91 protein-coding genes and 7 pseudogenes (2 of these 98 running past the window's edge) are annotated in these 115,343 nt (G+C 52.9%); 54 read left to right on the top strand and 44 right to left on the bottom strand.

Annotation, left to right across the window (positions count from 1 at the left end):
* The 12 genes from AC5S26_RS22205 to AC5S26_RS22150 form a co-directional block, all read left to right on the top strand.
* Positions 1 to 548, top strand: the 3' portion of a protein-coding gene (locus tag AC5S26_RS22205; protein WP_494187121.1) for a TetR/AcrR family transcriptional regulator. Its footprint begins 172 nt before the window's first position; only the last 548 of its 720 coding nucleotides appear in the window; its start codon lies beyond the left edge, outside the window; its stop codon occupies positions 546 to 548.
* Positions 549 to 951: 403 nt separating this feature from the next.
* Complete coding sequence (locus AC5S26_RS22200; protein WP_494187120.1) at positions 952 to 2,436, top strand: TolC family protein; 1,485 nt, start codon at positions 952 to 954, stop codon at positions 2,434 to 2,436.
* Positions 2,433 to 2,741 carry a YtcA family lipoprotein gene (locus AC5S26_RS22195; protein ID WP_494187119.1) on the top strand — a complete coding sequence of 103 codons (309 nt, stop codon included), beginning with the start codon at positions 2,433 to 2,435 and terminating at the stop codon, positions 2,739 to 2,741. Before AC5S26_RS22200 ends, AC5S26_RS22195 begins: the two co-directional genes overlap by 4 nt.
* A 71-nt stretch (positions 2,742 to 2,812) precedes the next feature.
* Positions 2,813 to 3,994, top strand: coding sequence for an HlyD family secretion protein (locus AC5S26_RS22190; protein ID WP_494187118.1), 1,182 nt, complete (start codon positions 2,813 to 2,815; stop codon positions 3,992 to 3,994).
* A 9-nt stretch (positions 3,995 to 4,003) separates the two neighbouring features.
* Positions 4,004 to 6,133, top strand: coding sequence for an FUSC family protein (locus AC5S26_RS22185; protein WP_494187117.1), 2,130 nt, complete (start codon positions 4,004 to 4,006; stop codon positions 6,131 to 6,133).
* Between the two features lie 30 nt (positions 6,134 to 6,163).
* Positions 6,164 to 6,700, top strand: coding sequence for a G/U mismatch-specific DNA glycosylase (mug, locus tag AC5S26_RS22180; RefSeq protein ID WP_494187116.1), 537 nt, complete (start codon positions 6,164 to 6,166; stop codon positions 6,698 to 6,700).
* 372 nt (positions 6,701 to 7,072) lie between these two features.
* Positions 7,073 to 8,173: an NAD(P)H-dependent flavin oxidoreductase gene (locus tag AC5S26_RS22175; RefSeq protein WP_494187115.1), complete on the top strand. Its 1,101-nt coding sequence runs from the start codon at positions 7,073 to 7,075 to the stop codon at positions 8,171 to 8,173.
* Between the two features lie 126 nt (positions 8,174 to 8,299).
* Positions 8,300 to 9,829, top strand: coding sequence for an acetolactate synthase large subunit (locus tag AC5S26_RS22170; protein ID WP_494187114.1), 1,530 nt, complete (start codon positions 8,300 to 8,302; stop codon positions 9,827 to 9,829).
* On the top strand, positions 9,826 to 9,972 hold the full coding sequence (locus AC5S26_RS22165; RefSeq protein ID WP_494187113.1) for a hypothetical protein: 147 nt from the start codon (positions 9,826 to 9,828) through the stop codon (positions 9,970 to 9,972). The genes AC5S26_RS22170 and AC5S26_RS22165 overlap by 4 nt, the downstream gene beginning before the upstream one ends.
* A 31-nt stretch (positions 9,973 to 10,003) precedes the next feature.
* Positions 10,004 to 11,380 carry an aldehyde dehydrogenase family protein gene (locus AC5S26_RS22160; protein ID WP_494187112.1) on the top strand — a complete coding sequence of 459 codons (1,377 nt, stop codon included), beginning with the start codon at positions 10,004 to 10,006 and terminating at the stop codon, positions 11,378 to 11,380.
* A 91-nt stretch (positions 11,381 to 11,471) separates the two neighbouring features.
* Positions 11,472 to 12,674, top strand: coding sequence for an MFS transporter (locus tag AC5S26_RS22155; RefSeq protein ID WP_494187111.1), 1,203 nt, complete (start codon positions 11,472 to 11,474; stop codon positions 12,672 to 12,674).
* Positions 12,675 to 12,847: 173 nt separating this feature from the next.
* The gene (locus tag AC5S26_RS22150; RefSeq protein WP_494187110.1) at positions 12,848 to 13,810 is read left to right on the top strand and encodes an AraC family ligand binding domain-containing protein; all 963 of its coding nucleotides are present in this window, start codon (positions 12,848 to 12,850) and stop codon (positions 13,808 to 13,810) included.
* Between the two features lie 151 nt (positions 13,811 to 13,961).
* Here the strand turns inward: AC5S26_RS22150 and AC5S26_RS22145 are convergent, their stop codons facing one another.
* On the bottom strand, positions 13,962 to 14,135 hold the full coding sequence (locus tag AC5S26_RS22145; protein WP_494187109.1) for a hypothetical protein: 174 nt from the start codon (positions 14,133 to 14,135) through the stop codon (positions 13,962 to 13,964).
* 15 nt (positions 14,136 to 14,150) lie between these two features.
* On the opposite strand from AC5S26_RS22145, the gene AC5S26_RS22140 reads away from it, so the two are divergent.
* Complete coding sequence (locus AC5S26_RS22140) at positions 14,151 to 14,789, top strand: AraC family transcriptional regulator (RefSeq protein WP_494187177.1); 639 nt, start codon at positions 14,151 to 14,153, stop codon at positions 14,787 to 14,789.
* Between the two features lie 1,108 nt (positions 14,790 to 15,897).
* On the opposite strand, the gene AC5S26_RS22135 is transcribed toward AC5S26_RS22140, so the two are convergent.
* The 9 genes from AC5S26_RS22135 to AC5S26_RS22095 all read right to left on the bottom strand — a co-directional run bounded on the left by AC5S26_RS22135 (position 15,898) and on the right by AC5S26_RS22095 (position 24,776).
* Entirely contained in the window at positions 15,898 to 16,182 is a 285-nt protein-coding gene (locus AC5S26_RS22135) for a hypothetical protein (RefSeq protein ID WP_494187108.1), read from the bottom strand.
* 35 nt (positions 16,183 to 16,217) lie between these two features.
* Positions 16,218 to 16,697: a glycosyl-4,4'-diaponeurosporenoate acyltransferase CrtO family protein gene (locus tag AC5S26_RS22130; protein WP_494187107.1), complete on the bottom strand. Its 480-nt coding sequence runs from the start codon at positions 16,695 to 16,697 to the stop codon at positions 16,218 to 16,220.
* Positions 16,694 to 17,767 carry a glycosyltransferase gene (locus AC5S26_RS22125; protein ID WP_494187106.1) on the bottom strand — a complete coding sequence of 358 codons (1,074 nt, stop codon included), beginning with the start codon at positions 17,765 to 17,767 and terminating at the stop codon, positions 16,694 to 16,696. Before AC5S26_RS22125 ends, AC5S26_RS22130 begins: the two co-directional genes overlap by 4 nt.
* Positions 17,764 to 19,281 carry a phytoene desaturase family protein gene (locus tag AC5S26_RS22120; RefSeq protein ID WP_494187105.1) on the bottom strand — a complete coding sequence of 506 codons (1,518 nt, stop codon included), beginning with the start codon at positions 19,279 to 19,281 and terminating at the stop codon, positions 17,764 to 17,766. Before AC5S26_RS22120 ends, AC5S26_RS22125 begins: the two co-directional genes overlap by 4 nt.
* Positions 19,278 to 21,146, bottom strand: coding sequence for an aldehyde dehydrogenase family protein (locus AC5S26_RS22115; RefSeq protein WP_494187104.1), 1,869 nt, complete (start codon positions 21,144 to 21,146; stop codon positions 19,278 to 19,280). The genes AC5S26_RS22120 and AC5S26_RS22115 overlap by 4 nt, the downstream gene beginning before the upstream one ends.
* On the bottom strand, positions 21,143 to 22,687 hold the full coding sequence (locus tag AC5S26_RS22110; protein WP_494187103.1) for a phytoene desaturase family protein: 1,545 nt from the start codon (positions 22,685 to 22,687) through the stop codon (positions 21,143 to 21,145). Before AC5S26_RS22110 ends, AC5S26_RS22115 begins: the two co-directional genes overlap by 4 nt.
* Positions 22,688 to 22,827: 140 nt before the next feature.
* Positions 22,828 to 23,475, bottom strand: coding sequence for a helix-turn-helix domain-containing protein (locus AC5S26_RS22105; RefSeq protein ID WP_494187102.1), 648 nt, complete (start codon positions 23,473 to 23,475; stop codon positions 22,828 to 22,830).
* A gap of 792 nt (positions 23,476 to 24,267) precedes the next feature.
* Entirely contained in the window at positions 24,268 to 24,414 is a 147-nt protein-coding gene (locus AC5S26_RS22100) for a hypothetical protein (RefSeq protein ID WP_494187101.1), read from the bottom strand.
* Positions 24,411 to 24,776, bottom strand: a complete 366-nt coding sequence (locus tag AC5S26_RS22095; RefSeq protein ID WP_494187100.1) for a DUF2249 domain-containing protein — start codon at positions 24,774 to 24,776, stop codon at positions 24,411 to 24,413. The genes AC5S26_RS22100 and AC5S26_RS22095 overlap by 4 nt, the downstream gene beginning before the upstream one ends.
* A 226-nt stretch (positions 24,777 to 25,002) precedes the next feature.
* On the opposite strand from AC5S26_RS22095, the gene AC5S26_RS22090 reads away from it, so the two are divergent.
* The 3 genes from AC5S26_RS22090 (at position 25,003) to AC5S26_RS22080 (ending at position 28,190) form a co-directional block, all read left to right on the top strand.
* Positions 25,003 to 25,326: an HAD family hydrolase gene (locus tag AC5S26_RS22090; RefSeq protein ID WP_494187099.1), complete on the top strand. Its 324-nt coding sequence runs from the start codon at positions 25,003 to 25,005 to the stop codon at positions 25,324 to 25,326.
* Positions 25,296 to 26,714 carry an HAD hydrolase family protein gene (locus AC5S26_RS22085; RefSeq protein ID WP_494187098.1) on the top strand — a complete coding sequence of 473 codons (1,419 nt, stop codon included), beginning with the start codon at positions 25,296 to 25,298 and terminating at the stop codon, positions 26,712 to 26,714. Before AC5S26_RS22090 ends, AC5S26_RS22085 begins: the two co-directional genes overlap by 31 nt.
* 378 nt (positions 26,715 to 27,092) lie before the next feature.
* Positions 27,093 to 28,190, top strand: coding sequence for a hypothetical protein (locus AC5S26_RS22080; protein ID WP_494187097.1), 1,098 nt, complete (start codon positions 27,093 to 27,095; stop codon positions 28,188 to 28,190).
* Positions 28,191 to 28,351: 161 nt separating this feature from the next.
* Here AC5S26_RS22080 and AC5S26_RS22075 read toward each other — a convergent pair whose 3' ends face one another.
* The 3 genes from AC5S26_RS22075 to AC5S26_RS22065 form a co-directional block, all read right to left on the bottom strand.
* On the bottom strand, positions 28,352 to 28,801 hold the full coding sequence (locus tag AC5S26_RS22075; RefSeq protein ID WP_494187096.1) for a hypothetical protein: 450 nt from the start codon (positions 28,799 to 28,801) through the stop codon (positions 28,352 to 28,354).
* Positions 28,802 to 29,201: 400 nt separating this feature from the next.
* Entirely contained in the window at positions 29,202 to 30,080 is an 879-nt protein-coding gene (locus AC5S26_RS22070) for a class I SAM-dependent methyltransferase (protein ID WP_494187095.1), read from the bottom strand.
* A gap of 1,650 nt (positions 30,081 to 31,730) precedes the next feature.
* Positions 31,731 to 32,948 carry a glycoside hydrolase family 99-like domain-containing protein gene (locus AC5S26_RS22065; protein WP_494187094.1) on the bottom strand — a complete coding sequence of 406 codons (1,218 nt, stop codon included), beginning with the start codon at positions 32,946 to 32,948 and terminating at the stop codon, positions 31,731 to 31,733.
* Between the two features lie 135 nt (positions 32,949 to 33,083).
* Between AC5S26_RS22065 and AC5S26_RS22060 the strand changes: the two genes are divergently transcribed.
* Positions 33,084 to 34,478 (top strand): hypothetical protein, encoded by a 1,395-nt coding sequence (locus AC5S26_RS22060; RefSeq protein WP_494187093.1) that lies wholly within the window; start codon positions 33,084 to 33,086, stop codon positions 34,476 to 34,478.
* Between the two features lie 344 nt (positions 34,479 to 34,822).
* Entirely contained in the window at positions 34,823 to 38,008 is a 3,186-nt protein-coding gene (locus AC5S26_RS22055; protein ID WP_494187092.1) for a carboxypeptidase-like regulatory domain-containing protein, read from the top strand.
* Between the two features lie 768 nt (positions 38,009 to 38,776).
* On the opposite strand, the gene AC5S26_RS22050 is transcribed toward AC5S26_RS22055, so the two are convergent.
* The 5 genes from AC5S26_RS22050 to AC5S26_RS22030 form a co-directional block, all read right to left on the bottom strand.
* Positions 38,777 to 40,150: a hypothetical protein gene (locus tag AC5S26_RS22050; RefSeq protein ID WP_494187091.1), complete on the bottom strand. Its 1,374-nt coding sequence runs from the start codon at positions 40,148 to 40,150 to the stop codon at positions 38,777 to 38,779.
* A 98-nt stretch (positions 40,151 to 40,248) separates the two neighbouring features.
* Positions 40,249 to 43,752, bottom strand: coding sequence for a carboxypeptidase-like regulatory domain-containing protein (locus AC5S26_RS22045; RefSeq protein WP_494187090.1), 3,504 nt, complete (start codon positions 43,750 to 43,752; stop codon positions 40,249 to 40,251).
* Between the two features lie 207 nt (positions 43,753 to 43,959).
* Positions 43,960 to 45,636, bottom strand: a complete 1,677-nt coding sequence (locus AC5S26_RS22040; protein ID WP_494187089.1) for a pyrroloquinoline quinone-dependent dehydrogenase — start codon at positions 45,634 to 45,636, stop codon at positions 43,960 to 43,962.
* A gap of 8 nt (positions 45,637 to 45,644) precedes the next feature.
* Positions 45,645 to 46,613 carry an SMP-30/gluconolactonase/LRE family protein gene (locus tag AC5S26_RS22035; RefSeq protein WP_494187088.1) on the bottom strand — a complete coding sequence of 323 codons (969 nt, stop codon included), beginning with the start codon at positions 46,611 to 46,613 and terminating at the stop codon, positions 45,645 to 45,647.
* Positions 46,610 to 47,425 (bottom strand): c-type cytochrome, encoded by an 816-nt coding sequence (locus tag AC5S26_RS22030; RefSeq protein ID WP_494187087.1) that lies wholly within the window; start codon positions 47,423 to 47,425, stop codon positions 46,610 to 46,612. Before AC5S26_RS22030 ends, AC5S26_RS22035 begins: the two co-directional genes overlap by 4 nt.
* Positions 47,426 to 47,592: 167 nt before the next feature.
* Here AC5S26_RS22030 and AC5S26_RS22025 point away from each other — a divergent pair, with 167 nt between their 5' ends.
* The 3 genes and pseudogenes from AC5S26_RS22025 to AC5S26_RS22015 all read left to right on the top strand — a co-directional run bounded on the left by AC5S26_RS22025 (position 47,593) and on the right by AC5S26_RS22015 (position 50,136).
* Positions 47,593 to 48,582 carry an efflux RND transporter permease subunit gene (locus AC5S26_RS22025; protein WP_494187086.1) on the top strand — a complete coding sequence of 330 codons (990 nt, stop codon included), beginning with the start codon at positions 47,593 to 47,595 and terminating at the stop codon, positions 48,580 to 48,582.
* Positions 48,583 to 48,970: 388 nt separating this feature from the next.
* Positions 48,971 to 49,407, top strand: a pseudogene (locus AC5S26_RS22020) (Rieske 2Fe-2S domain-containing protein); the annotation flags it as partial.
* Between the two features lie 51 nt (positions 49,408 to 49,458).
* Positions 49,459 to 50,136, top strand: a complete 678-nt coding sequence (locus tag AC5S26_RS22015) for a hypothetical protein (RefSeq protein WP_494187176.1) — start codon at positions 49,459 to 49,461, stop codon at positions 50,134 to 50,136.
* Between the two features lie 387 nt (positions 50,137 to 50,523).
* On the opposite strand, the gene AC5S26_RS22010 is transcribed toward AC5S26_RS22015, so the two are convergent.
* The 8 genes from AC5S26_RS22010 to AC5S26_RS21975 all read right to left on the bottom strand — a co-directional run bounded on the left by AC5S26_RS22010 (position 50,524) and on the right by AC5S26_RS21975 (position 58,030).
* Entirely contained in the window at positions 50,524 to 50,997 is a 474-nt protein-coding gene (locus tag AC5S26_RS22010) for a 3-keto-disaccharide hydrolase (protein ID WP_494187085.1), read from the bottom strand.
* Positions 50,888 to 51,175, bottom strand: coding sequence for a 3-keto-alpha-glucoside-1,2-lyase-like domain-containing protein (locus AC5S26_RS22005; protein ID WP_494187175.1), 288 nt, complete (start codon positions 51,173 to 51,175; stop codon positions 50,888 to 50,890). The genes AC5S26_RS22010 and AC5S26_RS22005 overlap by 110 nt, the downstream gene beginning before the upstream one ends.
* A 277-nt stretch (positions 51,176 to 51,452) precedes the next feature.
* Positions 51,453 to 51,914, bottom strand: coding sequence for an alpha/beta hydrolase (locus tag AC5S26_RS22000; protein WP_494187084.1), 462 nt, complete (start codon positions 51,912 to 51,914; stop codon positions 51,453 to 51,455).
* Entirely contained in the window at positions 51,871 to 52,203 is a 333-nt protein-coding gene (locus AC5S26_RS21995) for an alpha/beta hydrolase (protein ID WP_494187174.1), read from the bottom strand. Before AC5S26_RS21995 ends, AC5S26_RS22000 begins: the two co-directional genes overlap by 44 nt.
* Before the next feature lie 10 nt (positions 52,204 to 52,213).
* On the bottom strand, positions 52,214 to 52,549 hold the full coding sequence (locus tag AC5S26_RS21990) for a hypothetical protein (protein WP_494187083.1): 336 nt from the start codon (positions 52,547 to 52,549) through the stop codon (positions 52,214 to 52,216).
* Between the two features lie 234 nt (positions 52,550 to 52,783).
* Positions 52,784 to 53,323, bottom strand: coding sequence for a GDSL-type esterase/lipase family protein (locus AC5S26_RS21985; RefSeq protein WP_494187082.1), 540 nt, complete (start codon positions 53,321 to 53,323; stop codon positions 52,784 to 52,786).
* 352 nt (positions 53,324 to 53,675) lie between these two features.
* Entirely contained in the window at positions 53,676 to 54,956 is a 1,281-nt protein-coding gene (locus AC5S26_RS21980) for a histidine-type phosphatase (protein ID WP_494187081.1), read from the bottom strand.
* A gap of 89 nt (positions 54,957 to 55,045) precedes the next feature.
* Entirely contained in the window at positions 55,046 to 58,030 is a 2,985-nt protein-coding gene (locus AC5S26_RS21975; RefSeq protein WP_494187080.1) for a TonB-dependent receptor, read from the bottom strand.
* 140 nt (positions 58,031 to 58,170) lie between these two features.
* Between AC5S26_RS21975 and AC5S26_RS21970 the strand changes: the two genes are divergently transcribed.
* The 6 genes and pseudogenes from AC5S26_RS21970 to AC5S26_RS21945 all read left to right on the top strand — a co-directional run bounded on the left by AC5S26_RS21970 (position 58,171) and on the right by AC5S26_RS21945 (position 64,968).
* The gene (locus AC5S26_RS21970; protein WP_494187079.1) at positions 58,171 to 58,851 is read left to right on the top strand and encodes a response regulator transcription factor; all 681 of its coding nucleotides are present in this window, start codon (positions 58,171 to 58,173) and stop codon (positions 58,849 to 58,851) included.
* Complete coding sequence (locus tag AC5S26_RS21965) at positions 58,845 to 60,242, top strand: ATP-binding protein (protein ID WP_494187078.1); 1,398 nt, start codon at positions 58,845 to 58,847, stop codon at positions 60,240 to 60,242. The genes AC5S26_RS21970 and AC5S26_RS21965 overlap by 7 nt, the downstream gene beginning before the upstream one ends.
* 1,375 nt (positions 60,243 to 61,617) lie before the next feature.
* Entirely contained in the window at positions 61,618 to 62,124 is a 507-nt protein-coding gene (locus tag AC5S26_RS21960; protein WP_494187077.1) for a YkgB family protein, read from the top strand.
* Positions 62,125 to 62,320: 196 nt separating this feature from the next.
* A pseudogene (locus tag AC5S26_RS21955) lies at positions 62,321 to 62,458 on the top strand (peptide-methionine (R)-S-oxide reductase); the annotation flags it as partial.
* A 514-nt stretch (positions 62,459 to 62,972) separates the two neighbouring features.
* The gene (locus AC5S26_RS21950; protein WP_494187076.1) at positions 62,973 to 63,836 is read left to right on the top strand and encodes a ferritin-like domain-containing protein; all 864 of its coding nucleotides are present in this window, start codon (positions 62,973 to 62,975) and stop codon (positions 63,834 to 63,836) included.
* 205 nt (positions 63,837 to 64,041) lie between these two features.
* Positions 64,042 to 64,968, top strand: a complete 927-nt coding sequence (locus AC5S26_RS21945; RefSeq protein WP_494187075.1) for an NADP-dependent oxidoreductase — start codon at positions 64,042 to 64,044, stop codon at positions 64,966 to 64,968.
* Between the two features lie 310 nt (positions 64,969 to 65,278).
* Here the strand turns inward: AC5S26_RS21945 and AC5S26_RS21940 are convergent, their stop codons facing one another.
* The gene (locus AC5S26_RS21940; protein WP_494187173.1) at positions 65,279 to 65,599 is read right to left on the bottom strand and encodes a response regulator; all 321 of its coding nucleotides are present in this window, start codon (positions 65,597 to 65,599) and stop codon (positions 65,279 to 65,281) included.
* Between the two features lie 208 nt (positions 65,600 to 65,807).
* A complete protein-coding gene (locus AC5S26_RS21935; protein WP_494187074.1) occupies positions 65,808 to 67,208 on the bottom strand; it encodes a phytoene desaturase family protein in 1,401 nt (466 codons plus the stop codon).
* A 62-nt stretch (positions 67,209 to 67,270) separates the two neighbouring features.
* Between AC5S26_RS21935 and AC5S26_RS21930 the strand changes: the two genes are divergently transcribed.
* The 4 genes from AC5S26_RS21930 (at position 67,271) to AC5S26_RS21915 (ending at position 70,872) form a co-directional block, all read left to right on the top strand.
* A complete protein-coding gene (locus tag AC5S26_RS21930; protein WP_494187073.1) occupies positions 67,271 to 67,690 on the top strand; it encodes an MOSC N-terminal beta barrel domain-containing protein in 420 nt (139 codons plus the stop codon).
* Positions 67,617 to 67,880, top strand: a complete 264-nt coding sequence (locus tag AC5S26_RS21925) for an MOSC domain-containing protein (protein WP_494187072.1) — start codon at positions 67,617 to 67,619, stop codon at positions 67,878 to 67,880. The genes AC5S26_RS21930 and AC5S26_RS21925 overlap by 74 nt, the downstream gene beginning before the upstream one ends.
* A 1,305-nt stretch (positions 67,881 to 69,185) precedes the next feature.
* Positions 69,186 to 69,995, top strand: coding sequence for an isocitrate lyase/PEP mutase family protein (locus tag AC5S26_RS21920; protein WP_494187071.1), 810 nt, complete (start codon positions 69,186 to 69,188; stop codon positions 69,993 to 69,995).
* 337 nt (positions 69,996 to 70,332) lie between these two features.
* Positions 70,333 to 70,872 (top strand): hypothetical protein, encoded by a 540-nt coding sequence (locus AC5S26_RS21915; RefSeq protein ID WP_494187070.1) that lies wholly within the window; start codon positions 70,333 to 70,335, stop codon positions 70,870 to 70,872.
* Positions 70,873 to 70,898: 26 nt separating this feature from the next.
* Here the strand turns inward: AC5S26_RS21915 and AC5S26_RS21910 are convergent, their stop codons facing one another.
* Positions 70,899 to 71,612, bottom strand: a complete 714-nt coding sequence (locus AC5S26_RS21910; RefSeq protein WP_494187069.1) for an NAD(P)/FAD-dependent oxidoreductase — start codon at positions 71,610 to 71,612, stop codon at positions 70,899 to 70,901.
* A gap of 262 nt (positions 71,613 to 71,874) precedes the next feature.
* Between AC5S26_RS21910 and AC5S26_RS21905 the strand changes: the two genes are divergently transcribed.
* The gene (locus AC5S26_RS21905; RefSeq protein ID WP_494187068.1) at positions 71,875 to 72,237 is read left to right on the top strand and encodes a hypothetical protein; all 363 of its coding nucleotides are present in this window, start codon (positions 71,875 to 71,877) and stop codon (positions 72,235 to 72,237) included.
* A gap of 17 nt (positions 72,238 to 72,254) precedes the next feature.
* Here the strand turns inward: AC5S26_RS21905 and AC5S26_RS21900 are convergent, their stop codons facing one another.
* Positions 72,255 to 72,383: a hypothetical protein gene (locus tag AC5S26_RS21900; RefSeq protein WP_494187067.1), complete on the bottom strand. Its 129-nt coding sequence runs from the start codon at positions 72,381 to 72,383 to the stop codon at positions 72,255 to 72,257.
* Here AC5S26_RS21900 and AC5S26_RS21895 point away from each other — a divergent pair.
* The 6 genes from AC5S26_RS21895 (at position 72,376) to AC5S26_RS21870 (ending at position 78,864) form a co-directional block, all read left to right on the top strand.
* On the top strand, positions 72,376 to 72,537 hold the full coding sequence (locus AC5S26_RS21895) for an outer membrane beta-barrel protein (protein WP_494187066.1): 162 nt from the start codon (positions 72,376 to 72,378) through the stop codon (positions 72,535 to 72,537). The two genes, AC5S26_RS21900 and AC5S26_RS21895, sit on opposite strands and share 8 nt — an antisense overlap.
* Positions 72,538 to 74,482: 1,945 nt before the next feature.
* A complete protein-coding gene (locus AC5S26_RS21890; protein ID WP_494187065.1) occupies positions 74,483 to 74,632 on the top strand; it encodes a hypothetical protein in 150 nt (49 codons plus the stop codon).
* A gap of 224 nt (positions 74,633 to 74,856) precedes the next feature.
* Positions 74,857 to 76,245 (top strand): hypothetical protein, encoded by a 1,389-nt coding sequence (locus tag AC5S26_RS21885; RefSeq protein ID WP_494187064.1) that lies wholly within the window; start codon positions 74,857 to 74,859, stop codon positions 76,243 to 76,245.
* 87 nt (positions 76,246 to 76,332) lie between these two features.
* Complete coding sequence (locus AC5S26_RS21880) at positions 76,333 to 76,770, top strand: hypothetical protein (protein ID WP_494187063.1); 438 nt, start codon at positions 76,333 to 76,335, stop codon at positions 76,768 to 76,770.
* A gap of 53 nt (positions 76,771 to 76,823) precedes the next feature.
* Entirely contained in the window at positions 76,824 to 77,465 is a 642-nt protein-coding gene (locus tag AC5S26_RS21875; RefSeq protein ID WP_494187062.1) for a C39 family peptidase, read from the top strand.
* 34 nt (positions 77,466 to 77,499) lie between these two features.
* Entirely contained in the window at positions 77,500 to 78,864 is a 1,365-nt protein-coding gene (locus tag AC5S26_RS21870; RefSeq protein ID WP_494187061.1) for a hypothetical protein, read from the top strand.
* Between the two features lie 432 nt (positions 78,865 to 79,296).
* On the opposite strand, the gene AC5S26_RS21865 is transcribed toward AC5S26_RS21870, so the two are convergent.
* From AC5S26_RS21865 to AC5S26_RS21840, 6 genes and pseudogenes are all read right to left on the bottom strand, one after another.
* Complete coding sequence (locus AC5S26_RS21865; RefSeq protein WP_494187060.1) at positions 79,297 to 79,560, bottom strand: hypothetical protein; 264 nt, start codon at positions 79,558 to 79,560, stop codon at positions 79,297 to 79,299.
* 103 nt (positions 79,561 to 79,663) lie between these two features.
* The gene (locus AC5S26_RS21860; protein WP_494187059.1) at positions 79,664 to 80,002 is read right to left on the bottom strand and encodes a hypothetical protein; all 339 of its coding nucleotides are present in this window, start codon (positions 80,000 to 80,002) and stop codon (positions 79,664 to 79,666) included.
* A 761-nt stretch (positions 80,003 to 80,763) separates the two neighbouring features.
* Positions 80,764 to 80,838 (bottom strand): annotated as a pseudogene (locus AC5S26_RS21855).
* An 860-nt stretch (positions 80,839 to 81,698) separates the two neighbouring features.
* A complete protein-coding gene (locus AC5S26_RS21850; RefSeq protein ID WP_494187058.1) occupies positions 81,699 to 87,521 on the bottom strand; it encodes a sigma 54-interacting transcriptional regulator in 5,823 nt (1,940 codons plus the stop codon).
* Positions 87,522 to 87,747: 226 nt separating this feature from the next.
* Positions 87,748 to 88,344 (bottom strand): hypothetical protein, encoded by a 597-nt coding sequence (locus tag AC5S26_RS21845; protein WP_494187057.1) that lies wholly within the window; start codon positions 88,342 to 88,344, stop codon positions 87,748 to 87,750.
* Positions 88,345 to 89,120: 776 nt separating this feature from the next.
* The gene (locus tag AC5S26_RS21840; RefSeq protein ID WP_494187056.1) at positions 89,121 to 89,651 is read right to left on the bottom strand and encodes a sigma-70 family RNA polymerase sigma factor; all 531 of its coding nucleotides are present in this window, start codon (positions 89,649 to 89,651) and stop codon (positions 89,121 to 89,123) included.
* 630 nt (positions 89,652 to 90,281) lie between these two features.
* On the opposite strand from AC5S26_RS21840, the gene AC5S26_RS21835 reads away from it, so the two are divergent.
* Positions 90,282 to 90,626 carry a hypothetical protein gene (locus tag AC5S26_RS21835; protein WP_494187055.1) on the top strand — a complete coding sequence of 115 codons (345 nt, stop codon included), beginning with the start codon at positions 90,282 to 90,284 and terminating at the stop codon, positions 90,624 to 90,626.
* Positions 90,627 to 92,544: 1,918 nt separating this feature from the next.
* Here the strand turns inward: AC5S26_RS21835 and AC5S26_RS21830 are convergent.
* Positions 92,545 to 93,663, bottom strand: a complete 1,119-nt coding sequence (locus AC5S26_RS21830) for a Rieske 2Fe-2S domain-containing protein (protein ID WP_494187054.1) — start codon at positions 93,661 to 93,663, stop codon at positions 92,545 to 92,547.
* A gap of 611 nt (positions 93,664 to 94,274) precedes the next feature.
* Positions 94,275 to 96,173 carry a winged helix-turn-helix domain-containing protein gene (locus AC5S26_RS21825; protein ID WP_494187053.1) on the bottom strand — a complete coding sequence of 633 codons (1,899 nt, stop codon included), beginning with the start codon at positions 96,171 to 96,173 and terminating at the stop codon, positions 94,275 to 94,277.
* Between the two features lie 287 nt (positions 96,174 to 96,460).
* Between AC5S26_RS21825 and AC5S26_RS21820 the strand changes: the two genes are divergently transcribed.
* The 5 genes and pseudogenes from AC5S26_RS21820 to AC5S26_RS21800 all read left to right on the top strand — a co-directional run bounded on the left by AC5S26_RS21820 (position 96,461) and on the right by AC5S26_RS21800 (position 100,324).
* A complete protein-coding gene (locus AC5S26_RS21820) occupies positions 96,461 to 97,033 on the top strand; it encodes a sigma-70 family RNA polymerase sigma factor (RefSeq protein ID WP_494187052.1) in 573 nt (190 codons plus the stop codon).
* 563 nt (positions 97,034 to 97,596) lie between these two features.
* Positions 97,597 to 98,148 carry a hypothetical protein gene (locus tag AC5S26_RS21815; protein WP_494187051.1) on the top strand — a complete coding sequence of 184 codons (552 nt, stop codon included), beginning with the start codon at positions 97,597 to 97,599 and terminating at the stop codon, positions 98,146 to 98,148.
* A 188-nt stretch (positions 98,149 to 98,336) separates the two neighbouring features.
* Positions 98,337 to 99,611, top strand: a complete 1,275-nt coding sequence (locus tag AC5S26_RS21810; protein WP_494187050.1) for a glycosyltransferase — start codon at positions 98,337 to 98,339, stop codon at positions 99,609 to 99,611.
* Between the two features lie 160 nt (positions 99,612 to 99,771).
* A pseudogene (locus AC5S26_RS21805) lies at positions 99,772 to 99,993 on the top strand (cupin domain-containing protein); the annotation flags it as partial.
* A 103-nt stretch (positions 99,994 to 100,096) separates the two neighbouring features.
* Positions 100,097 to 100,324, top strand: coding sequence for a hypothetical protein (locus AC5S26_RS21800; protein ID WP_494187182.1), 228 nt, complete (start codon positions 100,097 to 100,099; stop codon positions 100,322 to 100,324).
* Positions 100,325 to 100,575: 251 nt separating this feature from the next.
* Here AC5S26_RS21800 and AC5S26_RS21795 read toward each other — a convergent pair whose 3' ends face one another.
* The 5 genes and pseudogenes from AC5S26_RS21795 to AC5S26_RS21775 all read right to left on the bottom strand — a co-directional run bounded on the left by AC5S26_RS21795 (position 100,576) and on the right by AC5S26_RS21775 (position 103,539).
* On the bottom strand, positions 100,576 to 100,755 hold the full coding sequence (locus tag AC5S26_RS21795; protein ID WP_494187049.1) for a hypothetical protein: 180 nt from the start codon (positions 100,753 to 100,755) through the stop codon (positions 100,576 to 100,578).
* A gap of 263 nt (positions 100,756 to 101,018) precedes the next feature.
* Positions 101,019 to 102,065: a sensor domain-containing diguanylate cyclase gene (locus AC5S26_RS21790; RefSeq protein WP_494187048.1), complete on the bottom strand. Its 1,047-nt coding sequence runs from the start codon at positions 102,063 to 102,065 to the stop codon at positions 101,019 to 101,021.
* A gap of 432 nt (positions 102,066 to 102,497) precedes the next feature.
* Positions 102,498 to 102,761: a metal-sensing transcriptional repressor gene (locus AC5S26_RS21785; RefSeq protein ID WP_494187047.1), complete on the bottom strand. Its 264-nt coding sequence runs from the start codon at positions 102,759 to 102,761 to the stop codon at positions 102,498 to 102,500.
* Between the two features lie 349 nt (positions 102,762 to 103,110).
* A pseudogene (locus tag AC5S26_RS21780) lies at positions 103,111 to 103,254 on the bottom strand (sigma 54-interacting transcriptional regulator); the annotation flags it as partial.
* Between the two features lie 36 nt (positions 103,255 to 103,290).
* Positions 103,291 to 103,539 carry a hypothetical protein gene (locus AC5S26_RS21775; RefSeq protein WP_494187046.1) on the bottom strand — a complete coding sequence of 83 codons (249 nt, stop codon included), beginning with the start codon at positions 103,537 to 103,539 and terminating at the stop codon, positions 103,291 to 103,293.
* A gap of 1,112 nt (positions 103,540 to 104,651) precedes the next feature.
* Between AC5S26_RS21775 and AC5S26_RS21770 the strand changes: the two genes are divergently transcribed.
* Complete coding sequence (locus AC5S26_RS21770; RefSeq protein ID WP_494187045.1) at positions 104,652 to 106,523, top strand: winged helix-turn-helix domain-containing protein; 1,872 nt, start codon at positions 104,652 to 104,654, stop codon at positions 106,521 to 106,523.
* 133 nt (positions 106,524 to 106,656) lie between these two features.
* On the opposite strand, the pseudogene AC5S26_RS21765 reads toward AC5S26_RS21770, so the two are convergent.
* Positions 106,657 to 106,881, bottom strand: a pseudogene (locus AC5S26_RS21765) (prolyl oligopeptidase family serine peptidase); the annotation flags it as partial.
* 208 nt (positions 106,882 to 107,089) lie between these two features.
* On the opposite strand from AC5S26_RS21765, the gene AC5S26_RS21760 reads away from it, so the two are divergent.
* The 9 genes and pseudogenes from AC5S26_RS21760 to AC5S26_RS21720 form a co-directional block, all read left to right on the top strand.
* On the top strand, positions 107,090 to 107,986 hold the full coding sequence (locus AC5S26_RS21760) for a hypothetical protein (RefSeq protein ID WP_494187044.1): 897 nt from the start codon (positions 107,090 to 107,092) through the stop codon (positions 107,984 to 107,986).
* 188 nt (positions 107,987 to 108,174) lie between these two features.
* Positions 108,175 to 109,713, top strand: a complete 1,539-nt coding sequence (locus AC5S26_RS21755; protein WP_494187043.1) for a hypothetical protein — start codon at positions 108,175 to 108,177, stop codon at positions 109,711 to 109,713.
* Positions 109,714 to 109,886: 173 nt separating this feature from the next.
* Positions 109,887 to 110,270 (top strand): chitobiase/beta-hexosaminidase C-terminal domain-containing protein, encoded by a 384-nt coding sequence (locus tag AC5S26_RS21750; RefSeq protein WP_494187042.1) that lies wholly within the window; start codon positions 109,887 to 109,889, stop codon positions 110,268 to 110,270.
* Complete coding sequence (locus tag AC5S26_RS21745; RefSeq protein ID WP_494187041.1) at positions 110,267 to 110,626, top strand: FN3 associated domain-containing protein; 360 nt, start codon at positions 110,267 to 110,269, stop codon at positions 110,624 to 110,626. The genes AC5S26_RS21750 and AC5S26_RS21745 overlap by 4 nt, the downstream gene beginning before the upstream one ends.
* A 394-nt stretch (positions 110,627 to 111,020) precedes the next feature.
* Positions 111,021 to 111,803, top strand: a pseudogene (locus AC5S26_RS21740) (chitobiase/beta-hexosaminidase C-terminal domain-containing protein); the annotation flags it as partial.
* Positions 111,804 to 111,972: 169 nt separating this feature from the next.
* Positions 111,973 to 112,983 (top strand): Gfo/Idh/MocA family protein, encoded by a 1,011-nt coding sequence (locus tag AC5S26_RS21735; protein ID WP_494187040.1) that lies wholly within the window; start codon positions 111,973 to 111,975, stop codon positions 112,981 to 112,983.
* A 141-nt stretch (positions 112,984 to 113,124) separates the two neighbouring features.
* Entirely contained in the window at positions 113,125 to 113,577 is a 453-nt protein-coding gene (locus AC5S26_RS21730; protein WP_494187039.1) for a hypothetical protein, read from the top strand.
* Positions 113,578 to 113,747: 170 nt separating this feature from the next.
* Positions 113,748 to 115,034 carry a radical SAM protein gene (locus tag AC5S26_RS21725; protein ID WP_494187038.1) on the top strand — a complete coding sequence of 429 codons (1,287 nt, stop codon included), beginning with the start codon at positions 113,748 to 113,750 and terminating at the stop codon, positions 115,032 to 115,034.
* 64 nt (positions 115,035 to 115,098) lie between these two features.
* Positions 115,099 to 115,343: the 5' portion of a hypothetical protein gene (locus AC5S26_RS21720; protein WP_494187037.1), read on the top strand. It continues 55 nt past the right edge of the window; only the first 245 of its 300 coding nucleotides appear in the window; it begins with the start codon at positions 115,099 to 115,101; its stop codon lies off the right edge, out of view.

The raw sequence follows: 115,343 nt of genomic DNA, 5'->3' as shown, positions 1-115,343 counted from the left end.
TCTCGATCGAAGAGATCGCTCGTAGAGCAAATGTGGGAAAGACCACCATATATAAATGGTGGCCAAGCAAAGCATATGTCGCTCTAGACGCGTTCTTGAGAAAGATAAATCGCATGGTGCCAACACCCGATACGGGTTCGGTCAGGAGAGACATTTTGGAACAATGCCGCTCGTTGATCACGTACTACAAGAGCCCCGCTGGCCGCATCCTGGGTCAGTTCGTTACGGAGAGCGAGTCCGACAAAGAATTCGCATCTCTTTTTCGCGAGCGATTTCTCAAGCCCAGGCGTGAAGCAGCGGGAGTCATTTTTGATCGCGGAATCCAACGTCGAGAGATCGATCAGAATATCAACCGGGAGCTTGTCCTCGACATGATCTATGGTCCGACTATCTTTCGTTTGTTCGTCGGACATGCCCCCCTCGATGACAAATTGGCAGATGAAATGGTCTCGATCCTGTTTGGAGGTTTGGACAAAAAGCACTCCAGGAGCGGAGGAAGTGCAGGTAAGACCGCCCGGAAGCACAGCGCGAATCGTGTATCTAAATGAATCGCGGACTGGCAAAGCCGCAGTCACGATGCATCCGTCTGACATTCCTATGACCTCTGTACCGGAATCAGCAAATTGAGAACGATGCGGGTGTAAGACCGGCTTGTTGATCTTGGTGATCCGCATAAAAGCTCACGCCTCTCGAAGAATGACAGCTAATTTCACCCATCACGAGGAGCAGACTGCGCCTGGAAGCGCGATTCCGATGATGCAGCTGTCGATTGTGGCTTTTGCCTGGTCCGGATGTCTTGTACAGGATTGCTATTTTGAAGATTCGCGCGTCGCTCTTTAGTGCCTTGTCGTCCAGCTCACCTAGACTCGTCACTTCACTCGTGATCCGTCGGGAAAACTGAGAGCAATCCTGTACAAGACGAGCCGCCAAATAATGCGTGAGTCTTGAATTGTGAACGCATCTGAGAAGCCTTATTGGAACTACGTTCGTCGTTGGCTGTTGTGCTCGGCAACAGCTCTTGGTCCAATTTGCCTGCTCGCTATGTCGCCAGCGGTGGGCTTTTGTCAACGGGCTCCGGTATCGCCAGATTCGCCTTGGCTCTCCGACGACTCTAAGATCTCGCGTTATACCGGCGTCGTCGACCGGCGCGAGATCGAAATTGACCGGCAGCATGTCTATACTCTCGGAGAACTGATCGATATCGCTGAGTCGAATAACCCTACGACTCAATCGGCATGGAATCAGGCGAAGGTAAATGCTGCATCAGTCGGAATTGCGAAGAGCGAACTCTATCCGACGGTTGTGGCTACGGTCACAGGAAAAACTTTCCTGAACCCTCCGCTCCTTTTTCAGTCGTTCGCTGTTCAAGATATCGGGTATTACGAGGCGGCGGTTCATCTCGACTACACGCTGATTGATTTTGGTGCGCGACGCTCGGAGGTTACGGCCGCTCAGGCTCGCCTTGTGGCTGCCAACCTCAACTTCAATAACGAACATCTGTCACTCATTCGTCAGGTTAGCGAAGCATACTACGGATTGCTTAATGCGATTGGTTTGCGCAAGGCAGCAGAGATATCTTTGAGCGATGCGAAGGTTCTCGAAGCTGCCGCACAAGACCGTCGCGATAATGGCCTCGCCACGGTTCCGGAAGTGCTAGAGGCGCGTGCTGCTTCAGCGAAAGCGAACTATGACCTAAAGAGTGCTCTCGGTGCTGAGCGTGTGGAATTTGGTCATCTTGCTAGGGCTGTGACCGCCTCTCCGGTCAAACAATTCCAGGTCGCCGCCCTTGAAGAATTACGGATACCCGATCATTTAGACCAATCGGTCGAAGATGCAATTGCAGTTGCCTTCCATAGACGACCGGATCTAATAGCGGATGAGGCTAAAGTCCGAGCTTCTGAAGCAGAGGTAAAGCACGCTCGCAGTGCATACTATCCCACGTTAACGTTCAGTGGTTCTCGGGGCTGGCTGCGCGCATGGGGTCAACAGGAATCATTTGATGGCACATATGCACAAACGAAGACCTATGATGCGACCTTAGGCTTGCACTGGACCGTGTTTGACGGATTCCGTAGAGAGAGTCGCATAGCCGAGGCAAAAGCTGAAGAAGCAGCGGCGAAAGATCACGTTCATGATCGAAAGGATCACATCACGGACGAAGTCTGGGGTGACTATGCGAACGCAGAGACAGCGCTGGAACAACATCAGGCAGCGGTAGCACTTCTTGCCGCCTCTGCCGAGTCGTATTCTGCCGCTCTTGAATCGTACAAAGATGGGGTACGGAACTTCCTAGACGTGCTCGCAGCCGAGAATGAACTTGCGCGTGCCAGAGCAATCAGTGTGACCGCGAGCACACAGGTCCTTGAGACATTCACGGATCTTGCCTTTCGTACGGGAGATCTGCTCGTAAATCACCCGAAAGGAAATCATCCATGAGCCAACAAACTATGGTGCGCCGTGCCGCTACCCTGTGGCTGAACACGGCCTTCGTCAAAACAACAGCGATAGCACTCCTAACGATGTCTCTCGGAGGTTGTTCGAACTCTCCCGAGTTCAACGTCTTGGGTTCTTATTTTCCATCCTGGATAGTCTGTCTCGCGATTGCTGCGACGTTGACCTTTGCTGTCCATGTAGTGATCACAAAGCGGAGAGTGGCTAGTCAACTTTGGCCTCTGCCACTGGTTTACACAGCCCTTATCTGCTTTCTCAGTTGCACGTTTTGGATCATCTTCTTCGAATAGTGAGGCAATATTTCGTGAGCGACTCTCAGCAAGATTCACAGCGGACGCGACTAGGAACGGCTTTTAGCGCATTGGTAGTTGTCGGAGCTCTCGTCTCAGCTAGCATTGTCATCCGGGATGTCACTGTATTTCCGCGCACGGATGATGCCGAAGTGACCGCCAATTTCATTGGTATGGCTCCGGTAGTTGAAGGGCCTGTCACTCAATTGCCGATCCACGATAACGATCTCATAAAGAAAGGGAACCTCCTCTACAAGATTGATGATCGGCCCTATCTCTATGCGCTGCAAAACGCGTTGGCCGCTCAGGCGCAATTAGAAGGTGAGATCCAAAATGAAACAAGGCGGATATCTTCCCAAGTTAACCGAGTGGGCGTGGCAACCGCTGGACAGCAGAACGCCGCTGCGAACGAAATACGAGCGGATGACGAAATCAAGGTCGCCGAAGCGGAGATCACGGCGTCAGACGCTTCATTGCGGCAAGCTCAAGCAGACGAGAGCTACGCTATTGGCAACTTCCACCGAATTGAGCCCCTGCTGCAGAAGGGATTCGTCACCGTCGATGATGTACACCGAGCCAAAAGTCTGGCTGAGGCTAAGACGGCGGCCGTAGAACAACAGAAATCTCGGTTGGCATTAGACAAGGCCGGCTTGCTTGCAGCGACAGCGCAAAAGCAACAGGCGGTCGCACAGATGGCCCAGAGTCAAGCGCAGGTTAAAGAGTCAAATAGTTCCGTATTGGTCTTGGAGCCTTTACTTGCTCAGCGTGAGAGTCGCGCAGCAGCTGTCAGTCTCGCTAAGTACAACTATGAGCAGTGCAGTGTGCTCGCTCCCTTCGATGCGCGAGTTACCAACCTGACAATCTCCGAAGGTCAGTATGCCAAGGTGGGAGAGACGCTCTTCACGCTTATCGACAACAGAACTTGGTGGGTACTCGCTAACTTCCGCGAGTCACAGATGGGGCATGTGCAACCTGGTACTCCGGTGGACGTTTTCCTTATGACCGATTCTCAAAGAAGACTGCATGGTGTTGTGGAGAGCGACGGATTTGGTGTGACACCTGATCCGGATGTGGTTGGCAAGATATCCGATGGATTGCCGGAGGTGCAGCGAACATTAAATTGGGTTCGTCTCGCTTCTCGCTATCCCGTCCGAATCCGAATCACAGATGCGCCTCCAGGAGTATTGCGTGTAGGGCAAGTCGCTGTGGCCAAGATGACGAAACGTGGTCATGAAGACGTTGCGAGCAGGTAAGGAAAACTGATGAGTGGAACGAAGCAGGCAATCTCTTCATTGGAGCGGCTGGGGAGCATCCTTCGCGCTGAACTTGCCTATTATCCCGGACGTATCTGGCTTGCCTGTCGAATAGTCATAACCTGCACGACGGTGATGATTCTAATCATGGTCTTTCGCATCCCAGCTGCGGCCCTTGGAGCTTATTATCCATTGCTCGTATCTCGTGAAGGCCCCCAGGCGACCCGGAAGTCTGCGATGCGTATTGCGTTGGCTTGCACGTTGGGCACCGCGGAAATCATCTTGGGGGGTGTCTTGACTGCCGGCTCCCCTTTTCTGCACTTTCTCTGGGTTGTGACAAACCTTTTCGTTGTTTTCTATCTCATTAGCAGCCTGAAATTCATGGACGCAGCACTGTCCTTGAGTGTTGTAATCGCCATTGCAATCGAAGTTTGGGATGATCCCGTATCCGGGTCCATGCGGGTGCAACACTCTCTCTACACCCTTCTCTCCGTCCTGATGGCATGTGCAATCTCCGCATTCATTGAGACCGTATTTGCAAAGAAACATACAACTGACGCGGTGCCGGAAGGTGTTCAGCAGCGTCTTGCGTTGGTTGAGGAATTGCTGCGCAACTCTAACGCGGAGAGGCACCGATCGGCAGCACTCGGAATCCAGTTGAACCGCCATGCCACGCGAGGGATCGGTGACCTTCGAGAGGTGCTGGCTGACTCAAACTACGCCGAGGGATATAAAGAACAACTTTCAGCCGTTCTTGCACTAACAGGGCAGTTGATTGAGCTGTCGTTCAATTTGTCTGAATCGGCCATTAGTCTCTCGACCAGCGACATCGGCTGCTGCCTTCTCGTTGCTGACCGTATTGCTGAAATCAGAGCGAGCCTTCTGAAAGAAGAAGCACCTGACTGGTTGGATAGTCCCGATACGGTTCATTCCGATTCAGCAATCTTGGTCGAAATCGAGCGAACAGTGGATTTGATTGCGCAGAGTTTCAACGATGAGAATCTGCCCGTACATCACCATCTCCCCGTATCAGCTGTCCCATCGATAAACAAGGGTATCTTCGTCCCAGATGCCTTTAAGAGCAGTGAACATTTCAAGTTTGCCACGCGGGGCATGTTGACTGGGTTGCTGTGCTACCTCTTCTATATGTCGACAGGGTGGATGGCTCTAGGCGGATCAATAACCACATGCTTTCTGACCGCTCTTCCCAACACTGGTGCCAGCCGACATAAGCAAACTCTGCGATTTGCTGGGTTCTTTTTGGGTGCTTGCGTCTTGGGTCTTGGTGCAGAGGTTCTCATCCTGCCTAAGATTGATACATTACTGCAGTTCGCCTTATTGTTTGCCTCAGTGGTTGCCATTGGTGCTTGGGTAGCTACTTCGGGGCCACGAATTGCGTATTGCGGTTTTCAGATCGTATTGGCATACGATCTCGTGAATCTTAACAAGTTCACTATCAATACTTCTCTTGTGCCCGCCCGGGACGCAATCCTTGGAATCGCCTTATCAGTGGTTGCTATGTGGCTGATTTTTGATCATCTCTGGGCAAAGTCGTCGACGATTTCTGTGCGGTCCCTCCTGCTGACTGCGCTGAAAGACGTGGCATCTTTGGAGCGGCATGCTGGCGAATCACCTCAGATCGTCAACCAACGTCTAGTAGCAGAGAGCAGCCGTATTAATCGGAACTTCGATAAGGTGCGTGCCCTCTCAGATTTTTATGTCTTTGAGTCGTATCCGAAGACAAGAGAAGAAGTTGTCTTTGATCAATTTGTGAGGACCTCGCTTCCACAAGTGCGTACCTTATTGCTTCTCAAGACTGGATTACTTCAACATTGGCTCTTGAACGGAGTTGTAGAGCCAGAAAACGCAATCGTCCAAGAGGTTCAGAACCGCTCTTCTGAAATTATGTTCGGTCTCGCGAGAGTTCTAGAAGGGCTCTTCCTCGAGTCGGATGCCACGCTGGCTTCCCGTGACGAGGAGCTTGCCCACCTCATGAGAGCTGAGACCGCGTCAGCTCAAAGAGATGCGGATAGGGGGCGGATGATGGAGATGAGGCTATGCTCTTCTTTGCTTGATCTTGCCACTCATATACGTGAAGGAGTTCGACTCAACTTAGAAGGGGATCGGGTCAGCCCTTAGCTGCCTGTCTAATTGGAGAAATCGTAGGGTATGGGGCTTTCATCTTCGTTGTCGGTAGGGCGCTCATCGGGACTTCCCGACCTTTTGGCGCCAAACTTGAAGGTCATGTTCTGTGGCATTAATCCTGGGCTGAGGGCGGCTGCGCATGGTCACCATTTCACGGGTGGGGGAAATCGGTTTTGGCGGGTCCTTCATCTCGCGGGCTTCACGCCTATACAGGTCCGTCCAGAGTTCGACAAAAGCATTCTCGAATACGGCTATGGGCTCACAACCGCAGTATGCCGACCGACGGCGCGAGCTGAAGAGCTCGCAAAGTCTGAGTTTTCCAATGCTGCTGCTGTACTGGCGGAGAAAATTCGCAAATTTAGCCCGGACCGTGTGGCGTTCCTCGGCAAGCCGGCCTTTGCGACCATGTACCGGAAAAGAGTCGTCGAGTGGGGATGTCAGCCGGAGGCTGTCGCGGGAATTGAAGCCTGGGTTCTCCCAAACCCCAGCGGGCTGAATCGCGGATTTAGTTTGGAGGATCTTGTGGCCGCCTACCAAGAACTGTATCTGGCGATCAAATAATAAAGCGCTATATCGTTTCGACCCAACTTCCAACCTGGCGGTATCTCCCGTAGCAGCAATCCTATACAAGACACGTGAGCGTAGGAGTTTCACAATAGCTTGTTATGAGATCCGAATTGGTTCACGCTGCAATGGTTAACGTCCCTAGCCGATATCTTCTCGTCAATGTTGCAAGTCAGACGACCCGCCTTCTTCATAGGCCGCATACACAGATCAGCGAGACGGTGAACGAAGTGCTCGATTTCTTCCACCGTCTCAATCCGGTCGCGGAAGCGGTACGTCGGGTTGAGTATTAGAGAGCCAAACAAGGGAAAGGCTATACGCGGTTCGAGGTCGCCTCGCACCCCGGCAGCAAAATTTAGGAGGCCAGCAGTGGGGATATCTAGAAATCCTTGGAAGAAGAATAGAGTCACAGAGCTCTTAGGAACTCGCTATCCAATTATTCAAGGGCCGTTCGGAGGTCTGTCTTCGGTTCAACTCGCAGCCGATGTATCGAATGCCGGCGGTATGGGCTCGTATGGCGCACAGCCGCTCAGTCCCGCCGATATCACGAAGACTGTGGACGAGATCCGCTCTCGAACCACGAACCCTTTCGCAATAAACCTCTGGGTCTCCACCCATGACAATGAAGCTCTTTCCATTTCCAAGGAACAGGTCGAGGACGCTGCAAAGGCGGTTCATCGCTACTTTGAAGGATTGAACGTTCCGCTCCCTCAAACTCCGAATTTCGTTTTCCAAGACTTTGCCGCGCAGGCTGATGCGTTGCTCGCAGCATGTCCCCCAGCCGCAAGCTTTGTCTTTGGAGTTCCACCCAGAGAATTGTTGGACGAGTGTCGGCTGCGCCACATTCGGACAATCGGTACCGCGACTACGGTCGACGAAGCCAGGGTGCTTGAGGAGGCAGGATTTGACCTGGTGGTGGCTCCGAGCTTTGAAGCTGGGGGGCATCGAGGGTCGTTCTTAGCACCCTCCGAAGTCTCGTTGATGGGAATGATATCGTTACTTCCTCAGATCGTCGATAGCGTGGGAATTCCCGTCATCGCGGCTGGAGGAATCGCCGATGGTAGAGGCATCGCAGCGGCCTTCGCTCTGGGTGCCGAAGCTATCCAAATCGGAACTGCATTTCTAGTGTGCGGCGGATCAGGAATCAGCCCAGTTCATCGAAGGACGCTTCTGTCGGAGGCTGCGAATGTCACAGGATTGACCAGGGCTTTCACCGGTAGGCTTGCCCGTGGTATTCGAAATCGTCTTTTCGAAGAGTTCGAAGATCCAAGCTTCAAGTCACTTCCTTATCCCATCCAAAAACATCTACTTAATTCCTACACACAAGCGGCCGTCGAGCATCAGCGGGTGGATCTTCTTCCAATGTGGGCGGGACAATCAGCGCCTCTGATCGAGCATCTAGAGGTGGTTCCGTTAATGCGGAGTTTGGTGGAGGAAACTGAGCGAATCTTTCAACGTTTCTCCGTCTGAGTTTGGACGGAAGGTTCCTATTGAATCCTGCGTAATCCAACGAGATGAGCGATAGCAATCTGATACAAGACAGGCGAATCTTTAGGCGTTCATGATGTGGCTTGGGTAAGCGAAGAAGGGACAGCCTTGAATATCGATTCGGACGACAAAGGAATAAAAGGCTCCGACCTGATCGTCCGTGCGCTTCAAAACGAAGGTGTCGAATTCATCTTCGGTGTACCGGGTGAAGAGAACCTCGACATGATCGAGTCTCTTAGGACGTCCAAAATTATATTGATCGTGACAAGGCACGAGCAGGTTGCTGGTTTCATGGCTGCAACATATGGTCGGCTCACTGGAAAGGCGGGTGTTTGCCTCAGTACACTTGGACCCGGTGCAACCAATCTTGTCACCGCCGTAGCCTACGCATATCTCGGCGGAATGCCGATGCTTCTCATCACTGGCCAGAAGCCGATTCTGGCGAGTCGGCAAGCGCGCTTCCAGATCATCGATGCGGTTGCGATGATGCGGCCTCTCACAAAGTCTGCTAAGCAGGTCATTGACGCCGGAAACATAGCTACTCTCATCCGGGATGCGTTTCGAACTGCTGAAGGAGAGCGTCCAGGGCCTGTCCATCTTGAATTGCCAGAGGATATCGCCTCACAAACAACGAAGCGTACGTCGTTAGTGCCGGTCGCCCTGGCGACGAAGCCTGTGGCTCCGGATGAGGCCATTGAGCAGGCTGTGTCTCTTCTTCGATCTGCTCACCATCCCTTGATCCTGATCGGTGGCGGGGCAAATCGGCCAGGTCTCGCATCGGTGCTGTCAGCTGCGATACGTGAGCTTCGCATCCCGTTCTTCAATACGCAGATGGGTAAAGGAGCAATCAGTGGCAACTCTGATCTGTATCTCGGAACGGCTGCCCTGTCAGAAGGTGATTATGTCCATCTAGCAGTTGATTCTGCCGATGTCATAGTCAGCGTCGGTCATGATACGGTCGAGAAGCCGCCGTTCATCATGCGCGATGGTGGTCCTCACGTCATTCATTTAGATTTCAATCCTGCCGATATTGATCAAGTCTATTTTCCTCATGTAGAAGTCATCGGGGATATAGCCGATAGCATGACTCGCCTATCTAAAGCCTATTATCAATCGCCAAGCTGGGATGTGGACTATTTTCAGCGAGTACAAGCCTCGGTATTGCAGCATACCGCTGAAGGTAAAGATACCTCTAGGTTTCCCCTGGCTCCCCAGCGGATTGTTGCCGATGTCAGGTCAGTGATGCCTGACGATGGCATTCTGTGCCTCGACAATGGAATGTATAAGATATGGTTCGCACGAAACTATAGAACGCACATCGCGAACACGATACTGCTCGACAACGCCTTAGCGACAATGGGTGCGGGACTTCCGTCGGCGATGATGGCGGCCCTTCTCTATCCCCACAAGAGAGTTCTGGCAGTTTGTGGTGACGGCGGGTTCATGATGAATTCTCAAGACCTTGAGACCGCTGTTCGTCTTGGGTTGAATCTCGTTGTTCTCATTATCGAAGACGGCGGCTACGGAATGATCCGATGGAAACAACAGGCCGAGGGGTTCGCAGACTTCGGTCTTTCATTGGTAACCCCGATTTTGTTGCATATGCGGCATCGTATGGCTTGGTCGGGATGCGAGTGACCAGAGCAGACGAGCTTGCTCCGGCGATCGAGCGTGCCTTTCAGTCCGGTAGCGTTCAGTTGGTGGTTGTCCCAATCGACTATTCCGAGAATAAGCGCGTCTTGCAGAATGAGTTGAAGGCAAAAGCTGTCTCGCTCGAATAACCTTTGGCGCTGGTAGAAAGGAAGTCGTTCCATGCGTATTTATCAGCCATACGACCGCAAACTCATTGCGGAGGTCTCCGTTGACGACGCTACAAGTGTCGAAAAGAAGCTCGATCGTGCGTACGAGACGTTCGGGAGACGGTCGAATTGGCTCCCTGTACATAAGCGCATCGAGATTTTGAAGTGTCTTGCTTACCTTGTCGAAGAAGAGCAAGAGCAGTTTGCAATGCTAATTGCCCGGGAAGGAGGGAAGCCGCTTACGGACGCCCGTGTTGAGGTGGCCCGCGCCATCAATGGAATTGAGATCGCCAATGCGACCATGATGCGTATGGCCGGAGAAGAGATCCCGATGGGTCTAACTACTGCCGCGGAAAATCGTTATGCCTTTACAACCAAAGAGCCAATCGGCGTTGTCGTTGCAATCTCGGCATTCAATCATCCTTTGAATTTGATCGTGCATCAGGTTGTGCCAGCCATCGCTTCAGGTTGTCCTGTCATCGTCAAACCCGCAATGACCACTCCTCTCAGTTGCATCCGATTTGTTGAGTTGGTCCACGAAGCGGGCCTTCCGGACGCCTGGTGTCAAACAGCCATCGCTAAGGACGTCTCCCTCGTTGAGAGTCTTGCTACCGATCCGCGTGTTGCCTTTCTTAGTTTTATTGGTTCAGCGAAGGTCGGTTGGCATCTTCGGTCGAAGCTTGCTCCAGGTACACGATGCGCCCTAGAACATGGAGGTTCGGCTCCTGCAATCATTGACGTTTCGGCGGATCTTGATACAGTGATCGAGCCCTTGGTAAGAGGCGGCTACTATCACGCTGGACAAGTATGTGTTTCAACCCAGAGAGTTTTTGTACACGACGATATTAAGAAGGCATTCGTGGACCGGTTCGCCGATCGGGTACAAGAACTTAAGGTTGGCGATCCCACCAAGGTAGAGACAGAGGTTGGTCCGCTTATCGTATCGAAGGAAGTTGACAGGGTCGATTCTTGGATCAAGCAAGCGACTGAACACTCGGGAATTCTGGTAGCCGGGGGCAAACGTCTCAGCGATACGACGTATTCTCCAACAGTTATTGTCGATCCACCCTATACGACCCTCGTATCGCAGCAAGAGGTTTTCGGTCCCGTCGTTTCCATCTACGGCTATCGAGAGTTGCAAGATGCGATCGATCGTGCGAACAGCCTTCCTTTTGCATTTCAGGCCGCCATCTTTGCGCAAAATATCAATGTTGCTCTCACTGGCGCACATCTTCTCGATGCTTCAGCGGTGATGATTAACGATCACACTGCATTTCGTACGGATTGGATGCCATTCGCAGGACGGCATCAAGCGGGCCACGGTACTGGAGGAATCCCTCACACAATTCAAGATATGACCCAAGACAAAATGATCGTTATGAGGTTCTAAAGAACTGCAAACGACGAGTGCTTGTCTCTTTCAGAAGCGTTTGGTTGACCACGACTGGAATGTATCGAGTCAAAGGAAATTTCTAGATAAAATGAAATCACTAGAGCTGTCTGATGCGCGGCGAGGCCGCATGTTGAAAACCTTATCTGTCGCTATCTTTCTGGTGTTCTTTCAAGGATATATGGTGGCGCCCCTATTGCCACATTTAGCCAAGGTATTCAATGTTCCGATTCAAAAGGTTGGACTCATCATTCCTGCGTACTTTCTGGCTTACGGTGCGGTAACGCTGTTTTACGGCCCCTTATCTGATCGTATTGGTCGACTTCCAGTGATCGGCGCATGTCTTTCGGCATTTGCGGTGCTTACGGGAATGACTGCCCTGGCACATTCCCCATCTCAGCTGATCTGGTTTCGACTGTTTGCCGGGTTAAGCGCCGGCGGGATTACACCCATTTCGGTAGGGTTGGTCGGGGATCTGTTTCCGTACCGCGAGCGAGGGCAGGCACTCGGGTTGATCTTTGGAGCGGTGGCGGGTGGCATGGCCTGCGGGTCCACCGCTGGCGCCTTGTTAAATCCGTTGATTGGCTGGAGGGGTCTGTTCCTGCTTGTCAGCATCATCACTGTGTTTGTTTTGGTCTCAGCCGCATCGTTTCGCAATGTTGTCTTCACAACAGCAGCTTCTGCATCACCGAGTGCAGGTAATTTGGCCCGCTCTATCTCCGAACTCTTGAGCTCTGACCGCGGCCGCCGGACGTATATATATGTCGTCCTTTTCGGTTTGTTTCAATCTGGAGTTTACACCTGGCTTGGCCTTCTCTTTTCGGAGCGTTATGGTCTTGGTGACATTGGGATAGGCTGCGCATTATTGGGTTATGGAATCCCAGGGTGGCTCTTCGGCCCAGCGATTGGTCGGGCATCGGACCATTGGGGACGCAATTGGACGATTCCCATGGGGATCGCAATTTCAGGATTAGCGACCGTGGCACTCTCATTCAATGTTTCCGTTCTCCTTGCTGCGCTCATTGTGACGATCATTTCTCTTGGTTGCGATATGACTCAACCTGCTCTCGCCGCAATCGTCACAGATCTCACTCCTAAGCGTGGGCTCGCCATAGGTGTATTTGCCTTTTCGCTGTTCACAGGATTCGGTTTAGGAAGTCTCCTATTTGGTAGCATGCTCGGCTATGGTCTGGGCACGGGCTTCTTTGTATTCGGCCTCGTTGCAGTTATAGGAGCATTCTGTTCCGGATTTCTATTCAAGAACGAGCGGCTCGATGCGACGGAAGGCGTTTAGCCAGAGGATGAGGTGTCATTGGATCGGGTCGTCGTTGGGAGACATCCCTGACGCTTCCTCGCTTTTAAAGCAAGAAATGCAAAGTGAGTCTAGATCAATCGTTATCTCATAAAGATAGGCCTTGCCTAAGGTTCTCGGAGCCGGCGACGAGCCTTTCGAGAGGGAGTCGCACGATGAATGTATTTGCTGAATCAGCTGATGGTTTGAGAAGGGCCTCTTCCTCCGTTATTCAGGGAAACCCAAAGAACATCGCACGATACCAAAGTGAACGCCCGATCGGTGCCCGGGAAACTGCTCAGATCTGGCGTCACGCGAAACGCGATGGACTCGAACTCTTTCGCGGTTCGTATGTAAAGTATAAGGCGGCCCGGCATTACCATACCGTCCCTGCGATTGGCATGGTCGATCAAGGTGCGATGACGTCGTATTATCGGGGTTCAACGCACATCCTTCCCACTGGCACGGTCTTTCTGATCAATCCTGGCGAGATTCATGCGCCGGGACCCGCCAAGGCGCCGGGATGGATCCTGCGGATCTTCTATTTTGAGAAGAAGTTTTACCAAAGTCTCTCATCCAATTTTGGCTACAATCCGCTCCGTTTTTCGCACGTGTTCGTTGAGGATCAAACGCTCAGCGGCCGCCTCTTAACGTTGCATCGGAGCATGGAGGAGGATACGAATGATTCTTTAGAGATCGATTCAGCATTTGTTTCGATCTTCGGTCGGCTGGCTGAACGGTACGCGTGCGATCGTTCGCAATCATCAGCGGTGGCAACCGAAAGAGATAAGATCAATCGAGTAAAGCAGTACATCGAAGCGCATTACATCAAAAACCATACGCTCGAAGAACTGGCAGTCGTCGCGCAATTGAGCACGTATCATCTCTTGCGTACGTTTCAGAAGACAGTTGGACTCACCCCACATGCATATCTCAATCAAATCCGGATTGAATTGGCTATGCAACTCCTGCGGGAAGGGAAGACGATCTCCGAAGCTGCTTTTGATACGGGTTTTACAGATCAGAGCCACTTCACTCGAAATTTCAAGTTGATGATGGGCGTTACCCCCGGACAATTCCACGCACGCGTATCCGGTAGAGGAAATGGTGTTCAAGCCTCGAGCCTTCGACGAGGTTGATAGAGCTGAGCGGAGCCCAAAGGGCTTACGTCGAAAATGCCACGACTTCTTGCATCTCTGCAGAGCGCATAATTGAACGATGGATGCCTTCTGCCCAATACCGATTTCGGTCCGCCGAAGTGGAATATCGGTACCGTTGCTCCCGCAACGATCAGAGGGTGTCCCAGGTGATCTGCCCAGTTCCAAGCTGCTCGTCGAGAAGCATTTCATTGGGAATTTTGAATTGCCAGAGCATGAACACATAGATTTCTGCCTGCACCTTCAAATCGCTGGAAAGGCCAGGTTTGAATGGTGGTGTGATGCGCAGCACGGCACCGAAACGCACGTGCCAGGTACGATCATGCTCTTGCCTCCCGGAACCCGTGATCGTGCTCGGTGGGAAGGAGCGTGCGATCGCTTTGTGGTGTCACTCGATAGGAATTTCTTAAAGCAATTTGCGGAGAACTGGGGCATTCGAGCTTCCGAGAGCTTCCAAACGCGATGGAATCTTCGAGATTTTCATCTCGAATTTCTTTTGAGGGAGATAGGCGAACAGAGCTTGAGCGACTGGAATCTTGGCGGTCTTTACGCAGATTCGCTCAGTATGGCGTTAGCGACTGCTCTTGTGAGTCGCCATATGGTGGATCCCGTCCAACTACCGACTGTCCGACATGGCCTCTCCTTGCGAGCTTTGAAGACGACGTTCGAGTACATGACGGAAAATATGCACCACGATCTACGCCTCTCCGATATAGCTGTTAACAGCGGACTGAGCGTGTTTCACTTCACTCGACTATTTCGAGGAGCCACCGGCCAGTCGCCCCATCAATTTCTCGTAGAACAGCGAATTCGTCGGGCGAAACATCTTCTCAGGCACAGTCGATTCTCCGTCGCTGAGGTGGGAGAAGAGGTTGGATATAGGAACCCTGCACATTTTTCCCGGGCTTTTCGGCAAAGAGAAGGATGCTCACCTCAAGCGTGGCGACTGTCTCACAGATAAGCGAACGACCTCCCGCATTCACTTCAGCGGTAGCAGCGATGGTTGAAGGCAGACATCGATCCGATACATTTTGAAAGCGAAGACAATTTTGACGAGATGTGCTCTAAAACTCTTTTCACCACTCTCAACTTCGATCGTGCCACCTCGCGCGAACATGAAATGAACCTATGCCCGTGTCTGGTGATGGTCTTGCTCGGGAATCCGGAGTTATTTACAGTCTCGAGTGCGACGCATAGCTCCCGCCGAAGCCGTACGGCGGACCAAAAATCCGGATCGTAGCAGTGCTGAACGAGCCAAAAGTATCCCCGAAGTATCACCAGATTTTGGGGGGACGGCACACAAGTCCGCTGAGTTTTTCGGGGATACTTCTGGTGATACTTTGCCCCTGTATTCAGTGCCTCGGTCTGCAACGCCATGCGAAACACCATCGCCTTGCAAGTCTCTGATGTATAAGCCGTTATGCGGTCAACATGCGCCTACTTGCGAGACGCTGCAACTGTGGAAAAAGCTGACTCAAAATCCACCGGACTTCGGTCCGTGGGGGTTCGACCCCCCCTCCCGGCACCAACTATCATATTTAGTTTCAGTGCTTGGGAATCGTAAGCTGAAAATCTCCAGATGGGTTCAGGTACAAAATTAGGTAGAGTGCGCATCCTATTTGTTTTCAATAGTTTGAAGGCCGCTGGCACGCATTCTTTGGCTGCAACCTATCTATAATTATGCTCGTTTACGCTCGATTACGGAATGCGCAGCGGATAAAGTGTCCGCGCGCGCATAGCAACACTCGGTTGTGACGGCGCGATCGCTCAGGAGCGGGGGAAGGAATTGGCTGGTTGATTCCAGGCAGTCAATCAGGTCTAGTTCAGTGGAAAACCGCTCAGTAACCAGCTGCTCTCCGATATGTGCATACCTATGACCAGTGGTTCTTCAATGCGTGTTGTCCTGTTATCTAAAAGTGAGCCTTCACTTCACTAGCGATTCACAGACAAGCCGACTTACCGTTACAGATGAGTCTTGATGAATACATCGAAGGTTTAGTACTCCTGAGTTTTTTCATCGAACATGATGTTCTGTTCACCCTCGAGCTTTGTAATCAGACAACCTCGATTTATTCCTTCCATCCCAAAAGTCTCGCTTCCTCGGAACTGAGGTAGAGAAGATAAAGGAAGCCGTCGGGATTTTCAATGTGGCTGATAACGTTACGGACATCGGAGCCCTGGGAAAGCAGGGGATTAATGGTGTCGATAAGTTCATATTCGTCTGCGAAGACACGCTCCTGGGTCTTCGTGAGAACGCTGCCGCGGGTTTTCCATAGCTGTATGCGAGCGACATAGCGGCAGGCACGATTGCTATCATCCCGCACGCAGTATAGATGGACCAAGTAGCGTCGCATGCGAGGCACTCGATTGCCTTTCTGTGCGGATCGGGTCATCGTCGAACAAAATCGCGGCATCGAGCGTGAGCGATGCGGTTGAGTACCGAGCGGTTATAGCGCTGCGCAAGTATGCAGGGCAGGTTAGCGGCGAGGGCGTAAACGGCCATTACCCAGCGCGCCCACGGCGGATTCCAGATAAAGAAAATGGGGAAACAGCCGAGCATGAACCAGTGCGCGATTTCGGCTCGGCGTGTCTCGATGAGAAATAAAGCGATGCAAGTTGGATTGCGGCTGAGGAGCTTTTTCTTAGCGAATCCTCCAAGCCAAGGTGCGCCATCGGGGAGTAGGTATTTCCATTTTCGAATGGCAAGCCAATCCCGATACACATGTTCATCTTGTTCCCAAGAGCGTGGGGCTGTGAGCCAGGTGTCGCGTACGAAGGCTTGGGTCGGTACGCGGAGAGAGATGAAGCCGATGGCGATGTGGAGGATGGGCCAGCCGAGAACGTTCGCCGCCCACACCAGCGCGATCATACCTCACGCCCGCGCCAGACAGTCTTGCGGCGGAGAGCGCGCCGCGCGGCGGAACGGCCGAATACAGCGCAGTAGTATGCTAGCGGCAGCGGATACAGTAGGCAGGTGAGGAAACGGTAGCTGCCAAGCTGACGTGCGAGCCAGACAAGTTGCAGACTGAGCAACAGATAAACCACGGCCACGCCGATGCGGCCATAGTCACGCGGGACAATCAGGAGAATCGCGGCAGACCAGAGAGCGGAGATCCACATCACTGCTGACGCAAGAACAAGGCTGTCCGAGACTGCGGCTCCGTGGATAAAAGCTTTTGTCCAGCTATCGGACATCTGGCCGAGACCCTCCGGAAACATACGCATATGAAGAGTGCCGCGTCCGCCCAGACAGAGGATGCGCGTCTCTGAGGTGCGGATAAGGTCGGCTAGATTGAGATTCTCCAGGACGGAGCCGCGAACAGCAGAGTGACCGCCAACAGCGAAGTAAGTTTCTTTTGAGATGAGGAGCGACTGGCCAAAGAGTCGCGGCCCAGAGACTAAACCGAATCCACCGGCTCCCCCAGCCATGAGGATATTAAAAAAGAGTGATAGTTGCTCGTATTTGGCGCTCATGGCGTGGTAAGGCAGCAACGATAAGACCAGTCTTGGATCACGTTCGCGGAGCCAGCGAACCACTAGGCGCTCCAGGCCTCGGTCAACAAAGAATGTGTCCGCGTCCAGAAAAAGCAGATGATTGCCGATGGCACGCTGGGCTCCCTGATGACACGCCCAAGCCTTGCCAGTCCAGCCGTCGAGTAGCGGAGCTGAAGTGATAACGGTAGCGCCAAGACCTCGTGCAATAGTCGCAGTCTTGTCCGTAGAGGCATCGTCAACGACAAGAATTTCTGCCGGCCGTACTACGGATGCAGCGATCGATCGCAGAAGACGAGGAAGGTTGTCTTCCTCGTTACGCGCTGGAATGACGATAGAAAGACTGGTTGCACCGTGGGACTGAGCGGACGGGCATGTAGGAACGCGTCGGATGAGGAGGAAGCCGGCGGGAAGCCCGACAGCACAGAGGAGAGCTGGAATGATCATGGCTTTCCTTTGGCGGCTTGCTCGATAATCATCCGAGCGACGTGTTGGCCACCAAGCGTGACCATGGGCATGCCCGCTCCGGGATTGACGCTACCGCCAACGAAGAACAGATTGTGGAACTGACGGCTTTGTTTAGGCGCTTTGAAAGCGAAGTTACTGCGGCGATCGCAGACTACACCATAGATGGAGCCTCGATTGGAGGCATACCGAGTCTCGATGTCAAATGGAGTCCAGAAATCCTCAACGACGATGTGTTGCCGCAGATCGGTGAGGCCCATACGCTCTAGCTTGTCGAGGCAGAGTTCTTTCAGTGCAACGTAATCTTCGCGTGTGTAGGAATGTCTGTCGTTGATTGATGGAATGTGCGGTAGGACTTTAATGTTGTCGCAGCCGGGTGGTGCCTGGGATGGATCGGTGCGGGCAGGGGCGACGACATAGATGGTTGGGTCGTCCGGAAGTTTCTTGTCGCGAAAGACGCGGCGGAAGTGCTCGTGCAGATTATTCGAGTAGAAGAAGTTGTGATGTGCGAGCTGCGGATAGACCTGATCTAGTCCGAGATGAAGAATGATACCAGAGCAGGATGGTTCGAAGCGACGCAGCTTCTTCATGGCGGAAGCGGACGAATGCAACAACCGTTGCATTGCGGGGATAACCTCCATGTTGGAGACGACGTAATCGGCGGGCAAGGTGCGACTCTCTCCCTTAAGGTTGCGGACTTGCACGCCAGTGGCGGTGTTGCCGGAGTACTCGATACGCTGAACCTCATGCTCGAGGCACAACGTGACACCGGTCTCCTCAAGACGTCTGCGGAACGCGTGACCCAGCTGATACAGACCGCCAGCAACATACCAAAGTCCGAAATCCATCTGGATCGTCGGCATCAGGTTCATGAAAGCGGGCGAGTCGAGTGCGCTGGAGCCGACATACTTGATGAAGTATTCGAAGATATCGCGAACATAACAATTGCTCAGGCGCTTATAAATGCTTCCGGTCATTGAGTGCAGATAGTCGAGGTCGCGGGCCTCCTTCCACCCATAAAAGCGGAAGAACTGTACGAGCGTATCGAGACCAAGGCGGAGGTAGCCACGTTCAAGGATTTCATATTGGCGGCGTGAGTATTTGAGGAAGTCCTTGTACTCGCCGAAGACCTGCGGACCGAAACGTTCGAGCTCCGTGCGCATCCTTTCGGGATCTTCCCAAAGGTCGACGACGACTCCGTCTTCAAAGAAATTGCGCCACTGCGGATCGACGCGCTGCAGGGTTATGTAGTCTTCAAGTCGCTTGCCGTCACCTTCGAAGATGGGACGGAATATCTCAGGAAGTGTGAAGATTGAGGGCCCAAGATCGAAGCTGAATCCTTTGGTTTGCAATTGATTGAGCTTGCCACCTACCTGCGCGTTCTTCTCAAGGATCGTGACCTGGAAGCCTCTGCGCGCGAGCATTATGGCAGCGGACATGCCGCCAAGCCCAGCTCCGATGACGATGACACGTTTGTTTCTTTCAGTAGCGGTCATGATACGCGTACCAAGGTGATAATGATGGTTTGAGTAGTGTGTCCAAGGTGGAATGAACACTCATCGAAGTGCGGAGGACCAAAACGCGCAGCTGGTTTGTTCGAGACGCCGACTGGCTCGCGCGGGATACCGATGAGGTTGTGATCCAGCTTGTGGTTGCTGTTAAGGTCTTCGTAAACGGTGACAACATAGATGCCTGGTGGGAGATCGGTATCAATGCGGAGATGCTGGGCGTTAGAGGGGATGGGAAGAAATCCGTGACGGAGTGCCTCATCGCGGTCACCAGGAAATCCGGAGGGTGAAGCAAAGACGAGATAGGCTAACTCGCCGTGTGCCTGCTGCGTGAGATGGACGTCAATGGTGAGATGCGTCTCCGTTTTGGATTGCGCAATGAGGGTGAGAGGAAGTACCGCACTGACCAGGAGAGGCAGGAGCAGACGGCTGAGGCGTCCCAGGAGGCCGGTCGCCCCGTGTCGAAATCTGATTAGGCTGGCAAGCTGGTGCCTGGTGCGGCTATTGAACGGGAACCAATTGATTTCGCGAGTACGGCGATCGCTGGCGACCATGATAGTCTTCATGCGCGAGAAAGAGCGCAGACCTTCGGGGCCGTGATAGCGGCCGTAGCCACTCAGACGATTTCCACCAAATGCAGCATGAGGATTTGCAATGTTACGGATGACGTCATTGATGCTGCAGCTTCCCGCCGAGAGTTGGACCGCGACGCGGCGGGCACGCGCTCGATTGTCGGTCCAGAGGCTGCTGCTGAGCGCGAAGGGGCTCGCGTTAGCAAGTGCAATGGCTTCCGCCTCGTCTCGGAAAGAACCCACACAGACCGCGGGCCCGAAGGATTCTTCGGTAAGGATGCGGGCCTCGGCGGGAACGTCAGTGAGGAGCGTTGGCTGATGCGCGACCGTGGCACGATTTTGCGGCCAATGCAGCGTGGCTCCGCAGGAGAGTGCGTCTTCAACCTGGGCACGAACATCAGATTGCGCGTCCTCAGTCAAGGGGCAGAAGTCTGCGTTTGGATCAGTATTAACGTGAAGCATCGAGATGCGATGCTTTAGGCGGGCAAGAAACTCGTCATAGATGGACGCTTCAACATAGACACGTTTCACTGCAACGCACACGCGTCCTGCATTGGAAAAGGCGCCGTAAGTAATCCCTTCAACAGCTCGGTCTAAATGGCAATCCGCAAAGACCAGGCTTGCATCCTTTCCCCCCAGCTCAAGGGCCATGGGGATGAGGTACTGCGTAGCGCGTTCTGCGACCTGCTGCCCGTGACGGCTGCTGCCGGTGAAGAAGATGAAGTCGGGGCGAGCATCAATGAGGGCTGCGGATTCCTCGGGACTGTTATATAACACCTGCACCAGGTCGGTTGGAAGATTCGCTTTTGCGCATAGACTCGCGATCACAGTCGATGTTTTGGGAGTGCGCTCGGAACACTTGAGAACCACTGCATTGCCTGCAGCGAGCGCAGTGATGAGCGGAATCACCGATAACTGGAAAGGATAATTGGACGGGCCGAAGATTAGAGCCACACCATGAGGTTCGAAAGATGCTTCGAAGCGCGCACCATGGAACAAGAACGAGGGCTTGCCGATTCGATGCGGACGCAATATGCGCTCCGCATGGGACTCGTAGTAGCGGAGGTGCTCCAGAGTGACGAGCACGTCGCCAGAGAGCGCGTCCAGTAGTGGTTTCGAAGTTTCGCGCGCGATGGTATCGGCGATTGATTCGCACTGAAGGGCGATTTCATGGCGCAAATTGCCCAGAATGGTACACCGACGTGAGACGTGGAGTGCGCCCCAGGCGGGCTGCGCCGCACGGGCGTAGGCAAGGATCTGGTTTGAAGTGGGAGCGGTCATACGAGCGTCGGCTCCAGATGCTTCGCGACGGGATATGAGACCTCATATTGCTCGCAGATCAGATTGGCTGAGATACGTGCAGACTCAAAGATTGTGGGCAGTCCGCTGCCGGGATGTGTGCCTCCACCTACCAGGTAACAATTGGAGAACTCTTCAAACCTGTTGTGAGGGCGCAGGAAGAGCATCTGATCCCAGCTGTGTGCCATGTTGAAGGTGGCACCAAGAAATACGGAGTGCTGCTTCTCCCAATCCTCAGGCGTGAGGATCATCTCACGGCGAATATGCGGCGTGACATCACCATACGGCGTACGATCCCGTAGGATGCGGAGCACGTACTCGCGACATTGCTGCTTGTATTCCTGCCAGTTGATGCCACTGGTGTTGTTAGCTACGGGAGCCAGAATGTAGAGCGCGGAGTGGCCAGCGGGTGCGCTGGACGAGTCCGTCTTGCTCGAGTTTCGAATGTAAACCGACATATCTTCTGAGGTCGGGCGACCATGGGAAATGTCTTCGATATTCTTTTTGTAGTTGTTCGCGAAGACGATCGTGTGGTGCTCGACATCGTCATATTCACGATCGAGACCGAGGTACATCATGAACGTCGAACATGAGAACTTGCGCTTGCGGAGGTTCGATGGCTTGTGGCGACGAAGATCCTTCTCATCGAACAGCATGCTCATAGCATGACCGAAGTCGGCGTTGAGTACGACGTCGTCACAGTAGATCTTTTCGCCGCTTGCAAGCTCGACGCCGCAGGCGCGTCGGCCATCAAGAAGAACTCGAGCGACGGGTGTAGAGGTGTGAATCTCAGCGCCCTCTTCGCGGACGACGTCTGCAAAGGCCTGGCTAATTCGGCAAAGGCCACCCATGACGTGATACACGCCGTGGGCGTGCTCCGTGTACGGAATCATGGTGAAGAGACCAGGGCAATCCCAAGGTGACATCCCGAGATATTTCGACTGGAATGTAAACGCGAGGCGCAGCTCTTCTGAGCGAAAATAGTCAGCAAGCACGTTGTGCAGCGAACGTCCTGCGGCAATATGGGGGGCGGCTGCGAGTAGCGTGGGACTGATCAGGCTGGCGAGAGTGCCGTACGGTTGTTGCAGACACGGATAGAGCTTTCCAAACCGAAGACTCTCGCGCTTCAGGAAGCGGTCGAAGCCAGTGCCTTCGCCAGGGAAATGCTTTTCAATCTCCGCCTTCATAGCGTCCGGTTTAGAGCGCACAAGCATTGTCTTGTCCGGGAAATTGAGCGAGTACATCGGATCGAGCCGATGGAATTGCAGGTAGTCGCACGAGCGGCGGCCTCCTTCAGCAAAGAGCTCATCGAGCAAAAACTTCATCATCAGGAACGTCGGCCCCAGGTCGAAGCTATACTCCCCAAGGCGGAGTTCTGCATTGCGGCCACCGATGACATCCTGCTTTTCGAAGACTTGAACCCGTAAGCCCCGCTGCGCAAGAAGCATCGCAGTGGCGAGTCCGCCAGGTCCGGCTCCCACGATTGCGATGTGTTTTTTTCTACCGCTTGGATCAAAGCCCATACCCCAACAATAGGGTCCCCCGGCAAGGTTACGGCGCGAGTTGAGCTCTCAGAATGGAATCATTTGCTTCACAAGCAAAGAAGTCAGCTTTGATTGCTGATCCGTAAACATATCCAATTTCGCATGCGCAGCATGCTCTCCTACACGGAAGATGCCGTAGTGATCACAACTGCGGTGCACGGCGTTTTGACCAGGCTTCGATAGGCATGTTTCTGTAACGAATCGAAGTAGACAGAATCTCCGGCTGAGAGCTGGAATCTTTCCACACCGATAGTCATCTCCAGTTCCCCCTCGATGAGGTACACCAACTCTACACCTGGATGAAAATGCAGTGTGAGTTTCTGCTCAGGCAATGAATGGAAGTGTGCCAGAAAGCCATTCAGCTTTCGTTCGTTAGCACGGAAGTCCAGGCTTTCGAAGGACCACGAGGTGGAAGTTGATTTGGGATCGGATGGGAATACCTTGCGCTCGTCGCGCCGTGAGATGGCCACAACGTGACGCTTCCGCGGATCAGTGAAGAAGTAATCGAGTCCAACGCCGAAGACCAACGCAATACGCGTAAGGGTTGGCAAAGTCGGAACAAGTCGGCCATTCTCGAGGCGCGACAACATGGCAGGTGAAAATCCGGAGTGTTCGGCGAGCTGCGCTAGCCCCATGCTCCGGCGCAAGCGCAAGGTGCGCAGCTTGTCGGCAATCGCGTAAGGCCGAATCGCCTCTTCCACGGTAGTACCGTCGGTAGCGTTTGAATTGTCGTTCTTCTTTTTCAGGAAGTTAGACACCTTTTTCATATAACGCCGGATAGTTAAACTGCATTAGGATTTTATTGACAGTCAATTATTTTTGCTTCATTGTCAAGAATGTCCTAGATCTGCAGTAACTTGAACTTCCGGTTCCGGTGCGGTTCCGTCTCCCCACTTGGAGATCAACAGTCTCTCGCTCCAGTCGATGGAGCGCCTGATATAACGAGCCATGCCCCAATGAGGGCCATCTGACTGTGCCGCGAGCGCTAGGCAACGTGCCCTCTCATAGGGGAGCAAACGCATGGGGTTGGGCGCCGTTTGAACGGCTGCATCCACCTTTTACTCGGCGATATAGATCTTCATTGCCTGACTCAGTCACGAATCCACCTCATCGGCACTAGTTCATCACTCCAATCAACGAGACGCTGAAGTCGATACTGGCCAATTTTTCTGCAGCGTATTGACGATACTCACCTGCGACACCCGCGACTCTTCCACCATCTGCGCTGCGGTATACCCCTGCTGGCGGCGGCTAAACCATGGTCTGTTGCGGAGTTTCAGGACGAGAACGGCAAAATCTCGGGGACCTTCCTTGGTCAATCGCTTATGGGAACACTCACCAGAGACAAGGTCGTGCTCCACTCGCGCCAGCAGGCGCTCCGGGTCAAATCACCATCGCGGGTGATGGATTCCAGGGACGCGAGATCATGCCCTCCGGGCCTCAAGATCCTCATCCGTTCGTTCTGACATTCGTAGGGACGCGTGTTCCCTCACGACCTCAGCGACCGCCCATGACACACAACTTCAAATCCACCGCGTTCTATCGCAGTCTCTCAGCCTTCAACCCTGTTGCACTGCATATTGCTCCAGGCGATTCGATGCAGGCTGGCCTAAGGAGACCGTCGCCCACAGCGCGCCAACGGCTTCGAAGGCGAAGGCGCGTGCCGCGAGGAGACGCGTCTTTGCCCAGACGACTTGAGTCTTCACCTGAATCGGGTAAAGATGATGGGGGATCGCTTGCAGGGAAACTTCTGGATCACGCAGATCCCTTCCATGTAGTTGTTGTGTGCGTGAGTATATGGTGTGCGTCCTGATAAATTGTGAATTTCATGGAGTAACTCTTCTGGGACGCTTGCCAACCAGACCGTCTGAGATGTGGCTGCCGCAACTCGTCTGATTCGGATGAGATAGTTAACTGGACCGAGGTTGAGGTGCTCCCAGGTCGCCTGTCCAGGCCGCGTATTATCAAGTTCTCTGTTCAAGAGCACAGGATTATGGTCAGTTGTCAGGACGAAAGATTCCCCTATGGCTTTGGGATTGAAACCTTCGTCAGCGTATTCGATCAGCATGTTTAACCATTGCGAGTCCCTCTCTTAAACAAATGTGCGCATCGTCTTCTGATGACACAGTAGGCTCTTGTAAAGGCATATGCTATGGCCTAGCTCATAGCGTGCCGATATTGTTTTCGCAGGGCTCTTTTCTTGCTGAAGTTCCGTTATTCGATGACGGACACTATCTCATCGCGTACTACCATTGCGAGAATATGCGGCGAAGCAGCAACCGGAGTTCACCACAATGCGATACTTAGCCTTAGCTACGGACTACGACGGCACGCTGGCTACCGATGGGCAATTGTCGGACGAAGCTGTTGGGGCGGTCAAACGTCTGAGGGCTTCAGGACGACGAGTCATTCTCGTGACCGGGAGACGGCTTGTTGAGTTGCTTGAGGTCTTGCCGCAGATTGATGTGTTTGACTGTGTCGTAGCAGAGAACGGCGCGGTTATTTATATGTCTCAAAAACGCGAGAAGAGACCTTGCTTTGCCGACCATTACCTGCTGCCTTTGTCGAACGCCTTCGAAATCTTGGGGTGGAGCCGATTGAGGTTGGCCGGGTTGTAGTTGCCACATGGATACCTCATCAAAACGCTGTTCTTCAAGCCATTCAGGAATCCGGATTGGAACTACTCATCGTTTTCAATAAGAATGCCGTGATGGTACTTCCAACGGGGGTCAATAAAGCCACTGGACTCAGTGTCGCCCTGCGACGGTTTGGGCTTTCGTTTCATGAAGCCGTCAGCATTGGAGACGGAGAGAACGACCAGTCTTTTCTAGAGCGTTGCGAGTGTTCCGTAGCGGTTGCCAATGCGGTACCTTCCATCCTTGCGTCCGCCGACTTGATTACGAAACGAGAGGCCGGCGACGGTCTGGCAGAGTTAGTGAATGAGTTAATCGCCGACGATTTCATCCGAATGCAAGGAAACCTTCGTCGTAATCTCATCTCCATCGGTTTTCTGGAGGGAGGCGGCGAGGTCAAAGTGTCTCCCTATGGAGCCAATATTCTTATTGCTGGACCTTCTGGAAGCGGTAAGTCCACGATCACAGCAGGTATCGTCGAACGCCTGATTGAGCAGACCTATCAGGTTTGTATTATCGATCCGGAAGGGGACTATGGGCTTACCCGTGATGTTATCCATCTAGGCGATTCAAACCGCGCAATCAGCATCCATGAAGTGTTGAGCATACTCGAAGATCCTAAGATGAACGTCAGTCTCAATCTTCTCAGTATTCAACTTGCGGACCGGCCTGGGTTCTTCGGGCAACTTTTCCCGAGCCTTCGAACGTTGCGTACGAGAACGGGTCGACCGCACTGGATGGTCTTCGATGAAGCTCATCACCTTTTTCCCTTGGATTGGGGGCATCTACCGGAGGTATTGCCGCAAAAACTAGGCGAGACGATACTCGTGACCGTTCAACCAGATCATTTGCCAGCCGCGGTCCTGGCGATGATGGACGTAGTCATTGCAGTGGGGCGGTCCCCAGAGACAACCATGAAGAGCTTCAGCAATAGTACCGGTTGTCCTCTGCTCTGGCCCCAGGGTCTGTCTCATAAGGCGGGGCAGGCTATTGTTTGGTTCCCTGGGGCGGGAAAGCCTCCATCCCCGATGACCATCATGCAGCCCAGAGGAGATCGCATCCGTCATCGCTGGAAATACGCTGAAGGCAACATGCGCTACCACAGCTTTTATTTTCGCGGACCGGCGAACCGTCACAATCTCAAGGCCCACAATCTTGCTATTTTCTCGCAGATCGCTGAAGGTATCGACGCCGAAACGTGGCTATTCCATCTGCGCCGTCAAGACTACTCCAAGTGGTTTCGTGGAGCAGTAAAAGATCCTTACCTGGCAAACCAAGCAGCTCGCATCGAACTTCAATTTCCTCAAGATTCCCGGGAGTCTCGAAAGCTCATACGTGCCCTCATCGATGCGCGATATACGCTTCCAGTATAGGCCCCGCCTTCACAGTTATGCGACCTACAAAGGCGAAAAAATCCGGTCGCGGCAAATGCTTATCTGAAGAGCATCGGTTCCGCAGGCCTTCGACACTAACACGTATCAGCTTCATGGATTTTACTCACGTGATACCACTAGCAAGTTAAGGTTAAGGCTTAAGAGTCTAGAGTCAGCGGTCTCGCAGACTAAACGCCTCATCGCAGAGAGGGCACAAATGATAGCTGTCTTCCATGCCCACCAGCGTCCCTCAATGTGTGAAGAATTCGCGTACGCGCGTTGGCCTCAACTGGCGCGATCAGGGCTTGGCACTCATAGAGGCCGGACGGGACATCGCACCCTGATCTCCAAAAGGAGTTGTCGTAGCGGGCCTGACAAGTGTTTATCTTCTTCGCTCCGATTCGCATCGATGCCGTTCGGGCCCCGGAAGAACTCCCAGCGGTGATCACCTCCCTCGGCGCGAATCAGACACTCAGCATCGGCGTCGTCAACGGCCGCAATATCTGGCTCACGAACTTCGCTGCTACTCAACATCTCATCGAACAGGCGGTGAAAGCACTTGGCTCAGGCCGTGTCATTGTTTCGCCATCCTGCTCGCTGTTGCATACTCCGCACCATCTGAATGCAGAAAATAAGCTCGATCCGCGCATTAAGAGCTGGCTCCGATTTTCGGCAGAAAAGCTCTCCGAGCTTGTCATCCTTGCCTCAACCGATGCTCAAGCCGCAAGAACAAATGCTGCTACCGTTGCTGACCGTGAGTCAGCCGAGAGCAGCACAAACAAATCCGTCCGCGAGCGTCTTGCAGCACTCGCCGAAAAGGACTTTGATCGCGCCAGCCCGTACCCAAAGCGTGCCGAGGTGCAGCGCGCAAAACTGAACCTTCCGCTGCCTACGACGACCATCGGTTTGTTCCCGCAAACGACAGAGGCTCGCCAGAAACGCGCCGCCTTCAAACACGGACTCATCGACCGTCAGCAGTACGAAGACTTCCTCCGCAAAGCCACCGAGGAGTGTATCTACGAGCAGGAGCGCATCGGCCTCAACGTACTTGTACACGGAGAGTTCGAGCGCAACGACATGGTCGAATATTTTGCCGAGTTTCTTCAGGGCTTTGCTTTCACTGAGAACGGCTGGGTACAAAGTTACGGTTCACGGTGCGTCAAGCCGCCGGTCATTTATGGTGATGTCTGGCGAACGAAGCCGATGACGGTCGACTGGTCGAGCTATACGCGTTCACTCACAAAGAAGCCGATGAAGGGCATGCCAGACGCCTTGCTGCCACGCGATAGCATGGTTCGCCGAAAACAGACCGAACAGCTTCGTTCACGGCTTCCGACATGGATGAGGTCATCGGTTAGATCCAGATCAGGTCCACCAATAAACCCTATTAAAATTGAGCTCCTTACGGCAGGTCCTCCAAAGTCTGCCTCAGACGGTTTGGCGCCAACTGAAGTAAAACCTGTCGCCAATGGATAAACAATCGCAACACCTTTCGCAACACGAAATACTGGGATTTAGCTTCAGGCACATTCGCTTGCCCAAACGTTCGTTTGCGCAACGTGGAATTTTGCGGCTTCCCTTCTCAAGATCGAGCGATGAGAAAGGGGAGCACAACCAAACATAAGCTCAATTGGTGGTTAGCTGGCCTCGGGGAACCTGGTGTCGTTTTTTAGTTCCTCTATCTGCATGATATGTCGTGCAGTGTGAAGCCCCGCTGCGATAATCCAGCAATATCCATCCCAATCTGAAAAGGAATAGAGCGGGTTGAGTACGATGCGTCCACGAAGGTAGGGAGACTCTTCAAGGAGTTCTTGTGTCCTCGCTCGAGCGAGGAGAAATTGCTCTATTGCTTCAATCGGTTTCCAGCGACCTGTGGGATGTCCTGGTACAGGCGACTCGAGCTTCCTTGATCGATCCGGAACTGCTCCAAGGAGAAACTGTTCTATTTCCCGGGGATCATGATCTGACTTGTCTGGGGCCAGATCTTTCATGCTACTGATTACGTGATGAGTATAGGTTTCGAAGATGACCAGATGCTCGAGGATATCCAAAATGGACCATGTTTGCGTTGAGAGTTTGAAATTCATTGCGCGTCCGTAAGGTTATTTACGTGCCGTTCTAAAGCATCACGAGTTTCTGTCAAGAACTTCATCGCGATAAATTGTTGCTCGATGCTTAATTGGTTGCGTTCTTGAGGATGGGGGTTTCCACGGATCTATACTCCTGTCATTGATCATTATTTATGCGGTTGTACTTCTCTCAGACGACCTAGCGCTTTAGGAAAGTGGACACGTTCGCAAGCGAGCGATACGCGTCCACCGACAACCCTAGTAATTCACCAATCTTCGTTGGTCATTGCATCTGAAGCAGACCTGGTGCGATCTAGTCATTTCATTGTTTCCTTAGGGGGCTATGGCGCATAGGGACGACCACTGGGAAGTACCGATCAGGCGATGCGTGCAAGTTTTTTCGCCGTCGCAACCACGGCTACATTTCTCGGCGATATTCCTTCGAGGCAGTCGCGCCAGCTTCCGACGCTGTGGTCTTACGGACGGCCGTAACCTGCAGGTATTCGCTGTGAATCTGCGTACGCACGGTGGGATTATCTGCCACGTTGAACTCCGTGAACAGCGATACCAGATCCGCTGTCATCGCAGCCCCACCGGCCGCGTCCAGCCGGCTAAACCCCATCTGAGTCGGGCCAAAGTATTTGCGAAAAATTTCGACCGTTTCAGCTGGGCTCATTGGATTATCAAAGACGAATGGAATCATTTCCGTCTTGATCTCTGTAAAGTAAGGTGCAAGTCTTTTCCAAACCACTGCCGCATCGCCCCACAACACCGGAGCTACGAGCCCAGACGGTTGCGGCGTGTGCTTGCTGCTAATCCGGGACGTCTTTCCTGCAATACTCTCCGGACTCCAATTTGCCATCGCCAGCACCCCACCAGGTTTCAACACGCGCGCTAGTTCCGCAGCCGCTACCTCCGGTCGCGGAGCGAACATCGCACCGAACATCGTCACCACAGCGTCAAAAGCTCCGTCCGCGTAAGGCATCTGCTCGACATCGCCTTCGTCAAACTGCACCGTCAGACCTTCGGCAGCAGCACGCTCGCGCGCCTGCGCCAAAAGGTTCGGAGCAATGTCCAGACCCGTTATCACAGCGCCACCCTGCGCCAGCGGGATGGCCAAATTTCCCGTGCCAGTCGCCACATCAAGCACCCGTGCACCCGCCGGCAGAGCCAAACGTCTTACAAACTCTTCCGCAGCAGACGAATTTAATTTCGCAATAACCCCAAAATCGCCGGCCATCCACGTGGCCCGCATCGAATCCTTGATCTTCTCAAGAGGAACAGCAATGTTGCTCATAATTGCATCCCATCCCAGCACAATCGGCGCCCGTCAATCGACCGCACACAGGTGCTATTTCCAACGTTCTTTTGCCCCACGTCTATAAGACCCTTCAGTCGACGATTTATTCCTAAGTCAACATGCAAACGTAGGATTCTTGACGTTTGGTTTAGGGACCTCTATCCGAGCGTGTGTATCGAAAGGACTTGGTGGGTATCGGATCGAGAGGATATAAGTACTGTTCGATGCCGGTTTACATCCGACACTTCTGAAATGGCTGACCGTTGGGTCGTCATTGGATCGTTCTGGCAACCTTGGGGCGCGCCTCTGGAAGCACCACTTCGGAAGCGTTTTAGAGTATTCCGAGGAGCTTGGCTTTTCTGAGGTCGCAAGCCCTTCAAAGGCGGGAGATGAGCAGGGTAATCAGTTCAAGTCTGACGCAGATGTCTTATCGTGCGATTCCTTCCGGACGGTAGGCTCTCAGCGACTCGACATCTACTCGACTCTTGGTTGATCGGCCATCCGGGAGTAATCGCACAGCGATCTGGGTGCGTGCTAAATCGCCGGGTCACTCATCGAGAAGCTCACAGACGCCATATCAGAGCAATATGCACATCGGAAAATAATTGGTTTGGGATTCTTCCTTGGCGACAACGAGTCTGAATCGCCTTGCTTTTCGGGTACAAGTTCAGGTACAGACATCAGGTTGGCTTGATTACGCTCAATTACGTTAAATTGCTGAAAGACCGGCACTTGTGAGAATCCAATGCTACGTTCCATTACGCTTGTTTATCATAGACATACGGTATTCTTAGGAAACTCAAAATCCGCCGGGCTTCGGCCCGTGGGGGTTCGCCCCCCCTCCCGGCACCATCTAACATGTTTATTTACAGTATGTTGTAGGGCAGGGAAGCGACGGCCGAATCCTTCGCGGTACAAATACGGTACAGTGCGCATCTCTTTTATTTCTTTTACTTGCTCGTTACAGTGTCTTCGGCGGCTCCGCTCGGCTTTCCCTCGCTAACCTCATATGCGCCTGATTACGGAGTGCCCAGCGGATAAAGTGTCCGCGCACTGTAGGACGTGTACTGAGACAGTTCGCCGTTCGATCGCCCTCCTGTCGCGGTTTCAGTCGGAACATTTTTAAACATTCCCTTCTCCATGACACTCAGTGAGTGAACCTTAGGTAGGGTGCCGACGAGCAGTTTCTGAGACGCCCATAAGTTCAGTTCCCAGCAGAACCAGACGTTATTGACATCGTCAGAACGCAGGCCAACAAGCGCTTTATGAGAACTTAATCTGCGCCTAATCCAAGCTCGATAAGCCAAGTACCCATTATCTATCGCCAATAAAAATTTTGGAATCGTTTTTTGGATGTCGGCAGAATTTCAATCTTCGGAAGGCGCACAGACATTCGCTTAGTTTTTTCACACTTTCAGTGATAACTTGACCGACGACGAAACTGAGCATTTTCAAAGGAGACGCAATGCTACGAACTGGGCTCATCGCCGTCTCCAACTTTAGTCGGCTGCGGCGACGCTGGCGGCTGTCTCGCGTCTGTTCTTCTCAATGAAGCCTTTCATGTTGGCTGGAGCGTTCTCCAAGTCGATGACGACACGGTCGAATAGGCGTAAGGCATCTGATCGAAGTAGTCCCGAATGATGGGTGTCACGATAATCGGAATACCTTGTGCACCGCCTCGAGATAAGCATTTTCGTGCTCAGTATCAGGCTCGAGATAACTTCCTTCGGTCCATTCGTTCCATGAGTTGAGAGTAATGAGGCGCTTGCCCGCAGGCAGACGGGCTAGCGCAAATTGCTTCGCAGAGCGAAGCGAATCTTCGAACGCCATTGGGGAGTTGTTCACAACAACAGAGGTGAAGGGATAGGCGCCCACACGGAAGTTGTCCGTCTGACAGGTTCTAGGAGTAGCATCCCATCCCACCGTGACATTGGGGAAGTACATGCACCCGAGTTCAGAGGATGCTCGATCGCGATAGCTTTCGTACTGTCGTCGGACGTCCTCGTACTCCGTCATGCAGGTGTTAGAGAGACGGGCATGATGTATCCAGACATACGAAGTCGTGCTATTAATGCTCAACTGCCGCAGAAGCTGTGGCACTTGAGCATCGTTCTCGCCAGGAAGAAGCTTCACGCCCCAGGTTACCGCATCGACGTGGACGTCTGAAAAGCCAGCAGACCGTGCCTTTAGGCGAAGCCCATCGAGGGCGAGCGCGGCCGACGAAACTCCCCCGAGGCCTTCCACGAAGCGTGACAGCTCGTAGATGGAGAAATAAGGTTTACCCTCAAGCTTGAGATAGGACGGGTGTTGGAAGAGCTCCACCACGCGGTCACACATGGCATCGAAAGCCTTACGCGAAATTCCTCCACGAAACTGCACGGTCTTCTGGCCGTCGAGCTTGGCGGGATGGAGATCGATCCAATCGTGATTGGCCCACATTAGGGCAAACTGGACATCGCGATTGTTGGATGTCTTGAGGTAGCCATTCTCCAGGGCACGGTTCAGAAAGGGCCCGTCTTCATACCAATACCAATCAAACAGCAGCGCATCGACGCCGTGTTGTTGAGCTGCGGCGATCTTCTTGCTGAACACTTCGGGTGTGGCCTCATCTCCGTAGCCCCATAGCGGCACCTTTGGTTGATGGTGACCTCGAAACCGTGGTCGCGCCGCCTTCATTAGATTCCACTCGGTCCAGCCGCTCCCATGTGCCTTCTCGTTCCGAGGGTCAATGTGGAAATTTCCGAAGTAGTAGGCCGCTGTAATGCAATCGTGCGCCCCAGTTGTCTGAGCCAACGTGCTGGCTGCTTCAAGCCCCCTGTCCAATAAAACTGTACCTGCTCCCGTGATGAATTGACGGCGATCCAATCAGCCTCCTTTTCGTGATGCCATCATTAGGAATCACTCATCGTACTGTCAATGTCTTGCCGGAACGGTGCAGGTGCAGTGCTGTATCATGGTGCCTCTAAGAAGGCTTCCGCTTCTTTGTTATCGGAGCTTGCAATGAGAGATGAGACCATGGGTTCTGCGGTGCTTGCCGCTCATAAAGGGGAAATCAAAGGCGAACAGCCGCATCTAGAAACCCGGAACTCTTCTGAACGCATCGCCGAGACATTGGAGCACATTCTGCGCAGTCCGCGCTTCAAGGACAGTCAGCAGCTGCAGAACTTGCTTCGGTACGTCGTCGATGAGGGTCTAAAAGGAAATGACGATGCCCTCAAGGAGCGAATGATTGGAATCTATGTCTTCGGGCGACGTCCTGACTACGACACGACCGACGATCCCATCGTCAGATCGCGCATGGGATCGCTTCGCAAGCGTCTCGTGCAGTACTACGAAGGGCAAGCAGGGAATGATGCAGGAGTTCAGATCGTCATCCCGAACGGCACCTATCGTCCTGCTTTCCTCTTCCGCGCAGTTCCACGAAGTAAGAGCGCGGACGCTGTTCTGGTCGAAGGAAGAAGCAGCCGGCTAACCAGCTCAGAAGCGACGAAGCCAGTCGCCACGCTCGATACTTCTCCTGTGATCGTGCCAGCCCCAGCGGTGTCCTTGACATCCTCCCATTCGGTTTCGAGGAAAACGTGGGGCTACCGTGCTGGGGCGTTCGCACTGGTGACTGCGATCGTTCTCTTTGCGGCGTGGTGTTTTTTTTTGCGGCCAGTAAGCGTACTTGATGCGCTCTGGGCGCCGATTGTGAAGGGAAAACAGCCGATCTATGTCTATACGGGAACCATGACGGTCTACGAGCCGGGGTCTCCCACGGATGAAGCCTCTTCCGAGACCGACCTCTACTGGCCCATCCGTGTACCGGAACCGCCCTCGGCAGATCTGCCCAAGGAGGGACCGAATCAGGTCTACTCTTACGGTGAAGGGATGCTCACCGGTTCGGTGTACGCCGATATCCGGGTCTCAGCGTTTCTGAATAAGTACGACCGAACCCCGGTTCTGCGTTCTGGCGCAAATCTACCGTATATGGATCTGAAGGGTTCCCCCCTCATTCTTATCGGTTCCTTTGACAACTACTGGACGCGGGTTATGAACGAAAACCTGCCGTTCTATTTCGATCGCGGGTTCGGGATTCGCGAACGCGGGGGAGCGCAGCGGCGATGGCACAACCCCCTCAAAGCGGAAATGACGCCCAGGATGATGGAAGATTACGCCCTCATCTTCCGGGTGATGGATTCGAAGGCGGGGGCACCCGTGTTGGCTATCGCTGGTCTTTCCACGTGTGGAACCCATGCGGCCGCAGACTTTGTCACGGATCCGGCACAGCTGCAAGGCCTGCAGGATCTTCCCCGCGCGGCTCTCCTGACTAAGAATTTCGAACTTGTTCTCCATGCCACGCTGGTGAACTGCGCGCCTACCTCCGTTGAGGTGGTTGCCAGCAAGGTCTGGTAAGGTCTATCCCAACCTGACACCACATCGCCTTCGTCGTGCGTCCGTCATTCTGAATCCTCCCAAAGGAAGTTGCCAACGACGGCAGGAACGTAAGACCGTGCTTGCGCTCCGGGTAGTCCAGGACTTCCTGGTAACCCTTTGCATAAAAACTGGTTGCGGGCAGAACGCATACAGCACCGCACCTGCACTGCACCTGAGCTCCGTTGACAGTCATTGAAGCTAACCATATCCCTGATGAGGCTTGGAGAGACAGATTTCTCATCTGACGGAGCCTGGGGAGAACAGCGATGCAATTGAATTTCATGGAAACAAAGAGGCCGACGGTGCGAGGGGTGGGAGAAAAAATGCATTCTCGAAGTGCGAGAAGACTCTTTGTTGTTTTCCTTTGGGCAACGTTCTTTTTGTTTCTTCTGGGGCCCGCGTTCGCTCAGACGAACCTCGCCACAATCACGGGAACGGTCACCGATGATGCAGGGGCCGTGGTGCCGAACGCGAACGTCAGCATCCGGAACACGGAAACGACAGCCGAACGCGTGGTCATTACGGAAGCAAACGGATTCTACTCCGCCCCCTCGCTGACGATTGGGTCGTATCGTGTCACGATTGCAGCCCAGGGTTTCGGTAAAACCGTCCTCCCCGCATCCCTCACCCTTGGTGGACTCAGCCTGGATGTTCACTTGAAAGTCGGGAATGTGACAGATGAGATTACTGTGACGGGGTCTTCCGGAGGGGTGGCCATCCAGACCGATAGTCACGAATTGTCGAACTCTGTCGATAGCGTGCAGCTGACCACGGTTCCGAACGGAGGACGCAGCATTCTCAGTGTCGCTACCCTTGGGCCGGCGTCGCAGAACGGTTCTGATGCTTCCAATTCAGCAGGAGACCAGAGTTTTTATGGCCAGACGGGCAACGCCGTCGTCCTCGCCGGCCTTGGACCGAACCAGACGCAGTTTCTGCAGGATGGCATCGACAACACGAACCTGCTTACACAGACAGCGAACATCCTCGCGTCCGTGGAGGCAGCCAAAGAGGTCAACACCACCTACAGCAATGCGCCCGCCATCTTCCGCCAACCCGCTATTGTCAACGTGGTCACCAAGAGCGGTTCCAACCACTTCCATGGAACTCTGTATGACTTCCTGCAGAACGACGCTGCCAATGCCAGGAACTGGTATGCAACCACGAAGCCGCCGCTGCGCTACAACCTCTTCGGAGGGAACATAGGCGGCCCGATCTTTCGCAATAAGATCTTCGGCTTCTTTGACTACTCGGGGCTTCGGAGTCACTCATCCAGCCTCAGCCAGAATCGCGTTCCCACGCTCGCCGAGCGGGCCGGAGACTTTTCAGCCGATCCTGTGATCTACGATCCGTCCACCTACAATCCTGCGACAGGTGCCTCCAACCCCTTTCCGGGAAACAAGCTGCCATCGATAAGCGCGTTTGCGCAACTGTGGCTCCAGAACTATCCCCTGCCTACCATGACTGTGAACGCGAACAACGTGAACTACCAGGCCAATATTCCATCAAGCAGCAACTATGATGAGTATCTGGCGCGTGGCGACTGGAACATCTCGCAGAAAAACCAGCTCTTCGGGACGATCGCCCGCTTCAACAGCTCGGGTGGAGGTAATAGCATCACGCCAGGTCTATTCGGCATCAGTATTCCTCTCAAGGGAACAAACGCCTCCGTCACCGATACATTGATCATAAGCAGCCATGTCGTAAACGCTCTCAAGGTCGGCTATAACCGCAGCAATCTGTTCCGCACGCAACAAGGAACCGGCACAAAGAACTACGCAGACTTCTATGGACTGAAGAACCTCAATCCACTGCTCTTGCAGTCGACGCCGCCCGCGATCTCGGTCTCGAATTACAGCTCCCTCGGTGATCCCTACTCTCCGCAAGGCGCTATCCAGAACCGCTATCAGTTTGCGGATCAGCTGACTTGGATACGTGGTAACCACACAGTCAGCTTTGGCGGCGAATTCATTCGCGTCCAGTTCAACGGAAGCTGGGTTGTCACTAATAACGGAAATTACAGTTTCGACGGATCGGCGACCTCCCAGTACATCGCGGGAAAGCGCAGTTCAACCAACCAGGGCAATGCATTTGCCGATCTTGAACTTGGCTTCCCGGTGGGCGGCAGCGGTCTCACTGGCACCTCCGCAGGATCGTTCCGCGAATTCGACGTCTCGGGATTCGTTCAAGACGACTGGAGAGCCACCCCTCGGTTGACGCTGAATGTCGGATTGAGATACGACTACATCAACCCTCCAACCGACAAGAACGGCCGCGGCGCACTGTATGTGCTGGCAACGAATTCAAACAGAACGGGTGCCTGGAATGCGAACTACAACGATTGGGCTCCTCGCGTAGGCTTCGCATATAAGGTGTCGGATAGTCTGGCGCTGCGTGGTGGATACGGCATCTACTATGCACCCATTCTCTACAACAATCTGCAGTTCATGCTGCTGTATTCGCCAAATGTAGTGGCTCAAAGCTACAGTCTAAACATTCAATCTCCGAAGAACATCCAGAACCTCTTCGTAGCGAATCCGCCTTCGGTCCCGGGGCAGGGCGGCTATTCCATCAATTCCGTTCTCAAGGACACCTCGACCCAGGAATGGAACGTAAACGTAGAACAAACGTTTGGTAGCAGCACTATGTTGACGGTGCAGTATCTCGGCAACGTCACTAGGCACCAGTCTGCGCGTGCAGATCTGAATCAGCCGATCGCTCTCTCTGCTGGAAATGCATCGGGCAAGCTCGATGTTCGTCCGTATCCCTATGCGGGTCCCATCGATGGTCAGCTCAACGCCTACGCCGCAAACTACAACGCATTGGCCGTCAAACTCGATCGGCGGCTTTCCAAAGATTTCCAGCTTCTCGCCTCGTACACCTGGCAGAAAGCCCTGAACAGCGTGGACGGCGATAACAACAACATCCAGACTCCATACAATCCCCAACTGACTTACGGTCCGGCGAGTTTCAATCGAAACCAGAGCTTGAATATCAGCCCGATCTATTACCTGCCTTTCGGCCCGGGCAAGCAGTTCCTCAACTCAAACAATTTCTTCAATCGGGAACTGATTGGCGGTTGGGAGCTTTCCGGGCTCCAATACTTCGCATCCGGCCAGCCCATTACGGTTACCGCGAATAACAACGCTGACACGAGCCCATATCACAATGTCTACGCGAACCTCACCTGCAATCCGATGCAGGGTTTTCAGCGTACACGCTTCAAGATATTCAATCCCGGTTGTTTCGCGCAGCCAGCAGCGGGTCAATACGGCACCACGCGCTCCGTAGGTTCACAGCCACCCATCTTCTCGACAAATCTCTCCGTCATCAAGAACTTCGCTCTCCTCAGAGAACACTCTCTCCAGGTCCGCGCAGAGGCGTTCAACCTCTTCAATCACCCGCTCTTCAGCACCGGTGGAGGAAGTGTTACCTCTCCGACACTGGGAACAGCAACCTCCCAATCCAACAGTCCAAGGTCGATGCAGTTCGCTCTTCGATACTCGTTCTGATCTGTACCGCTCAGTGGCCAACGAACCCACAGTGACGAATTTATGCAGGTGGATTGCCAGAAGGAAATCGAACACGGAGCTCGCATTGCTAGAAGAATGCTGACACATATCACCTCTCATCACATCCCAGGATCACTTCTGGAAAGCGCTTTTGTGAGGACGCCGCCCGTCCTCCGCCTTGTGAAGACCGATTCCCAGGAGAGGACGCGATCTGGTTGACATGCACCTCGCCTGAAGTCTCTTTCTGGCCAAAAGAATTCATTGGAATAGCCCTTTTCCGCTGTGCGAACAGGCTTTGCGCAATTCTCTTCCTTCAGAAAAGCGATCCATCAACGTGCCCGTTATTATTACTATGCAGTCGACACCTCGGAAGAGATCAATTTTTCAGACACGGGTTGACATCCTACCCAATGGGTGGAGACTTGGTCGAATGGCTACTCAAGATTGCGCTGCGCACAGAATGACGGATCTGAAACTCGATTGACGCATTCAAGCCAACTCACTCACTGATGCCGTTTCGCTGAGTGGATTAGCGATTTGTCACTGCTTCAAACAGCATTACTTCCGAGAGGTGTGTTTTACAGGAATAATATGCCGAGGTCGGCTCAACCCTTAGTTCGATGAGCGCATTGACCCGAAATGTGCCAATTGAGGATCAGGCACTTGCTCGAAATGCCGATTTCGAAGACAGTGCCAAGAAGAGCGCTTTTCCCGCACCAACCTATTCCGTTGCCAGGGGCCCACAGGCACGCGTAATTATCTGATTCCTCAAATATTGGGGGCACTCTTACTTCGAATCAATGGGGCTGTAGCCAATGTTCCCCTGTCTTCACCCCCTGAGCCCAATACTTTGAGCACGATCCTCGATGCTCCCTCAGGTAGAGGCATCGTTGTATTGAGTTCAATAGGATGGGCGGGGTCGATGGCTTGTACCTCATGACGAGATATTTCGGCACCATGATCGCTGTAAATAACAGCTACTAATCTCCCCGGAAAGAACGTGGAAAAACTTCCTCGTAGCCGTATCTCATCCATCTTTGTAGTTGCCTCTAGCCTCTCTACAACCACGCCTGGCACATGCATCTCCTTGGGTTGAGCCGCAATCGCTATTGGGTGCCAGACTGTATCAAAAGTGTAGGCTTCTCCAGGAGGTAGCTTAACCATGGGTGAGTTGACCTCGGCCTCCATGTAATAGGGCGTTGTCAAGGGTGTCACACTCGCGATGGACGCAGCACCTTGCTCATCAAAATGCACCGACGGGCCATTCTTGTAGAAAATTACCGTAGTACTTCCCGGATACTCCTCTCCTTTTTTGAACTCGAAGCTCTCTACCATCCCGTAGTGACTGGTCTTGTCTACAACGGCCAACCAACCGGCAGTCGTATCAAGCCATACTTCATTCCCGAAGTAGGTCCAGTGCAAACGAAAAAGATCATCGGTAGTAGAAAACGCAGGATCTTCAGCTAGACCATACCGAACGTGATAACCATCCGGAAAAAGAGATTGCGGGTTGCGCGGAGTAAATGCCCATAAGTCACGATTGAAATCGCCGGGTTTACCAGGATCTTCAAGATCATACTGCGACACAGACTGAATAGACCACGTGATGGGGTGGGCGGATGTGTTCTCCATCACCGCATGGAAGCGAATCTCGGGGCTATCTGCATCAAGACGAACTGTACGGACGATGCGCATGCCGGTGATCGAGTCAGGCTCCCCCGCAAGACGCACAGCGCACTGCTTTCCTTCCGAAAGTGTTTCGAAGACGTAAGGCAGATCGTCAATTGCCGTTGATTGAATCACCCAATGATTCTCATCTTGGCTGCCCTCCGGCATCGGCCATATCTTGTCCCCACCGTAATTAATCCAGTCACCTTTTGCCTCGGCGGGCGAGATGTATTTGCCGCGGAAGCGTGGGTTTGCGAAGAGATAGGGATGACCGTTGAATTCTACTTGCATCAGGCGTCCACCTAGTTGGGGTACGAATGTGAGCTTGACCCAGTGGTTGGTAACCGTCTGCGCATCCCACCCAAGATACTTGCCCGATTTCACGGAACAACTGTTCGCTCCCTGTGGATCAGCGAGCAATGCGGAGGGCAGAAGACTAACGAATGCTATGACAACAAAATGAAGAAACTTCATATGCTAAACATCCTTCAAAAGAGATGAAGCAGTGGAGAACAACTGCAAAGGTATCGAGCGCAATTATCTAATTGCGCTCGATACCTACAACACGACATTTAGAAGTAGAGTTTGAGAGCGACCTGCATAATACGCGGGTCGTTCGCTGCAGTGACATAGCCAAAACCACCGACTCCCTGGTTATTCCAGAGACCTCCGCCGGAAGTATCAGACTGTCCTGGAGCTTTGAACTGGGCGTGGTTGAAGACGTTGAATGCCTCAGCGCGGAACTGCACGTAGACCTGTTCGTTGATATCGAACCTGCGCAGCAGTGCGAGGTTGGTATTGTTCAGACCGGGTCCATGGAAGAAACGGCGCCGCGAAGTGCCGAACTGACCCAAGGGTTCCTGAGTAAAGAGATCCGCGTTGAAGTAAGGAAGACCACTACGAGGATTTTTGTTGGTGATTAGATGGCCGGGAGTGTAATCAGGAAGGTCCGCTCCGGTCCCGGTGAGTGACTGGTCGTCATTCTCCGAGATCGTAACGGGCAGACCAGTAGCGAGTGTGGTGACACCCGAGACTGACCATCCTTTAGCGATGTAAGCCGCCAAGCCCTGTTGACCTGGGGTAAGTAAATCAAATGGAAGCTGGACTGTATAACTTCCAACGAAGTTATGCGTTACGTCGAAGTTGGACAATCCCCAACTGAGTTGTGGATTCAGCACATTTGTCTTATCCGACTGAGCCGAGGCATTGTCGAACGAACGAGCGTAGGTATAACCCAGCAAAAAATCGTAACGCTTGCTGGAGTGCTGCAGTGTGGCCTGCAGCGAATTGTAATTGGATGCCGCGACGGTTCGCATGTATGGGTTCGAAGCGAAGGCGAGCCCCAGCACACGCGTTCCGTTTACCACTGTGCCGTTAGCCTTGATGTACTGACTGGTCTCAAGCCCAGGTCCGCAGTCGGTCTGTCCCTCTGCTAGTGCCGATCCCCGCAGCGAAAGGCACAGCGCCGCGTCTCCAGGATTTGCTTCCTCCTGGGTTATGAGCTTGCGACCGAGATTGCCGACGTAGTTCACACTCATCACGGTTCTGCTGCCCATACTACGCTGAATTCCCAGGTAGTAGCTTTGTACATAGGGCAGCACGTTTTTTACATCGAAGAGCGCGGAGCCGGAGATAGGTAATACCTGCGACCAGGGGAAAGTAGTATCGGGATTATTTTTCGATACATTGGTTGGCGGAAACGCGAAAGGGAACCGCTGCCCTTCATTGTTGCCTGTTGCGCGGTCTATATATGGTGTCTCAAGCATCGGCTGCACAGGGCTGGAGTAGAAGAGGCCATAAGGTGCATCTCCTACTTCGATGAAGCCGGTTGAATCCTGAATGTTGGTATAGAAGACGCCATAGCCTCCCCGCAAGGTGAAGTTCCCTGGACCACCTGTAATCTTCGACAGAATGCCATCAGAGCTGCTGGGAGAATAGTTGAAGCCAAAGCGGGGAGCAAAGTTGTTGTAGCGGATAGGCGCGAGAGTCCGCGAGACTCCTGGGTCACCAGGCACAAGATAGCCGAGCGGGGCACCGGGAAAGACTACGGACTGAACACCGGGAATCAGCGTTTCCAACTTGTTCTGTGTGTCGTACCACGGTGTTGAGATCTCATAGCGGAGACCATAGTTCAGTGTCAGATTCGACTTCACGCGCCAGGAATCCTGTGCAAACGCTCCGAAATAGTGACTGCGTGAATCAAGAATCTGCGGGCTGGCCTGAATAAAGTTATTGGGCGCACCGATTAGCAGGTCGGCAAAGTCACTACCGGTCTCCTGGCCATTAAAGCTAAACTGCCCGTTGGCGCCGTAGTAATTGCGTTCGTTGATCTGGTCGTAATGATAGTTGATGCCGTATTTCAGATTGTGCTGACCAATGACGTGCGAATAACTCTCCAGCACCTGGAACATATTGTTGTACTGATTCAGCGTGTCCACAGGGGTTCCGAAGCTGAAGTTGTTCAGATCGACACTGGGAACACCGGTGAGGGCCGAATTGATATTAGAGAGACCGCCTGCAGCTCCCCACGGCGTTACAAAACCGAGGGAGGAGAGCGAGACCCCTGTTCCTTCCACGGGATTGCCGAGATGATTGACAATTCGCATATAGGTGACACGGAAGTCGTTAACGGCGGTACCGTGCACGGTGCTCGTCAGGCCGAGATTGATCATCTGCGCACGGCCCTGGTTAGCCGATGTAAATCCGGGAATATTCACTCCGCTGCCATATGGGTCGTTGAGCGAGAAACTGTCGATGAAATAGTAAGCGAAGAAATTGCCGTAACGCGTGTTCAGATCGCCACGGATACCTCCCTTGTTGTCCGTCAGATGAGCGGATGCCGCCGACGTCGCAAAGAAGTTGTTGGCCGCGTTTGCCTGCGGTATGTACTGCATCAGGCCTGCCGCCGCAGGCGACCAAGCTGACTTGGGAATCGAAGCATTCGGGAACACGCAGGTCGCTGTACTGCATCCCGCGACATAGTAGGGCTCGCCGGCGGTCACCTTGTAGCCGAGGCGATTGGAGAGCACCTGCGCCCATCCGGCTCCTGCAACGGTACCGCTTAGCGGAGTATTGTCTCCATCAAAGAAGTTGCCGCTACGATTGTCAGCCGTAGGGACCTGGAAGTTCTGTGTCGCTCCTCGGATCTGCTTGGTGCCTTGGTAGTCTGCGAAGAAGAAGGCCTTGTCCCTACGGATCGGACCGCCAACTGTGCCACCGAAGATGTTCTGGATGAAGACACCGCGCTGCCCCGGTGTGTAGTAGTTGCTGGCATCGAGAGCAGTGTTGCGCAGGAAGTCGAAGACATCGCCGTGGAACTTGTTGGTGCCGCCTTTGGTGACTACGTTGATCTCCCCACCGCTGAAGTTTCCGTACTCCGCATCGAAGTTATTGGTGATAATGCGGAATTCGGCGATGGAGTCAAGATTGGGAATGATCGCCGCGCCGTTATAGACACCTTCGTTCGCATCGGCACCATTGATCATGTAGCCGTTTGAAGCCTCGCGGCCACCATTGACTGAGACATTGCCCGAATTAAGATCGCCTGACACCGTTCTCCCATTCTCGGAGGTTCCTTGGTAGGGGGAGACTCCAGGCTGCAGAGCAAGTAGATCCGTGAATGATCGACCATTCAATGGCACGGACGTCATCTTTGTGCTCTCAATAACCTGTCCGAGCTGCGTGTTTTGTGTCTCAACTTCGAGTTCGTCGGCGCGGACTTCCTGTGTCTGATTGGCTGAGCCAATTTGCACCGTAACTTCAAGACGGATTGCGGAGTTCGCATCGATCTTGATGCCTGTTGCTTCAAACGGACGGAAACCATTCGATGCGGTGGTGAGCGTATAAACGCCGACGCTGAGCGCAGGGAAGGTGTAGAAGCCTACATTATCGGTTGTGACGGATTGCGTAATGCCCGTCACTTCGTTTCGAGCCGTCACTTGCGCCCCAGGTATTGCGGCACCACTTGGGTCGAGCACTCTTCCCGATATGGATCCCGTAATAGCCGCATACAGCGGCAAAGAGCCCAGGACAAGGACGAGACACGCCAGCAAGGTCCTGCGAATGTGCAGAAGCATGATGTTTCTCCTTGATCAAATGAATTTCAACTAGTTGTGAAGCCTGAGACTGTAAAATCCGAGGGAGAGAAACACGCCCATTCAGCGTGTGCCTCCGCTGCTGGCCGAGCATGATTTTGGAGCAGTCATAGCTCCTTGAGCCACTAGAGGGCTCTTGATTTGCAGGCTTACCGTGGCCTGCGTTATTGGCTCCTCACCAGGAGGAGATCAATATTTCTTCTGCACGCCTTTGCTACTTGCGTGTTTATCCCGCATGGACCTCGGGATGGCGAAAGTGAAGAGGTCGCTACCAGCTGCGATGGCAAAGTACTGCACACCGTCGACGGCATAGCTCATAGGTGAGGCGTGTACATGCTGGCCAAGATTAAAGTGCCAGAGCGAATCGCCCGAAATACCATCAACGACCTCAAACTCTTCTGCATCGTTGCCGAAGGCAACCAGACCCGTTGCCGTACTCATGGCTCCGGCAAAGGAATGCGTATCCCCAGTTTGCGCATATCGCCACACAAACTTGTCCTTTGCTAGATCGTAGGCATTCAAATACTTCTTGTTGTGCTCCGTTGGAAGATGCGCTGCGCCGGTGGAGTAGTAGGCGCGCCCTTCTTCGAAATCTTCCGTCTTTGCCTTGAACACACTGCAGTCGTCGAGAGAAATGAAATAGAACATGCCCGTGTGCTCGTTGTAGGTAGGCGAATACCAGTTCGTTCCGCCGGCGTAGCTCGGACACATGCGTGTGCCTTCGGCGTTTGGGATCAGATTGGTGCGGATAGGACGCCCTTTGGAATCGATTCCTTTAGCCCAGTTCAGCGTTTGCGCAAACTGCGTTGCTCGGAGGAACTCACCAGTTACGCGATCGAGCACATAGATAAAGCCATTGCGATTCGCTTCGATCAGCAGTTTACGGGGCTTACCTTCGTAAATCCTGTTGACCAGCACGGGTGTCTCAGTGGCATCGTAATCATTGAGGTCATGCGGCGTGAATTGGAAATGCCACTTCAGCTTGCCTGTATCGGGATCAAGGGCTAGTACACAGTTGGTGTAGAGGTTGTCGCCCTCACGGACGCTGCCGTCGAAGTCGGGTGAAGGATTGCTCGTCCCCCAGTAGATCGTGTTTAGTTCTGGGTCATAGGTGCCGGGCATCCATGTAGTACCGCCGCCATGCTGATAGATAGTTCCCTTGGGCCACGTTTCCGAACCCGGGTCACCAGGCGCTGGAATCGTCCAAAAACGCCAAGCTTCTTTGCCGGTCTTCGCATCGAAGGCCGCAACAAATCCTCGCACGCCATCATCACCGCCCGAAGTGCCAACTAGGACCTTGTCCTTCACCACCAGCGGCGTGCTTGTCGCTCCGTAATTCTTATTGCCTGGTGCGTAAGACACGTCCCATAACAGGTTGCCCGACCGAGCATCGAGACATAGCAGCTGAGCGTTGTCGGTCTGCATATAGACGCTAGTGCCCAGAATCGCTACACCTCGATTGATATGGCCGGAAGCGTCGTCGATGAGGCCTTGCGTGACGGCACGTATGTGATGCCACAGTACCTTGCCTGTCGCGGCGTCGATCGCATAGGCGTCATTCGATCCTGTCATATACATCACGCCGTCAACCACGAGCGGAGTTGCCTCAAGAACTCCCGCGTTGTGACTGTGAAACACCCATTGCGCTTGTAGCTGTGAGGCATTGGCAGGAGTGACCTGCGTGAGTCCAGTGAAGCGGCGGCCCGAATAGTCGCCGTTATACGATGGCCAATCATTGAGCAGGGTTGTGCTCTGAAGCATCTCTCGCGACACGATATCGTCGTTTTGTTTGGCCACGGTCTGCGCAACGACAGAGGAGAACACGCTTAGCGCACAAACAAACCCGAGGATTGAAATGCGGGGCAAAAAACCTCTCACTTTGCCTCCTTCGGCTCGGTATAGGGAAGATACCCGTGGGTTTTCATCTTAAGGCTATAAACATAGTGTCCGGCAGTAATCCAGAGTGTTGATCGGGCCAGACCGCCCCACGTGAGATTTGCTGCCGTAGAAGGAAGGAAGATACGGCCTAGCCTGCGTCCTTCAGGATTCCAAACCCAGATGCCTCCAGGGCCTGTCACGTAAAGATTGCCTTTGCGGTCGACCTTCATGCCGTCAGGAACTCCCGGTGTACCGTCACTTTTTTCATCTGCAAATATGACTCCGTCAGAGACGACGCCGTTTGGATGGAAAGCATACCGCCAGATATTGTGGCGTTCCGTGTCGTCCACGTAGAGATATCTCCCGTCGGGTGAAAACACCAACCCATTCGGCTGCGCGATGTCTTGCACTAGCAGTGAGAGCTTCCCATCCTGGCCGAGTCGGTAAACACCTTTAAAAGGCGTTTCTTGCTTTTCGCCCTTTACAAGATCAAGCGTAGGGTCGGTGAAGTAGAGAGCGCCGTCAGGTCCAAGAGTTACATCGTTAGGACTGTTCAGCCGCATACCCTCGTAGCGGTCGGCGATCACGGTGTAACTCTTCTCGTCTGGCGAAAGACGGATGAGCGCACGTAGAACGCTGGCCGTGACGACCAGCCTCTGTCGCGAATCGCGCGTATTCCCGTCGGGATCGCCCAGCTTCAGGATTGTCGTATGATGGCCGTCGAGAAACAGACGGCAGAGCTCGTTCGTTTCCTCATCACTAACGATAATGCTTCCACCTGGCTCCCACACTGGTCCCTCAGTAAAACCAAAACCTGAGCCGGCGGTCTTTAGCTGCGCATCCTTGTCAACAAGCTCCCAGAAGTCGGGAAAATCTGCCTGCAGCGAAAACTCGCGCTTGGGCTGCTGTGTAGATAGAGAGCCAGGCAAAAGCAGAACCGCGAGGATAAGGAAGCGAACGCTCATTCTTCTGTTCCCTTCCTCCCACGCTTCGATGACGGATCAATGGGATTAGCAGAACGGATCAAATAGCTCACGATGTCATCTATCTCTTTTGGTGAGAGGCGAGCCCCATAGTCGGATGGCATCAGCGAGTGACCGGTGCGCGTGAGCTTCTTGAGGCCCGCTTTCTCGAGCTTGCGATAACGTCCGTCCTCTGTCTGAAGGATAATCGTGAAGTTATCCTCAGTCCGCAGCACGCCACGAAAGCTCTCACCGGAGGTGACAACTTCGACCACCTCAGAGCCAGGAGTGACAGAGGTCTCCGAACCCACAATCGCCGCGCGGATGCGCTTTGGCGCGATTCCGCTGCCGTAGTCGGACAGATCGCTGGCGATAAAGCCGCCTTCGCCATGCATCATGTGGCACTTCGAACAGCCGACGTGGCTAAAGAAGAGCGCGCGTCCAACTGCATCGTCGCCGGTAACTTTAATTTCTGCTGTTTTTCCCTGCAACTGGCGTAGGAAGCCGACTACATCTTTGATGCCTGAATCCCCCAGAAAACCAAAGGCTGGCATTCCGGATCCGGCAACGCCATTGCGCACAAAATTGGAAAGCTCTTCATCAGTAAGAGATGTGACATTGCGTGAAGTGGCGATGTTGGGAGCACGTTCCCCGCCACGTCCGTCAGAGCCGTGACACCCCGCACAATTGGTCGCGAAGGTCTTGCCTCCCTTGGCGGCGTATCCTTGCGCGTGCAGGCTACGAGGCGTCAAAATCGACAACGCCAGGACTGCCACTCCGGCCTGAAAAAAACATAGCGATCGAACCCTATTCATGGGCTTCTTTTCTACAGAAACATTTCCTTTCGCAGAAAAACAACAGCATCATGACGGTCCGCTCCGGTTTAAGCTAAAGATCCCGTGGTCCCGGACGGCTCCGATATTGAACGCATCGAATCGGTTCGTTGATTAATGATTAATTATTCAGGAAAAACATCGGTCGAATGCTCTGTTCTCTGATAGGCCATATGTCCTACAGGTTTAGAGGATATGTGGGCTTTAAACCGACATCGTTACACTGCGATCATCAACATTCGCATAAAGGATGGAGCAGAGGGTCATGGAACAAGCAGCCAGTCTGTGTCACATGGTTTGTAGGAAAACAGGCCAATGTTAGTTACCATTGCCCGAGCCACGACACATTCCTGTTACCTAAGTCAAACCGCCAATTCTCTCAGAGCTGGGTTCCTCGAGCCACATCGCGCTCGACAGCATCCGCTTCTGCGAGGAGCAGAGATAAACTCTCAAGTTACGAAGGACGACGCTGCCTCAGTGCGAACGCAAGAGCGAACAGTGCAAAATTCGGGTACAAGTTAGCGGTGGGAGTTCTCGTCGACCAAGCAACCGTGACCATCGAGAACATTGAGAGACATTTTGAAGAGGGGGCAGATCTCCATAACGGCATTCTGCATGGTGCAGATCAGATCGGGACTGCTGCCTTGGTTTCGACGCTGTGTATCTGCACTGTATTTCTCCCGATGTTCGCCCTAAAGGGAGTGCCAAAATTTCTGTTTGTCCCGATGGCGGAGGCCGTGATCTTCGCGATGATTGCTTCGTATATCCTGTCGCGAACTCTCGTGCCAACGCTGGCGATGATGCTCCTCAAACCGCATCATGGAGATGCGAAAACTCCCAGCAACATGTTTTCTAGGTTTCAAAAGGGATTCGAAAGCCTGTTTCTGCGAACCCGTACTACATATCAGGCTCTTCTGGTGCAGCTGGTTTCGCGCCGAAAGCTCTTCGTGCCAGCCTTCCTTCTTCTTTGCCTTTGTGCCTTCATACTCGTTCCTTTCCTCGGACAGGACTTCTTCCCGCAAAGTGATAGCGGGCAATTTATTCTCCATCTCCGCGCGAAGACTGGGACGCGGGTCGAAGAAACTGCCAGAACTGCTGACGAGGTTGAACCTTCCCAGTTGGTATGTGATTTCGAGTGAGGACAGAGTGGTAGCGCTGGTTTTGGAAGCCACTGTGGCAAAGCGAATGAATGCGACAACGATTACGCTTCAGTCGGGGCATCTGGCCATGATCAGTCATGCTGCCGAGGTCTCTGCATTTGTTGAGAAAGCAGCCAGCTCGTTGCAACCATAAGTCGCTCTTCTATATCTACGCCAACCAATGGCCAGTGACAGTTTTGAAAAACCTTGGAATAGAAAGATCTCTTGGGTGTTTTCAACTCAAGGCTTATGTCGTGGTCGATAAATAGCTAAATTACTTCTCGATTATCGAGACGAGGAAAAACAAAGATGTTACCTCATCGCTACAAAGCCTCAACTCCCATCACGAGATATTTACACCCACAACGCAAATCGAGAAGTTCCAGCAATGGCGGAACGGTCGGAGCGAAACTCGCTTCGTTGGGGAGCTATCCAAAACGAACATTGGCCAACTGCACGAGCACCGATTCACACGAGGTCTATGACTACCATTATTCCAATTTCTGAATTGACGATAGGTAAACCATCCGAACCAGTTTCTCTTCCACGTGAGTGTACCTTTACCGAATCTGACTGGAGAGCCCTGGCCCCCTTCTGGTACCCGGTCGCATTCTCCCACGAAATTACAAGTAAACCTTACGCCGCGACTCTCCTGGATGAACGTGTAGTCGTGTATCGACTTTCTGACGGTTCGCTTGCTGCGGCAAGGGACATCTGCTATCACCGAGGGATCCCTCTCAGTATGGACACGTCGAAGGCGATGAGATTATCTGCAGATATCATGGTTTGCGATACGATCAAAACGGACGTTGTACCTGTATACCTGCTCATCCAAACGGAAGCATTTCGCCTAAGCTACGATTAGATGTCTTTGTCGTGACGGAACGCTTTGGGCTCGTATGGGTTCGCTTAGTTGATGATGGTCCTCGCCCTCTACCGGTGTTGGAGGAGTGGGACTCCTCTGACTTTCTGAAGGTGCTGCCTGATAACGTAATGATTGCTGCCGCTGCGGGGCGCCAGGTCGAAGGATTTCTGGATGTAAGCCACTTTGCGTTTGTTCACGCTGAAACCTTTGGAGAGGCCGATAATCCGGTCGTCCCCGATTACCCGGTGACAAAGACGGCAGCAGGATTTATCGCTGACTACGTCAGCATTGTTAGCAATTATTCTCACGAGTATAAGCACCTCAGCCCTCCAGGGTTTTTGTGGCATAGGCGCTTCGAGGTGTACCTGCCTTTCAGTGCGAAATTGACCGTCTTCTTTCCCGAGGGAAGACAGCTTCATATTCTGAATGCTGCATCCCCGATTTCTGCTCGAAAGACAAGACTTTTTGTGCCCATTTGTCGAAACTTTGACAAAGACGCACCTCTCCAAGCCACGCTCGATTTTAATCACCAGGTGTTTGCAGAGGATATTGCAATCGTGGAGCAGCAATTCCCAGAGGATTTACCAATAAACCTCCACGCTGAGGCGCATTTCCCGGCAGACAGGAGCTCCATAGCCTACAGAAAGGGGCTGGCGGCCTTGGGACTAGGACAAAACTACACCACCTAAATACTTTGGGTTTGTGCAGGCTCCTCTATGAATCGAAGCTTGCGCTCATCGATCCGGACGGCCCCAATGGAAAGTTCGTTCACCTCGGCAAAGAACTACCATGGTAAGAACAGCTCTCGTGAAAGTCCCGGATGGGACAATGCCTCTCCGGCAAATCTAGATTGGGATGCCACGCTTCACATATGGACTCATGACCAGATCGACTGTGTGGCGCACCCATCAACGTGATCGGGACCGTCCTACGCGTGATCTTCAATGATGAAGACAACTGTGCTTGACCAGTAGCAGCTGTATCTCACGGCATCTACGAGCTCGCCAATGGCATTGCCAACGATTATGAGTTATCGATATTTCTGTAAAGTCCATGACAGAAAGAGACAAATATCGCTACATGTCATAGCTTTTGAGTCGGCGAATCCAGATGTTTCGATAACGTACCGGACCGGCATGACCTTGGAGGAGGAAGGGCTCTTCTGGTGGATGAGGTTCGTATTTGGCGATGGGAAGGGTATCAGTGCTGCCTAACAATTCCATATGATCGTGCACAACTAGCCCGTTAAAGAACAAGTAAAAAAAAGCAGGCATGGTTAGTTCGTTGACATTGAATCGTGGAGCCTTGAAGACGATGTCATAACTGTTCCATTGCCCTTCGGGACGGCATGGGGTAACCATTGGTGGATATAAACCGTAGATGCCGCCCGCAGCTCCATCGGCGTAAGTAATGTTGTTGTAGGACGAGAGCACTTGAACCTCATAGCGACGCATCATGATGACGCCGCTGTTGCCGCGCATCTGTCCGCGACGTTCCGGTGGAGTTCCTGTTGGAGTCATCCATTCCAAGTGAAGCTTGGCGGTCGCCAAACGCCTCTTTTGTGATCCGACTGCCTGAGCGACGGCCCATCTCCATATAACCGTTTTCGACCTTCCACTTTGGCTCGGATACTTTGCGATCGCGTCGTATACTCTCCCATTGAGACAGATCCTTTCCATTGAAAAGTACTATGGCGTCTGATGCTGACCCTGGTGTAGGCAGGGGCATACCGGGCGTAACTTTACTCGCCTGTGGGCGTGTTCGGTCATGCACTTTCCATGGCTGACCAGGCAAAGGATCTCCTACAGGGCTTCCCGCCATTTGATCCGGAGACATCTGACCGGGAGCCGCACCTACAGGAGCGGCAGGAACCTGTGCCGGACCGAACAGTGGTTCTGCGAATGAAATGCTGGAAAGCAGCTTGATGAAGTTGCGCCTGCTGGACATGATTTATCACTTTCGAAGATCCGTCTATGTGAATAGGCATACCGAGGCAAAGTAACGACTATTCATTGGACGGCCTATATACAATGGGTTTCGATACCAATTTGCCTACCGGAAAAGTAAGGGGAAGAGAGGCGCTCAGGTTTGTCCGCCAGACGCTCCATACGTGCGTCCCTTCCGTCTCGACATACTTGTGGTTGACGCCGTGATCTGTCAGATCCTGATGAAGCAACTCATTTGCCTTATACAAAAAATCTTGCCGCCCACAGGAGATCCATATCAGGCCGAAGTCTTGATTCGCCGCTCGAGGGTTTGCAGTCACTCTATTCAGGACCTCCTGAATATCTAGGAAGTCTGGTCCGATCGCCGCGCTGTAGCCCAGTACATGCTTGAAGAGCTCAGGATGACCCAGACCAATCGAAAGAGCCTGTCCGCCGCCCATGGACAGGCCCGCGATCGCGCGTGAATCTCGTGAGGTCTTAATGCGGTAGCTCTTCTCGGCAAATGGAATGATCTGTCCCAAAAAGATCCTTGGGAAAGAGCGGTGAGAACATACTCGTTTCGCCGGTTACACGTTTCAGAGGCTCAACGCCAGGAGACTGAAGGGCGTGACCTTGCGGCATTACAATGATCATCGGCTGAATTTTGCCCTGAGCCAGGAGATTGTCCAGAATGATGTTGGCGCAGCCGTTGAGCACCCAGCCTGAGACTTCCTCCCCATTGCCGTGGAGTAAGTACAACACCGGGTAGCTCTTCCTGCTCGTATCATAGGCCGGCGGAGTGTATACCCAGAGCGTCCGTGTGAAACCCATTACTGTCGATTCATACAGCATCATGCGAACCTCGCCATGTGGCACGGCCTGCGAATCGTAATCGAACGGGGACTCTCCAGGAACTTCGACGAAATTTGAGATCAGTTGTCCGGGAGGCACTGGTTTTGATCGCGGGATTCGAGGGGGCAAGTACATCGACGCCATCCACACGAAAGTTGTAGATCCATATCTCTGGTTTGAGCGGGAGAGTGGTCAGGGTCCAGATGCCGTCCTCATCTTTGGACATCGGAAGGGGACCCTTCCTTTGGGTGATCTCGCCAATCAGCGAAACCTTCGTCGCATGCGGCGCAAGATAGCGAAACGTAACCGTGTGGTCCGGATTCACTTCGGCTGGGCAGACTGTGCGTTAGAGGGAAGAATTAAGCAGATAAACAGAGACAATGCAAAAGCGCAATTTAGCGACCTCAAACATCGAAAGCAGAATCTTTACCGAGCGGCCAACTTTTTCTGTAAGGCATCCTGGATGGCCTTGTCCGCAATGGGAGACATAATTCTGTAACATGCGGGTGTCGGATGGATGCCATCTACGCTCAAGCCTTCTTTCATGCCATGCTTTTCATCAGCCATTGGTGTGAAGTAGTCCGCATACACACATCCGGCCTTCAGGTAGAAATCTTTCATCCAATCGTTCGTTTCCACAACCTTTTCGGCAGGCTCCAAGGCCCCTTCGCCATGGATAATCGTAAGCCGGTGTGACTGAGGCAAGCACTACCCTAATTCCGTTTGCCTGTGCGATCTCAGTCATTGATTTCAGATTGTCCTCAATCATTTTCAGGGTCGATGGGCCCGTATTTCCTGCGATATCGTTCGTGCCGCCGTTAATCGCGACTACCTTAGGCTTCAGCTCCACGACATCCTGCTGAAAACGCAATATCATCTGCGGAGTTGTTTGTCCGCCGATGCCTCGGTTGACATAGGGCTTGCCGGGAAAGAACTGCTCCGGCTGACGTTCCCACAGCTCTGTAATTGAGTCACCCATAAACACGACTTCAACCGGAGTGGTGATGGCAGCGTTTGCAGATCGAAAACGAGTGAGTACCTGGCGCAAGCCGTCGGCAGTAGGTTCACCTATTTTGATGAAGCACGGACGATTGCCCAATTGTTCATAGGTATTTGTACGATTGTCACCTGTCGGGATAATTCCACGACGTCGCGTTCCCCATTGCAGAATCTGGCCGCGAATCCGCTTGATCGTGATTCCCTTTTAGCTTTTCAAAGCCTTTGTCCGGATATGCGCCATCAAATGCGAGATCACGAAAATCGAGGTGCGAAGCCTGTCCGAATGATAGTTTTGTGTGATCCTTCATCGCCACAGTTCGGAAGAACAACCGTCCGAATGTAAAGTTGTGGATCGCCCGCCAAGTTGCTCAGAAAGTCATCGCTATCTCTTCCACAGAGGATCGCCTGCGGGCGCGACTTCTGCATCCTACGAAGGCTTCTGCACCGCCTTGCTAGAAAGGGGGTCTTCTTGTTACATGCTTGAGTAGACTAGAAAAGTCGTTCCAACTACAAGAGAAGTCGGCTCGGCTGCATTCCGGAATGAATAACGGAGCCATCGCCGGCGGCGACGCAGGCGCTAGGACGACAGAGGCCCTCATTTGCTCGAGAGTTTGTGCCGTATAGTACGCGCGAACAGAATATTGTCGGTTCTGACCTCGCCATAACTCCAGCATGAGTGCTCCACCCGGAGGGGTATCATCACGTCGGCCATCAATTATCCAATTCATTTGCAGCAGACCCGCGATGTTGATCAGGTTTGTATCGTGTGCTATCAGAAATAGCACCTTATCTGAGGCCCTCCCCAACGTTCCCTTCACAGGGTTTTGCGTGATCGCCTGCTCCAGCGATCTTTGGACCAGATTCAAGAGGTTGGCGGCTTGCAAGCGTGCGATTGCCGGAGTGCGCTGAGTGAAATCCACAGACGCGGTGTGAAGATCGATCAGAGTACGGAGCTTTTCGTCATCGACGCAGCCCCAGCCCACATCGGATTCATTCATTCCCTCCGTATATTCCAGCAAAAAATTTTCAGTGAATGTGCCTGCGATGCTCAGTGGCCCTTTGACATCAACCGGGCGATCATCTCCATCAACCACGACTGAAGGAATCTCAAACAGAGACAGGCGGCGTCGGTCCTGTTTTGAGCTACCACACGTCTCAAGTAGGTTGTCGAGCACGGACAACTGTGCCTTGTGGGCTTGCGTTATGTTTCCAGGATCGTTGCCGATGCGTCCTGCAAGGGCTGAGACCGTAAGATGCGAGGCCTGGGGATCAACGTTCGCCTCCACGGGATGAAAAAGAGGATCCTTATCTCCTTCTTTGAGTGACCTGACGGTGATGCTGCATCCTGGGAACATCCCTTTGGCAAGAGCTTCTCCGGTCTGGTGTGTGCGCTGATCGGAGTCGGCATAGAAGGTAACGTTGCCCGCATCCGCGCAGCCGCGGGCTGACAACAGTCTTCGGTTTGCGAGCGCCAGTCTATCATAGGCTCCAAAGAGTTCCATCAGATGATAGCCGTGCTTTGTGAGGTATCCGGGAGGAACATCCCATGCCGGCCAAGATCCCTTAGAGTATGCAGCGTACTGTGTGACCTTTCCCGTAGGGGATCGCACTCCATGACGGCTGAGATAGATGACGAATTTGAGCTGCTCGTCTTTTGCCTGAGAGACCTGCGCTGATAAAGCACTCGTACAGGCGCAGCCAATGCAGCACATCGCGACGATCCATCGAATCATTGGGTTCCTTGAGATTGCATAAGTGTGCGAAATGGAATGTCGTTGCAGTCCATTTCGCTGACCGCGTTGCAGAAGCAGCGATTCCGAATTTATCTTGAAGCCTGGAAGTTGTAACGAATGCCGCCGCTGATCGTTGGTTTGTAGTACTCGCGCTGATTCACGAACTGCGTGCTGCCCGTGTAGTATCCGAAGACTTCGTTGTTGAGATTCAAGGCGGAGACCACCGCGCTCCATCCCCGATGCACGCGATAGCTGGCCTGTGCGTCTACCTGGAAGTGCGTGAGCGTGTACACGTCACCGGAGGGCCCGTTCGCACCTAAGTGGCTTGGATCCGCTCCCTTTACTAAACTCGGTGCGATCCAGTTGTAAGAGAAGAGGCTGGCACCGTTGTAAGCAAGACCGACCCGCAACGACAATCGATTGGTATCGTATGTGGTACTGACATTGAAGTTGTGGGGAGCCTGATCGATCAGAGTCGGCCGATCGGTGCGGAGAGGAAGGCCTTTCTCACGCGATTTTGTATAGCTGTAGTTGGCCGAGATACCCAGTCCGCGCAGAACGCCGGGCAGATAGCTGAGATGTTGCTGATAACTCACTTCGAAACCATAGAGCCATGCATTCTGTCCGTTGACATACTGCGTTACGGCGTCTCCGGGGTACTGCGCAATGACGCTTTGCAACGATGCAGGAAAGTATCCCGCAGGGAAGTTCGGCAGGTCGAGCCCACCGGGAATCGAGGTCAAGACCTGTGGCGAGTTGAGCTGTTTGAAGAACACACCAGCCTGAATCATCCCCAGCGGGTTGAGATAGTTCTCATAAAGAAGGTCGTAATTGTTGGCTCGGGTCGGTTTCAGAGAAGGATTGCCGATGGTGACTGCAGTCGGGCTCGCAGTACTGTCCTCGAGAACATAGGGCACTAGCTGATAGGCATCTGGCCTTGCTACGCCACGAGCGTAGACCGCTCGTAACGCCGAGTTCGGATTGAGAGCATAACGCAATTGCACACTCGGCAGGACATCGAGATATGAAGGGTCGTTGGAGATACCGTTTACAGTCCAGCAGTTCTTGTAAGGCTGCGATCCGCAAACCTGCGTAGAAGTGCCGGGTCCATAGAACGCCAAGTTATACCCAAATGTATCCATATGGGTGGCCTCGAAGCGGACGCCAGTCTGCGCACGCAGCTTGCCGAAGGTTATGGTGTTCATCGCGTACCCGGCTGTAATGCGCTCGATTGTGTGAAAGATGTTCGGCCAAGTAGCGGCTACAGTTTTTTGCGGATCGACGTAGCCGGAAAAGTTCTTCAGCGTGTAGTCCTGCACCAGGTTGAAGTCCGACACCGGGCCGTACTTGCCGCCGAAATAGGAGTTGTCATAGAAGTTCGTGCTAGAGAAGTCGCTTTGAAGCTGAGCCATCGTCGGCGTGGAAGATCCTGCCTTGGTGGACCAGCCGTCATACACAGTCTCAGTTGCACTCTGGTTTTTGTGAGCGTTCGTAAACTTAAACCCCGCCTCAAAGGTTCCGAAGTGCGAGGCGACCTCATAGTTCCTGGCGTGCGAGAGGGCCCCGGCAAGGTTAAGCTGCGCTGTAAGACCGCGGGATGTTGTGATGTCCTTGAAGATCCAATACTGCGAGTTTTGCAGCGGGGAGTTGGCTCCGTCACAAGTTCCGAACCGAGGACGGTTCGGGTTCGTTTGTGCAGAGGGATCATAATTGCAGTTGACGCTCGGACCTATCCAGGAAAAATCGGCCTTTGGATTTCCTGCAGAGCTGATCTCATAGGAGCGAGATGCAGAGAGCTCTACCGTCGTCAGGGTGTTTGCAGTCGCATCTCGTCCGCCTACGATCAGAGCTCCTACGGAAGCGTTCGGCCGTTTACTCGACGTATAAAACTTGGGAGCTGGAGATGCGGCTGTTGGACTTGGAAGGGCTCCCTTCGAACTGATGGCGGTTGAGACAGGAGAGTAATACCATTTATCGCCCCAATCTTTGAAGTCGGAGAAGATTCCGCGAGCGTAGATACTGGCGTTCTCATTGATTCGATAGTCCGCGCTTCCGGCGAATCCATAACGATAGCGATAGTAGCGATATTCACGAATCGTGTCGTTGTCGTAAAAGGGACGAGCGAAGGTTGATAGAGGGTCCAGTGTCGGCTGGATGTTATCGATGCCGCGACCGTTATAGTCGTAGGCTCCATTGCCGAGCAGACCGAATTTCTTGGTTGCTCCAAACCGCTTGCCGAGCGTAGCACCGGTACCATACGAAGCTCGGCCATTCGCAATTGGGTTGTACCCACCGTTGCTCCACAGGTTGACGGTGGGCTGTTCTCCAGCTTCCTTTGTGCGCAGGTTGACTGAGCCGCCAATACCATTGGCATCCTGATTGGCTGAGAGCGTTTTATTGAGCTCCACTGCTTCCACGAGATCAGCCGGCAGCACGTCAAGGCGCACCTGTCGTACCGTAGGTTCAGGCGAGGGAATGGTGATACCGTCGACTGTTACGTTGGTCAGACGAGGTTCAGTTCCGCGTACCTGAATGTAGACGCCTTCGCCCTCGATGCGGTAGAGGGACACGGACGGCAGACGACCGATCGCGTCGGCCACATTTGCATTGGGCAAACTCATGATCACTTCGTTAGGAAGAACCTGAACAATGTTGTCGGCCGTACGCGTCTCATTAATTGCTTCAGCCTCGCCATGGGGCCGCTCGGCGGTGACGAGAATTTCATCGCTCACTGAGGTCACCGAAAGCGTCAGTGGGATGTTGAGCTTCTGCCCGGCAGTCAGTTCCACGTCCGTTTGTGTCGGCTTGAATCCCACATACGAGACGGCAAGCGTGTACTTACCGATTGTGACCTCGGGAAATGTGAACCCGCCCTGAGTGTTGCTGACACTGACGAGCCCAAGGGGAAGCAGTTCCACCCGGGCGCCACTGAGCGCTGCTCCTGAATTGTCGACGACCGAGCCGGAGATCGAGCCTTTGCTGGACTGCGCGGCAACTACACGTGACATAAGTAAGAAAACAAACAGGATGGACAACGCAATCCTGTGCTTCCTACCCTCTCGAGCGATACACATAGAGCCTCTTTCTTCACCATTCTTGTCTGTTCGGATAGGAAGCACTATCTCAGTTGAACCTAAGCTCAACTTAAGGAAGCCCTCTTATGCCGCGACGTTTCATGGAAAATTTACATTTTGCGGTTAAGGTCGAAACACCAATGAAAATTCTCCTCGTCGAGGACAAGAAGAAGCTGGCAGCGCATCTCGGAGCCGCGCTTGAAAGCGAGGGACACTTTGTCACACTCGCCTACGATGGCGAGGAAGGCCTTCGGCTCGGCAGGACAAATAACTTCGACCTCCTGATCCTCGATGTCATGCTTCCCAGGATGGATGGTTTCTCCGCGATCAAAAAGCTTCGCGAGGAACGTTTCGCGATACAGACCATCATCGTCTCAGCTCGCGATACGATGCAGGACATCATCTACGGTCTCGACGCGGGAGCAGATGATTATCTGACGAAGCCGTTTGCGCTGGATGTGTTATTAGCCAAAGTAAGAGCCTCCGAGAGGCGTCTTCCGCGTTCCACCTCCACGAAAGAATATGTTTACGCTGACCTGAAATTCCGCCCCCACTTGTACGAGCTGCAACGCGGAGATCGTACAGCCTCACTCACGCGCACGGAGTGTGTACTTTTGGAGGTCCTCATGCGGCGATGCAAGGCGGTTGTTCCTCATGCAACGTTGATCAACGAAGGGTGGCGCAACAGTACAGATGTCAGCTTCGAGAGCCTCTACGTGCTGATCGGAGCACTCCGCGCGAAGATCACTCGGCCTGGCGAGACGGAGTTGCTCCATACGGTCCGCGGGGTTGGCTACACATTCCGGACCGATCCATGGTAAAGAGGCCTTTCTCGATTTCGCTGCGTCTGACGATGTGGTTTGGCCTGATGTTCTTCGCCGGTTGGGTGCTTTTTGGAACAGCAATGTGGTTCAACCTGAAACGAACGTTGACCGCGGAGAGGCATCAAACGCTCGCGAGAAGAATTGATCGTCTGCAGAATCTGCTTCGCAAGGATTTCAACGCATCCCAGCAAGATCGTTTCGACGACTTTCGTGACTTTGCTCGCGCCACTGGTAATGGACTCTCAGAGGTGCTCCGTGAAGACGGCAGCGAAGCGTATCCTTCTCCCTCGCTTGCTGCAGAATCATTCGCGTGGCCTTCAGTAAAGCAGGGCAGCGTGGAAAGATTTATTCATGTCGAATCCCGGGGACAGCCATACTGGGTTCTCGTCCGCCCGATCAGCGTGAATCATGAAAATCTCTTTGTCTTCGCCGCAGCTCCTGAAGCGGCTAACCGGGTCCTTCTGCATCAATTCTTGCGCGGTCTGCTGGAATCGGTACCGATCTTCCTTATCCTCTCTTCGCTTGCCGGTTATTGGATAAGCAGGCGCGCTCTTTCGCCCGTTGACAGGATCACAGAAACTGCACGATCGATTAGCATTCACAATCTATCCGATCGTATTCCAGCGAGCGACACCGGCGATGAGCTGCAGCGCCTCACTGAGACATGCAATGGCATGTTGGAGCGGTTGGGATCGGCGCTTAGCCAGATCAAACAGTTCACGGCTGATGCCTCGCACGAATTACGTGGCCCTTTGTCCTTTACCCGTGTAGTTGCAGAGGTAGCCTTGAAGCGGGGGACAACCGATCCAATGAGCCAGAGGGCCTTTCAGGACATTCTGGAAGAGACCTCAAAAGCTAGCATCCTGATCGAAGATATGCTCACACTGGCTCGTGCTGATTTTGGATCGCAAGAGAAGACCTTTGAATCAATCAACTTCGGAAAGATAATTGAGAACGTCTGCGAGATGGCATCTCCGCACGCTGAAGCCAAAGGGTTATCCTTTCATGTTTCCATATCTTCTGAACGACCGATCTTTGTCCTAGGGGACCTGCTGGGGCTGCAACGACTGGCATGGATTCTGATCGACAACGCGTTCAAATATACCCAGCGCTCCGGGACCGTTGAAGTTCGCGTCGTCCAACTAGCGGATCAAGCACAGTTGATGGTCACCGACACCGGTATTGGAATCTCCGAAGGCGATCTTCCTTATATCTTCAATCGTTTTTTTCGTGCAGACCCATCGCGAAGTGAGACCGAAGGTACCGGACTAGGATTGGCTATCGCGAAGTGGATCTCTGATGTTCACCGTGGCACGTTACACGTCCGAAGTGAGAGACATGCAGGCACTGTCTTTACGCTAAGATTACCTGCGTCCACCCGAATTTAGCCGGGAGATCTGAGACCGAAAGTTGACAAGGATGCAACGTTACGCGGCCGGCTCGTCGTGGGTCACGAGCAGGTGAACGTAACACGCATAGAGCACGGTAGTCCTGACGATTGGAAGCAAACTGCAGATGGGGAAACGGGCATAAGAAATGATGATGTCGGCGATGTATAGCCGCCGGCCCTGGCAAGCAGCTTCCCGTTAGGTGTCGTAGTTGAGAACCGCGTTTAGCAGTCGTAATCACCGTTTGGTCCACCGCGATCAGGCCCATAGCGACGAACTTCAGCCCGGACTGTGCTCCCCGCCACCAGCCGACGCCGACTCGAAGGCGTTTTTCCATTCGAGGAGGAAAAGAGTTGCGACGTCGCCGCCGTATGGATTTCTGTCGTATTCCTTAGCGCAATGACAGTGTAAGGGCAAGCATTACATAAATTTACGAGCAGGTGTAATGAGTCTCCATCCTAAAGGAATGCACCCAGGCGCCGTATGGCGCAAAGCAGATCTTCAAGTCCATACTCCCGCGAGATCCTCAATGGGCGGGCCCCAAATTCAAGGGCGGCAGCGAACAGCATGAAGCTTTACGAGAAGCATGGGCAGACAAATTCGTACAGGCACGTATAGACCGCAAACTCGATATGATGCTATACCTGCCACCATGATTTGTGCGCGATGCCATATATCTTACGTGCGATAGCACGGTTGCCGCTTGACGCTCCCAAGCCCTGGGTCTTTCCAGGTATGGAGGTGACCTGTAACGACTCAGCGCAGTGCCTTGCTATTTTCGATGTTCATAGCGATTCGGATCTATGGGACAGACTGTACGGCGGACATCTACCATCATGAAGACCTCTATATTTTCCCCGATATAAAAGAGTCAACGTTTTGGAGCCGGGCGAAACAATGTCACTCAGCAGATTCTCGTCAGCAACGTTCTCGGTGAGGGATAAATCGCTAATGCGATTTTGACGTCGCATGGCCTGAGGTATTCTCCTACTTCTCGCAATAGGGGATCAAGTTGGTGCTGAGATCGGCATGGCGGTCCACAGGAGTGCATTTACCCGTGCTTGTGCGCCTGAAGTCATGGCGTCTCGATAACCAATGATTACTCTGGATCGTGAGGCGCTCTCGCTAAATTGGGAGCGAAGCGCCTGCCTCATGCCACCATCCATTACTTACTCGCCGTTTCACTGAGATGTAAAGCTAACAGGTTTTCAACCCTATAGAAAACGACAGTTGCCTTCCAGAAGATTCCCTTGGGGAGAAGAGCTTCGCCTTGCGCGAGACTTTGAAGTGGTCAGGCGCACCGCTGTGGCTACGCGCGAGACATCAGAATGATCTGCGTCTCGTGAAGGTGCAAATTCCCATTTGGAGGGTTTTGATGAATAATCCATCTACTGTGACGACAAATGTCTGGGCAGCCCGGGTGGCTCGGATCGATCCAATAGGACATGCGTTCCTGCGTTACGGTTTGGTTGTGGCGATCGGATGGATCGCTGGCATGAAAGGCACAGAATATGAAACCAAGGGCATTCAGCCGTTGATTGCACACAGCCCTCTGATCAGTTGGGGCTACGGCATCTGGACGGTTCATCACTTCACCATGATCATCGGTGTCGTTGAATTAGTCATAGCAACGCTTATCGCTGTTCGACATTGGTTTCCCAAAGCCTCCTCCGTGGGGAGTATCGTCGCTGTTTTCATGTTTCTAACAACCCTCTCGTTTATTCTGACCACACCTGGTTGGGAACCGAGCTTAGGAGGTTTTCCAGCCCTGTCGCTCGGCGTCGGCGAATTCCTGATCAAAGACCTCGCTCTTCTCGGTGCAGCATTTTGGACCCTGACGGACTCGCTTAAGGCCGCTTATGATCTACCGAGAGCGGAGTAGCTTTATCAAAGCCAATAGGCACATCATCCACATATCGCGCTATCTGAGTGATCACTTCATAATGTGGGAGGGATGCATGAAAGAATATCGGCGCCCCCGAATCGATCGTGAACTCGTCGCGTGAACACAATACCGTTTGACCCAGGAGAATGGGACCGAGTGACCATTTCAAAATGAACATTAGAACAACAAGGAACCAGGGATTTATTTCTATGTCGTCTCTGGAAAGCCGTTATTTGCGTCTTCTAATAAATATGACGACGAATGTGGGTGGCCCAGTTTCACCAAGCCAATTGAATCAGAGAACATAGTGTTGTCCTTCGTATCGGATTGAGCTCGATCGTCGGAATGACGAGACTGACTGAAGCTGCAATTCATTTTGCAGGCGACTCTTCACCTTTGGTATTGTCCGTCCGAGTTGGTTGCCTAAATGCGAGCAACGCGAAATATTTCGCGCAGTTAGAAGAACATATCGTGTCGGGCTCATTATTCAGGGAAGATTCTGCGCGATATCGAAGGTTTGTTCCATATAGGGTGTCGTTTTCCCATCAGGATTCGCGGATTTACGACTGCAAGCTCAATTTCCCAAGTAGACCACCGATCAACTCCGCCTGAAGAAAACAACAGGCTTGATCCTGCATGTTTTGGGATGACTAATATATGGTCTGCAGTCGATACTTGCCCTTAAGCTCTTCCCGTTCGGTGGGTGTAAAGGAATTAGAGGACGCCTGCACTTCACGGAATTGTTTAGCTTTAGCCGCTACTCTTCGCCTCTGTGCGTCACTTGGCCGACCGTTCCCCGAGGCAGGTCATCGACGGTCCACAACAGATAAATATTGGAGGATTCCATGCCCAAGAACATGTATGACGACCTAGCATCTGCTTCGCCAAATCGCGAACGTTTTATGAAGAAAATCGACACCGCGAGCGCGATGATGGGTGGCGGAGGATCGCCAACTAGAAAGTCGGAGCCCATTACGGAAACCGACATACTCAATTTCGCACTGAATCTTGAATATCTCGAAGCGGAGTTCTACACCTATGCCGTGACGGGCAAATCGATCACGAGCTTTGGCATCGGCATCGATGGTAAGGCAACGGGCGATAATCCTGCGACTGGTGGCGCAACAGCTGGTGGTTTTCAGGTTAAATTCGACAATAACGAGATCTTCAGCCGTGAGATTGCCGCTGAGATTGGATCAGATGAACGAGCACATGTTGTATTGTTGCGAGACGCGCTCGGCTCAGCGGCCGTTGCGAAACCCAATATCAATCTGGATGCTCTGGGTATTGGCTTCGGCAACCAGACTGACTTTCTTACCGTCGCGCGCATTCTGGAGGATATCGGAGTGACGGCATATGCGGGGGCTGTCGGTATGCTTAGAACCCCCGAAATTATTACTACGGCTGCACGTCTTCTTGCGGCTGAAGCTGAACATGCGGGCAGCATTCATACTCAGGTCGCTCGTTTGAAGATTCCGTCATCGCCGGTTGATGGCGCTGACCTGATTCCTCCCCCTAGCGGACAGGTCTCACAGTACCTCTCTATTCAGTTGAAAAATGGCCTTGTCGCAGCCCGGACAGCTGGCCAGGTCTTGCACCTCGCCTTCGGCATGCAGGCAAATGCCAAACAGGGCGGCTTCTTTCCGACCGGACTTAACGGAGCCATCACGATGAGCTCCGACGCTACAACAGAAGCAAGTTTTTCTTAGAAAGATTGTCGATGATGTGTCCCTGGTCAAAATCGTTGCTTTGCCGAGCGGTTTCGGGGAGTGAAGTCACCTCAATCACTGGCAAGGTGCTGTTCCACCTTTGCCTTCAGCAACTACTCGTGGCCCCTCGCATTAGATATCGAACGGGCTTTCCATCCCGCAACATTTCTACTAAAAGGGACATATAACCGAGGAGCAAATTATCATGAAGGCAATCGTTGTGACGGATCAGGCCGCGGGAACGGCCGGAATGAAGCTGGTGGAGCGGCCCGAGCCGACGGGGGAGGGCCCGAACTATGGCGATGTCGTTGTTAAGGTTCATGCGTCGGGATTCACCGTCGATGAGCTCTCGTGGCCCTCGACGTGGGTCGACCACCTCGGCCGTGACCGGACGCCTTCGATCCCCGGCCATGAGGTGGCCGGAGTGGTTACCGCCCTCAGCTATGGAACGACGGGGCTGTCGGTAGGGCAGCGGGTGTTCGGCCTAACGGACTGGACTCGCGACGGCACGCTGGCGGAGTATGTAGCCGTCGAGGCACGCAACCTCGCGCCGCTGCCGGGCGACGTTGACTTCACGGTGGGCTCAGCACTTGTGATGTCGGGCCTGACCGCGTGGCAAGGGCTGATCGAGCATGGCCGCCTTCGCGCGGGGCAGAGCGTCCTTGTTCATGGTGCAGCCGGCGTAGTCGGTTCGATGGCAACACAGGTCGCACGTGAGGCCGGTGCATATGTCATCGGCACCGGGCGCGCTGCCGGCCGTCAGACGGCTCTCGACTTCGGCGCACAGGAGTTCGTCGACCTCGATAGCGATACCCTGGAAGATGTTGGTAGGGTCGATCTGGTTTTCGATGTTCTCGGCGGCGACATCGCGAAGCGGTCTGCTGGCATAATTCGCGCCGGAGGTACACTTGTGACTATTACTGGCCCGACCGACGCACGGCCCGCTGATGGCTTGACGATCGACTTCGTCGTCGTACCCGATCGTGCCCAATTGAGTGAGCTCGTCCAGCGGGTCCGGGATGGTCGGCTTCGGACAAACATCGGCAACGTGGCTACGCTCGACGATGCTGTTGCTGTCTTCAGTCCGACCGAGCTAACGAAGGGGAAGACAATTATCCGCGTTCATCCGTGAGGTCTCGTGGATTGCCTAACTTCCAAGCCGTATGTTTTCCATAGCTTCGCAAATAGTGCTTGAGTATCGTGGATGCCCAAGCACTATTTGCGTCAGAGGGCTTAGCCGAGCGTCAGCGGGACAACAGATTCACTCAGGAAACGCCGGGCATCCGCCATCGTATTCTGGCGTTACGCTCCAGCGCCACCGCCTATTAGTGATATGTAAGACGCTCAACGGCTGAACCGCGAAATCTATCTTTCATTTTTTGCGGAAAGTGCGTACTACGCTCAAATCTATTTAGGAGACTGGAGACTCGCAGTTTTGGTCATCACACAGTTCGTAACGCATGGGCCACGGCATCCAACAGTTGAACTACTTGAACGGGCTTGCTGAAAAAAGTAAAGTCTGGCGTAGGGACTTTGGCGACCCATGTTTCGATCAAAGATAACTCAGTGGCGGAAAGCAAAAAGATCCGGCACGCTGGGCACAGTGCAAAGATCCTTCTGGCAAGTTCGATACCTGACAGTTCTGGCATCGCGTAGTCGCTCACCAAGACATCGGGAGGTTGTGTGCCGGCTGCTGCAAGAAGAGCACGGGGACAAGTGAAATATTCCGTCTCGTAGCCGCTCTCTTCGAAGATGGCTGCCAGTGTTTCTTGCGATCAACACTTCGTCGTCAACGATGTAAATGCGTTGCCTTTGCACCATGCGTTAGATCGCTTCGTCTTTTTCATCGTAATTCCGGCGTAAAAGAAGAGACCTGTAGCTAAGTACAGTTGAGACACAGACGTACCCTTCTGATTTATGCGAGTGTTGGCTCTTTTCATATCAAGCATGACCGCAAAAAGGACCTGCGCGCTAGCTCCCCAAGTCTGCGAGTGCAACGTGAGCTGCGTGATAGCCAGCCATCCCATGCACACCGCCTCCTGGCGGGGTGGAAGCCCCGCAAAGATATAAACCCCTCTTCGAAGTACGATAAAGCTCTGAGGTTGGGCGGTAGATAAGTTGTCGAAGGTTCATGGAGCCACCCAAGATGTCGCCACCAACAAGGTTCGGATTCCATTGTTCCAGTGCGGCGGGAGTGGAGACAGAACGAGCCAGAATGCAATCACGGAAACCAGGTGCAAAGCGTGAGATCTGATTCTCTATAGCTTCGGTGTAGTCAATCGCACTGCCATTCGGAACATGACAGTAAGCCCATGCGGTGTGGCTTCCTGTCGGCGCACGAGTGGAGTCAAAGAGGGATGGTTGTCCGAGGAGGACGAAGGGCCGCTCCAAGCCAAGCGTACGTTCGGCCTCGATAATCTCTTCGAGAGAGCCGCCGATGTGGACTGTGGCAGCACGGGAACACTCTGAAGCGGCCCACGGTATGGGACAGCTGAGGGCATAGTCGATCTTGAAGACGCCAGGCCCGTAGCGGAATCCCTTGAGCTTCTCAACGTACCGAGGAGCCAGCTCTAAATCTTGCAGTCGTAACAACTGGTGAGGCGTGAGGTCTGCAAGTACGAGATCTGTGTGCGGCATTTGAGTAATCTCATGCGCAGTGACAATCGTTCCACCCAACTGAACAAGGTGTCGGATCAAAACGTTCGTGAGAGATTGGGCTCCGCCACCGAGTATGGGCCATCCACCAGAGTGTCCAGCAGCCAGGAGGATGAGACCCACAGCAGAGGACGCGATGCTCTCCAGAGGAAGAATGGAATGGGTCGAGACTCCGCCGAAGAGGGCCTGGGCTCGTTTTCCTTTGAAATGAGAACGGGCCAAATCTGCAGCTGGAAACAAAGCCATCGACCCGAAGCGCGCGAGAAGCAAAGGATGAAGAGGAAAGTGCTGAATTGGCCCAAGGACCTCCTCGACTAGCTCTCCAAAATTCCTAACCAAAGGTTCAAAGAGGGATTGATAGGCGTTTCTATCGCATTCGTCTAACCCCTCCACGGTCGCGTCGATTGACCGCTCAACCACGACTGCAGTTCCGTCATCGAGAGGATGTGCACAGGACGCAGGTGACTCGATCCATGGAATATCTATCGGAAGAGAGCAAAAAAAAGGGCTCGCTTTGCCCAAGGGATACGCGGCGGAGCCAAGGTCCTGAATAAATCCAGGCAATGCCATCTCAGCACTGGAACATCCTCCTCCTGGGCGACTGTTCTTTTCAAATACTGTCGTCGGGATACCTGCGGCTGAAAGCACTATTGCTGCGGACAAACCATTGGGACCGGAGCCGACGACTGTTGCAGTTGCGTTGTCCAGCTGTGCCATCAGAAACCTCTCAGTCGGTGTGGAGGAGTACGGTCAAACTTCTCGTTTGTGCTTAGCAAGGTATGCTCTCTATCGGTCATATCGCATCGGTCTTTCAATATCCGGTAAAAAGCATGGCGGGAGTTTCGCTGAAACAAGCTCTGCTGAAGCCGTCAGGTCTTGAGGGCGATAGATTCTATGCATTTCAAAGCTCCAATGCGCCTCCAGGCATGCTCCGGCTCTCCGGCAAAGAACGTCGTGCGATGCTCGGGTATAGAGCCAATCTGATCAAGGATGACGTAGTCAGCGTTGCAACTCCTACCGGAGAAATTTATCCCGTCGACTCTCCACAATTGATTGAATATTTCCAAACCCATATCTCACGAACAACACGCTTTCAATTGATTCGGTCAGAAGTTCCGCAGACAGATGTTAGACCGCTCTCACTGGTTTCGCGTCAGACGATTGCCCATCTCTTCAGAAGTGGGTCGATCCATCCATGAGCGTCGTTTTCGCGCCAATCTAATTCTTGATCTAACTGCTGGGCCTTTCGCCGAGGATGAATGGATCGGCAAACGGCTCTGTATCGGCGAGAGCGCAATCGTTCAGATCATTGATCGCATTCCACGTTGCCGAGTAGTGACTCATGACCCAATCAATCCGAGTTTGAAGAACCCGTCTTCGACATCATGAAAATACTAGATAAATTCCATCAAGGAAGGGCCGGCGTTTATGCCAAGATTGTCCAACCCGGAATCGTGTTCTTGAACGACGATCTTCGGATAGTGAGGTAATTGTCATCGATCTTATCCACTACAAACCATGATAGTCTCGGGGTCAATGAGCGCGAGCGATAATGCATTGATAATTCGAAAACTCATTCAGGCCCTTGAAGCTGACATCTCTGAGCTGGATATTGAAGGCCCAGCCATTCAGCACGATCGGCGAGATCAGTCGTTTCCTTTCAATCTGAGGGGCGTTTGGCGTCAATGAGAACCACGGTAGTCCCGACCCCAACCTCGGTCTCGTCTAATTGCTGCTCTCGCAGCTCCATCCCTTCAGGTAACTGCGTGTCGTGTGTGATCTGGCCAACACGGAGATGGGGTAGTCGAGAAGCACTTCGCCACGTCCTAACTCTTGGACCTCATCGTGCTTCGACGAATCCTTCAACCTGTTCAAGCTCCGGTCTGAGCATTTTTGCGTACTCCAGGTACGCATCCCATTGATCTGGTTTCGGTTGAACTTCGAATAGGACCGAAAACATTATCTGCTCCTCTCAATTTCGGATGCACTTGCTAGATGTGATTTGCTCAGAGGGCTGCGATGCATTGACTTTCGCGAACCTTTTCTACGGAAGTGCAATAGACATTGCACTTTAACACGTTGGCGAGCGACGAACCCGCTGTTTCAACGCAGAGCTTCGGCGGTTTGAGCCGAGTTCTGTTTGTCTTTCAATCGGCGCGTCAACCGACCTCGCCGGAGTCAGGGGCGAAAAAGGGAAGCCCAGAGACCTAGATAGTGACGCCATGCCACCTACAACCGAAGTCGGAGCCTTCCATCGTTCCAGATTAGTTGAGATCGGCTCAACCCGAATAATTTCTACCTGCACGACAATCTCTAGGCCGCAGCGACGCCTTCTTTCTATAGAACACATCAGGTTGCGAAGGGAAGACCAAGGAAAAGTCAGCCACTAGGCTGACAACATTGACGGTGTACTCTGTTCGCATAAAAACAGTACGATGGACTCCGTGACGCACAAACCGGACTTTCGGGTGAATCCCGTTCGGTATGGTTAGAAATGCCGTGAGTGATCACGACACACCAGCTATCGCATGACTACCCCGAACCCTCAGTCCGTTGCCGACAATCCCGAAACGAAAGCTCGGCCCTGAAGGATTTCAAGAAGGCCAAGTTCGAGATTTCGCAGAGCACGACAGCGGGCCCCTTGGTCAGCAGTCGAAGAACTCTTCCTGATCAATCTGAAAGGCCAACATACCCATGCCTAAGACCCGAGTATTTAGGGCGCTTCATTCAAGAGCGGATCAACCTCTACTCCTTCCGAATGTCTGGGATGTTGGAGGAGCCAGGCTTGCTGAGTTATTCGGAGCGAAGGCCGTCGCAACGACAAACGCTGGTGTGGCTTGGTCCTTGGGCTATCCCGATGGCAACAAGTTGCCGCTCGAGCGACAGGCCCAACTGGCAAGCGACTTGGTCAAGGGTGTAAAAGTGCCGGTATCCATCGATATGGGAGCAGGCTACTCAGACGATCTCGAACTCGTTAGCGAGAATCTCAAACCCGTCCTGGGTGCTGGTATCGCGGGCATCGACATCGAGGACGGTGCGGACGAGCCAAGTCTGTTGGCGAAAAAGATCGAGGCGATCAAGCGTACGGCATCGGCGATGAAGATAGATGTCTTCGTCAACGCACGGACCGATGTGTATTTCCAAAATTTGGCCCCAGACGAAAACAAGGCCGAAGAGACGCTGGCGCGAGCGTTCCTCTACGCCGAAGCGGGAGCCGATGGTCTCTTTGTCTCGGCGTTGACCGAATTGACGCAGATCGCCCAGATCACTGTCGGAACAAAGCTGCCCGTAAACCTTCTCGGATGGCCTGGTCTTCCCAAGGCAGCTGATCTCGCCAAACTTGGAGTCCGGCGTCTCAGCGCAGGTTTGGGCATCTCGCAGACAGTTTGTCGGCGAATCGGAAAGCTCACCGAGGCGTTTCTCGCTACCGATGATTCGGACGACTTTACGAAAGACTTCATGGCGTGTGGCGAGCTCCAAAAGTTATTCGCCAACACGAAGTGAAACTCGATGCCCAAACAGATGAGGAACTTGTTGTGAATCTAGCTCAACCAGCCGAAATGGGACCTATCACAAAGGTATTTGATCCTACTGGCACCATTTCACGGAGCGCTTCAATCTTCTAATGAAGGTGTTGTTCTTCGCTGGTTCCCTGGGACCACTCGCAGGTTTAAGAGTGTGGTAAGTGTTTGGCTGGTCTGGAGTTGCGCTTTGTGTCTCGTCGCGACCATAGGTGCAACGCTGCTCTTGGTAACAACCTTGGCTTATGGAAGCTGAGAGCCAAATCGCACTGTCTAGAAACAGAAGTGATCGTTTAAGAGAAATGTAAGGAGTTGATTCAATGCCAGAAAATAACGCGTTACAACACCAAAGCGCAAAATATCTAGCCGCACGGGCTATAATGGCGTATCGTGCGGGATTTCCGGTCACGCAGCTTTCGGTTACTAGTAGTAGCGAACGCCACGGTGGTATCGTATGCGACTGGAAGAGCCAGCGAGACTCGTTCAAGAATGACGCGAAGCTGCTAGGTAGAGCCTTCGCCTTCGTCTACATTGGATCGATCGTGGACCAGGCGATTAGTGACCCGATTTCGGATGATTTACGCAAAGAGGTTGTATCCGACATGTCGAGTGCGCTTGATATACGGATGACTGCGGTCGATTGGGGTGTAGCGAAAGCACTGACAGACACCGACCCCTTTGCGTATGCCGGATACAAGTTGGCCTCGCGGCTTCTGCGGACGGATCAACCGCTGATCGAACCTCTCGCTCGCGAGTTGATGTCCCAAAGCACGATTGAAGGCGACGCTCAGAGGAAGTGGTTAGACGCCAATGGAAGCCCGCTTAATTTTGAGGAATTGGAAGCGAGCACGACCTACTGAAAACGAAAACATCTGTGAACGAACAGTCACAGAAAATCAACTCGTAAGGCTTCGAGTTGTCGCACGGCTTTCTGGCGGAGTTTCTTTGGGTACGTCGCCAAAATAGAGGTAGAGCCTTCGAGGATGCAGACCTCTGTTAACGATGTGTCGATATGCCGGAAGTCTCGTAGCATGTAGAGATTCGCAATATCGGAGATCGCTCCGGCAAGCTCCACCCCCGTGGGACCACCTCCGATGATGACAAATTTCAGCGGGGCGTGGAAGCCGGTCTCGACCATCTGCCGTTCGGCGAGTTCGTACGCGAGCAGCACCCTTCTGCGGATCTCAGTAGCGTCTTCAATGGTTTTGAGGCCAGGCGCGATGCTGGCCCACTCATCTTTTCCGAAGTAGCTGTGTGTTGAGCCGGTGGCGACGATCAGAAAGTCGTAAGGAAGTTTGACACCAGCTTTCAAGCCCACAGTTTGAGCGACAAGATCAATCTGACAAGCTTCCTCCATGAGCACTTCGACATTATTGTGATTGCCGAGGATGGAACGGATTGGCTGTGCAATATCCCCTGGACTCAACACGGCGAGAGCGACTTGGTAAAGCAACGGGTGAAATGTGTGGCGGTTATTGCGGTCGATGACCGTTACATCGACGTGGGCGGAGCCTAGGGTCTTGGCTGCATTCAGGCCCGCAAAACCCGCGCCCAGGATGATAACCTTCGGACGCGATTTGGAACTTTCGGAGTTAGTCATTAGGTCGGCCTCGGAATCGACAATTCAAATGCGTTATGCGTCAAGATGACGCTTCGACTTTATGAGGAGCAACGCCCAGTTCGACCATTGAGATCCACGGCGGTTCACCTATGGATTTCTCTAGGCCATTCGACTGATCGAAATGCGCCCTATCGGAAATGACGGGATCCGATAGAGGCGAACATGGTAAACAAACCAAACTACATAGCCTGACTGAATCGGAGTAGAGCTCGAAGATAACTGTAGGAATGCTTAAACCTGTATGGTTCCGTTCTTCACCATTCAAATAAAACATCTGGATGCCGTAGCGACGGGGGCTGCATTCTTGCTATGCATTGCGGTGATGTTTATTTTTGCGAGCCGCACCGGATGGATGAGTACCCGCTTCGGCGAGCGGCCATTCCTGATCATTGGGATTATTGCTTCAGCAACGGGGATCGGGCTTTGCGCTATCTTTGCTAGGCAGTCGGGCTACGCAGCTTGTCTACTGCCGGGAATGATTGGCCTAGGTGTGATGGCCTCCGACGCCCGCATGCTGCAACAGCGAGCCGTCTTGAATTTGTCTCCGGTTGGAGGGGATGCGGGGCAGACCTCTGATGATGAGGGTCTGCAGCTTGGAATCTAAGACCGATAAAGCGAGCTTCAGGTTTTTGCGATATGACCGGCGATCACCTCGACACTGGTCGGCGCTTCGGCCATCGTTCCCACTCGAATAAGCTCGCTGAAGTTCTTATTTCCCGAGTCGAGAAGGTTGCTCGCCGAGGTGGTCACCTTCCAGTTCCGCGCAGAGGCATTCAATGTGCTGAATCCGGCCAACTCTGGAGGGCCTGGAGCGAATATCAGTAATCCCTCGAATGTCGGAGTCATCGGAAGCACGTCAACCGACAATCGGGAACTGCAGTTCGGCGGACGAGTGAGCTTCTAGATCAACTCTGGCCGGACTGGCGTCTTTCGCCGGTCCGGGAGGAGTGCGAGGAAGAGGGAAGCTCCGTAGCATGAATGAGAGATTTGGGAATGACGCTTGTGGCCCGAGATCTGTTTCCACACATGTTGGATGATGCACGCGTGATTCTCTTAGATGTCTCGCGTGATTAAGGATCACATTTGCATGTACCTTAACCTGAAGTTCGGGCAACCACTGCGAAGACTTTAGTGTTGATCACACAACTGATTGTCATTAAGGCTCTGTTGCACTAACTCTGTTAGTCGAAGTTCGTCCATTGTGCTGCTTCCATGAGGCAGCTATATCGAAGATGTTGAACATCTTGTTTACGAAGCGCACCTCGTATTTGACATGCGGCTTAGTCGTGAGGTCATGTGCGTCGGCCTTCTCTCGACGACGTTCTGGCTGACGCCGTCCGAGCTCACGCTGGCAAGTTTGGGCGGCTTGTGGTTGTAGTCCCATTCCTCCCGCTACTCCTCTTCTTCGCCTAAGCGCAGCAAAACCCCACCGCTTTATAGCTATAACCTGTCGCCTGCATCAACCGTCTGGTTACTGATCGCACGAACCTGCCGCTGTTCTTGGAATAAAACCTGTATCGAAGTGTTTTTTAGGAAGATGCAATGAAAGGTGTACCACTGCAAGCTTACTGTGATTCCCTATATTAGTGTCGAAATGATTGAAGCGCTGATCTCAGTGGATAGTTCACCGAAACTCACTTCTTCTAAACATCCGCCGCTTCGATGGAGTATCCGCTTCTCATTTCTCCAAAGGCTACGTAGAATGCGTCGCTTCAAACCGAAAATCGATTCTGCGGTCGTTTCCAGCAAAACCTAACCCTTTTGCGCATCGGAGTACCTGAAATATAAGCACATGTGCGATCACCGCGGGGCAAAGCCACTTAGCCCAGCAAATAGTTTTCCTTGTTGTAAGAAATTGGCAAATTGCCAACTGTTGTTGGAGGACTCTTCTATGCGTTCTGATCTGGTCTTCAACGCGATGACTCTCATTTCGGACCGTTTTATGCTTACCAAACTGGTCTGTAAAGCAACCCGAAAACTCCACAGGCCTAATACCCGTATTCAAGAGACCATGAACAATGTGCTAATACGTTGTGGCAGGGAAAATTCAAAGGCAGCAATCAAGGCTCCCAAGAATGTGGTGGACCAACACCAGTCTCTTCGCTCATAACCACAGTCCATCGCAAACTCTATTCTTCTAGAAGGCGTGTTCCTCTGGCATGTGCGGGAGAACTGGCCCTTTCAAGCTGAGCGACAATCAGGCGATAGCCTTGTGATGTTAACTACGTTTGGAATGGTTTTGGTATTGCTCCTTGCCTACGTTGGCCTAGAGCGAGCTTGCTGACTTACGAACGCCGTCCTGCTGCAACAGTTTCCTCGCGAGACTCGTGCAAAGATCCCCGTCTGAGTCCGTAGAAGACAACCCTTTGCTCGTGAACCTGCCTTCCGTGGCAAGCGCACAAAGTATTTTCTCGCCCATGAGCCGAGCATACCCCTCTTGCACAACCTTTGCCTCGAACATGAAGAGAACGCAAACTGGCAACCTCTGTCCGATCCGCCACGACCGGCGCGAAGCCTGTCAAGCAAAACCCCGGCGATGAGCGACTGGAGGCTTATGTTGTCGATTCGCTCCATCGGCGATGGTATGAAATCCCCGGCCTCGGGGCGTGCGGCCTCGACTCCCCTCGAAGTCGGCGGCTCTGTCGAGCCAAGCGACTGGACTTCAGCTTGTCCTCACACACCGGAGGGGACTTCCCAGCGCTCTGCCTTCTCGGGGATCGCTACAGCCTGCTAATCCACCTATCGTCGTTCGTCCTCGAATGCAAGTTTGTACATGGAATAAGAATCCATGCTCGTTTGTTAATACAGTGTGCAAACGACATGCCTGAACGCTGGGATTTTACTTTTACGTGCAAACCACCCTTGCGACCTCGGATAAAAAAGGGCTCGGTTTGCGCAGATTTGAAAGAGGAAAAGTTGGCATGAAGATGGCGCTTCTCCAAGGTCGGGCTTATTTCAAACGCATCGAGCTGGATGCGATTTGGAGCGGATTTTCATAACAGATCAATGAACTTAATTTGCTTTACGTTCGAACACTGCCTACTCAAACGAGGTGTGCGGCGGTGTGAGATTGCGGCTCTCTTCCTCTTTTGGAAGCTGCCTGGGACCCGTGTATCCGTGATACCTGTTCGAAGCCCCTGTGGCTTGCAGGTGTTGAATTGGCCTCTATGCGGCAGCGTCCGCGTAGACGGTGGAGTTATGTAACCAAGCCGTGGAGGCAAAAGTGAAGAATCTCGTAACTACTACTACTCTCGTTGCAGCCTTAGTCGTCTCTGGACAGGCCTTTGGCCAGAGCAAGAAGTCGCCGGACAAGAATCAGACCAAGACGCACGCCCTGCGTGATAACCAGATGGACAGCGTCACCGCCGCTGGCGAAGAGAACAGCGCCCTCGCAGCCAATAACTCCACCGTCAACGACAACAACAGCGGAACCGTCAATCTGTCGGGGAGCTCGCTGAGTGGCGCTTCGGGCGTCAACATCGTGACGTCTTCGGACGCGCAGGTTGCCAACGGCGTCAACGTCTACAGCGGTACAGTCTCGACTCCGCTGAGCAACAGCGGCGCCAATGTTACCCAGGGCAACGTGATCGAGCAGCAGAGCCAGTCGGATGCCTCGATCGACAACTACAACCGCGGTGCGAACACCAATCTCAGCGTCCAAGCCTCTTCGGATGTTGACAAGAACGCTTCGCACCAAACCAGCTTCAATAAATCGGTCGATGCTTCCAAGACGCATAACCAAGCCCTGGCCACTAGCCATGCCAACACCAGCAGCCTGACGACGAACAAGAGCGACATGAAGAGCGCGTCGCTTGACGCTAGCGCCAGCAAGCAGAACTCTTTGGATGCGAATGCTTCGGCGAGCAAGGACGACAAAGCTTCGCTTTCGACCAAAGACTCTTCCTCGAAGAGTGCTAATGCCTCACTGCAGGCCGCTGCTGCCAAGCAGAACTCTAACTCCACTGCTGCAGCGTTGGACGCTTCGGCTTCCAAGTCTAAAAGCGACGACTCTTCCTCGAAGAGTGCCTCACTGCAGACCGCTGCTGCCAAGCAGAACTCTAACTCCACCGCTGCAGCGTTGGACGCTTCGGCTTCCAAGTCTGCAAGCAACAACGACTCGCTCGACGCTTCGGCTGACAAGTCGTCGCAGAAGTCTGCTTCGCTCAAAACCAGCAACTCTGAGAACGCTTCTCTGAAGGCCAACACGTCTTCCACGAAGAGCTCGAGCTTGGAAGCCAGCAAGGCCGACGTCGACACCCTCGCGGCGACGGACGACAAGAGCCAGAGCCTCTCGACGAAGGTCTCAAACTCTGACTCCGACAGCTACTCCAACCACACCGTTCAGTCCCTCGACCTGAACTACTCCAAGGAGGGCGCGGTCTCCTTTGACAACGCCACTGGCAAGTATGTTGCTGTCGACGGATCGTCGGTCAACGCAACTAACAACTACACCGTCATGCTCGCGGACAGCGCGCAGGCGAACGCTTCTGGACTCAACATCGTCAACGCTGCTGGCGGTATGGTCTCCAACGGCGTCAACGTTGCCCGCACCTCGAACATGAACTCGGCCCCAAGCATCAACCAGGTCAACAGCATCAACCAGATCCGCTAAGAGCGATCGGCGCGAGCGGATCAGGTAGCGAGTTCTGCCTGATCCACTCGCGTCCGCTCGCTCCTTCACTGGATTCAAGGAGTATGTATGAAACGAATTCTTGTGATAGCGGCTCTGAGCCTGCTAAGTTCGGCAGGACTGGTGCAGGCCGGCGCGCAATCGTCGGCCAAAGCTCGTCTGCAGACCAAGGCGCAGCCTATGAGCGACGCCGTCCTCGACCAGGTGACGGCCGGGAGCATTTCGGCCGGACTCTCCGATGGCGTCGTCAGGTTTCAGGGCTCAACGCCGACGCCCAACGGCGTGGTCTCGGCCAACGGCACACTTGGCATTTTGAACGCACCTCTGGGAAGCAGCAGCACCACCCAGGGCACGCTCAACATAGCCGGCAATGCGCAGCAGAATCTGAGTTCTCTGGTCAACATCAACGCAGTGAACTCAGTGGTCAATGTCCTGCTCAATCTCAACATCAACATCAACTCCACTGTGGGTACACTCACACAGTCCAACCTGCATGGGAAACCCTAATGTCTTTCGAAGTTTCATCGTTCAGGCATTCCTCAAGAGCGCTCGTGCTGATCATGGCGAGCGCTCTGATCTTCCCAGTCTTGGTTCACTCTCAAGCGAATAACCAGTCAGACCCCTACAGCAAGAACGTTCGCAGCCTAAAAGATATTCGCGGAGAAGGTGTCGTCCGGCAGCGGTGGGATATGAGCTGCGGCGCCGCCGCGCTCAGTACTCTGCTGACCTATGAGTTCAAGGACAATACGCCCGAGACCGCTATCGTCGTCTGGATTCTCCACCGCGTCGATCCTGTCAAGGTGCGTAACCGCGGAGGTTTTTCGCTGCTCGATCTGAAGCGCTTCGCCGACGCACGCGGTTACGATGCCCAGGGCTACACCGGAATGTCGATTGAAGAGCTCGTGGCCCAGAAGACCGCCGTGATCGTACCCATCCGGCTGAAGGGATTCGATCACTTCATCGTGGTGAACAACATCGTCAACGGTCACGTCATCATCGCCGACCCCGGCTTCGGCAATATCACCATGCGCGTCGATCGCTTCCAGTCCCTCTGGAAGCAAGGCATCGTCTTCGTCGTACGGCCGCCAACCGATCTGATGCTTACTCAGAAGAGAGCCTCCGTCGCATCCCGCACTATTCCGGACGCCACCATCATTCAGCGCGAGATTGGTGTCGCGATTCCGCCGAATTATCTCTACTGATCCACTGAATCATTCAAAACGAAAGGCTAGATCGATGCAGGCACCCCGAATAAGGCAATACGGCTCCCCCTTGATCTGCTGGGCCCTTGTTCTCTCGGCCACGGCAATCCAGGCTCAACAAGGTCAACAGGCTCCTCCGGCCGCGCCTCCGCAGCAGCAGCATCAGTTGCAGACCCGCCAGCAGCCCGCGCAGGCCCCGATGACCCAGCAGGAATCTCTGCTCGCAGCCGTCAATAGGAGCCTCAGCGATGCTCTTCGCGAACGTGATGCTATCATCCGCAATCTCCTTCAGCGCGTCCAGGAGCTTGAGTTGCGCGTCAACTCTGGCTTCATTACGAACGCGAGTTCTCCGAAGGATCTTCTTGGCCCCAAGCCCATCGGCACGCCCGTCTCTGCCCCGGCTCCAAAGGCAGGAACCGCGGCCGCAGTTACCTCCGTCGTCACCAACTCTGGCTACGACACTGAGGAGCGTCAGGCCAGCCGGGCGCTCGATCAGGCCCTCATCGTGCGCGGCGGACTCCTGCTTCCCCCCGGCATGTTGGAGATCGACAACACCGCCTCCTACTTCAGCTCGACCTCCGATCGCCTCGACATCGATGGCTTCGCCCTGCTTCCCGTGCTCGTGGTCGGAGACATCTCTTCACAGCGCGTCCGCAAAGACCTTCTACTGCCTACCTTATCGACCCGCCTCGGACTTCCCCACAAGCTTCAGTTTGAGACCTACGTGCCTTATGGTTATCAGTTGAACCGTACCGTCGATGTCGACGGCACTCAGACCAATCAGAGCACCTTCGGTCTTGGCGACATCGCCTTTGGCGTATCGCGGCAGCTCACACTCGAGCACGGTCGTGTGCCTGATCTTCTGGCCGATGTCCGCTTCAAAACCACCACCGGTGTCGACAGCTTCAATCTCAACAGCAGCCAGACTGCCCTCGGCACCGGGTTCTACGCTATGCAGGGAAACCTTACCGCCGCCAAGGCCAACGACCCTGTCGTCTTCTTCGGCAATCTCTCTTACACCGCCAACCTGAACGGCACGCATACGGTCCAGTCAACCGATGCCAACGGCCAGCCGACGATGGTTGCTGGTCACTTCAAGCCGGGTGATGCAATCGGTTTCCAGCTAGGCTCCATCCTCTCGCTCAATCCCGAGACCTCGATGACCATCGGATGGGATCAACGCTTCACCCGCGCTACAACGCTGAACAACCAGGTCATCCCCGCTTCCTTCCTTGTGGAAGGCACACTGCGGCTGGGAATGTCTTATCTGTACGCCCCGGGCAGAACCATCGACCTCAGCTTCGGTGTCGGCCTCACTCCCGACACCCCCAACCTGCAGTTCTCGGTCGGCTTTCCCATCCGCAGAGCCCTCTGGAAGCCCAAGAACAACGTGCGTTGATCGTAACGAGAACGGTGTGTCCGTCACGGAATTCACACTGCGTATGATCCGGCGATCCATCACAACCCTAATCTGACTGATCCCTCGAAGGCGCCAACCGTACGGGTTACTATCAACATCGTCCAATCTCTGGAAGTCAGGGAAACTGAACCGGCGGAACCTTGCGATGGCAAAGTCGTAGGTCTGCACAACCTCAGTGACAACGGCCGGCATAGAGAGATTAGCACCGTGGCATAAGTTTGTTTGCTGGCGAATCGGAAGCCTCAGTTCGTTAGGATGGGCGGTGGGGTGTAATATGCTCTGGCCATCCAGGATGATCTACCGCGCGGCCTCACGAGGCCGGACTCGTAGATCCCGATAAAACTCGTAGCCATTTGCAACAGAGCCAAACGTTATCAATCGACCCTCGGGTAAATCGACCACCCGCTCCAATCAAAATATTCGAGGTCCGGGTGTGAGTATTCCATTTGGATCGTACCTCGCTTTTGAATGCACCACAGTTCGTATTGTGATCCAAAATGCCTCCACCAATCGTTTCTGGACATTGATTGCACTAATTGAATAACAGACTCCACCTTGCAAACGCCCTTGATCATAGAACTGACGATTTTGCGATACGGCTTCTATACTCCGTTCAAGACTGGTTGTACGCAGAACATCAAACAGAAAGAATACTTCTTCCTGGGGGACGCGCAACAATGGACGCGTTAGATGACACTTGCGAAAGCCATAAATTAAGTTGGCGAAATCTGGAAGATCGTTAGGCTCCCAATGTAGAAAAAACAGTGCCTATATATGCTTAAGCGTGACTTGCCGGGATAAACATGTCGAGCCAAGGGTGCGGAAAATTCCAGCGGGCGCTAGCTTTTAACGAAGCCTCTTTGTTAGCAACGCGATCACAGAAATTGAAATAGGTATCCTCGAACGTCTGTACCTTGCCGGGGTCCAAATGCAAATTGGACAGGATGCAGACATCATTAGGCGGCGTTTCATCATAGAATGAAACACCTTCCAGAATATAACTGAACCTACTTGTAGTAGCTGATGCTGACACAATTCCCTGGACATAACTAAAACGCTTACCAGCTAGCACTGCTTGAAAAGCTACCAGTGGTGACCCAAGGTCCTGATAGGTCATATCGAAAATACGTACCTGATGGGCCCGCTGGCGTAAGTTTGATAGTAGCCCTGACAATACTCACACATTGTCCTAGCCCCGCTAGTGTCGACTCAAACAGGCCGCGATGCTGTTCCATAGAGCGGGTAATCAGATCCCCTGCTCCGGTTACTACATTCAAGTAGACAGTAGTGTCAATCTGTGCGCCCTGCCGATATGAGTTTCCACTGACTCCACCTACAGACAAGGTACCGCAACAGAGAGTGATAGATAATCCGTAAGATCTAAAAACGCAAGACTCAGTTGTCCCTCTAAGCTAGGTACAGCGATGCTTGTAGCGGTTTGTGTAGTAAGCCAACTCGTCGTGTTTGGATCGAAGTGGTTTACTTTTGAATCCAAGCAACCTCCATTCATTAAATTGAATTTCCGCAACATAGCAGATCTAATGGACGGTAGACCTGCCAATGTCATCGCGATCTACGTGTCCTGATAGTCGTAATCCTCGAATCTACCTGCCTGGGAATCGATGTAGGCTTGCGCACCAAAGTGCCTGTGTGTCCGGATAGATCAACAACAATCGTCTTCTGCTTTTCTTTTTCTTTGAGAGCACAGCTTCAGGTATATCTCCAGCGATGACATGGTCAGCCGCTGATTCGGTCATGAGGGAGGGGTTGGACCGTATATGTTTCTTCTGACCAATGTGTGGCGTGGGAGGAATTTGCCGTTTATCAAAGGGACAATCTCTGCAGACATAGAGGACTATGTGTTCAAAACTGTGAGATTGGCGGCGCGGGCCGGACTCGAACCGACGCATTGAGATCGCAATGATCTCTCCCTTACCCCTTGGGTACCGCGCCGTTTGAGTTGTCGCCTACCGAAGTGATGCCATTGACAATCGCGGGTACCATCAGAACCCCCTTGCCCATGGGGTACATGAATCTCCTTAAATCGCCCACGTCAGCAAGCACGGGGCCAATTGGTTTGGCTGAGTTGTTCAAGAAAACTCTGTGCGATCTTCCAGTGAAGACCGTTTTGTGTGAGATCTCGCTCCAATTGGCTATTTAGGTGTTATCGGCATTGTAAGATGCACCATATGTTATTGACACGGATGGGTTAATGGATGTAATGGCAACCCTACTGCGATTGCCATGAATAACCATCACGGTTGCAAGTGCTTTTGGTCGTGTATGCATGATTATCTCTAAGTTGTGGGGTAGTGAAACTGTCAAGCGCATAGATACTTCCTATATCAGCCAGTCGATCACAAAGCAGAAGTTAATCGGACATAGACTTAACAATTCTGGGACGGGCTTTATTCCTCATGCTGAAATGCTCAGGTCTTACAGACATGTCTGATCGGGAATCAGTGTCATTTCCAAGTAGCGGATCGTATTCAGAACGGCGTGCCGCACTCTTCTTGTAGTCATTGCCATACCCATTAAAGGAATACGCGAAGGTTACGAATGGTAAACAAAGGAAGCTGAACTTAGAAAGAAAGCAGCGTGCTCTAAACGAAGCCTGATAGGTTGCTACCTTGATCTACGACCGCGACGCGCTCAGGCTATATAGATTCTCAACTCAGCATCAACAAAGCTGGTATCGTCTATCCCCGAAGTCCACTGATCAATTGTGCAATTCATGCGGCACTGCCAGTTTATGTGCCATGAACCACTGCATGCCACTCCACCACCGTCGTGGCGACCAGTTTGTCCTTGTTTCATTTGAACCGATACTTGTTAATTTTGAGGGTTCTGAGTTTGTAGTCCAAGGTCGACGCTGGCATATTCAATCTCGCTGCGGCACCCGACGGGCCCGATATTCTGCCTCCAGACTCAGCTAAGGCTGCCTCAATGATTTCTTTCTCGTGAATCTTTGTAGAGTGCAATTGACTTTGAGGACGATGCACTTTCGATGTCGGATCAGAAGGGCCGGCGAGCCAGCTCTCATCTACCGTGAAGTCCTCTGTTTCGCAGACGATCAGCGATCGTTCGATCACATTCTGCAGCTCCCGAATGTTTCCCGGCCAGGGGTAGGACAGCAACCGATCCATAGTTGTTTTCTTTATTCTGCGGATCTTCTTTCCCGCTTTCCTCGCGAAACGGTCGAGGAAGGATTCGACCAACATGGGGATGTCTTCCCTGCGTTCACGCAGTGGAGGAATCTCAATCGGAAACACGTTAAGTCGATAGAAAAGGTCGCTGCGAAATGTGCCATCAGCAATAGCATCCTGCAAGTTGCGGTTGGTGGCTGTGATCACCCTCACATCAGTTCGAATCAGCCGATTTCCTCCGACTCGTTCAAATTCGCGCTCCTGCAGGACCCGCAGAAGCGCGATCTGCGTCTCAGCCGGGAGCTCACCAACTTCGTCGAGGAAGATAGTACCTCCATCCGCCAACTCGAAGCGCCCCAGTCGCTGCTGCTGTGCCCCGGTGAACGCACCTTTTTCATGGCCAAAAAGCTCCGAGGCGATCAGCGACTGCGGGATAGCCGCGCAATTTACACTTACGAAGGCTCGTCCGGACCGAAGCGAAGCTTTGTGAATGGCGCGGGCGATGAGCTCCTTCCCTGTACCAGTCTCCCCTGTAATCAGAACTGTGGAATCAGTCGGCGCAACCTTGGAGGCACGGCTGAGCACGGTTTCCAGCGCTGAAGAACTCCCCACAATCTCTTCAAACATGGACGATTGCTTGATTTCTTCCTTCAGAGCTACGTTCTCTCTATAAAGTTCGTCCTTCAACTCTCTGATCTCTTCAAAGGCTGTCTGAAGCGCCTCTTCCGCTCGTCTGCGATCTTCGATATCGGCATTGGTTCCGTACCATTTAACGATCTTTCCCGTTTCATCTCGTAGCGGAAACACGCGAACGAGAAAGTATCGATACCCACCGTCAGCCTGACGGACGCGAGCCTCAAACTCATAAGGTTTGCTGGCGGCAAGACCCTCACGTCTGATCTCAACCACTCCCGGGACATCATCAGGATGAATTGCAGCAAGCCATCCGTCACCAAGTGCCAGGTCGCTAATCAAACCCGTATAGTCCAGAAAGCGTTGATTGATGAACTCAACAGAGCCGTCAGCCGAATTACTCCAAACCATCGCAGGAATCGTGTCGATCACAAGGCGCAGGCGGTCTTCTGACTCCTGGCGCGCCTTATAGAAGCGAGCGTTCTCCATAGAAATAGCGGCTTGCGATGCCAACAATTTCAATACCTCCACCCGATCCGAGGTGAATGCGTAAGATGTCGTGGCGTTTTCGAAATACAGCACGCCCACGACCATGGTTTGTTTTACGAGCGGTAGACACAGAATAGAGCGGGCCCGCTTCTGCACAATATAGTTGTCGGCCGAGAAGAGATTCGGAACCAAGGCATCATCCAGGATCACGGTCTCCTGGGTGCGAACGACATACTTGAGCACGGATTCAGGAAGGTCCGAATCAGCCAGGGTTCTCCCTACGAAACGGACTGTGATCCCTTCGCGGCCGGTTGTGGCCTCTGCCTCGACTCGTTGTGCATCGTCTTGGGGAAGAATTAAAAGAGCTCGCTCTGCTCCGGCATGCTCGACCACAATGCTCATAAGCGTTTGGATCAATCTTTCGAGAACGATCTCGCCAGAGATTGCCTGGGATACTCTGACGACAGTTGCAAGATCCAGGTGCTCGACCGGCGCTCCGATCATGAACGTGGAACCGAGCACGGTCAATTCCTCCCGGAGGTGTGGGTGATGCCGGTCGAGTTGCTGCACTTTGCCATTGGCCCCCCAGCGGAGATAGCACTGTCGCGCGTTCCGGAGATAAGCATGAGCGAGTGTTTCGAGGCCACGCGCACTGTAAAACCGGGCGGCGAGTTCGTTGGCCAGGCCCTCGTTCTGGATGAAGCCATGTTCGCGTGCAAGTCGGATAGCGTCCTCATAGAGGCGCTCTGCATCTAAGTCGCGGCCTTCCAGACGTGCGAGTTCGGCAGCTGTGAGAGCAGCGCGATTCGTGAAATTCTCGGGGCAATTCTCCGCCCACAAAACAATCTGCCCGTAATGATGAAGGATTGCGTCGATGTGCTCCTGACGTCGATCGGCCAGAGTTGTGTCAGCCGCCAACCCTGCTCGTGCCAGAGCTGCATAGAAGTGATATTCCGCAGTTTCTAAAATTCCCCTCATCACCCAAAGAAGGTCCTGCACTTTGATTGCCGCTTGGACTGCAGCTGCGTAATCTCCAGCAAAGACGAGGGCTTGCAACTTGTGAATCCAATACCCGCAGGCGGGGAACGATAGATGATTTTCGGCCAGATACTGCTCGAAACTAACCTCATCTCCCTCTTCGCCGTCGTTGAAGACGAAATCTGGCGTCAGTCCGCGAAGGGACCGGATCAGCGCGAGCTGCCCGATGAAGCTGTTAACCACAAGACCGAACTGTGCCTTCCGCGCGAATACGAGACCATGCTCAGCTTCGACCTGAATTTGACCTAGCGGCCCTCCAGAAAGAAAGAGATTCGGGATCAGATTCCTGACGCTATATGCCGCGTGGGTGAGGTCACCCATTATGTTCGCTGTCTCAAAGCCGCGTCGTATCCATGTCTCGCCGGATGACGCGTGTTTCGCCCATGGCGTGACGAAGGTTCCGAAGCACATGTAGACGCGGGCTCTAAAGCGATCCAGCCCATGCTTCTCAACCAGGTCGACACCGAGCTTACCAAAGCGGAGTCCTGTTTGATAGTCGTTGAAGCGATCCCCTAAAACGATACTTAGACAGGCATAGGCATAACATGATCCGTCGCAGTTGCCATGTTCCAAGCTGAGATTCGTCATGCGAAGGAAAAGAAGATAATACAGATTTCCTCCAATGAATCGGGCAGGAGGAGCAATTTCTACCAAGACGTCCATCATCGTTCGCCAGCCCTGATCGCTCATTAATGGCAAGTTAATCAGCTCTTCAATCGTCCGGTTTCCGAGCAGTTGCCACATCCGTTCGCATTCCAGTCGAACTTCCTCGTCAGTCGGACGCGAGGACCACTCGACGCCAACACATCGCAGATATTCGAGACCAGCCTCGACAGCACGATCCGACCGATCCAGTGTCGTATAGAGCGCCACACGCAGGCGCGTGACGGCAGCTTTGTCGACCAGGGAAACTGCATGGCCCGCTAGTGTTGACAGCCTTGCTTCCGCGGTAGCCGGTTCGCCGGTCAGGAATTCGCATTCGGCCAGGCTGAGCTCTATCGCGAAACCCACTGCATAGCAACAGCACTCCTCTTGATAATTCTTCTCCAACAGCGCCTTTCCCGTGGCGAGGTAGATCAGCGATGAGGCATAGTCTGTCGCTGCCTTGGCGCGATTTGCCGCGGCAAGGTTGAGTTCAGCGACCTGCTCGCATTCCTCTGTTGATGTGATCAATACGACACCGCGATTGAGCTGATTCACGATCTCAAAGATCATTTCCGCGCGCTTGTCCGAGGGTGTATTCCCTGCAAGCAGCCGGCCGATCCGGAGGTGCATTGCGGCCCGCTCATCTTCAGGGACAAGGGCATACGCTGCCTCCTGAATCCGGTCATGCAGGAATGCATAAGAAGAGCTATCTCGACGGAAGACAAGCCCCACGTTCACGGCTTCTCGTAGCGCCGAGTGAATATCCCCTTCCGACACCTCGTAGATCATCCCTAGCTTGGCTGTCTCAGCACTGTTTCCCAAACATGCAAGCTGCTTCAGGACTTCTCGTGTTGACTCGAGCAGGCGGTTTAACTTGCCGATCATCAGATCGGCAACGTTGTCCGTATACCCTTTAGTCTGTATGCGTTCGAGATCCCAGGTCCAGGCCGTCAGCTTTGGATCAAACACTATAAGTTTTTCCTCGGCCAAGGCACTGAGAAACTGCATGGCAAAGAATGGATTGCCGCCCGTCTTCTCGTATACAAGCCCCGCCAATGATTTAGCTTGTTCATATTCGCAGTGCAATGTCTCCACAATCATCGCGCTTATCTCGTCGGCATGAAGAGGTGTCAATACGATCTCGTCTACCGCGACCTCTGCCATGCGGATCGCCTCCAAAGTCTTCCTGAGCGGGTGCCCGGAGCTTACCTCATTGCTTCGATAAGCTCCAATCAGTAGGAAAGATCGGACATCTGGGTCCTTCAATAGAGACTCCAGTAACTCAAGGGTCGCCGGATCCAACCATTGCAGATCATCAAGGAAAAGCACGAGTGGGTGGTCGTGCCGCGAAAACGCGCAAAGGAAGCGCCGGAATACCATCTTGAAGCGGTTCTGCGAATCTCTAAGTTGGAGATCGCCAACGGGTGGTTGTTTCCCAATGACGAGTTCGATTTCAGGAATGAGATTTACGATAAGTTGACCATTCATTCCCACCGCATCTTGAAGCCGGCGGCGCCAGCGTGCGAGTTCCGTATCGCTCTGGCTGAGGATACGGAGAACTAGGCCACGGAATGCCTGACCCAGAGTGGCATAGGGTATGTCCCTTTTGAATGGGTCCGCTTTTCCAGAAGCAAAGAGGCCTTGCGGCAGAATCAATGCTTTGTGTAGTTCGTTCACCAGCGAGGATTTGCCGATACCGGAATATCCAGAGACAAGTACGAGCCCCGGTGCGCCGGAATTCACAACGAGGTCAAAAGACCCGACCAATCTATTTACCTCGCCCGAGCGGCCGTAGAGCTTTTCCGGAATAAACAGTCTGCCCGAAGCGTCCTGCTCGGCAAGCGGAAAAGAGTCAACCTGTCCCCGTGATTGCCATTCGGCCAGACATCTCCGCAGATCCTGCTCGATACCGGCGGCGGTCTGATAGCGGTCCTCAGCATTCTTCGACATGAGCTTCGAGATGATCGCAGAGATAGCAACTGGGATTCCCTCTACTCTCTCGCTTACTGGCACCGGAGGCCTCGCAACGTGACAGTGGATCCATTCCATTGGATCAGAGGCCGTAAATGGCAGTTCGCCCGTGAGCATTTCATACAGAATTATTCCGAAGGCATAGAGATCGCTCCGCGAATCGATCGACCGATTCATGCGGCCGGTTTGCTCAGGTGCCATGTAAGGAAGTGTTCCCGCGATGATCAAAGGAGGTCCCGGGGCCTGCCTCTCACGTATGAGGCGTGATGCAATCCCAAAACCCTTCAACCACGCTTCGCCTGTCTGTTTGTTTACTAGGATGTTCGCCGGTTTGATGTCTTTGTGAACGAGACACTGCTCATGGAGGCGCCCCAGTGAAACGGCGACACCTATAGCGACGTGCAGGAACTGAGTTAGTTCCCATGCCTCACCCAGCAACGTGGCAAGAATTTTACCCCCAGGATGTTCCATCAGCAGTACTGGCCTTCCCCGATGATGAATCAATTCCAAGGGACATGCTGCCCAAGCGCTGTCTAAATCGCATCGCAACGAGTACTCGTGCTCAAGCTGCGCAATGATGCTCGGAGGCGGGTGAGCATGTGGGACACTAACAACCAGGATCGAAGCCTTTCCGTCCGGAGGCTTCGTCTGTGATAGGACAAACTCTCCATCATCCCAAATAGTTTCCCATGTGTAGTGCCACAATTCCGTCATCTTCTAAAGTACGCAACAATCCCCTTAAGGATCGGCTCCATCCTCAGGTCCAGTGGCCCAGAAGACTCGAACCCTTCTTCTACGGATCATTGTTCTCTTCGATTAGTGATCTACTAGCTGCACTGGGCCACCAGTATTTTAAAGTGACCGCTTGGTGGTGCGGTATACGTAATGATTCGTAGAGTAACTACATCAATATGAGTGTGAACGATCACAAACACTGAAGTCACAATTGGCTGACAAGAGAATACGCAGACGCCAATGCTATGGCATGCACATTGTCCATGATCTTCAGTAAGCCGATCGCGATTGAATGTTCGTAGCTAGCCCCGGCGAACATAGGCTGTGCGAGCGACTCTGATGGCCATTGTCTTTGATCTGTCAGGCATCGCCATATTCTGATCTGATGCAACGCTTGCACGGCATGCTCAACTCTGTTCTTCATGAGCGCCACAACGCATAATCGCATAGCAGAATTCACACGTATCCCCATTGTTACGAGATCTATCGATGATTTGTATACACGGCACGCTGAAAACTCGGCCGCACGCAAAGCCACGCCATAAGCATATTGACATGTGAAGAACAACGCCATGGCTATTTTGCATAAAGACTCGATAAAGACCAACTTCGCGCCATCAGGTTTCTGTGCTTCGCGGAACGCCCACGTTGCAATTCGTATCTTGCGACCAAGATAGCCCAGCCTGTCGCTTCCTGAGCGAGTATGCTGTGTATATTCATAGCGTCCCGACTCGTAAGCCTTCGTCGCATAGTTCACCGCCCGTTGCGAGATTCGCAACATCTCGATTAAGTCAACACGCAAGTGTAAGGTGGAGCGCTCATTAGCGACTTCCCCAACCTTCTCGGTGAACGGGGAGACAATCGATATCTGGCTCGGCGGGTCCTGAGAGTCTGCTAGACAGTATGACATCTTCGATGTCGCGACTTGAGTTGTAGTCTGAGGTGCTGTTCTTTGAATCCTGATAGATCGGGACCTATTTCGCGAAGGTCCTAAAAGGAACGGCTCGACTTTCGCATCGTGATGGGGGGGCAAAGCGAACCTCACTTCGAATGTCCTTCGCCTCAGCGGGCGAGTTGGCTCCGCCAGTACTGTGCACTCGACCAGTACTGTGCACCTGTATATATAAAAACACTCCGGATGCTTGCTTATTCCTGATTTAGCCAAGATGCAAATGGAACCTGCATCCGCTGACCCCATTTCTTGTGCGACAAAGTGCCAGTCCGACAACCTCCGCCGCACCAACCGCATGACGGTCTTAGAGAAAAACAACTGATAGCAGATTGCTTGTTTCCTTACCTCACGAACGCGGCTGATTATCATATCGTCAAAGATGCACTCCGCTGCTTGTATCGCCTGCGATCCACCGTTCGCTAATCTGTTGGATTTTACGATCCGCGGTGCACACGTTATGCGCGTAGACGTTACCATTAATGCACCTTTAGAGTTGATTCTTTGTTCATAGCCCATCGAGGGCTTCGAAGGGAGGTCGGGATCGCTTGAGATCCTTAGCTCCTTCAAGAGCTTGATCGACGCTGGGTTCTCCATTTGCTAACTACGGCAACAATTCACTGAATGCCTCATGGAATCGTGGATTGCATCAGAGTCTCAGAAAGAACTGTACGGAGTCTTGTACGTGCCCTTGCCAAACGCGACATTACTGTCCCTGCGGGACAGGCCAGAATTCTCGCTATCTGTCGGTAAGTCAGTTCCTCATATTCCCGAAGCAGAATGATTTCGCGAAACTGAGCTGGTAGTTCCTGAATCGCGGCCCGTACCTGCTTAGTCTCAATCTTGCTCATATAGATGCCAAGAGCGTCTTTGGATGGCTCGGTGAGGCAATCCGCGACTCCGTCACGATGTTCGATTTCAAGATATTGCGGACCGAACCTCTGCTTCCTCAACTGGTTCAACCAGATGTTGCGCAGGATTGTAAAGAGCCAGGCCTTTAGGTTGCTATCGGGCCGCAACGAGTCCATTGTCCCGATGGCGCGAACATACGTCTCCTGTACCAGGTCCTCAGCTTCCGTATGATTGCGGCTAAGAACCAGCGCGTAGGTGTATAACCCATCGATATTTGCAATGCTATCTAAATCGTAATCACTAGGCATTTTAGTTCGTACCTAACTCTGTGAAGAGCTCCCAGAGCGAGCTGAAGAGCAACTCGACCCTGATATCGATAGTTCCGTCAAGGGAATATCTTCTATCGCGCGCAGTTGTAATTAGTTGTCTAACGTCCGAACCGCGGGCAGAGTTCAAGAGGGACGATATGGTCGCTGCAAGTTGTGAGAGCTGCATGCTGAAGAATATTGACAAGAAGAGGAAGGATATCAGCCAAAGTGTTTTCAGCAGGAGACGGGTTTTCAAGGCAAGGACCTCATCCGAATGAATGATTTCGCGAATGTCTATTTACTTCAGAAGCAAATAGCTGGCCACAGTCGTAAGCCACTGAAAAATGGATGATCCCATGGCGAAACGAGTTGATTCATCCGCGAATAACCCAAAAAAAAACGAAGTACTATTGATCTGTGTTGAGTGTTCTGTTAAGCGCGAGCTCTATTCGTTAGTGAGGGCCTAGGCTGCTCTGCTTCTGCTGATCAGTAGACAAGCGGCAGTTGGTGGATTCTGGCGGAAGGCAGATTTATCAGTCACCGGTTGAGACAGAGAGGTGGATCGATATTGACAAGCCGACGGGTACTGGCAAGGCCTGCACGGACCGCTGCCGTTCATCCGACACGGGGATGGCCGACGAAGAGCGAGTTCTTGCGATTACCGCAACGTACATCATCTCCCGCTCATTGACATTTTTGTCCATGGCACTGTGCGAGCATTACCTGTATCTACACGGCAGATGTCCGACACGGGTTTTACAAAACGGTTATTGTCAAACGTTTGCAGACGCTCATCCCGGCTTGTTCAAGTTCATCCAGCCGGAAGATGTTCATACATTTGTGCAACCGCGCCTTGCTGGAAATGAGGAATGGCTGCGTTCGCCAGTCATTGCCGCTCGTGTGTCTTCGCTTGCAATGAATTGCGATTGCGGAAGAGAACTTGATGAGCGGTCACTATCGAAGAAGGTCGGATAAATAGAGGATTGCCAAACGCGTTTTCACGTAGACGGCCCAAGCATCGGACGCAAACGCCTTGCGGTATGAGTGCAGTGGAATGCTTGATTGCTGGCAAACTGAAATGATGACCCTTTTGCAGAACAGTTTGCTGCGCACGACTTCGCAGTAAGTGCATCTGTACGGGCTTCAATGGTAGGGGGCACCGCCACCATGTCTGCCTCTCCCTGGCACAAGGCTGCGGCCTCCCCATAGAAGCTTTGAGTTAGATCGAGGAGACAGACGAGATGTTAGCGTTGCTCGCTGCCTCAGCCCTTATCGAGGAATTGCCGGACGATTGCGTCGCCGATTCCTTGAGATGTACTCGTTACCACAGCAACTGTCCTACTGAGTTCAGTATAAATCTTCGCTGACATCAGCGAAATCGCAAATTAGCGATCTCTGCGAGACCGGACTTGACGTTTTCGGACATCGGCTTCAACGCTCCGGAACGGAAGCTCCTTTAACGCCTCGTGAGCAAATAAATTCAGTAATGTTCGGCTGGGGTACGCCTGCGTTGAAGAATACAAAGTTGATCTAGTTACAAATTCCGCAGCACGACAGTCAAATATCACGTTCGGCCGTTACGACGCTGCTGCTTCCGGTGGACGCTCTCTCTATGCCTCTTCGAGTGATCTTTAACTTCGTGAAGTTCCCGCAGTGCTTCTTTGGAGCATCGTTATCCGCAGTCACCATCGCAGCAGACCTTACTGCGATGGTATATATGTTGTTCATCATCTTCAACATACATCTCGCAATCGCTCGTTCATGGCTTGTGCCGATGAGATTCGATCCTTCCATATCGCCTCTCAACGACCTTGTAGGGGCAACGTTGTTCCTCCAATAGTCAATTCCACGGCGTGCCACTTCTGCGTGTGTTACTTCATTATTGATGAGTGCCACGGTACAAAGGCGCATGGCAGAGTTGATATTGGCCCCCATTGTGACGAGATAGCATGGTGGCTCGTATACTTTGCAAGCAGTGAGTCCGACTGAAAGGAAAGAGATTTTGTATGCGTGTTGACATACATCGAACAAATCAACAGAAATCGTGTGAATAGATTCACCAAAATCCAGCTCCGTGCAAACAGATCGGAATGACTTACGCATCGCTAAGGTTGCACAGCAAATCTTTTTGTTAAGGCTCACTAACCTGTCTCTCCCAAAACATGCATGTTGCGCATACTCCGCCCGTCCCGATTCATGAGCTTTTGTGGCGTAGTCCACAGCTCGTTGCGTAAGTCGTACCATTTCGATCAATTCGGTACGCAGGGGTTCCGTTTGGGTCTTCATTGGGTTGCTTCTTCTTCCTTTTGCGGTAACAATCAAGCCTCATTCCAGTGAAGTCGTACCGCTCAGGAGGAGCCAATCAACTCGTCGGCATTCCAGAAGACGGAATGCCTTGCACAACTGTCGACGAATCATGTCTGACTCTAGCTCCCATTCGACTTAAAGCAGACTTGAAGAGGACTGACGAGATGATCCTTACACATACAGACATTGAGTAGAGATCGACATCGGTCAAAGGAGAAATGATGGCTAGAAGAAGAGCTGTCCATAGCAAACAGGTGTTTCAAGCAAGTGCTCCCCACTAAGACCCTCGAAGAGGGCACTTTCGCGAATTGCAAATGGAGTGCCACTCGCAAATTACGGATAATGCTAGTAATCACACGTTGACGGCATACCGTTTCACCAAAATTCCCCAAAAAAAACGCGCGAAATGTCGCCTTCGACCACTTGCCTCGATAAGCGTGACTCAACAAAGGCTCGACACAATGAGTGATGGCCATGTGCATCGCATAAAGAGTTCAGAGTCGAAGTGTGGCTAGCCAAGGATTGTGGAACTCGTAAGCGGACGCGCTCTTCGCAAACTCCAACGCACAATTTACGGCAGGGTGAGCTATGCCGTATAGCTTCGTCCTAAACCGATTTCAGTAAGTCCCCTTCTATAGGCGATGGAACTTCGGTCGGCAGGAAAGTGAGCTTCAGCCTGAAGGTCAATCGGTAAGTCCTCCGGGAATTGCCGATTGACGATGGCAATATCTTCGGCAAACACCTGATAGTTGAAGTCCAGCGTGGCCTGAAGTGGCGCATCTTTATCGAAGTTTCGACAGATTGGGACGAAAAGCCGTGTCTTTCTTGCAGAAACCGGTGAGGCAGCGTTCATGATGTGCAGCTGTCCCTCTCCAGGAAAAAATACAGTTAGCTTTGCGATAAAAGGAAAGAACACTTCGAATCGTCTGCGCCAGAGAAAGCCCGGTGGGTTCAGATGTTTGAACTCGTGCGAATAGTTGCTAACCGTACTGACGTAATCGGCCACGAACCCAGTCGTGGTCTTTGTAATCGGATAATCGGGCACAACGGGATTATCCGGTTCTCCAAAGCTCGCAGCGTGAACGAAGGCGAAGTGACTCACATCGAGAAAGCCCTCTACCTGACGTCCTGCAGCGGCGGCTATGATGACACTATCGGGAAGAACTTTGAGGTAGTCGGGGTCTTCCCATTCCCTCATTTCGGGCAGAGGACACGGGCCGTTGTCCACCAAACGAACCCAAACCAGGCCGTAACGCTCCTGAACGCTGAACATATCCAACCGCAGCCGCGCAGAGATGGCTCGGTTCGGATGAGCGGGAATGCAAGTGCATTTCCCATCCCTGTCGTAACGTAAGCCGTGGTATTTGCAAATGATCTCGTTCCCTTCGACCTTACCGAGGCTAAGGGGCACTCCCCGGTGGTGGCAGATGTCTCTTGCAGCAGACAGGGAACCGTCGGACAGGCGATAGACGACGACCCGCTCATCGAGTAGTGTCACGGCATAAGGCCACCGGTTGATTTCGTGCGAAAAAGCAACCGGGTACCAGAAAGGTGCAAGAGCCGTCCAATCGGATTCGGAGAATGTGCACCCGTGCGGAAGCGGACGCGCATGCGACGATTCAGATGCTGTCAGATCAGATGTCGGGATAAAGGAGGCAGTTCCCATCTTCTTAATAAACACGCCAGCATTTTGCTTATTCCCCAAACCCATCCTGTCGGGACAGTGATCAATAACGTGGCTACGGTGTGATTCCGGGCTTGTATTTGCGAAGTCTTCCATAGGGTATCGATGCGATGGTGACTACTATACGCATCGCTTTTCTACTCTGAACATGATGCTCCGACACGCATATTGCAATACGCCAACGCGGGCCACAAAGCACCGATCGTTTGGCGCGTACACGGATGGGTTCTTCGGTGGAAATACGGTCAGTGTGAGGTGTTCCACTAGGAATCAAGCTGGTCATCTTCGCAATGCTGAATGCTCAATAGATACAAGCAAATGCAATTCCGCGAGCTGAGGGGGTACGAGCACGTTCAGCCCGAATACTCCCATGCTCGTCCCGATGGGACACAATCGAAGAATTAGCTTCTATCTTGCATTCGTTGTTCGCGATGGGAGCCAGCGTTACAGGAGAATTGCTACGGTTCCTGAGAATTAGATTGCCGTGTTCGACTGATAAGTGGATTGCGCTATCCAACTGCCCCGGACCCTTGTAGTCGCCAGTAAAGGCTTCCAATGTCATATCTACGACGCGTGTTAATGAACGACCGCTATCTAACCTAGAGGATTGCCGGAATGACCCAGCTGGTTCTCTAAGCCGGAAGGTGCATTTTCTTGAGAAGCTCGGTGTATCTAGGGTCATGGCGCAGATTTTTGAACAGCGGATCGGTCTTAATCCCGGCCAGTCCCGCATCTCGTTGTTTGTAGGCACGCTCTAGCCATTCAAACGATTTGTCGGATTCCTTGCGAAACGCATATACCTGAGCGATCTGATAGGATGCGATAGTACCGTGCTTCGCAATCAACCCAGCTAGAGCAGCATTCGAGTCCTGCTCACGGCCTAACGCGTGATACACGATTCCTTCACCTGTCAGTTTCTCCCAATCGCATGGCTCCTTCTCTATCTCTGTAAGCCCCTCCTGCGGCTTTCCCTGTGCGATGAGAATCTGGCCCCGAGTGAAATGAGCAAAGGTAGCCTGCGGGTTCAGGTCCAGAGCTTTTTGCAGTGCAGCCTGGGCCTCATCGTATCGCCCCTCCCCTTGCAGTAGTTGCCCCACGGTCAAATAAGAATTGGTACGAAGGGGGTCGAGCGCGACCACCTGTCGATAAAGCTGGGTGGCCCGGTCGAGATTGCCCAACGCGAGAGATAGCTCCGCACGAATACGGACGATGTCGACGTTACCTGGTTCTAAGGCGACTGCTTTGGTAAGGGAAGTGTCGGCGGCGTTCCAATCCCAGTCGTAAAACATTTGCGTCGCCGCTAGCGCCACATAGGCTGAGCCCAGGGCAGGATCGAGCGCAATCGCCCGCTCTTCGTCGTCACGGGCTTTTCGAAAGCCTTCTGTTATGTCGGTCACGCCTCCCTCCGCCATCATGTTCCGCACCGCCGCGCGCAAGGCCCAGGCTGGCGCATATTTCTTATCTAACTCGATGGCCTTGTCGGTATAGGCGACCGCTTTGCCAAAGTCCTCCTCGCTCTGTCCCCGCCCACTGAAGTATTTTGCCTGAAGGTAAGCCTGATATGCCTCCGGATTCGTGTTGCGCAAATTTGAAGCAGCCGGCTGGCGATTGCCCAGCAGCTTCAGGCTCAACGCCTCGGTCGCAGCCTGTGCAATGTCATCCTCTACGCCGAAGATGTCCTTGATCTCCCGGTCGTACGTCTGTGACCAAAGTTGAAAACCATCGTCTGCCTTGATCAGTTCCGCGGTGATGCGTACATGGTTGCCGTTGCGCCGCACACTTCCTTCCAGGACATTGGCCACGCCGAGTTTCCGTCCCACCTCACGCAGGTCTTCATCCCGGCCCTTAAACTGAAACGCCGAGGACCGTCCCACCACCTTCAGACCTGGTAATTTGGCGAGGTCGTTAATCAGTTGTTCGGCGAGTCCGTCGGAGAAATATTCCTGGTCTTTGGCCGCGCTCAGGTTTGCAAACGGCAGCACTGCGATCGAAGTATTCTTCGGCAATGCGGCATCCAACCGAATATGAGTCACTTGGAAGTGCCGCCCAGCTATTGCTGCGGCTGCCATCGACGCCAGAATTAGTAGGACCGCAAACCGCCACAGCCTGTATCTACCCAAAGAACTCTTCTGTTCGGAAGAAACCGCTGCCGGTCCCGTGTTCTCTTCTGATGCGGGCTCTTGCATTGCAGGTAACGTCGACCCAACTAGTAGCTCAGTCGCATTCTCCTCCACGACGGGGGCAACAAAGCGGTATCCCCGCTTGGGCACTGTTTCAATGAACTCTGGGTTGTCGGGTCGGTCACCCAAGGCTTTCCGGATTTCGAGAATATACTTCCTCAGGACCTCCGGATTGACGTAACTCTCTAACCACAACGCCTCTAGAATTTCGTCTTGTGTCACAACCCTACCCGCATGCTTGACGAGATAAGACAAGACATCAAAGGCCTTGGGAGTTACGGGTATGCGATCCCCATTGCGCCACAGCAAGTGGTTCGCAGTATCTAGACGGAACGTCTTAAATAACTTCATGGACTAATCTAGCCCTTACACAGCACCTGGATCGCAGCAAGAAACCAATGTTATCTGTTGTTTGCGCTCCGTTCAGGAGCGTCGCTACACGCGTGACTGCCGTAGTCACAAAAAATCAACGGAAACCGCACGGAGACTTCACACCTTAAATTGCCTCACTTTCATAGTCTGGCCGAGGTATGCGCAAAAAGGAATGTGCAGAGACTCTGAAAGGTTTGGCGTGTGCCGCAGGGTCTTCAGCAAATGATTCTACCAAAGAGAAAGTCATCGCCAGAGGGCGAATAACTATGGCTTGGAACCACCCCGCGGCGGCCCAGGCCGACACGATGGGCATCGAATATCTCGACGGGTTGTACCGTTACGCGATGTCCTTGAGCCGCAACCATACCGAAGCAGAGGACTTGGTGCAGGAAACCTACATTCGCGCCCTACAGGCGATGCGGAGACTGCGAGCGGACAGCAACATTAGGAATTGGCTCTTCACCATCCTGAGGAATATCTGGATCAACCAGTTAAGAAAGCGGCGCAATGGTCCTCAAATGATTGAGATCGATGCCGAGACTGGCGTTGCCAACAAGATCATAGAGCCCTCCAAAGATTTACATAATGTTTACGTGAGCAAGCTGGAGACCGAGCAAGTGCGAGCGGCGATTCAGGAGCTACAAGCTGAGTTTCGCGAAATCATTTTGCTGCGGGAATATGAAGGTCTCTCCTATCGAGAGATAGCGTGTGTCCTGCACTGTCCAGTCGGAACCGTGATGTCACGGTTGGGCAGAGCACGTGCAAAGCTTCGCACACTGCTTACAGCCGCCACAACATCGAAGGATCCGTTTCTCTCTGAAATTAGAGGCACAAAATAAAAACGGCTGTCCCGGTGGCATGCGGCAATCTGTTCTGATCAACTCCAGAGATTTGTCGTTAAGTGCATCGAAAACCATACTCGGATTGGCCTGGTATTGACGCGGCCTGCATCTGCTCGCCCAAAACCTTTCGTGACGACAAATCTACCGAGATCACGACGAATCTGTACCGCTAAATTGGAATGGCCTTGCGAATCGCGATGTTCTCGTCATCTGTCGGAAGCTGCACGCGCCTTCTAAAGACTTCTCCGTCATTGTGGAGAGAGACCAGGTTCTGACGCTATTGAAGATATGAGCATCGGTGAGGGGTGATCACAGAGAGAGTGTCGATGATGTGCTTCCATTCATTCGGTTACCCTGGTCATCAATTTTTATCAAGCAATCTCCCCAAAACATCACTGAGTTTCGGCGCATGCATCGTGAGGTGGTTACCCGGGTAGCGCTGGTGCAACTCGTGCGTCCCTGTGAGTGACTCGGCGGGAATAAACATACCGTCGAGTTGTTTATATAAATAGCGTTGCCTAGTCCTGGAAGTTAAATACAAATGGAAAAGGAAGCTCGAAGTGAAGGAAAAAACAACAAGCATTCCCCTGACACCTCAACAACAGTTTCTAAATGATCTATGGGAAGAACACATCCGAAACGAGTTCACGACCAAGAATACTCACGCTACGCTTGATACGATGGTTCCTGACGCATACGTGAACCACATTCCTGTGCTGACCGGTGGAGTTGGTCGCGAGCCGTTGTCCGAATTTTATTCACGGCACTTCATTCCTAAAATGCCGCTTGATACTGAGATCGTGCCGATCTCAAGAACGATTGGCTTCAAGCGGTTGGTGGATGAGTTTCTTTTTTGCTTCACACACACGGTGGAAATGGATTGGATGCTACCCGGCATTGTCCCTACTGGGAAACATGTCAAAAGCCCTTTCGTGGTCATTGTCGAGTTTCGAGATGGCAAGTTGGCTCACGAGCACATTTATTGGGATCAGGCCTCTGTCCTAGTTCAACTAGGACTTCTCGATCCATCTGATCTGCCTGTAGCCGGCGTAGAAACGGCCAAGAAATTGCTAGATATTACTCTTCCCTCGAATATGTTGATACGTACCTAAAGAACCAGAAGCGGGACAATTAGCCTCCATGAGATGGCAAGTTGAAATGATGATGAGAAAGTCTGGCGATTTCCGATTTGAAATGCGCGGGGAGCGGGAAGTAATCATCAACCGAAGCCAATAAAGATTCTCTTTAGATACTCCTCTTAATTGTTAGAGGAGGGAATTACTCCCTTGAGGTACTAGACTTGTCGCGCGTCGGCTTTATCACTCTCTACGCCACCGGCCACCTGAACCCATCCATTGTCCTCGGACGCGCCCTTGAGCAGCAGGGCCACGAGGTGGTTTTCTTCAACATTCTCGATACTAGCGACGCCGTTATCTCCGCGGGCCTGCGTCTGGTGCCGTTCGCTGAAACCGAATATCCTATCGGCGCGCTCAAGCCTCTGATGCAGAAGACAGGAGAACTCTCTGGTCAGGCTGCCTTTACCTACTATGTAGAGCGCATGGTTCTGTTCTTCAGCACCTCGTTCCGCTACCTCCCCGAACTCATTCGAAGAGAGAAGATCGACCTTCTCGTCATTGACCAGGTGCACTACGGAGGCGCAACCATCGCCGAACATATGGGCATCCCGTTCGTCTCGCTCGCCAACGCTCTACTCGTGAATCGCGAAGACGTCATTCCACCGCCGGTCATGCTCTGGCCTTTTGATCCGTCGCCTGCTGGTATCGAGCGCAACCGCAAAGGTTGGGCCAGCGTCGATAAGGCCTATGCGCTGCTCCTTCCTGTTGTCAATGAGCAGCGCCGCGCCTGGAACCTTGCCGAATACAACAATCTTGTTGAGGAATCTTTCTCGCCGCTTGCCCAGATCTGTCAGCAGCCTGCCATCTTCGAGTTTCCTCGTCCGCAGGCACCTACCACGCTCCACCTCGTCGGCCATCTCCAGAATGAGCCCCTTTCCCTCGAAGTGCCATTTCCCTGGGAGTGGCTTGATGGGCGGCCGCTCATCTACGCTTCCTGCGGCACCCTTCAAAACCGCCTGGAACATGTCTTCCGTGCCATCATCGAGGCCTGCGCCCCAGTTGATGCTCAGATCGTCATCGCCCTTGGGAAAGATGCGCTCTCGCCCGAACTCTTCGGCGCGGTGCCTGCGAACATCAAGCTTGTCGCCTACGCGCCGCAGGCTGAGCTCCTACGCCGGGCCAGCCTCTGCATACTCCATGCTGGCCTGAATACCACTCTCGACTGTCTCGAAAATGGCGTCCCCATGGTCGTAATTCCCATCGCCAGCGAGCAGCCCGGCATCGCCATGCGCGTCGCCCGGCTTGGCGCCGGAACGGTCGTACCGCTCGCCGAGGCCAGCGCCGCGAGCATCGGCACAGCAGTGCAGGCAGTCCTTACCCAACCCGCTTACCGTGAAGGTGCCCAATCCGCAGCGCGCGAAATCGCGCACCTTCACCCCACTGCTGAGGCCGTCCGTATCATCGAGCAAGTTCTCGCATCGAACTTTGCGAGCGCCTAGCACACGAAAACAGAAGAGGAGGCCTGAACTACTCCGTCTATTCAGTTGTTACAAATCGCAGAATAACTCATTGACAATTAGGCATGTTCCACGTGTCCGTAAAGTAGGCGGCTTATCGGCCAAACGGTAAACTCGTCACCACTTGATTCAAGGAGAATTAATGAATACAGCCTCTAAGATTTTAGAAGGTTTTAAACGTGGGCCTTCCATTGAAATGTCTACCTGGTACAAAGGCATCCTCACATCGCAGCTAGCAACAGAACAGGACACTGGAGGAGCATTTGATATTGTCATGTCATACATGAGGAGTGGTGCAGAGCCTCCCCCTCACGTTCACGAACGAGATCACGAATTCTTCTACGTGCTAGAGGGGGAACTTGAAGGTTTCATCGCCGATAAGTGTTTTCGAGTTAGCAAGGGCGAATGCGTTTTTTTTCCACGCTTGCGAGCCACACGCATTCAAGATCCTGTCTCCAGAGATACGTATGTTAGTGCTGATCACACCGGGCGGCTTTCTGAGCGCTATCAACGGCATGGCGACACCAGCCCAGACGTTAGATATACCTCGGGACGAGGTCTTCACCTACGCAAATATGAATCTGAAAGAGACGATGCAGGTGTTTGAGAGATATGGAGTCAGAATTCTTTCAATGGATGAAGTGGCCCTCAAGATGCCTCAGTATGGTTCAGCCATGCAAAGGACTCAAGAATGAACACATCCATACAAGCAAAAACATATCTTACTCACAAAACTTGGTAACATTCTTCGGGCACGAGGCAGACTGTGGGTTGCCCAATGTTTTGTACTAGTGAGGAGTTAGTGTAGCGCGTTTATCTCTGAGTTCAGACAGCCGTTTTGGGGTGTGGAGGAGTAGAAAGCGCGAAACGGTAGCCACTTCTGGGACTTACTCCGCAACGAGATTCGGATAGCATAACCCGATTCGAAAGCATCGGGCTCAAAACATCATAAAGTCGTCATCTGCGCAACGGATGCGTTCGACGCTGCACCCATCGTAGCCGCAGAGATAAGCTCGTTTTGCGCGGCTAAGTTAGACGCCAGTCGGCCAATGAGAATATCGTCTTTTGCTATTACTGTGCACTCGACGCCGCCTCCGGCAGGCGAGGCGTATTGTCGGACGCTCAAGTCTTCCTCCGCTCAGGTGCTCACTTCTCTGGCTGCACGCTACGCAAACCAACGTCGTTCATCGGCAGATCGAGAGCAGCCATAGTGCGAGTCCTTCATTTTCTCTGTCACACTATTCCTGAGAAGAGCACATGAAAATGCAACGGATGGCCATTTGCAGAGGAGTTTGGTATGTAACAAGTTAAAACGTATGGAAGCACCTGCGTGATTCATTTGCAAAGTTGCATATATGGTCCGCTCATCCTAATACCGTTAATCCATAGCTATTCGGAGAGAACTACCTGATCGCGACCCTGTTCTTTGGCACGGTAGAGCGCAGAATCCGCAGCACGTAATATCGCTTCTACCGTGGTACCACTCTGTGGATAACATGCCACGCCTACAGATAGGCGGATGCCCTCCAGTGTTTCTTCGTTGTGTCGCACTTGAATTTCCCGACAGGCCATCTGCAATCGCGTCGCACATTCATGAGCCGCTTCAAGACTCGTGTCAGGCAGAATCAATATGAATTCCTCGCCTCCATACCGACTGACGATATCTTCGGTACGAATCAGGGCGTGAAAAACTTTCGCTAGCTTTCGAAGCACAGCATCACCCGCTTCATGTCCATATGAATCGTTGAAGCGTTTAAAGTGATCGAGATCGACCATGAGAACCGCCAGCGGCAAGCCTTTGCAGAGCGCCCGACGAAACTCTCGTTCAAGCGATTCTTCCATATAGCGTCTGTTATATAACCCTGTCAAAGGATCCCGAATCGATTGGCTACGCAAAGTCTCCCGCAGGTTGAGGTTCGCTACCGCCAGCGCAAGATGTTCGCTGAGCGTCTTCACCATCCGCTGTTGAGAGTCCGTAAGTTGCATGACTTCGGATGCAGCATGGCCTGTTCCACTATCCAGATAAAGGATGCCGAGCGTCTCTCCCTGAGCCATCATCGGAATACACATGGCATATAACGGGATAGAGGAGCCAATGTGTGCGCATGCGAGGCTAGGATCAGCAGCGAGAGAGATGTTTACTCTGCTCCGTCGAAGCGCCCAACAGTCATTAATCGATAGAAGCTTTTGACCGACCGCAGGATTGCCCCAGCTTATAGCCAGCTCAACCGATTCCCGCATTGGAGAAAAGGTAAAGAGCGCTCCGCTAGTGGAGGGAAGCTGACTTTCTAGGTGACGAACAACTATTTTGTACGCCTCATTAGTGGACAAGCAGGATTGGAGTAGATCATCAGTCTCTCCCATTAAGGCAGCATCCCGATTAATGGCACTCAATTCGGCCTGCAATCGTTTGTATTCGGCTACTTGGCGGCTCAAATCGGTCCATCTTCGCCATGAGAAGATGGCAAACCCTGCCCCAATGACTACTAACGTCGTTAGGAACTCGTCAACGCGTACTTCCTCATAGCTAGCGACCCATTCGAACGCCCGATTGGGGTCGGCCAAAATCACGGCACAGGCGACTAAGATCACAATTCCAATAACAAAGAGATCCCGGCGCGCTCGCGTTCGAGGTGCAAGAGAACACCAAGCCGATTCGGCGAACGTGCACCCGCGTGGAAGCGGACGCGCACGCGAGGATTCAGTCGTTGCCACCTCAGATGTCGGAATAAAGGAGGCAGTTATCATTACTTAAATTAACACGCCACCATTTTGTTTATTCTCCCAAACCCATCCCGGGGAAAGTGATTAACAAACGTAGTGATGATTCAAAGGAGAGGAAAAAATAGGATGGCAAAAAAAGTAAGCTCATCCGCTAGCTCGTAGGTGCTCCAGCTTCGCGGTTGCTGTCTCTTCGATTCGCACGGAGTCAACGAAGTGAGGGCCAAACGAATCGCAGACATACACAGCGAACTGATCACCTGACTGTCTGCCGGAACTATGACAACCGCACAGGTTAGCCAGCAACATCAGTACGTCGGCGCAATCGTCGTATATGGTCAACGATCGCTCGATGGAATCGACCTGTCCACGAATCCTTTTGATACGGGAGTCGAGTTTCTGTTTTGTCATTGTCAATTTCGAACCTGTGTGTTTTTCGCGCATATACGAGGGGGGGGTGATATATCCAAATGACAGTGAGATTTCCTCGCGCAGGCGAGCCATAGTAACCTCCGGTCCGGTCTCTGTCATGTTCGTCCATATCCATTCCTTTGGCTGTACTCCCGGCTGCCACCCAATCGCAGACAAGCGGCTTTCCATCTACGCCCGTGGAACGCCATACGCAGACTAGGAGACTCGGCTTGCAGACAACAGGAATGTTGTTGTTTTTGCTTTTATTCATGGTTCCTCCTTGCACGATACAGACAAGGGCCCGCGACGGCCACGCTGAGATGCGTAGCCGCCAAAAACTTGCTTACGGTCATCGGTTGGGTGGTGCGAGGCTGGCCGTTGGATCGAAGAGAGCCCGGAGGTGATCTGCGAAACAGAGAAGGGTGTGAATGGCGCGAGCGACGAGCTGGTTCCCTTTACCAGTCTCTCCTGTGATTAGAACCATGGCATCAGTCGGCGCAACCGCATGCTACAGCTCGGGAGGAAGAAATCAAGCATCCTCCATGCGGTTTTGATCGGCGGTACTATGCCGGTCGCTCGCCAGCCCAATAGCTTTATTGTCCGCAGGACTTCCCATCCAGTAGCCATGTTCCTGAACCAGCTTGAAGAAATGCCACTCATCAAATATCTCTGAAGTTTTTTGGGGTGCGCAAGGTCGCGGCACGGGTTGCGTAGGAATGTGATTAGTGGTTGTGTCGACCATGACCTGTCCAACATTCGCGGTGGTTGCATTATCCATAGATCACGATTTCCTTTTCCACGGGGACTACGCGGGATGCCCATGTAGTGGCTACAAGATATCGCCCGCGCTCATATTAAAAACACCTACAACGTTGATCTATTCCTTGAATAGGGAAATTGGGCGAAGGCTAGTCAAAGGCACAACGTCTGACTTGATAATCTAGGGGGTCCGATCGGGAAGGCAATGATCAATAGGATGTGCGGTTACAGGCGACAATTTTGTGGCTGGACAACGGACTTTCCAAAAGCGTAAACCTTGACCTGATCCGAGATGTAGTTAGCCGGATAGTTGGACCATATTTGGTTGTGAAGAGCCGTATTGTCACTGAATACAAGATGTACTGTGTTTGCCGCTACCATGAAAAGCCGCTTCCAGCTCTTTACCTTCGCTTGAACTATTCCGGCAAACTGCTTCATCTATCTCGATCTACGCCGGAACTTCTGGTAGGAGGCTAAGGCCCAGAAGCGCGCTGGGCTCGCTAGCTCTACAAACGGACTTCACTCACTTGATCCACCTTTACTCTACAAAAATGCGGCCCATTTTGAAAAGTACGGCCCATTTTGGATCTGCTCGTCATCGGTTTTATGCTCAGGGAACGGCATTGTCTGCGACAGGAGGTGTTCTTAGGTAAAACGCTTTGACCCCTTTCGATCGAAGACAAAGCGTCTTTCTCTACCATAGACCCTATGATAGTTTCCCAGAGGTCCCTACATTCAGTTATGCGCTGGAGTGGCACTGAGTGTCTTTGGTAAGTGCGATATGCCGCAGAGTGCAAAATCGAGGTCCGCAGACAGCAGATCTTTGTGCTGTCTTTATGGGGACCCAATCCTCTCTGGGGATTGCGACGATAGAGGAATGCGGGTTCACAACGCTGTAGCCGGATGAGCTTGTAGCCTACGATATGCTTGCCATCTGCTTAGACAGTAGAATGATCGAATGAGACCTACCGAATTTGGCGAACAATGGCTTACATCTACTCGTGGAATTTTTGTGATGGACTTCATTAACGGTCGATTCCAGTCACTCTAATCGCGGCGCAGTCAAATTGGTAACAATGAATTAACAGCAGTGCCAGTAGCGTATCCGGAGTGACGGAGCAGGTCAGTGTAATGAAGTCGTTCAACATGTTCCGGCTAGACACAGTAAACCACTTTCTTTGGCGGGGGGAAGAGCGCGTCCCGATCGCTCCGAAAGCCTTCGACATGCTCGCATATTTGGTTGAGCACGCCGGGGAGGTGGTCACGCAGAATGACCTCCTTGAAGCATTGTGGCCGGAGTCTTACGTCAACCCAGAGATCCTCAGAAAGTACATTCTCGAGCTTCGAAAAGCTCTTGGCGACCGACATCGCGATCCGCAATTTATCGAGACACTGCCCAAGCGAGGCTATCGGTTTGTGGCGCCCGTCGTGGACGCGGACAACGGGCAGCCAGAGCCGCCTGCCTCGGATGCGACAGCGGAGGCCGAGCCCGCAGCGGCCCCTTCGGAACAGAGAAGGTCGCCTGGTAGAAACATACTGTGGATTCTCGCTTTCTCAGTTGTGCTGGTAGCGGGGCTGTTCGGATACCTCAAGCTCACGAACGGCCGAACGAGTGTTTCACCCTTGAAGTCCGCCTCCATTGCCGTGCTACCCTTTGCGAACATGAACCTGACCAAAGATCAGGAGTATTTCTCAGAGGGGCTTTCTGAGCAGTTGATTGTTGACCTTGCCAAGGTATCGGGCCTGAAGGTCATTGGACGTTCCTCGTCCTTTCACTTCAAGGGGAGTGACGAAGATGCGCGGGATGTGGGACGAAAGCTTGGTGTCGCCAACATCCTTGAGGGAAGTGTGCGACGCGAGGGCAACCATGTCCGCATCACCGCCGAGTTGATCAAGGCTGACGACGACACTCAGCTTTGGTCACAGAAGTATGATCGGAATATCAAGGATATCTTCACGTTGGAAGACGAAATCGCCCAGTCCGCGACTAAGGCACTGCAAGTGAAGCTGCTGGGTGGCAACAGCCAGCCGATCGCTCCGGACCTGCGGAGCGTGGACCCGGAGGCATATCAAGCTTACCTTCAGGCAATGCATTTCAGTCGAATAGGACAGGTTGAAGACCTTGACAAAGCGCTCGCTTTTGCCGACAAAGCGATCAAACTCGATGGCAAATATGCGGCGGCATGGGCTTTGCGGGCGCACGTGCAGAACTCGATCGCCGCGATATCCATAACGGACCCCTCGGAGAACTTTCGAGAGGCTCGCGACGATGCGGAACGGGCGGTAGCGCTCGATCCCAACCTGGCCTCAGCCTACCTGGCGCTCGCCACAACGCAAATGCTCTACGGATGGGATTGGGATGCCGCTAACACCCTCATCGCTAAAGCGGAGATTCTGGAGCCGGGTAGCGACGAAGTCCTACGCAGCCGTGCGCGCCTCCTCCGCACATTGGGCAATCTTGACGAGGCAATCAAACTCTATGAACAGGCGATCACGCTCGATCCTCTTCGTCCCCACTCCTACGTGGGTTTAGGATACCTGCAGTACACGGCGGGACGATACGAGGAAGCCCGTTCCACCCTGCGAAAATACCTGGATTTGAATCCGCACGCCGCCTATGCCCATCTTACCCTGTGCAAAATTCTCATCGCAGAGGGAAAGCCTCAGGAGGCGTTTGCTGAGATTGAAAAGGAACCGAGCACTTCTGCGGGAAAGCCTTCAGGCGAAGCACTGGCTTACCATTCATTAGGTCGTAAAAAGGATTCGAATGCCGTTCTGAACGAGATCATCTCCAAGCATGCAGTGGTAGACGCTTATGAGATTGCCCAGATCTACGCGTATCGCGGTGAGTCAGATAAGTCATTCGAATGGCTGGAGCGCGCGTACAGACAGCGAGATGCAGGGCTGCCTTTATTGGACACCGATCCGCTCTTCAAGAGCCTGCATCGCGATTCGAGATATATCGAGCTTCTCAGAAGAATGCACCTGACTGTATTACAGTGATGATTCGGTGATTCGATAACAGGTCTGGGAAAGCTTTCTATCGGCGCTAAGAGAATCGCCGGATACGCCGTGCCATCTTTTACGTGGTGATACGGAGGGTAAGGGTATAACGCACGGAACTGCACAGGTTCCTTTACTGTACCGAACTCCGTCGTGTCGAACGCACCATTCGGGCCGAGTTCTGTGCGCAACATCTCGTAGATGCCACCGATGACACCACGGCACGGAACAGCTCAGGGCGCTGAGTTACGGCGGCTCCCATAAGCAGGCCACTGTTGCTGGCACCCGTGACCGCAAGGTGCTCTGGCGATGTGTATATGTGACCGATCAGGTACTGCCCACATGCGATAAAGTCATCAAACGCATTCTGGTGATCTCATGCTGGTGTCAAGGCAAGATCGACCTTTGAAGGTCGAGCATTCCCCTTTGTTCAAAAGTAGTTTCATTCTCGGAATTCCATGGGAGGCAAAAAAATACACCTAAAGGAGCGTTCTCCACGGCCAAAAGACCATGTACATTTTCGTACGAATCTCTTTGCTGCGCGAGCTGAGTTTCAAGGAGGGTGTATGCAGGATCACCCACGTCGTTCCGCGTCTAACCCTGCCGATTTATTCAAAACCTGCGCACTCTTCCTTGCCGTTGCACTTCTTCTAAGCGCGGCTTATTTTGGCCAAACGGTTGTGGTCCAAACTCAGAATGGCACAACGGGCATTCGGGGCTCTGGATATAGCGCCTACGGATATCCTTGGTCGGCTCTGGCGGCGTCAGACCGTGAGCAATATGTTTCCGTGTTCGCGGAGGTTGATCATATTGCCGCGTGGTCCGGGAATGGCTCGACGGTTACGTTCACGGCCAATAATCATCTCTCTGCGAATGATGTTGTCTCGATCAACTATGGAACGTCCACCGGATGGCCTTTCAATTGGGCTTTTTACCAGATTGTCTCGGCCACACCGACTACCTTTACGGTAAGCGACGGGACAACGGGCAGCGGTGTGGAGACGACGGCGACTGTATCTAAGCGATATGGTGCTGGTTTCACTTCGCATGGTACTTGGGAGATTGTCAACACTGTTGGCGCAACTGAGATTTATAAGCTCTATACGCAAGATGGGTCCCAGTCCACGAGTTTCTCCACCCATCCCATCATCTCAGGAGCGCCACAGTTTATAAACTTCACTGTGGGGCCTACGCCTGGCTCTTGTTCGACGGCGGGATCGATTGCAGCAGGCAACTTCACTATTCATTCCACCGTGGAGTTCGATGTTAAGTTCACCTCTGCTGATGATGCAACGAAGACTGGCGTCTACCACTATGTGGTCTGTGCAAACGGAGGTGGTACGGGCCATCAGAGAGTTGCTCATGTCAGCCCCGGCTACAGACAGGTATATAAGAACCGATATGTTCCGCTAGCGGGGCAGGTGTTTGGCAATACGAATCAAATGTTGGATTGGACATCGTAGCCGCTCCCTCTGGAGGAGATGCTTCAGTAACGAGTCCAACATATCCGCAGCCTGTTTTCTATTCCGGCTCCGTGGCCGGGCAATATGCCATACGTGGATGCCCACACGTAGATCACTCTGCGGGAGCATGCGATGAACTAGCAATTTGGGTTTCGCCTAACAATCCTCCCAGCGGCAATACAGACAAAGTGGAACAGATTCCCTGCGATGTCGACACGACTATGAATCCTGCGACAGTTCTGGATATAGGTCCATCACAGACTTATTCTGATTTGTTGGCTGTTCCACAAAATTACACTGCCCCGCTTCTTGTCCGTGTCCACAACGAGGGCGAGGATGGAACTCCGACCGAATACCATAATCAGTTGCAGTTGAATTACCCTGCGGGTGGAACCTGGGACGATCGCCATCCTGCGGTGTTGCTTTGTGGAGTGCCTAACTCCCGGACCGGAGAGCTACCCATAGTCGATGGAGCGAACGCAACAACGAATTCATGGACTAGCCCATATCTTGTCGCACCGTATGGACTGATATCGGCAACTGGGCTAAATCAGGGACCTGCGATCAACGATGGGCAAGTAAAACCATTTCATCATGTAACGATTGCTGGGCTGCACATTCGTAACGTCACAACCGGATATTCCTATGTCGATCAAAGCGGAGGATCGGGCAGTTGGGGCGCCTCGATGGGATTCCGCCCTTTCGGAATCCAATACTGGTCAGTAATTGGCACTCACGCCGAAAACGTTGCAACGCCCTACTTCGATGATTGCAATCCGCAAACAAGTGGGTGGTCAGCATGTACACTTGATACCTTTTATGAAGGAAATCACGGCGAAGGATACGGAACGAGTGGGACTTCCACTGAACACATGTTTTACCTCCAAGCGTTCCGTGACACTTCTGTATTTAACCTTCAAGATGGAGGTGTTGCTGGGGACCAGGGAACCATGTGTTTCTCAGATAGAGGCACACGCAGTTTTCATATGTACAATCGCTGTGTTCCAACAGGAAGCTACAGTTCGGCTTCAGGATTAAGCGGCCACTCTGAGATTCAGGACGCCTATAACTACGTGTTACCTGATGAATTTTGGGGGTACCAAGGCTCTTCCAGCTGTGGAACCACCTATTCCACAGCTCCTGGATGTCAAGGGGCATTCGGCGGGGAAGACTGGTTCGCCGCTTTGACCGAAGAACACAACAATTCTGACTTTGTTATTGGCAACTATTATTACAACACGAGCGGCGGCTCTAGATACCTGGGAATACCGACCACCCACAATACGACTGGAATTGACAATTCCAGCCAGGGATTTTACGCCTTCAATACACTCCTATACTCTCCGAACGCTCTGCCAAATGGTGGATCATTATGGGAAGACATCCGATTGGGCACACAGGGCAGCTTCTCGGACACCTATATCCCGGTAACATGGCCGCGAGCACAGGTTCAAGACAACATCATTCCTTGGAAGGATAACACTAACTGCGCCGATACATGCTCAACTATGACTATTTCTGGTCATTCCCAGATGCCATTCCAGACAAATTTGATCGCTCCTGGCCAAGTGACGGTGGCGCCAGATATTCAGCCCACCGGAGGGATCTTCCATAACGGGCTAAACACCTCGTGGAGCTACTACGATCCAGGCAACATCGCGCCCATCAATCAATTCCTAGGAGGATTTACCTCGGGAAACTTCATTCCCTATAATGCTTCCCTGTAAATACGACAACCGGTGTAACTCTGCCGGGTTCAAATGCAGTTGGCGCGGCTAGTTCCCTTACGGGGCAGCTAGCGTACTACCCTCCGCGATTTAATCCGGTAACTGCCAATATGGACCCATTTACCTTGCGTGTAGACTTGTCCACAATAGGGGCTACAGACCCAGGAAATTCTGTGACGCTGAGTTCTATCGGGGTCACACCAAATCCGGCCTCGGTAAGTGTTTCTGGGACGGTTCAACTCACAGCAATCTGTACGTACGTAGACTCCTCCACTGCAGACTGTACCAACGCAGCCACATGGTCAACTGCATCTTCATCCTTCCATATGGATGGAGTGACGCCCGGCCTTGTTCACGGGGATGCCGTGAGTACCGGCACAGCAACAGCGACGATCGGTTCAATCTTTGGACAGACGACAGTAAATGTTTCGTCTGGCGGACTCGTAGCGGCTGTACCCACGTTTAGCCCAACCGGCGGAGCCTATAGCTCAGCACAAACCGTCACCATTAGCACCACGGCACCGTCGGCTACGATCTACTACACGACCGATGGTTGACACCAACGACGGGATCGACGGTCTACACCGCCCCCATTACGGTGACAGCAACTGAGACGCTCAAAGCTATAGCGTCTGATCCAGGTTATTCCACCAGCGGAGTTGGATCGGTAGCATACACCATCGCGGGTGGTCCTAGCTTCGTTCAGGAGTGCCACGATGCCGAGTTCAATAACAGTTCAACATGTACCCTTACCGGAGTCGGGGCGGGACATACTCTAGTGATTGGTGTTCTTAGCGGTGCGCCGCTCACCTCTGTTACGTCATCATCCGGAACGGTCACGAGCGCCGTTAACTATGGAACGAGTTTGAGTGCATATATCGTTCCCAACACACCGCCGGGAATATCACAATAACCGCGAATGCTGCTGGTGGAGCGAGCTTCTGGCTTTCGGTTAGCGAATATGCCAATACGGCTGTCTCACCGATGGATGGGAGCGGTTCAGGAGGAATTGCCGGATATGGGACCACGCCGTCCTCGAACTTCACTACAACAGGAACCCCCGACCTCTTGTGGGCTTTCTGTTCAGCTCCAGGAGGTGCCACGATTACTCCGGGTACTGCACCAATCACCTGGACAGGTCGGCCGACACCAATCGCTTCAGGCGCAGCCACGCTAGTTGAAGATGGTATTGCCGTCACTCCAGGAACTTACTATGGGCAATGCACAGCTGGATCCAGCATTATCTCCTTAGCCCTCAAAGCAGGTAATGCGGCGGCTACACCGACGTTTAGCCCAACTATAGCTCAGCACAAACCGTCACCATCAGCACCACGACACCTTCGGCTACGATCTACTACACGACCAATGGTTCGACACCCACAACCGGTTCAACAGTCTACAACGCTCCCATTACGGTGGCAGTGACCGAGACCATCAAAGCTATAGCGACTGCTCCAGGTTATTCCGCCAGTGGAGTTGGATCGGCTGCAGACACCATCGTGGGTGGTCCTAGTTTCGTGCAGGAGTGTCACGATGCCGAGTTCAATACTAGCTCGACATGTACCCTGAGGGGAGTCGGGGCGGGGCATACTCTAGTCATTGGTGTTCATAATACTGCACCGCTCACCTCGGTCACGTCATCCTCCGGAACAGTAACAAACGTCGTTTCTGAAGGGACGGGCTTGAATGCGTATATCGTTCCCAACACGACCGCCGGGAACGTCACTATCACAGCTAGCAGCAGCAGCAGCAGCGCAAGCTTCTGGCTTTCTGTCAACGAATATGCCAATACCTCTGTCTCGCCGTTGGATGGTAGCGGTTCAGGATCAATTGCAGGATATGGCACTGCGCCATCAGCGAACTTTACTACGACAGGGAACTCCGATCTCTTGTGGGCTTTCTGTGTGGCTCCCGGAGGCGCCACCATTACTCCGGGTACGGCTCCGATCATCTGGACAGGTCGGCCAACACCAATCGCTTCAGGCGCAGCCACATTGGTTGAAGATGGTATTACCGTCACTCCAGGAACTTACTACGGGCAATGCACAGATGGCTCGAACATAGTCTCACTAGCCCTCAAGCGGCCATAGAAACCCAATGAGTGGTCAGAAGTCCCGCAGCTTCTGACCACCTTGTTTGATAGTTTGCCAGTCACATTAGATAGTCCAGTACTCCTCCTACGTCTTACAAACAGGGAGGAAACAGAACGAGTTTTAAATCTTTACATTGAAGGGAAGTGACCGGGCGTTATCATTTCTCATGAGTGGAAAGCTTCGCTGGGGTGTCCTCAGCACTGCAAAGATTGGTCTTAAGAAAGTCCTGCCTGCCATGCAGCAGGGTCAATATACGTCTCTTACCGCCATCGCATCCCGCGATCTTGCCAAAGCTAAAGAAGCCGCCGCAGCGCTCGGCATATCCAAGGTCTACGGTTCATACGAGGAGCTCCTCGCTGACCCCGACATTGATGCTGTCTACAATCCGCTTCCCAACCATCTACATGTGCCCTGGACCATCAAGGCTGCTGAAGCGGGCAAGCACGTTCTGTGCGAGAAGCCTATCAGCCTCACCGTTGCCGAAGCCAAAACCCTGCTCGACGTCGTCGTCAGGACTGGCGTCAAAATCGGGGAAGCTTTTATGGTCCAGACTGCGCCACAATGGCTCCGCCTCCGCGAACTCCTTACCGAGTGCCGCGTAGGCACCCTCCGCTCCGTCGCAGGTTTCTTTAGCTATTTCAACGACGATCCATCTAACATCCGAAACCAGGTCGACTGTGGGGGAGGTGGCCTGATGGACATTGGTTGTTACCTCATATTGGCCTCGCGCTGTGCCTTCGGACAGGAGCCCCGCCGCGTCGTCGGTTGCATCGATCGTGACCCTAGGATGCTCACAGATAGACTCACCTCAGCGATCCTCGACTTTCCGGCGGGACAGGCGATCTTTACTTGCAGTACTCAGTTAGTGCCCTATCAACGCGTTCAATTCTTCGGCACCAAGGGCCGCATTGAGATCGAAATTCCTTTCAACGCTTCTCCTGACCGCCCCACGCGCCTCTTCATTGATGATGGTAGTGATCTTTTTGGAGGTGGTGTCACCACAGAAACTTTTCCTGTGTGCGATCAATACACCCTTCAAGGCGACGCTTTTTCCAAAGCCGTTTTGGAGAATACCGAGGTGCCGGTACCACTAGAAGAGGCAATCAAGAATATGGCTGTCATTGAAGCCATCTTCAGTTCCGCAAACTCGGGCAACTGGGAATCTCCGAAGTTGTAGAACGGGTTGCTACAGCAGTTTTTTTGTTTTTTCGCATTGAAAGGGATAGTAACTCGACTCCAAGACCTCTATTTTCTTCTCTTTAGAGGTGCGGCACGGTGCAATGCTCCGGACGGTGAATCCTTCGAACGTGTGCTCACAATGATCCGCGATGTCAAAGCGCTTGGTCTTGAACACTCCGTATGTTTAATGTGGATCAAGCCTATTGTTGGAAAGAAGCTGGCCTTGCGTCATGAAGTAAAGGTGTTCGAGCGAAGAAGGGAACTGACGAGCATGGGCGCAGGGGGCACTCATCGACTCGATCTAGAGGTCAAAAACGACGGTTTTACGGTTCCTCTATTTTTACGGTTCCTCTATATCGCTCCACAAGCCATGTCACAAACAAACTATGTGAATGACCGAATACGAGCACGTAGATTTTTTTCTGAATCTATCTCTTTGAGAATGAACCGTATTGCCGCGCGCTCGCTCTCGATGGAAGTCCCGAACGATTTGGCCGAGTCGTTGCAGGACCAAAAGTCGTTGTACAATTTCCGATATTTCACGGGCTCGCGTCGTCAAATGCTGGTTTCACGAATTACCTCTGAAAGGTAACGATCGATACCCTTAGCGGGCTTTACATGGCAAGGGGAGATCTCTTATTTCTCCGGTATCGTGAGAGACATTTTCAACAGTATCCTCCGCCGCGTCAGAGATGTAGTGCTGCATGACTTCCCTGGGCCGCTTTGTTGTCTGCCACTGGTCAAGGTTAGTAGGAGGCACAGATGGCTTCTCAAGAACCGTTTGAGTCAGCGCAAGCGTTCAGGCTTGATGTTCCTTTGCACACCTTACTGACACAGCCCACGACTCCGTCGACTGGTCTACGGCCGGTCGGTGAGCCGCAGACGTTTCCGGATCCAGTATTCCCGGAGCATCCAGAACTGCTTGGAGAGGTCGATTTCTCCGACGACTGGGTGCCTCCTGAGAAGCGGCGATGGACTCCCGGGCAGGTTTACCACACTCTGCAAGGATGGCTGTTCCCCTACATCCGGTCGCGTGTTACCGCAGGCGACTTTCATCCACTCATCGCTTACCTCTTCACCGAGTTCAAGTGCAATCTCGATTGCCACTATTGCTGGGCCTTCGACAACAAAGTAAAAGGTATGACGGAGGACACGGCCAAGCGCTCGGTCGACTGGCTTCATGGCACGGGATGCCGGGTCCTTGCCTACATGGGCGGTGAACCGCTGCTACGACCCGAATTAATCCATCGCATTACCCACTACGCTGCGAAGAAGAACTTCTGGATCTATCTGCCGACGAACGCGCGGTTATTGCGTACCGATGTGATCGATAAGCTGGCGGATGCGGGAATCTCCACATTCAACATCGCTGTCGATGCGGTGGACATCAAGCCGGGACTGCCGAAGGCGTTGGTGCCGATTCGCAAACAGTTCGACTACCTCGTTCGAAAGCAGTATGGATATGGCTACTCCGTCTTTCTCAATATCAACATTTGCCGCAACAACCTGAATGACGTGCGGGAACTGACGGAGATTGCGCGCGACTATGGAATTGCGACGGACTATCACATCAACGAGTCGCCTCTGCTTGAGCAGGACGAACACTTCAAACACTCTGCCAACAGTGTCACGTACATCACGAAGGAAGACTGGCCGGCGGTCGAAGAGACGATCCAGTGGCTGACGGAGAAGCAGGACTCCGGCTACAAGATGGTGAACTCAAACACGCGTCTGTGGCAGATGGTCGACTTCATGAAAGGCAATCACTTTCCGTGGAACTGCCGGGCCGGACAGAACTCCATGATTATCCGAGTGGATGGAACGCTGGCACCGTGCTTCCCGATGTATACGGCCTCGTATAACTGGGGGACGGTAGGCGATCACAAGTTTGATACCACGCAACTGGACCATCAGAAAGAAAGCTGCCAGACGCATTGCTTTTCCACTCTGAACCACATTCTTGGCTGGTGCTACAACGACCAGCGCGTCATCAAGTACTTCTTCAAACAACTCGCGCAGGGATTCCAGGGAATGAAAGGACAGATGTAGGGACGAGATTTCTTCCATTCCGCGACAGCTTGCAACCAATCACCATACCTAATGGGAGGCGCATATGCCAGAAGTCGTCAATGAGATCGTTCAAACTGATTTCGAAATGGAAATTCAATCCCGCATCGATGCCGAGCGGGCACGTCTCCGCGCCGAGGCAGGGCTCGCACGAATGCGCGAATTCAAGAAACCCGTAGAACGTACTTTCACAGCGGCAGAACGGGATTACGTCACGATTCTCTTTGGCGGGCTTACCTGGAAGCATGAGGAGATGATCAAGGCAGTCTTCCACGGCAGCGGGTATCGCTG

The organism is Edaphobacter sp. FHG110511_03, from assembly GCF_059115365.1.
The sequence above is the reverse complement of the archived record's forward strand: the minus strand, read 5'-3'. Positions and strand labels throughout refer to the sequence as shown.

Excerpts from the sequence above, each read along its gene's own strand:
- AC5S26_RS21935 (WP_494187074.1), bottom strand. The coding sequence starts at position 67,208 with ATGGCACAGCTGGACAACGCAACTGCAACAGTCGTCGGCTCCGGTCCC.
- AC5S26_RS21835 (WP_494187055.1), top strand. The coding sequence starts at position 90,282 with ATGGCCGACGAAGAGCGAGTTCTTGCGATTACCGCAACGTACATCATC.
- AC5S26_RS21860 (WP_494187059.1), bottom strand. The coding sequence starts at position 80,002 with ATGACCTATCAGGACCTTGGGTCACCACTGGTAGCTTTTCAAGCAGTG.
- AC5S26_RS21730 (WP_494187039.1), top strand. The coding sequence starts at position 113,125 with ATGATCCGCGATGTCAAAGCGCTTGGTCTTGAACACTCCGTATGTTTA.
- AC5S26_RS22185 (WP_494187117.1), top strand. The coding sequence starts at position 4,004 with ATGAGTGGAACGAAGCAGGCAATCTCTTCATTGGAGCGGCTGGGGAGC.
- AC5S26_RS22140 (WP_494187177.1), top strand. The coding sequence starts at position 14,151 with ATGCTCTTGCCTCCCGGAACCCGTGATCGTGCTCGGTGGGAAGGAGCG.
- AC5S26_RS21820 (WP_494187052.1), top strand. The coding sequence starts at position 96,461 with ATGGCTTGGAACCACCCCGCGGCGGCCCAGGCCGACACGATGGGCATC.
- AC5S26_RS21875 (WP_494187062.1), top strand. The coding sequence starts at position 76,824 with ATGGCGAGCGCTCTGATCTTCCCAGTCTTGGTTCACTCTCAAGCGAAT.
- AC5S26_RS21930 (WP_494187073.1), top strand. The coding sequence starts at position 67,271 with ATGCTCTCTATCGGTCATATCGCATCGGTCTTTCAATATCCGGTAAAA.
- mug (WP_494187116.1), top strand. The coding sequence starts at position 6,164 with ATGGGGCTTTCATCTTCGTTGTCGGTAGGGCGCTCATCGGGACTTCCC.
- AC5S26_RS21995 (WP_494187174.1), bottom strand. The coding sequence starts at position 52,203 with ATGGGTTTCACACGGACGCTCTGGGTATACACTCCGCCGGCCTATGAT.
- AC5S26_RS22055 (WP_494187092.1), top strand. The coding sequence starts at position 34,823 with ATGCATTCTCGAAGTGCGAGAAGACTCTTTGTTGTTTTCCTTTGGGCA.
- AC5S26_RS22130 (WP_494187107.1), bottom strand. The coding sequence starts at position 16,697 with ATGATCGCGCTGGTGTGGGCGGCGAACGTTCTCGGCTGGCCCATCCTC.
- AC5S26_RS22035 (WP_494187088.1), bottom strand. The coding sequence starts at position 46,613 with ATGAGCGTTCGCTTCCTTATCCTCGCGGTTCTGCTTTTGCCTGGCTCT.
- AC5S26_RS21960 (WP_494187077.1), top strand. The coding sequence starts at position 61,618 with ATGAATAATCCATCTACTGTGACGACAAATGTCTGGGCAGCCCGGGTG.
- AC5S26_RS22105 (WP_494187102.1), bottom strand. The coding sequence starts at position 23,475 with ATGAAAAAGGTGTCTAACTTCCTGAAAAAGAAGAACGACAATTCAAAC.
- AC5S26_RS21760 (WP_494187044.1), top strand. The coding sequence starts at position 107,090 with ATGCAGGATCACCCACGTCGTTCCGCGTCTAACCCTGCCGATTTATTC.
- AC5S26_RS21870 (WP_494187061.1), top strand. The coding sequence starts at position 77,500 with ATGCAGGCACCCCGAATAAGGCAATACGGCTCCCCCTTGATCTGCTGG.
- AC5S26_RS22135 (WP_494187108.1), bottom strand. The coding sequence starts at position 16,182 with ATGCGACGCTACTTGGTCCATCTATACTGCGTGCGGGATGATAGCAAT.
- AC5S26_RS21980 (WP_494187081.1), bottom strand. The coding sequence starts at position 54,956 with ATGATTCGATGGATCGTCGCGATGTGCTGCATTGGCTGCGCCTGTACG.
- AC5S26_RS22110 (WP_494187103.1), bottom strand. The coding sequence starts at position 22,687 with ATGGGCTTTGATCCAAGCGGTAGAAAAAAACACATCGCAATCGTGGGA.
- AC5S26_RS21800 (WP_494187182.1), top strand. The coding sequence starts at position 100,097 with ATGTTAGTGCTGATCACACCGGGCGGCTTTCTGAGCGCTATCAACGGC.
- AC5S26_RS22090 (WP_494187099.1), top strand. The coding sequence starts at position 25,003 with ATGCGATACTTAGCCTTAGCTACGGACTACGACGGCACGCTGGCTACC.
- AC5S26_RS21945 (WP_494187075.1), top strand. The coding sequence starts at position 64,042 with ATGAAGGCAATCGTTGTGACGGATCAGGCCGCGGGAACGGCCGGAATG.
- AC5S26_RS22115 (WP_494187104.1), bottom strand. The coding sequence starts at position 21,146 with ATGACCGCTCCCACTTCAAACCAGATCCTTGCCTACGCCCGTGCGGCG.
- AC5S26_RS21785 (WP_494187047.1), bottom strand. The coding sequence starts at position 102,761 with ATGACAAAACAGAAACTCGACTCCCGTATCAAAAGGATTCGTGGACAG.
- AC5S26_RS22075 (WP_494187096.1), bottom strand. The coding sequence starts at position 28,801 with ATGAATTTCAAACTCTCAACGCAAACATGGTCCATTTTGGATATCCTC.
- AC5S26_RS22120 (WP_494187105.1), bottom strand. The coding sequence starts at position 19,281 with ATGACCGCTACTGAAAGAAACAAACGTGTCATCGTCATCGGAGCTGGG.
- AC5S26_RS21775 (WP_494187046.1), bottom strand. The coding sequence starts at position 103,539 with ATGGATAATGCAACCACCGCGAATGTTGGACAGGTCATGGTCGACACA.
- AC5S26_RS21925 (WP_494187072.1), top strand. The coding sequence starts at position 67,617 with ATGTTAGACCGCTCTCACTGGTTTCGCGTCAGACGATTGCCCATCTCT.
- AC5S26_RS22160 (WP_494187112.1), top strand. The coding sequence starts at position 10,004 with ATGCGTATTTATCAGCCATACGACCGCAAACTCATTGCGGAGGTCTCC.
- AC5S26_RS21975 (WP_494187080.1), bottom strand. The coding sequence starts at position 58,030 with ATGTGTATCGCTCGAGAGGGTAGGAAGCACAGGATTGCGTTGTCCATC.
- AC5S26_RS21970 (WP_494187079.1), top strand. The coding sequence starts at position 58,171 with ATGAAAATTCTCCTCGTCGAGGACAAGAAGAAGCTGGCAGCGCATCTC.
- AC5S26_RS21915 (WP_494187070.1), top strand. The coding sequence starts at position 70,333 with ATGCCAGAAAATAACGCGTTACAACACCAAAGCGCAAAATATCTAGCC.
- AC5S26_RS21850 (WP_494187058.1), bottom strand. The coding sequence starts at position 87,521 with ATGACGGAATTGTGGCACTACACATGGGAAACTATTTGGGATGATGGA.
- AC5S26_RS22095 (WP_494187100.1), bottom strand. The coding sequence starts at position 24,776 with ATGCTGATCGAATACGCTGACGAAGGTTTCAATCCCAAAGCCATAGGG.
- AC5S26_RS22155 (WP_494187111.1), top strand. The coding sequence starts at position 11,472 with ATGAAATCACTAGAGCTGTCTGATGCGCGGCGAGGCCGCATGTTGAAA.
- AC5S26_RS22025 (WP_494187086.1), top strand. The coding sequence starts at position 47,593 with ATGCTCTGTTCTCTGATAGGCCATATGTCCTACAGGTTTAGAGGATAT.
- AC5S26_RS22125 (WP_494187106.1), bottom strand. The coding sequence starts at position 17,767 with ATGATCATTCCAGCTCTCCTCTGTGCTGTCGGGCTTCCCGCCGGCTTC.
- AC5S26_RS21825 (WP_494187053.1), bottom strand. The coding sequence starts at position 96,173 with ATGAAGTTATTTAAGACGTTCCGTCTAGATACTGCGAACCACTTGCTG.
- AC5S26_RS21880 (WP_494187063.1), top strand. The coding sequence starts at position 76,333 with ATGAAACGAATTCTTGTGATAGCGGCTCTGAGCCTGCTAAGTTCGGCA.
- AC5S26_RS21725 (WP_494187038.1), top strand. The coding sequence starts at position 113,748 with ATGGCTTCTCAAGAACCGTTTGAGTCAGCGCAAGCGTTCAGGCTTGAT.
- AC5S26_RS21965 (WP_494187078.1), top strand. The coding sequence starts at position 58,845 with ATGGTAAAGAGGCCTTTCTCGATTTCGCTGCGTCTGACGATGTGGTTT.
- AC5S26_RS22060 (WP_494187093.1), top strand. The coding sequence starts at position 33,084 with ATGAGAGATGAGACCATGGGTTCTGCGGTGCTTGCCGCTCATAAAGGG.
- AC5S26_RS22030 (WP_494187087.1), bottom strand. The coding sequence starts at position 47,425 with ATGAATAGGGTTCGATCGCTATGTTTTTTTCAGGCCGGAGTGGCAGTC.
- AC5S26_RS22195 (WP_494187119.1), top strand. The coding sequence starts at position 2,433 with ATGAGCCAACAAACTATGGTGCGCCGTGCCGCTACCCTGTGGCTGAAC.
- AC5S26_RS21920 (WP_494187071.1), top strand. The coding sequence starts at position 69,186 with ATGCCTAAGACCCGAGTATTTAGGGCGCTTCATTCAAGAGCGGATCAA.
- AC5S26_RS21905 (WP_494187068.1), top strand. The coding sequence starts at position 71,875 with ATGGTTCCGTTCTTCACCATTCAAATAAAACATCTGGATGCCGTAGCG.
- AC5S26_RS21770 (WP_494187045.1), top strand. The coding sequence starts at position 104,652 with ATGAAGTCGTTCAACATGTTCCGGCTAGACACAGTAAACCACTTTCTT.
- AC5S26_RS22005 (WP_494187175.1), bottom strand. The coding sequence starts at position 51,175 with ATGCCCCTGCCTACACCAGGGTCAGCATCAGACGCCATAGTACTTTTC.
- AC5S26_RS21735 (WP_494187040.1), top strand. The coding sequence starts at position 111,973 with ATGAGTGGAAAGCTTCGCTGGGGTGTCCTCAGCACTGCAAAGATTGGT.
- AC5S26_RS22045 (WP_494187090.1), bottom strand. The coding sequence starts at position 43,752 with ATGCTTCTGCACATTCGCAGGACCTTGCTGGCGTGTCTCGTCCTTGTC.
- AC5S26_RS21910 (WP_494187069.1), bottom strand. The coding sequence starts at position 71,612 with ATGACTAACTCCGAAAGTTCCAAATCGCGTCCGAAGGTTATCATCCTG.
- AC5S26_RS22150 (WP_494187110.1), top strand. The coding sequence starts at position 12,848 with ATGAATGTATTTGCTGAATCAGCTGATGGTTTGAGAAGGGCCTCTTCC.
- AC5S26_RS22050 (WP_494187091.1), bottom strand. The coding sequence starts at position 40,150 with ATGAAGTTTCTTCATTTTGTTGTCATAGCATTCGTTAGTCTTCTGCCC.
- AC5S26_RS21840 (WP_494187056.1), bottom strand. The coding sequence starts at position 89,651 with ATGCCTAGTGATTACGATTTAGATAGCATTGCAAATATCGATGGGTTA.
- AC5S26_RS21950 (WP_494187076.1), top strand. The coding sequence starts at position 62,973 with ATGCCCAAGAACATGTATGACGACCTAGCATCTGCTTCGCCAAATCGC.
- AC5S26_RS22070 (WP_494187095.1), bottom strand. The coding sequence starts at position 30,080 with ATGAGCAACATTGCTGTTCCTCTTGAGAAGATCAAGGATTCGATGCGG.